The organism is Aquimarina brevivitae (assembly GCF_004216895.1).
Taxonomy (GTDB): domain Bacteria; phylum Bacteroidota; class Bacteroidia; order Flavobacteriales; family Flavobacteriaceae; genus Aquimarina; species Aquimarina brevivitae.
Window position 1 is genome coordinate 1,098,208 of sequence record NZ_SGXE01000001.1, and the last position, 115,343, is coordinate 1,213,550.

The 115,343-nt window shown below is 35.8% G+C and carries 105 protein-coding genes, 3 tRNA genes and 1 pseudogene (1 of these 109 running past the window's edge); 66 read left to right on the top strand and 43 right to left on the bottom strand.

What is annotated here, in order from left to right; genetic code table 11:
• Positions 1–446 precede the first annotated feature (446 nt).
• From EV197_RS04625 to EV197_RS04640, 4 genes are all read right to left on the bottom strand, one after another.
• Positions 447–520, bottom strand: a tRNA-Asp gene (locus EV197_RS04625).
• Positions 521–604: 84 nt separating this feature from the next.
• Positions 605–1,537: a DUF58 domain-containing protein gene (locus EV197_RS04630; protein ID WP_130286187.1), complete on the bottom strand. Its 933-nt coding sequence runs from the start codon at positions 1,535–1,537 to the stop codon at positions 605–607.
• 107 nt (positions 1,538–1,644) lie between these two features.
• Positions 1,645–1,962, bottom strand: a complete 318-nt coding sequence (gene trxA, locus EV197_RS04635; RefSeq protein ID WP_130285561.1) for a thioredoxin — start codon at positions 1,960–1,962, stop codon at positions 1,645–1,647.
• A 163-nt stretch (positions 1,963–2,125) separates the two neighbouring features.
• A complete protein-coding gene (locus EV197_RS04640; RefSeq protein ID WP_130285562.1) occupies positions 2,126–2,317 on the bottom strand; it encodes a hypothetical protein in 192 nt (63 codons plus the stop codon).
• A gap of 147 nt (positions 2,318–2,464) precedes the next feature.
• On the opposite strand from EV197_RS04640, the gene EV197_RS04645 reads away from it, so the two are divergent.
• Positions 2,465–2,824, top strand: a complete 360-nt coding sequence (locus EV197_RS04645; protein ID WP_130285563.1) for a thymidylate synthase — start codon at positions 2,465–2,467, stop codon at positions 2,822–2,824.
• Here the strand turns inward: EV197_RS04645 and dnaE are convergent.
• On the bottom strand, positions 2,821–7,206 hold the full coding sequence (gene dnaE, locus EV197_RS04650) for a DNA polymerase III subunit alpha (protein ID WP_130285564.1): 4,386 nt from the start codon (positions 7,204–7,206) through the stop codon (positions 2,821–2,823). The two genes, EV197_RS04645 and dnaE, sit on opposite strands and share 4 nt — an antisense overlap.
• A 173-nt stretch (positions 7,207–7,379) precedes the next feature.
• Positions 7,380–8,225, bottom strand: coding sequence for a DUF6252 domain-containing protein (locus EV197_RS04655; protein WP_130285565.1), 846 nt, complete (start codon positions 8,223–8,225; stop codon positions 7,380–7,382).
• Between the two features lie 312 nt (positions 8,226–8,537).
• Here EV197_RS04655 and EV197_RS04660 point away from each other — a divergent pair, with 312 nt between their 5' ends.
• The 8 genes from EV197_RS04660 (at position 8,538) to EV197_RS04700 (ending at position 15,081) form a co-directional block, all read left to right on the top strand.
• Positions 8,538–9,074, top strand: a complete 537-nt coding sequence (locus tag EV197_RS04660; RefSeq protein ID WP_130285566.1) for a 30S ribosomal protein S16 — start codon at positions 8,538–8,540, stop codon at positions 9,072–9,074.
• A 14-nt stretch (positions 9,075–9,088) separates the two neighbouring features.
• A complete protein-coding gene (gene rimM / locus EV197_RS04665; RefSeq protein ID WP_130285567.1) occupies positions 9,089–9,613 on the top strand; it encodes a ribosome maturation factor RimM in 525 nt (174 codons plus the stop codon).
• Between the two features lie 45 nt (positions 9,614–9,658).
• Entirely contained in the window at positions 9,659–10,369 is a 711-nt protein-coding gene (locus EV197_RS04670; protein WP_130285568.1) for a tRNA1(Val) (adenine(37)-N6)-methyltransferase, read from the top strand.
• A 238-nt stretch (positions 10,370–10,607) separates the two neighbouring features.
• A complete protein-coding gene (locus tag EV197_RS04680; protein WP_130285569.1) occupies positions 10,608–11,786 on the top strand; it encodes an acyl-CoA dehydrogenase family protein in 1,179 nt (392 codons plus the stop codon).
• Positions 11,787–11,789: 3 nt separating this feature from the next.
• Positions 11,790–12,470 carry a glycerophosphodiester phosphodiesterase gene (locus EV197_RS04685; RefSeq protein ID WP_130285570.1) on the top strand — a complete coding sequence of 227 codons (681 nt, stop codon included), beginning with the start codon at positions 11,790–11,792 and terminating at the stop codon, positions 12,468–12,470.
• A complete protein-coding gene (locus tag EV197_RS04690; protein ID WP_130285571.1) occupies positions 12,467–13,678 on the top strand; it encodes a BaiN/RdsA family NAD(P)/FAD-dependent oxidoreductase in 1,212 nt (403 codons plus the stop codon). Before EV197_RS04685 ends, EV197_RS04690 begins: the two co-directional genes overlap by 4 nt.
• Positions 13,679–14,236: a DUF1697 domain-containing protein gene (locus tag EV197_RS04695; RefSeq protein WP_130285572.1), complete on the top strand. Its 558-nt coding sequence runs from the start codon at positions 13,679–13,681 to the stop codon at positions 14,234–14,236.
• Positions 14,237–14,298: 62 nt separating this feature from the next.
• Positions 14,299–15,081 carry a hypothetical protein gene (locus tag EV197_RS04700; RefSeq protein ID WP_130285573.1) on the top strand — a complete coding sequence of 261 codons (783 nt, stop codon included), beginning with the start codon at positions 14,299–14,301 and terminating at the stop codon, positions 15,079–15,081.
• Positions 15,082–15,135: 54 nt separating this feature from the next.
• Here EV197_RS04700 and EV197_RS04705 read toward each other — a convergent pair whose 3' ends face one another.
• Both EV197_RS04705 and EV197_RS04710 read right to left on the bottom strand, forming a co-directional pair.
• Positions 15,136–15,705 carry a TetR/AcrR family transcriptional regulator gene (locus tag EV197_RS04705; protein WP_130285574.1) on the bottom strand — a complete coding sequence of 190 codons (570 nt, stop codon included), beginning with the start codon at positions 15,703–15,705 and terminating at the stop codon, positions 15,136–15,138.
• A 33-nt stretch (positions 15,706–15,738) separates the two neighbouring features.
• The gene (locus EV197_RS04710; protein ID WP_130285575.1) at positions 15,739–16,212 is read right to left on the bottom strand and encodes a TspO/MBR family protein; all 474 of its coding nucleotides are present in this window, start codon (positions 16,210–16,212) and stop codon (positions 15,739–15,741) included.
• 201 nt (positions 16,213–16,413) lie between these two features.
• Between EV197_RS04710 and EV197_RS04715 the strand changes: the two genes are divergently transcribed.
• From EV197_RS04715 to EV197_RS04725, 3 genes are read left to right on the top strand one after another with little or no spacing between them, the layout of a single operon-like run.
• Positions 16,414–17,496 carry a diphosphomevalonate decarboxylase gene (locus EV197_RS04715; protein WP_130286189.1) on the top strand — a complete coding sequence of 361 codons (1,083 nt, stop codon included), beginning with the start codon at positions 16,414–16,416 and terminating at the stop codon, positions 17,494–17,496.
• Positions 17,497–17,534: 38 nt separating this feature from the next.
• Positions 17,535–18,473, top strand: coding sequence for a mevalonate kinase family protein (locus EV197_RS04720; RefSeq protein WP_130285576.1), 939 nt, complete (start codon positions 17,535–17,537; stop codon positions 18,471–18,473).
• Positions 18,474–18,484: 11 nt separating this feature from the next.
• Positions 18,485–19,396, top strand: coding sequence for a geranylgeranylglycerol-phosphate geranylgeranyltransferase (locus tag EV197_RS04725; RefSeq protein WP_130285577.1), 912 nt, complete (start codon positions 18,485–18,487; stop codon positions 19,394–19,396).
• Positions 19,397–19,450: 54 nt separating this feature from the next.
• On the opposite strand, the gene EV197_RS04730 is transcribed toward EV197_RS04725, so the two are convergent.
• Positions 19,451–19,783 carry a hypothetical protein gene (locus EV197_RS04730; protein ID WP_130285578.1) on the bottom strand — a complete coding sequence of 111 codons (333 nt, stop codon included), beginning with the start codon at positions 19,781–19,783 and terminating at the stop codon, positions 19,451–19,453.
• 561 nt (positions 19,784–20,344) lie between these two features.
• On the opposite strand from EV197_RS04730, the gene EV197_RS04735 reads away from it, so the two are divergent.
• Positions 20,345–21,181: a pseudouridine synthase gene (locus EV197_RS04735; RefSeq protein WP_130285579.1), complete on the top strand. Its 837-nt coding sequence runs from the start codon at positions 20,345–20,347 to the stop codon at positions 21,179–21,181.
• On the opposite strand, the gene EV197_RS04740 is transcribed toward EV197_RS04735, so the two are convergent.
• The 5 genes from EV197_RS04740 to EV197_RS04760 all read right to left on the bottom strand — a co-directional run bounded on the left by EV197_RS04740 (position 21,167) and on the right by EV197_RS04760 (position 27,730).
• Positions 21,167–22,537, bottom strand: a complete 1,371-nt coding sequence (locus tag EV197_RS04740) for an MptA/MptB family glycosyltransferase (RefSeq protein ID WP_130285580.1) — start codon at positions 22,535–22,537, stop codon at positions 21,167–21,169. The genes EV197_RS04735 and EV197_RS04740 overlap by 15 nt on opposite strands.
• Entirely contained in the window at positions 22,537–24,009 is a 1,473-nt protein-coding gene (locus EV197_RS04745) for a cellulose synthase family protein (RefSeq protein WP_130285581.1), read from the bottom strand. The genes EV197_RS04740 and EV197_RS04745 overlap by 1 nt, the downstream gene beginning before the upstream one ends.
• Positions 24,009–24,713 (bottom strand): glycosyltransferase family 2 protein, encoded by a 705-nt coding sequence (locus EV197_RS04750; RefSeq protein ID WP_242610688.1) that lies wholly within the window; start codon positions 24,711–24,713, stop codon positions 24,009–24,011. Before EV197_RS04750 ends, EV197_RS04745 begins: the two co-directional genes overlap by 1 nt.
• Positions 24,714–24,811: 98 nt before the next feature.
• Complete coding sequence (locus EV197_RS04755; protein ID WP_130285582.1) at positions 24,812–26,395, bottom strand: 4Fe-4S binding protein; 1,584 nt, start codon at positions 26,393–26,395, stop codon at positions 24,812–24,814.
• A gap of 33 nt (positions 26,396–26,428) precedes the next feature.
• Positions 26,429–27,730 (bottom strand): NAD(P)/FAD-dependent oxidoreductase, encoded by a 1,302-nt coding sequence (locus tag EV197_RS04760; RefSeq protein WP_130285583.1) that lies wholly within the window; start codon positions 27,728–27,730, stop codon positions 26,429–26,431.
• 195 nt (positions 27,731–27,925) lie between these two features.
• Between EV197_RS04760 and EV197_RS04765 the strand changes: the two genes are divergently transcribed.
• Complete coding sequence (locus EV197_RS04765; RefSeq protein ID WP_130285584.1) at positions 27,926–28,927, top strand: glycoside hydrolase family 113; 1,002 nt, start codon at positions 27,926–27,928, stop codon at positions 28,925–28,927.
• 45 nt (positions 28,928–28,972) lie between these two features.
• Here EV197_RS04765 and EV197_RS04770 read toward each other — a convergent pair whose 3' ends face one another.
• The 3 genes from EV197_RS04770 to EV197_RS04780 all read right to left on the bottom strand — a co-directional run bounded on the left by EV197_RS04770 (position 28,973) and on the right by EV197_RS04780 (position 31,358).
• Positions 28,973–29,680, bottom strand: coding sequence for a TIGR04283 family arsenosugar biosynthesis glycosyltransferase (locus EV197_RS04770; protein WP_242610689.1), 708 nt, complete (start codon positions 29,678–29,680; stop codon positions 28,973–28,975).
• A gap of 35 nt (positions 29,681–29,715) precedes the next feature.
• Positions 29,716–30,453: a DUF547 domain-containing protein gene (locus EV197_RS04775; protein WP_130285586.1), complete on the bottom strand. Its 738-nt coding sequence runs from the start codon at positions 30,451–30,453 to the stop codon at positions 29,716–29,718.
• 152 nt (positions 30,454–30,605) lie between these two features.
• Positions 30,606–31,358, bottom strand: coding sequence for a DUF547 domain-containing protein (locus tag EV197_RS04780; RefSeq protein ID WP_130285587.1), 753 nt, complete (start codon positions 31,356–31,358; stop codon positions 30,606–30,608).
• Between the two features lie 534 nt (positions 31,359–31,892).
• Between EV197_RS04780 and EV197_RS17285 the strand changes: the two are divergent.
• Together EV197_RS17285 and EV197_RS04790 are read left to right on the top strand one after the other, a co-directional pair.
• Positions 31,893–32,294, top strand: a pseudogene (locus EV197_RS17285) (acyloxyacyl hydrolase); the annotation flags it as partial.
• A 537-nt stretch (positions 32,295–32,831) separates the two neighbouring features.
• Complete coding sequence (locus tag EV197_RS04790; RefSeq protein WP_130285589.1) at positions 32,832–33,584, top strand: head GIN domain-containing protein; 753 nt, start codon at positions 32,832–32,834, stop codon at positions 33,582–33,584.
• A 17-nt stretch (positions 33,585–33,601) separates the two neighbouring features.
• Here the strand turns inward: EV197_RS04790 and EV197_RS04795 are convergent, their stop codons facing one another.
• The 7 genes from EV197_RS04795 to EV197_RS04825 form a co-directional block, all read right to left on the bottom strand.
• On the bottom strand, positions 33,602–34,396 hold the full coding sequence (locus EV197_RS04795) for a DUF547 domain-containing protein (protein ID WP_130285590.1): 795 nt from the start codon (positions 34,394–34,396) through the stop codon (positions 33,602–33,604).
• Between the two features lie 22 nt (positions 34,397–34,418).
• Complete coding sequence (gene arsM / locus EV197_RS04800; protein ID WP_130285591.1) at positions 34,419–35,387, bottom strand: arsenosugar biosynthesis arsenite methyltransferase ArsM; 969 nt, start codon at positions 35,385–35,387, stop codon at positions 34,419–34,421.
• A 52-nt stretch (positions 35,388–35,439) separates the two neighbouring features.
• Complete coding sequence (locus tag EV197_RS04805) at positions 35,440–36,252, bottom strand: purine-nucleoside phosphorylase (protein ID WP_130285592.1); 813 nt, start codon at positions 36,250–36,252, stop codon at positions 35,440–35,442.
• Positions 36,249–36,860 carry a TIGR04282 family arsenosugar biosynthesis glycosyltransferase gene (locus EV197_RS04810; RefSeq protein ID WP_423190645.1) on the bottom strand — a complete coding sequence of 204 codons (612 nt, stop codon included), beginning with the start codon at positions 36,858–36,860 and terminating at the stop codon, positions 36,249–36,251. Before EV197_RS04810 ends, EV197_RS04805 begins: the two co-directional genes overlap by 4 nt.
• Before the next feature lie 2 nt (positions 36,861–36,862).
• Entirely contained in the window at positions 36,863–37,351 is a 489-nt protein-coding gene (locus EV197_RS04815; RefSeq protein WP_130285594.1) for a rhodanese-like domain-containing protein, read from the bottom strand.
• Positions 37,352–37,357: 6 nt separating this feature from the next.
• Positions 37,358–38,425, bottom strand: a complete 1,068-nt coding sequence (gene arsS, locus EV197_RS04820) for an arsenosugar biosynthesis radical SAM (seleno)protein ArsS (RefSeq protein ID WP_130285595.1) — start codon at positions 38,423–38,425, stop codon at positions 37,358–37,360.
• A 100-nt stretch (positions 38,426–38,525) separates the two neighbouring features.
• Positions 38,526–38,861, bottom strand: coding sequence for an arsenosugar biosynthesis-associated peroxidase-like protein (locus tag EV197_RS04825; protein WP_130285596.1), 336 nt, complete (start codon positions 38,859–38,861; stop codon positions 38,526–38,528).
• 225 nt (positions 38,862–39,086) lie between these two features.
• Here EV197_RS04825 and EV197_RS04830 point away from each other — a divergent pair, with 225 nt between their 5' ends.
• The 3 genes from EV197_RS04830 to glpK all read left to right on the top strand — a co-directional run bounded on the left by EV197_RS04830 (position 39,087) and on the right by glpK (position 44,472).
• Complete coding sequence (locus tag EV197_RS04830; protein WP_130285597.1) at positions 39,087–40,094, top strand: LacI family DNA-binding transcriptional regulator; 1,008 nt, start codon at positions 39,087–39,089, stop codon at positions 40,092–40,094.
• 129 nt (positions 40,095–40,223) lie between these two features.
• Complete coding sequence (locus EV197_RS04835; RefSeq protein ID WP_130285598.1) at positions 40,224–41,138, top strand: AraC family transcriptional regulator; 915 nt, start codon at positions 40,224–40,226, stop codon at positions 41,136–41,138.
• A 151-nt stretch (positions 41,139–41,289) separates the two neighbouring features.
• Positions 41,290–44,472, top strand: a complete 3,183-nt coding sequence (gene glpK / locus EV197_RS04840) for a glycerol kinase GlpK (protein WP_130285599.1) — start codon at positions 41,290–41,292, stop codon at positions 44,470–44,472.
• Here glpK and EV197_RS04845 read toward each other — a convergent pair.
• The 3 genes from EV197_RS04845 to EV197_RS04850 form a co-directional block, all read right to left on the bottom strand.
• A complete protein-coding gene (locus tag EV197_RS04845) occupies positions 44,469–45,320 on the bottom strand; it encodes a phosphatase PAP2 family protein (protein WP_130285600.1) in 852 nt (283 codons plus the stop codon). The two genes, glpK and EV197_RS04845, sit on opposite strands and share 4 nt — an antisense overlap.
• A gap of 33 nt (positions 45,321–45,353) precedes the next feature.
• Complete coding sequence (locus EV197_RS17290) at positions 45,354–45,506, bottom strand: GIY-YIG nuclease family protein (protein WP_423190646.1); 153 nt, start codon at positions 45,504–45,506, stop codon at positions 45,354–45,356.
• A gap of 50 nt (positions 45,507–45,556) precedes the next feature.
• Positions 45,557–45,629: transfer RNA gene (locus EV197_RS04850), tRNA-Phe, on the bottom strand.
• 115 nt (positions 45,630–45,744) lie between these two features.
• On the opposite strand from EV197_RS04850, the gene EV197_RS04855 reads away from it, so the two are divergent.
• The 7 genes from EV197_RS04855 (at position 45,745) to EV197_RS04885 (ending at position 53,536) form a co-directional block, all read left to right on the top strand.
• Positions 45,745–46,479, top strand: coding sequence for a type III pantothenate kinase (locus tag EV197_RS04855; RefSeq protein ID WP_130285601.1), 735 nt, complete (start codon positions 45,745–45,747; stop codon positions 46,477–46,479).
• Positions 46,476–47,726 carry a BamG family beta-barrel-assembly machinery protein gene (gene bamG, locus EV197_RS04860; RefSeq protein WP_130285602.1) on the top strand — a complete coding sequence of 417 codons (1,251 nt, stop codon included), beginning with the start codon at positions 46,476–46,478 and terminating at the stop codon, positions 47,724–47,726. The genes EV197_RS04855 and bamG overlap by 4 nt, the downstream gene beginning before the upstream one ends.
• 17 nt (positions 47,727–47,743) lie before the next feature.
• The gene (locus EV197_RS04865; RefSeq protein WP_130285603.1) at positions 47,744–49,114 is read left to right on the top strand and encodes a tetratricopeptide repeat protein; all 1,371 of its coding nucleotides are present in this window, start codon (positions 47,744–47,746) and stop codon (positions 49,112–49,114) included.
• 2 nt (positions 49,115–49,116) lie between these two features.
• Positions 49,117–49,674, top strand: coding sequence for an LPS export ABC transporter periplasmic protein LptC (gene lptC / locus EV197_RS04870; protein WP_130285604.1), 558 nt, complete (start codon positions 49,117–49,119; stop codon positions 49,672–49,674).
• A 40-nt stretch (positions 49,675–49,714) separates the two neighbouring features.
• A complete protein-coding gene (locus EV197_RS04875; protein WP_130285605.1) occupies positions 49,715–49,912 on the top strand; it encodes a hypothetical protein in 198 nt (65 codons plus the stop codon).
• Positions 49,912–51,201, top strand: a complete 1,290-nt coding sequence (locus EV197_RS04880; RefSeq protein ID WP_130285606.1) for a hemolysin family protein — start codon at positions 49,912–49,914, stop codon at positions 51,199–51,201. Before EV197_RS04875 ends, EV197_RS04880 begins: the two co-directional genes overlap by 1 nt.
• A 220-nt stretch (positions 51,202–51,421) precedes the next feature.
• Positions 51,422–53,536 (top strand): peptidylprolyl isomerase, encoded by a 2,115-nt coding sequence (locus EV197_RS04885; protein WP_130285607.1) that lies wholly within the window; start codon positions 51,422–51,424, stop codon positions 53,534–53,536.
• Between the two features lie 69 nt (positions 53,537–53,605).
• Here EV197_RS04885 and galE read toward each other — a convergent pair whose 3' ends face one another.
• Both galE and EV197_RS04895 read right to left on the bottom strand, forming a co-directional pair.
• Positions 53,606–54,628 (bottom strand): UDP-glucose 4-epimerase GalE, encoded by a 1,023-nt coding sequence (gene galE / locus EV197_RS04890; RefSeq protein WP_130285608.1) that lies wholly within the window; start codon positions 54,626–54,628, stop codon positions 53,606–53,608.
• 42 nt (positions 54,629–54,670) lie between these two features.
• Positions 54,671–55,126, bottom strand: a complete 456-nt coding sequence (locus tag EV197_RS04895; protein ID WP_130285609.1) for a GAF domain-containing protein — start codon at positions 55,124–55,126, stop codon at positions 54,671–54,673.
• Positions 55,127–55,269: 143 nt separating this feature from the next.
• Here EV197_RS04895 and EV197_RS04900 point away from each other — a divergent pair, with 143 nt between their 5' ends.
• The 10 genes from EV197_RS04900 to EV197_RS04945 all read left to right on the top strand — a co-directional run bounded on the left by EV197_RS04900 (position 55,270) and on the right by EV197_RS04945 (position 69,080).
• The gene (locus EV197_RS04900) at positions 55,270–55,695 is read left to right on the top strand and encodes an HYC_CC_PP family protein (RefSeq protein ID WP_130285610.1); all 426 of its coding nucleotides are present in this window, start codon (positions 55,270–55,272) and stop codon (positions 55,693–55,695) included.
• A 78-nt stretch (positions 55,696–55,773) separates the two neighbouring features.
• Complete coding sequence (locus tag EV197_RS04905; protein ID WP_130285611.1) at positions 55,774–59,499, top strand: efflux RND transporter permease subunit; 3,726 nt, start codon at positions 55,774–55,776, stop codon at positions 59,497–59,499.
• 10 nt (positions 59,500–59,509) lie between these two features.
• Positions 59,510–60,742 carry a TolC family protein gene (locus EV197_RS04910; RefSeq protein WP_130285612.1) on the top strand — a complete coding sequence of 411 codons (1,233 nt, stop codon included), beginning with the start codon at positions 59,510–59,512 and terminating at the stop codon, positions 60,740–60,742.
• Between the two features lie 23 nt (positions 60,743–60,765).
• On the top strand, positions 60,766–61,347 hold the full coding sequence (locus EV197_RS04915; RefSeq protein ID WP_165389003.1) for a DUF3347 domain-containing protein: 582 nt from the start codon (positions 60,766–60,768) through the stop codon (positions 61,345–61,347).
• 5 nt (positions 61,348–61,352) lie between these two features.
• Positions 61,353–62,582 (top strand): permease, encoded by a 1,230-nt coding sequence (locus tag EV197_RS04920; RefSeq protein WP_130285614.1) that lies wholly within the window; start codon positions 61,353–61,355, stop codon positions 62,580–62,582.
• Between the two features lie 26 nt (positions 62,583–62,608).
• Positions 62,609–65,116 carry a heavy metal translocating P-type ATPase gene (locus EV197_RS04925; RefSeq protein ID WP_130285615.1) on the top strand — a complete coding sequence of 836 codons (2,508 nt, stop codon included), beginning with the start codon at positions 62,609–62,611 and terminating at the stop codon, positions 65,114–65,116.
• Between the two features lie 11 nt (positions 65,117–65,127).
• Positions 65,128–65,715, top strand: coding sequence for a DUF2911 domain-containing protein (locus EV197_RS04930; protein WP_130285616.1), 588 nt, complete (start codon positions 65,128–65,130; stop codon positions 65,713–65,715).
• A gap of 6 nt (positions 65,716–65,721) precedes the next feature.
• Positions 65,722–66,426 (top strand): PepSY domain-containing protein, encoded by a 705-nt coding sequence (locus EV197_RS04935; RefSeq protein WP_130285617.1) that lies wholly within the window; start codon positions 65,722–65,724, stop codon positions 66,424–66,426.
• Complete coding sequence (locus EV197_RS04940; protein ID WP_130285618.1) at positions 66,423–68,129, top strand: efflux RND transporter periplasmic adaptor subunit; 1,707 nt, start codon at positions 66,423–66,425, stop codon at positions 68,127–68,129. The genes EV197_RS04935 and EV197_RS04940 overlap by 4 nt, the downstream gene beginning before the upstream one ends.
• Positions 68,130–68,324: 195 nt before the next feature.
• The gene (locus EV197_RS04945; RefSeq protein WP_130285619.1) at positions 68,325–69,080 is read left to right on the top strand and encodes a M15 family metallopeptidase; all 756 of its coding nucleotides are present in this window, start codon (positions 68,325–68,327) and stop codon (positions 69,078–69,080) included.
• 125 nt (positions 69,081–69,205) lie between these two features.
• Here the strand turns inward: EV197_RS04945 and aceB are convergent, their stop codons facing one another.
• Positions 69,206–70,804 (bottom strand): malate synthase A, encoded by a 1,599-nt coding sequence (gene aceB / locus EV197_RS04950; protein WP_130285620.1) that lies wholly within the window; start codon positions 70,802–70,804, stop codon positions 69,206–69,208.
• Between the two features lie 70 nt (positions 70,805–70,874).
• Positions 70,875–72,491 carry an isocitrate lyase gene (locus tag EV197_RS04955; RefSeq protein ID WP_130285621.1) on the bottom strand — a complete coding sequence of 539 codons (1,617 nt, stop codon included), beginning with the start codon at positions 72,489–72,491 and terminating at the stop codon, positions 70,875–70,877.
• A 206-nt stretch (positions 72,492–72,697) separates the two neighbouring features.
• Between EV197_RS04955 and EV197_RS04960 the strand changes: the two genes are divergently transcribed.
• Positions 72,698–74,173, top strand: coding sequence for a helix-turn-helix domain-containing protein (locus EV197_RS04960; RefSeq protein ID WP_130286191.1), 1,476 nt, complete (start codon positions 72,698–72,700; stop codon positions 74,171–74,173).
• 86 nt (positions 74,174–74,259) lie between these two features.
• Here EV197_RS04960 and groL read toward each other — a convergent pair whose 3' ends face one another.
• From groL to miaB, 7 genes are all read right to left on the bottom strand, one after another.
• Positions 74,260–75,900, bottom strand: coding sequence for a chaperonin GroEL (gene groL / locus EV197_RS04965; RefSeq protein WP_130285622.1), 1,641 nt, complete (start codon positions 75,898–75,900; stop codon positions 74,260–74,262).
• Between the two features lie 100 nt (positions 75,901–76,000).
• Complete coding sequence (locus tag EV197_RS04970) at positions 76,001–76,276, bottom strand: co-chaperone GroES (RefSeq protein ID WP_130285623.1); 276 nt, start codon at positions 76,274–76,276, stop codon at positions 76,001–76,003.
• A gap of 158 nt (positions 76,277–76,434) precedes the next feature.
• Positions 76,435–76,755 carry a preprotein translocase subunit SecG gene (gene secG / locus EV197_RS04975; protein WP_130285624.1) on the bottom strand — a complete coding sequence of 107 codons (321 nt, stop codon included), beginning with the start codon at positions 76,753–76,755 and terminating at the stop codon, positions 76,435–76,437.
• Positions 76,756–76,764: 9 nt separating this feature from the next.
• Complete coding sequence (locus EV197_RS04980; protein ID WP_130285625.1) at positions 76,765–77,709, bottom strand: hypothetical protein; 945 nt, start codon at positions 77,707–77,709, stop codon at positions 76,765–76,767.
• 31 nt (positions 77,710–77,740) lie between these two features.
• On the bottom strand, positions 77,741–78,247 hold the full coding sequence (locus EV197_RS04985; RefSeq protein ID WP_130285626.1) for an LptE family protein: 507 nt from the start codon (positions 78,245–78,247) through the stop codon (positions 77,741–77,743).
• 62 nt (positions 78,248–78,309) lie between these two features.
• On the bottom strand, positions 78,310–79,575 hold the full coding sequence (locus tag EV197_RS04990; RefSeq protein WP_130285627.1) for a sigma-54 interaction domain-containing protein: 1,266 nt from the start codon (positions 79,573–79,575) through the stop codon (positions 78,310–78,312).
• An 18-nt stretch (positions 79,576–79,593) separates the two neighbouring features.
• Positions 79,594–81,039, bottom strand: a complete 1,446-nt coding sequence (miaB, locus tag EV197_RS04995) for a tRNA (N6-isopentenyl adenosine(37)-C2)-methylthiotransferase MiaB (RefSeq protein WP_130285628.1) — start codon at positions 81,037–81,039, stop codon at positions 79,594–79,596.
• A 123-nt stretch (positions 81,040–81,162) separates the two neighbouring features.
• Between miaB and EV197_RS05000 the strand changes: the two genes are divergently transcribed.
• The 8 genes from EV197_RS05000 (at position 81,163) to EV197_RS05035 (ending at position 91,547) form a co-directional block, all read left to right on the top strand.
• The gene (locus EV197_RS05000) at positions 81,163–81,948 is read left to right on the top strand and encodes a hypothetical protein (RefSeq protein ID WP_130285629.1); all 786 of its coding nucleotides are present in this window, start codon (positions 81,163–81,165) and stop codon (positions 81,946–81,948) included.
• Between the two features lie 107 nt (positions 81,949–82,055).
• Positions 82,056–84,542 (top strand): type I DNA topoisomerase, encoded by a 2,487-nt coding sequence (gene topA / locus EV197_RS05005; protein WP_130285630.1) that lies wholly within the window; start codon positions 82,056–82,058, stop codon positions 84,540–84,542.
• Positions 84,543–84,545: 3 nt separating this feature from the next.
• Positions 84,546–85,709 carry a formimidoylglutamase gene (locus EV197_RS05010; protein WP_130285631.1) on the top strand — a complete coding sequence of 388 codons (1,164 nt, stop codon included), beginning with the start codon at positions 84,546–84,548 and terminating at the stop codon, positions 85,707–85,709.
• Positions 85,710–85,819: 110 nt separating this feature from the next.
• A complete protein-coding gene (porK, locus tag EV197_RS05015; RefSeq protein WP_130285632.1) occupies positions 85,820–87,190 on the top strand; it encodes a T9SS ring complex lipoprotein PorK/GldK in 1,371 nt (456 codons plus the stop codon).
• Positions 87,191–87,274: 84 nt separating this feature from the next.
• Positions 87,275–87,901 (top strand): type IX secretion system motor protein PorL/GldL, encoded by a 627-nt coding sequence (porL, locus tag EV197_RS05020; protein WP_130285633.1) that lies wholly within the window; start codon positions 87,275–87,277, stop codon positions 87,899–87,901.
• A gap of 47 nt (positions 87,902–87,948) precedes the next feature.
• Positions 87,949–89,496, top strand: coding sequence for a type IX secretion system motor protein PorM/GldM (gene porM / locus EV197_RS05025; RefSeq protein WP_130285634.1), 1,548 nt, complete (start codon positions 87,949–87,951; stop codon positions 89,494–89,496).
• Positions 89,497–89,507: 11 nt separating this feature from the next.
• Positions 89,508–90,398 carry a type IX secretion system ring subunit PorN/GldN gene (gene porN / locus EV197_RS05030; protein ID WP_130285635.1) on the top strand — a complete coding sequence of 297 codons (891 nt, stop codon included), beginning with the start codon at positions 89,508–89,510 and terminating at the stop codon, positions 90,396–90,398.
• Between the two features lie 102 nt (positions 90,399–90,500).
• A complete protein-coding gene (locus tag EV197_RS05035; RefSeq protein WP_130285636.1) occupies positions 90,501–91,547 on the top strand; it encodes an NAD(P)/FAD-dependent oxidoreductase in 1,047 nt (348 codons plus the stop codon).
• On the opposite strand, the gene EV197_RS05040 is transcribed toward EV197_RS05035, so the two are convergent.
• On the bottom strand, positions 91,537–91,926 hold the full coding sequence (locus EV197_RS05040) for a DUF983 domain-containing protein (RefSeq protein WP_130285637.1): 390 nt from the start codon (positions 91,924–91,926) through the stop codon (positions 91,537–91,539). The genes EV197_RS05035 and EV197_RS05040 overlap by 11 nt on opposite strands.
• A gap of 55 nt (positions 91,927–91,981) precedes the next feature.
• Here EV197_RS05040 and abc-f point away from each other — a divergent pair, with 55 nt between their 5' ends.
• From abc-f to EV197_RS05120, 18 genes are all read left to right on the top strand, one after another.
• Positions 91,982–93,901, top strand: a complete 1,920-nt coding sequence (gene abc-f, locus EV197_RS05045; protein ID WP_130285638.1) for a ribosomal protection-like ABC-F family protein — start codon at positions 91,982–91,984, stop codon at positions 93,899–93,901.
• Positions 93,902–94,092: 191 nt separating this feature from the next.
• Positions 94,093–94,551, top strand: a complete 459-nt coding sequence (locus EV197_RS05050; protein WP_242610690.1) for a MarR family winged helix-turn-helix transcriptional regulator — start codon at positions 94,093–94,095, stop codon at positions 94,549–94,551.
• A gap of 179 nt (positions 94,552–94,730) precedes the next feature.
• Positions 94,731–95,888 carry an efflux RND transporter periplasmic adaptor subunit gene (locus EV197_RS05055; protein WP_130285639.1) on the top strand — a complete coding sequence of 386 codons (1,158 nt, stop codon included), beginning with the start codon at positions 94,731–94,733 and terminating at the stop codon, positions 95,886–95,888.
• A gap of 9 nt (positions 95,889–95,897) precedes the next feature.
• On the top strand, positions 95,898–99,107 hold the full coding sequence (locus EV197_RS05060) for an efflux RND transporter permease subunit (RefSeq protein WP_130285640.1): 3,210 nt from the start codon (positions 95,898–95,900) through the stop codon (positions 99,105–99,107).
• Complete coding sequence (locus tag EV197_RS05065) at positions 99,094–100,422, top strand: TolC family protein (protein ID WP_130285641.1); 1,329 nt, start codon at positions 99,094–99,096, stop codon at positions 100,420–100,422. The genes EV197_RS05060 and EV197_RS05065 overlap by 14 nt, the downstream gene beginning before the upstream one ends.
• 50 nt (positions 100,423–100,472) lie before the next feature.
• A complete protein-coding gene (locus tag EV197_RS05070; RefSeq protein ID WP_130285642.1) occupies positions 100,473–100,655 on the top strand; it encodes a CPXCG motif-containing cysteine-rich protein in 183 nt (60 codons plus the stop codon).
• Between the two features lie 60 nt (positions 100,656–100,715).
• A tRNA-Met gene (locus EV197_RS05075) sits at positions 100,716–100,788 on the top strand.
• 566 nt (positions 100,789–101,354) lie between these two features.
• Positions 101,355–101,933 carry a hypothetical protein gene (locus EV197_RS05080; RefSeq protein ID WP_130285643.1) on the top strand — a complete coding sequence of 193 codons (579 nt, stop codon included), beginning with the start codon at positions 101,355–101,357 and terminating at the stop codon, positions 101,931–101,933.
• Entirely contained in the window at positions 101,934–102,557 is a 624-nt protein-coding gene (locus EV197_RS05085) for a hypothetical protein (protein WP_130285644.1), read from the top strand.
• Between the two features lie 38 nt (positions 102,558–102,595).
• The gene (locus EV197_RS05090; RefSeq protein WP_130285645.1) at positions 102,596–103,045 is read left to right on the top strand and encodes a hypothetical protein; all 450 of its coding nucleotides are present in this window, start codon (positions 102,596–102,598) and stop codon (positions 103,043–103,045) included.
• 163 nt (positions 103,046–103,208) lie between these two features.
• Positions 103,209–103,541 carry a 7(1) septoil knot domain-containing protein gene (locus tag EV197_RS05095; protein WP_130285646.1) on the top strand — a complete coding sequence of 111 codons (333 nt, stop codon included), beginning with the start codon at positions 103,209–103,211 and terminating at the stop codon, positions 103,539–103,541.
• 162 nt (positions 103,542–103,703) lie between these two features.
• Complete coding sequence (locus EV197_RS05100) at positions 103,704–106,430, top strand: PAS domain S-box protein (protein WP_130285647.1); 2,727 nt, start codon at positions 103,704–103,706, stop codon at positions 106,428–106,430.
• A complete protein-coding gene (locus EV197_RS05105) occupies positions 106,417–106,833 on the top strand; it encodes a response regulator (protein WP_130285648.1) in 417 nt (138 codons plus the stop codon). The genes EV197_RS05100 and EV197_RS05105 overlap by 14 nt, the downstream gene beginning before the upstream one ends.
• Positions 106,834–107,104: 271 nt before the next feature.
• Positions 107,105–107,461 (top strand): hypothetical protein, encoded by a 357-nt coding sequence (locus tag EV197_RS05110; RefSeq protein WP_130285649.1) that lies wholly within the window; start codon positions 107,105–107,107, stop codon positions 107,459–107,461.
• 83 nt (positions 107,462–107,544) lie between these two features.
• Positions 107,545–107,718 carry a hypothetical protein gene (locus tag EV197_RS17005; RefSeq protein WP_165389004.1) on the top strand — a complete coding sequence of 58 codons (174 nt, stop codon included), beginning with the start codon at positions 107,545–107,547 and terminating at the stop codon, positions 107,716–107,718.
• A 97-nt stretch (positions 107,719–107,815) separates the two neighbouring features.
• The gene (locus EV197_RS17010; RefSeq protein WP_165389005.1) at positions 107,816–107,953 is read left to right on the top strand and encodes a hypothetical protein; all 138 of its coding nucleotides are present in this window, start codon (positions 107,816–107,818) and stop codon (positions 107,951–107,953) included.
• 69 nt (positions 107,954–108,022) lie between these two features.
• Complete coding sequence (locus EV197_RS05115) at positions 108,023–109,045, top strand: DUF6588 family protein (RefSeq protein ID WP_130285650.1); 1,023 nt, start codon at positions 108,023–108,025, stop codon at positions 109,043–109,045.
• Between the two features lie 70 nt (positions 109,046–109,115).
• Complete coding sequence (locus tag EV197_RS05120; RefSeq protein ID WP_130285651.1) at positions 109,116–109,697, top strand: porin family protein; 582 nt, start codon at positions 109,116–109,118, stop codon at positions 109,695–109,697.
• A 50-nt stretch (positions 109,698–109,747) separates the two neighbouring features.
• Here the strand turns inward: EV197_RS05120 and EV197_RS05125 are convergent, their stop codons facing one another.
• Positions 109,748–110,284, bottom strand: coding sequence for a hypothetical protein (locus EV197_RS05125; protein WP_130285652.1), 537 nt, complete (start codon positions 110,282–110,284; stop codon positions 109,748–109,750).
• A gap of 356 nt (positions 110,285–110,640) precedes the next feature.
• Here EV197_RS05125 and EV197_RS05130 point away from each other — a divergent pair, with 356 nt between their 5' ends.
• Positions 110,641–110,991, top strand: a complete 351-nt coding sequence (locus EV197_RS05130) for a nuclear transport factor 2 family protein (RefSeq protein ID WP_130285653.1) — start codon at positions 110,641–110,643, stop codon at positions 110,989–110,991.
• Positions 110,992–111,021: 30 nt separating this feature from the next.
• Here EV197_RS05130 and EV197_RS05135 read toward each other — a convergent pair whose 3' ends face one another.
• Positions 111,022–111,936 (bottom strand): hypothetical protein, encoded by a 915-nt coding sequence (locus tag EV197_RS05135; protein ID WP_130285654.1) that lies wholly within the window; start codon positions 111,934–111,936, stop codon positions 111,022–111,024.
• Between the two features lie 233 nt (positions 111,937–112,169).
• Positions 112,170–112,649 carry a hypothetical protein gene (locus EV197_RS05140; RefSeq protein WP_130285655.1) on the bottom strand — a complete coding sequence of 160 codons (480 nt, stop codon included), beginning with the start codon at positions 112,647–112,649 and terminating at the stop codon, positions 112,170–112,172.
• Between the two features lie 240 nt (positions 112,650–112,889).
• On the opposite strand from EV197_RS05140, the gene EV197_RS05145 reads away from it, so the two are divergent.
• The gene (locus EV197_RS05145) at positions 112,890–113,363 is read left to right on the top strand and encodes an RNA methyltransferase (protein ID WP_130285656.1); all 474 of its coding nucleotides are present in this window, start codon (positions 112,890–112,892) and stop codon (positions 113,361–113,363) included.
• 85 nt (positions 113,364–113,448) lie between these two features.
• Here the strand turns inward: EV197_RS05145 and EV197_RS05150 are convergent, their stop codons facing one another.
• A complete protein-coding gene (locus EV197_RS05150; protein WP_130285657.1) occupies positions 113,449–114,300 on the bottom strand; it encodes a DUF4382 domain-containing protein in 852 nt (283 codons plus the stop codon).
• 138 nt (positions 114,301–114,438) lie between these two features.
• Between EV197_RS05150 and EV197_RS05155 the strand changes: the two genes are divergently transcribed.
• Positions 114,439–115,343 carry the 5' portion of an alanine/glycine:cation symporter family protein gene (locus EV197_RS05155; RefSeq protein ID WP_130285658.1) on the top strand. 445 nt of this gene lie beyond the right edge of the window, so 905 of the gene's 1,350 nt are visible here — the first part of the coding sequence; its start codon is at positions 114,439–114,441; its stop codon lies beyond the right edge, outside the window.

Sequence of the window (115,343 nt, forward strand, 5' to 3'; positions counted from 1 at the left end):
TTGGAATTAAAAAAAGCCTCTCCAGTATTACAGGAAAAGCTTCTCATTGGTTTATTACTAAACCTTCTCGACAAATAAGCTGTCGAGACAACACAATAGCTGCCAATCGCAAAAAAAGCTTCAAATGATTGAAGCTTTTTGCTCCTGAGTCTTCTGGACTTCCAGTCTGTATCCAGAGTACTTGGGAAACCCGCGTTCCTCATTTATATTAGCTGATCAGCTTTTCAAGAAAAGTATGATTTCGCCGTTTTTTTAGGTAATAGTTTTCTTTTGATAACCTCACTTTTGGAATTAAAAAAAGCCTCTCCAGTATTACAGGAAAAGCTTCTCATTGGTTTATTACTAAACCTTCTCGACAAATAAGCTGTCGAGACAACACAACATCTTTAATCGCAAAAAAAGCTTCAAATGATTGAAGCTTTTTGCTCCCGAGGCTTCGGGACTTGCGGTCTGGACGGGACTCGAACCCGCGACCCCCTGCGTGACAGGCAGGTATTCTAACCAACTGAACTACCAGACCAATGCCTTATTGCGGATGCAAATATACACCTCATTTTCGTACTCGCAAACCTTTTTTTGATTTTTTTTAAATCATTTATTTTGGTTATCCTGCAAACTTTTGCCGTTCAGCAATATAGGTGGTTAAAATAGTATTAAAATTTTTATGTATATCAGCGGCAACATACTTAATTCCGTACTGTCCACACTTTAGCTGTAGGTTGTTAAAAAAAGAGGTAATCTCTTTTTCGTAATTTTCTTTGAGGTTGGCTGCATAAGCATTGATGTATTCTCCGGTTTCGATATCTATAAACTTCTTTGGGGTATTATCAAAATCAAAATGCAGTTCTTTTTTACTGTCATAAGTGTGAAATAATATCACATCATGCTTGTTGTATTTAAGATGTCTTAGCGCTTCAAATAAGCTATCAGGGCTTGTGCTTGCTTGAAACATATCTGTAAATAGAAAGATGAGTGATCTACGGTGAATCTTTTCGGCTATTTGATGCAAAAATTTATACGTCTCCGTAGTTTTTGATTGCTTAGGTTTTAGTAAAGTTTTGTTCAATTGATCAAGTAACATTTGATGGTGCCGTTCGCTACCTTTTTCTGGAGCATAAAAATCATAGCCATCACTATAAATACTTAAACCTATAGCATCACGTTGTTTTTTTAAGATTTGCATTAAACAAGCGGAAGCCAATACTGAAAAACTTATTTTATTTAGAGAAGTAATGGAATGTTCTTTTACTTTAGGATAATGCATGGAAGAAGAATTGTCTATAATAATATGACATCTTAGATTTGTTTCTTCTTCATAGCGTTTAGTGTATAATCGATCTGTTTTGGCAAAGAGTTTCCAATCGATATGTTTAGTGCTTTCTCCATTGTTATAAACCTTGTGCTCAGCAAATTCTGCAGAAAAACCGTGAAATGGACTTTTATGCATACCAGAAATAAAGCCTTCTACTACTTGCTTTGCTAAAAATTCGAGATTTATAAAGCCACTGGTATTATTTATTTCTTTTTGGATATCCATAATAAGTCTCAAAACTATAAAATCTTAATGAAGATACGATTTTAATTATTGAAAATAAAAAAGGCTTAACCTAAGTTAAGCCTTGTCTTATGTTTTATATGTAATTTTTACATCAAAGCATCTAATGCCTCAGTATATACGTTTTTAGGAGATACTCCCACTTGACGTTGTACTACTTCTCCATTTTGAAACACAAGTACGGTTGGTATATTTCTTACTCCGTACTTAGCAGCAAACTCCTGGTTAGCATCTACATCTACTTTACCGATAACTGCTTTACCATCATACTCCTCGCTGATTTGCTCAATGATAGGTCCTACCATTCTACACGGACCACACCATGCTGCCCAAAAATCCACTAATACAGGTTTATCACTTTTAAGAACTACTTCGTCAAAAGTAGCATCGGTTATCTCTAATGCCATAACTCTTATATTTTTAAATATTTACTATTCTTTAATTATTTACAAAATTAGTCAATAAATTAACCAAAGCTTACAAAACTAAGATTTGTTTTGGCTATAAAGATATTTGATTTTTTGATAGTATGATCGGACTTTCAATAACTTTTAAGTAATTATCTAATAATTAGGAAGATATTGAACAGTGACGGCAATCCTTTACCTCTCCATAATAGGTCATGCGATACTTGTGCAACGTTCTAAGCGGTAATAAACCAGCATATTTTTTAATATAGGTTACCTGCGTGGTTAGGATTCCCATTTTTTTATGATAGCGTTTCTCTGTTTTTGTTCTTCTTCTTACTCTAATAAATCTCATAATATTGTCTTATGTAACCCTGTAATCTAATATTATAATTGAGTTTTCAAAATTTAAAGTGTTAAATCTTTAAAAAGCAAGCTTATTTGCGGGGCTTAACGTACTCTAAAGTAAAATTACGTTATATTTGTTCGGTAATATACTTCAATGAAAAAAGTAGATCTTCCATATTGTTTTCTTTTTTTTGAGAAACACTTTGCGATTTTGGAAATGAAAAATGATGGTGCTATCACTGTAGAAACGGCGATGGAAATAACTAATCTACTAAAGGAGCATTATAATGGTGAGCAATTTATCTTGATTGCCAACCGTACCTCCCATCACGCCATTGATTTGAATGTTTATCGGGGTAAAATTCTAAAAAACATGATCGGTTTTGCTATTGTTTCTTCTGACCCTTTAGAAAAGGAAAGAGCAACCGCAGAACAATCTTTATGGCAAGGATCTTTTACTTTTTTTACCAAATTAGAAGATGCAACGAGTTGGGCTGAAAGTTTTTTTAGTTAATTCAATTTGTAGTATACTGCTTCATTTTCTAAAGCTGCAAGGAGCTGTGGTGAAATATTTACCTTTTGCTTACGACTTGGCATATGTAGCTTAAGTTGTTCTGCCATTTCGTAGATCACAAAATTGAGCGTATGATTACCAGAATGTTCGGTGAATAATGACTTTAGATTTTCTATTCGGGCATCTGATAAATCATTAATGTCAAGTTGTATCGTTAGCTTTTTTGCGTAATTTTCTAGCACATCGTGCAATAATTGGAAGCTGTTGAATTGAATTCTTGGTTCTCCTTTTTTACCAGTTTCTTTATTGGTCCAACCTTCTTTAATAAAAGCTTTTGCATATACAAAAGTGCTTTTTACCAAAAATGGTCGGTGTTTGAGATAATCTTCACCAAATATTCTAAACTCGTGTGCTGTATTATAGTCTTCTATGGTAAAGGTAGCCCATCCTTTTCCTGTTTTGGAGGTTCTATGTTCAACATTAGTGATCACCCCTCCAAAGGCTAATTCTCTATTGAGGTTTTCCTCAAGATTTGCGAAATTTAGTAAAGTAGCATTACAGAAATACTTTAACTCATATTTAAAATCATCTAATGGATGTCCAGAAATGTAAATCCCTACGACTTCTTTTTCGCGTGCTAATTTCTCCATAGTCCCCCATTCTTCGCAAGGGGGAACAACAGGCTCAGGAATTTGTACTTCACTGGCTTCGCCAAAAAGACTTACTTGCGATGAGTTTTCATTTTCCTGAAATTTTGCTCCGTAACGTACGGCTTTTTCCAGAAAAGTTATGCCATCTCCTTCATCTTGGAAATATTGTGCACGGTGGGCATCTGCTAAAGAGTCAAACCCTCCGGCTAAAGCTAAACTTTCAAAGGCTTTTTTGTTGGCTGCTCTTAAGTCTATTCTTTTTGCTAAATCGAATATGGAGGTATAAGGTCCATCTTCCTTTCGATTTTCTACAATTGTTGCTACGGCACCAGATCCAACCCCTTTAATCGCACCCATTCCAAATCGAATTGCGCCTTCTTTGTTTACGGAGAACTTTCTAAAGGATTCATTAACATCAGGCCCTAAAACGTCTAACTTCATACGCTTACATTCTTCCATAAAGAAAGTGACCTGTTTAATATCATTCATATTATTCGATAATACCGCTGCCATATATTCTGCAGGATAATGCGCTTTTAAATAGGCCGTTTGATAAGCAATCCAGGCGTAGCACGTGGAGTGTGATTTGTTAAATGCGTAGGCTGCAAAGGCTTCCCAGTCTTTCCATATTTTCTCTAATTTGTCTTCCGCGTGCCCTTTAGCAGCAGCTTGCTCAATGAATTTAGGCTTCATTTTATCAAGAACTGCCTTTTGCTTTTTACCCATGGCTTTTCTCAGTACGTCTGCTTCACCTTTGGTAAAATCAGCTAATTTTTGAGACAAAAGCATTACTTGCTCCTGATAAACCGTAATTCCATAAGTTTCCTGTAAATATTCTTCACAGGCTTCGAGATCATAGTTGATTTCTTCTTTACCGTGTTTTCTATTAATAAAACTAGGGATATACTCTAATGGGCCTGGTCGATACAATGCGTTCATTGCAATAAGATCCGCAAAGACTGTGGGCTTTAGTTCTTTGAGATATTTCTGCATTCCTGGCGATTCGTATTGAAATATACCTACAGTTTCTCCCCTTTGAAACAATGCATAGGTTTCTTCATCATCCAATGGAAAACTTTCAGGATCGAGTTCAATACCGTGTTTGGCTTTTACGATTTTTACCGTATCCTTTATAAGCGTTAAGGTTTTAAGCCCTAAGAAATCCATTTTTAGAAGTCCGGCATTTTCCACTACCGAGTTGTCGAACTGCGTACAGTACATATCAGAGTCCTTGGCTAATGCTACGGGTACAAACTTGGTAATATCATCTGGAGTTATAATAACCCCACAGGCATGTATACCAGTATTACGAACGGATCCTTCTAAAACTCGAGCCTGATTTAAGGTCTCTGCTTGTAGGTCTGAGCCTTCGGCAATATTTAAAAGCTCATTAATTTTTTCGAGCTCATCACCTCTAAATTTTTGTTTAAGCGTGGCTTCGTCTACGCCAAAAATTTTGGCGAGCTTGGACATATTAGGAATCAATTTGGCAATCCGATCCGCTTCATTTAAGGGTAGATCTAGTACACGAGCAGTATCGCGTATAGAGGACTTAGCAGCCATAGTACCATAGGTAATGATCTGGGCAACCTGATTGGATCCATATTTTTCGATCACATAATCCATCACCCGGCTTCTTCCTTCGTCATCAAAATCAATATCAATATCGGGCATACTCACACGATCTGGATTCAAAAAACGCTCAAAAAGTAAGTCGTACTGAATAGGATCGAGATTGGTAATCCACAAACAGTAAGCTACCGCTGATCCGGCTGCGGAGCCACGTCCTGGCCCCACAGAAACCCCCATTTCTCTTGCAGCTCGTATAAAATCTTCTACTATTAGGAAATAGCCTGGGTATCCTGTTTTTTCGATTACCTGTAACTCAAAATCTAATCGTTCTCTAATTGCTGGTGTGATTTCGCCATAGCGCTTTTTTGCTCCCTCAAAGGTTAAATGCCTTAGGTACGCATTTTCTCCACGCTTGCCGCCATCAATTTTATCTTCTTCTGATCGAAATTGCTCTGGGATGTTAAATGCTGGTAATAATACATCTCGAGCCAGTTCAAAGGGTTCTATTTTTGCTAAAACCTCTTCAAGATTACTAATGGCCTCAGGAAGATCTTTAAAAAGAGCTTTCATTTCTTCCTGGGATTTGAAATAGTATTCCTGATTTGGTAAGCCATATCGATACCCTCTACCTCTTCCGATAGGAGTGGCTTGCTTTTCACCATCTTTTACACACAATAAAATATCGTGAGCATTAGCATCTTTCTTTTCGCAATAGTAGGTGTTGTTGGTGGCAACTAGTTTGATATCATGTTTTTTAGAAAACTCAACCAACACTTGATTGACCCGGTTTTCATCTTCTTGATTATGACGCATAATCTCGATATAGAGGTCGTCTCCAAATACCTCTTTCCACCATAACAAGGCTTCTTCAGCTTGTTTTTCTCCGATGTTGAGCACTTTACTAGGAACCTCTCCGTAGAGATTTCCAGTAAGGACAATGATGTCATCTTTATATTGCTTTACAATCTCCTTGTCGATTCTAGGTACGTAATAAAAACCGTCTACGAAAGCTACGGAAGACATTTTGGCCAGATTGTGGTAGCCGTTTTTATTTTTAGCTAGCATTACGACTTGATAACCGTTGTCTTTTCGGCTTTTGTCCTTGTGGTTTTCGCATACAAAAAACTCACAGCCCACGATTGGTATTATAGGTACTGCAGAGGGTTCTTCGCCATTAGCTATGGCCTCCTCGTTCTCAGCATTTGCCGTTTTGTTATGATTGGCGACTGCTTGCACAAAATGAAAGGCTCCCATCATATTAGCATGGTCTGTCATCGCAACGGCTTTCATCTTATTAGCAGCGGTTACGCTAACAAGATCAGCTATACTCGTAGTTGATTGAAGTACCGAGAATTGCGTGTGGTTATGCAGATGAACAAAATCCACATCATCCAGGGCAGCAATATTTTCTTTAATCTCTTGTTGAGTAAGGTCCGGCTCTTGAGCGGCCTGAATTTTTTCCCTGATTTTTTGCGAAGCCTTTTTTAAATTAATGTGCTTCAGGCCAATTAGCTGTATGGGTTCAGGATTATGCTCTTTAAATTTTTTAAAGTAGTCGGGCTGAACGTCAAGTTCTTCTTTGGTAAAAACATTTTTGCGGATAAGCTCCAAAAAACATCTGGTAGTAGCTTCAACGTCTGCTGTAGCATTATGAGCTTCGTTGAATCCAACACCAAAAAGATGCTCGTGTAATTCCGTTAATGTAGGGAGTTTAAATTTACCACCTCGCCCACCAGGTATTTGGCATAATGCAGCTGTAGTTTCTGTACAAGTATCCAAAACCGGCAACTCTTGTAACGGGTTGTCAACATTTTCTCGGTAAAATTCCGCTCCCATAATGTTTACATCAAACCCTACATTTTGACCTACAACAAATTTGGTTTTGGCTAATGCAGTATTGAATTTTTGAAGCACTTCTTGCAACGGTAAACCGTCCTGTGCTGCCAATTCCGTGGAAATTCCGTGTATTTTTTCTGCATCATAAGGGATGTTAAAACCTTCGGGTTGTACCAAATAGTCTTGGTGCTCGATACAATTCCCCATTTCATCATGGAGTTGCCAGGCTATTTGAATACATCTTGGCCAGTTGTCAGTGTCACTAATTGGTGCATCCCATCGCTTCGGTAATCCTGTGGTTTCCGTGTCAAAAATTAAATACATAGGTGGTGTTATCGAGTTTCTTTAGTCCCTTAACTAAAAGCACTCAAAATTAAGCAAAACGAAATAAAATGTTGTCTTAAGTTTTCCTTAGTTATTAACGATTTGAGCCCAAAAGAAAAGCGCCCATCTAATTAAAGAATGAACGCTTCTCGCCCTATAGTTGAGTTGTTATATTAGTATCCGAAGTCGAAATTACCTTCGGTAATAGTATACCCGCTTCGCGTGGTAAATTCAAACGTACCGGTAATACATTTATCTTCTTGGTTATGCTGTGTTATGGTTAAAGTTCCAGATAGCGCTGAGGATTTAGATCCTAGTGGGCCGTAAGTTGCACTGAATTCACCATTACCTACGAAAGAATAAGTTCCTGGTTGAACATCAATAGGAAATACAATTGCAATTTCTTCATTCTCATTTAATCCTTCTATGATGACTGAAGCATTTTCGGCACCAATAATTCTAGCGTTATGATCATCAGTTATTAAAGTTTCTCCATCTACTAAAGCTGTAAAGGATGCGTTTAGCAAACACGGATTATCTTCCTCTACGTTAATGGTAATTTCTGGAGAGTAATTTTCTAAAGGAACTCTGTAGAACCAACCATTCATTAGATCAACACGATTCCCGTTAATATCTTTTAAGTTTCTGAAATAAAATTCACCCGATACTTCATTGTTAGAAATGCTGGTAATCACCACCTCTCCGTCGGTGATATCATTCTCACTGATAAATTTACCAATACTGTTTTTGTAGCTTGCAATGTTTATGTTGTTGTCACCAATTTTATACTTGCCCGTATTCATTTCGGCGATTGTAAAATTAATCGCTTCATCACCTACGATTCCTTGGATTTCTAAAGTACCGTTATCATAAACGATTGCTTTTTTAGAAAAAGTTCTTATCAATTCGCCGCTTTTGGTTGCTTGGAGCGCAGGAGAGTTGACTTCAATATCAGTAGTGCAGGATGCACTAAAAATAAGACAGCATAAGGCGAAACTTAGGGTAATTATTTTATTCATAGGCATTTGGGGCTTTGGGGCAAAACTCTTTATTAGTTCGAAAGAATTTGAAGCAAATATAAAGCAAGGAATACTAACGACCAACTAAAATGCTAAAAATTCGATAAAAAACACCGATGAAAAAATGTTAATGTCGATAAAATGCACAATAATGTAGGAATTTAGTATTTATTGTAGTCTAGTTCTTAGTGATAATGTACGGTTGCTAGGGGAGTTTAAATTAGTTGTAAAAAAAGCTATAATTGATTGAAAAAAGAATTATCTTTGCGCACTTAATTATAACCAGGGTCGAGTACCCAAAAATTAATTTTTATGCCTGTTAAAATTAGATTACAGAGACACGGTAAAAAGGGGAAACCTTTTTATTGGATCGTTGCCGCGGATTCAAGAGCAAAGAGAGATGGTAAATATTTAGAAAAAATAGGAGTATACAATCCTAATCTAAATCCTGCTATTATTGATCTTAATGTTGATGACGCAGTAAAATGGCTTCAGAATGGAGCACAGCCTACTGACACAGCAAGAGCTATTCTTTCTTATAAAGGAGCATTGTTGAAAAATCACCTTTTAGGTGGTGTTAGAAAAGGCGCTTTAACCGAAGAGCAAGCTGAAGAAAAATTTCAGGCTTGGTTAACGGAAAAAGAAAATGCTATCAATGCTAAGAAAGATTCATTGACTAAAGCTAAAGATGCCGCAAAGGCAAAAGCTTTAGAAGCAGAAAAAGAAGTAAATGCTAAGCGCGAAGCTGAAGCAAAAGCTGCTGAAGAAGAAGCTGAAGCTGCTGCGAAAGCTGCAGAAGCATCTGCTGAAGAGGCAACTGAAGAGGAAGCAACTAAGGAAGAAGAATAGTTGTTACAAAAGCGATGAAGAAAGAAGATTGCTTCTATCTAGGTAAAGTCGTAAGTAAATTCAGTTTTAAGGGAGAGGTATTGGTTAAACTTGATACTGATGAACCCGAAAGTTATGTAGAAATGGAATCAGTATTTATCGATTATAACGATAATCTGGTTCCATTTTTTATTGAAAAAAGTAAACTTCATAAATCAGATCTATTACGTGTTAAGTTTGAAGATGTAGATACTGAGGAAGATGCAGATGATTTGCTAAAAGCAGACTTGTATCTACCTTTGACTTTATTGCCAGCACTTGAGGGTGATAAATTCTATTATCACGAGGTAATTGGCTTCACGATAAAAGACCTGAACTACGGAACGGTTGGTATTCTTAAAGGAATCAACGATTCTACAGCACAGGCACTTTTTGAGATTGATCGTGATGGAAAAGAAATACTTATTCCTATGAATGATGAATTCATTCATAAATTGGATCGAACTACAAAAACTATAATAGTCAATACGCCCGAAGGGTTAATCGATTTATATCTATAACACCAGTTAATTAGTAAGACTTTTTCAACACTCTCTTAATTTATTATGAGTAACCCCTTTCGTTTTAAACAATTTACAGTGCATCAAGATCGGTGTGCTATGAAAATTGGTACAGATGGAGTATTGTTGGGTTGTTGGGCTCCTGTGGCACAGGTAAATTCCGTATTAGATATAGGAGCTGGTACTGGAGTAATCTCATTAATACTAGCCCAACGTTCTACAGCAGCCGTGATTGACGCGGTAGAACTAGATGAAGACGCCTACGAGCAAACAGTTGACAATTTCGAAAATTCTCCCTGGGGGGATCGCCTTTTTTGTTATCACGCATCGTTTCAAGAGTTTTTTACAGAAATGGATGAGCAATATGATCTCATCATAAGTAACCCTCCTTTTTATACAGAAGATTATAAAACTACTGATCAAAAAAGGGACTTAGCACGTTTTGAAGACGCATTACCCTTTGAGCATTTAATATATGGAGCGGCAAAGCTCTTGGCTGATGCTGGCCAATTGGTACTTGTGGTTCCATATGTGCAAGAGGAAGCTATTGTGAATCTTGCTAAAATTTATGGCTTATATCCTGCCATTATCACCAGAGTAAAAGGAACAACAACCGCTGGTGTAAAGCGGTCATTATTGGTTTTTAGTTTTGCGAAACAAAAAACAGAAGAAAATGAATTAATTATTGAAACCGCACGTCATCAATATACAGAGGATTATATGCAGCTCACCAAGGATTTTTATTTGAATATGTAAACTAGCTGAAGGCGCTACAATAATTTAGCTTAGTTCACTCGTTTATGTTGTTACCCATAGGTTATAGCAAAAGATGGCTATGTTTCACTCGTTATATGCGTGGCTTTTTCTCAATACCTTTATTTTTTTCTTAAAAAAATTAAAATAGCGCAAATAATTGTCTTCTTTTTTTTCATTAAGTACATTTGCTCATTACCTTATAGCAGAAAATTAAAAACCCAATTTAACATAGAACGTTATGAAACCAGATCTTTTTGAAGCTCCAGATTATTACAATCTCGATGATTTATTAACGGAAGAACATAAATTAGTTAGAGATGCGGCCCGTAGTTGGGTAAAAAGAGAGGTTTCTCCGATCATAGAGGAGTATGCCCAACGTGCAGAATTTCCGAATCAAATCATAAAAGGTTTGGCTGAGATTGGCGCTTTTGGACCATATATTCCGGAAACTTATGGAGGTGCTGGTTTGGATCAGATCAGTTATGGATTGATCATGCAAGAAATAGAACGTGGAGATTCGGGTGTTCGATCTACGGCTTCTGTGCAATCTTCATTGGTGATGTATCCTATTTGGAAATATGGTTCTGAAGAACAGAAGAAGAAATTTTTACCTAAACTAGCGTCTGGCGAATTCATGGGATGTTTTGGGTTAACCGAGCCTGATCATGGTTCTAATCCGGGTGGAATGACCACAAACTTTAAAGCTAATGGTGATCATTATATACTCAATGGGGCTAAAATGTGGATTTCCAACGCTCCTTTTGCGGATGTAGCGGTGGTATGGGCAAAAAATGAAGAAGGAAGAGTGCACGGGTTATTAGTAGAGCGTGGAATGGAAGGATTTTCTACTCCAGAGACACATAATAAGTGGTCTTTACGAGCCTCTGCAACTGGAGAACTTATTTTTGATAATGTTAAAATACCTAAAGAAAATATATTGCCAGGCAAAAGCGGTCTTGGTGCTCCGTTAAGCTGCTTAGATTCTGCACGTTTTGGTATTGCTTGGGGCGCTATTGGTGCAGCAATGGATTGCTACGATACAGCACTCCGCTATGCAAAAGAACGAATACAGTTTGATAAACCGATTGCTGCTACACAATTACAACAAAAGAAATTAGCTGAGATGCTTACTGAAATCACTAAAGCACAATTAATGGCTTGGCGATTGGGTGTTTTGCGCGAGGAAGGGAAAGCAACATCGGCTCAGATATCTATGGCCAAACGCAATAACGTCGATATGGCAATTAAGATTGCTAGAGAAGCACGACAGGTTCTAGGTGGAATGGGTATTACCGGAGAGTATAGTATCATGAGACACATGATGAACCTTGAAAGTGTGATTACTTACGAGGGTACACACGATATTCACCTATTAATTACAGGATACGATATTACCGGACACGCAGCTTTTAAATAACAAGTGAAAATATTTGGACATAGAGGAGCCGCCGGCTTAGTGGCTGAAAATACCTTAGCATCCTTTGCAAAAGCTGTAGCATTAGGAGTTGCAGGTGTGGAACTTGATGTTCATCGTTGTAAGTCAGGTGAAATTGTTGTGATTCATGATTTTACCGTAGACCGCACTACCAATGGAGTAGGAGCAGTACATGAACTTACGTTAACAGAATTAAAAGCATTAGCCGTAGAGGATCAATTTGACATTCCAACATTAGCAGAAGTTCTCGATCTGATTGATGCAAGATGTCAGGTTAATATTGAACTTAAAGGAAGTCATACCGCGCTCCCAGTTCTTGAACTTATTAAGCAATACTGTAGCTCATCGCTATGGAACTTAGACCAATTTATTGTGTCTAGTTTTGATCATACGCAACTGTTACAACTATATCAGCTGGATAAAACACTAAAAATAGGTGTGTTAACAGAGGGGCCAATAGAAGAAGTGTTAACCTTGGCTCAAGAAATTGAAGCCTTTTCTATACATCCTAATGTTTTACATTGTACGCCGTCAGCAGTAGCCCGTGTTCAGGATTTTGGTTTTAAACTATATGTGTGGACGGTCAATAAGAAATCAGCTATTGAAAAATTAATTGACCTCAAAGTGGATGCTATAATTACAGATTTTCCGAATTTTGCACTATGAAGTATGATCTGATTATTGTGGGAGGTGGAGCAGCAGGTTTTTTTATGGCCTTAAATGTGGCCGAAAACAGACCTGATCTACAAATAGCTATTTTAGAAAGAGGAAAAGAAGTATTATCCAAAGTAAGAATATCAGGAGGCGGGCGCTGTAATGTTACTCACGCAGAGTTTAGCCCCAAAGACCTTACTAGCAATTATCCAAGAGGTAAAAAAGAGCTTTTAGGCCCATTTCATTCTTTTATGACAGGTGACACCATTGCTTGGTTCGAAAAAAGAGACATTGCCTTAAAAACAGAAGAAGATGGTAGAATGTTTCCTATTACCGACTCTTCTGAAACTATTATTGATTGTTTTTTAAATGAAGCTAAGCGTCATAATATTAACGTATTAAAATCGCATATGGTTAAAAACGTTAGTGCTAAGGATTCGATTTGGATAGTAGAAACCAATAAGGGAACTTTTAATACCGAAAGGTTAAGTATTACTACAGGTAGTAGTCCCAAAATGTGGAATATTTTAAAGCGTTTAGGCCATACTATAGTCAATCCAGTACCATCGCTTTTTACTTTTAATATAAACGATAAAAGGATTGCTGATTTGCCAGGTGTAACCGCAGAAGCTGAAATAAAAGTTTTAACGACTAAGTTGCAAAGTGAAGGGCCGGTTTTGATAACACATTGGGGGCTAAGTGGCCCAGCAATTTTAAAGCTTTCTGCTTGGGGAGCCTTAGAATTAGCTGCGTTGAATTATAATTTTGATATAGCGGTTAATTGGCTTGCAGGATATACTCAAGAAGAAGTTTATCTTGAGTTACTGGATTGCAAAGAAAACTTCGCCAAACAATCCCCATACACTTATGCTCAGTTTGATATGGCCAAGCGATTATGGCATAATCTTTTAGCAGCTTCAGGTATTCAAAATGATCTTAAATGGGCAGACGTAAAGAATATACAACTACAGCAATTGGCAGCACAGCTTACGCAAAGTAATTTTTCGGTAAAGGGAAAAAGTACATTTAAAGAAGAATTTGTAACTGCCGGGGGAGTGGATCTGCGCGAAATCGATTTTAAAACATTCGAAAGTAAGATGCATCCTAATTTGTTTTTGGCAGGAGAAGTGCTCAACATCGATGCTATAACTGGGGGGTTCAATTTCCAAAACGCCTGGACAGGTGGGTATATAGCAGCACAAGCAATAAGCAATACATAAATGGAGCAATATATAGTCCTACTCAGAGGAATAAATGTTGGTGGTCAAAAAAAGATAAAAATGGTTGACCTTAAAACCGTTTTAGAAGACCGGGGTTTTGATGCTGTAAAAACCTATATCCAAAGTGGTAATTTGGTGTTATCTTGTACAGAAACAGACCCAAATACTGTCAAGAAATGTATTGAAACTATCATTGTAGATAATTTTGGTTTTGTGGTACCCGTATTTATTTTAACCCCAAGAGAGCTGCAATTGGTGTATAATAACAATCCTTTCTTAGAACGTATTAACGACGGAACATTGGAGGCGAATAAAATGTATTTTACACTATTGGCTGAAAAGCCAAAACCACAGGCTGTTAACAATATAAACTCGGTTTCAAATCCTCCTGAGGAGTTTGTAGTAAAAGATAATGTAGTTTACCTCTATGCAGCGCAGGGATATGGCAAAACAAAGCTCAACAACACTTTTTTTGAGAAAAAGTTAGCTTGTGAGGCTACAACCAGAAACTATAATACAATTAATAAATTATTAAAACTAAGTGGTTTGAGAAAGTAGCTGCTCTTTTACTCTTTTAATTTTTCGTATATTATAAGAGTGAAACTAATATCTCAACTACTATGAAAAAAATTACTTTATTACTAATTCTTTCCTTATTTAGTTTTAACGTTTACAGTTATACTAAGGTTGATAATGAACCTATCAAGAAATTGTTGATGGATTATATCGACAGAATAAATGCGCTAGAAAAAGGAGCTAATAAAACCGATGTTCTTTATCTTTTTGATGAAAAATATACCGGTAATACGGTGTATATTAATTTATCAGGAGCATTAGTGAGAAGAAATTACAGCAAAAAAGATATTTCTTCTCAGCTTGATGATATTGTAAATGATGATAATTACAGCTTTCAACTGATGTTGGATAAAGTTGTTTTTCAAAGTCAAAAAGATAAGGCTGGTGCGATATCCGCGGTAATCAATTTTGAATCTTTTATTGATAAAAAATTAGCCGAAAAAGGAACTTTGTTGATGGATATGGTTGGTATCGAAATCAATGGAGAATGGAAGATCGTTCAAAATAATATGGTTAGAGTTTCTGAAGCAAAAGACATTGGAGATTGTGTTTGTTATATGTACGGAAATGGCCAAACCAAATTTGTTACTGAAGTTTATTTTCCTGACGGGTTAGAGTATAGTCAGAAACTAGAGTCTTTCCAGGTAACGACAAGAGATGGGCAACGATTATTAAAAACGCATAGCGATGAATTTGATTGGAAGGGAACCGGGAACTTGATGTATAAAGGAAAATCAATAGGAAAAGTCGAGAACTCTAAGCAAGCGATACAAGCAGCCGTAAAAGAGCTATACAAGGACTCTTGTGCTAAAATAACCTTTAATTAGGCAATGAAGTAAGCTAATAAAAAGGCTCCACGTTATAATGGAGCCTTTATTATATTATAGGATAGTATCATCTTTAAGAAATCCACGCCAGGAGATTTCTATAGCCTGATTGATATGTTTTTCTTTGAGCTTAACCGTTTCATTTTCGTGTATTTTTACCAATGAAACCACATTGCCAAAAAACAGTTCTTCCATTACAAGGGTATTGTAAGACTTAAAAACTTTGGCTTTTATTCCTTTCTTAAAATAATCCTGAATATCATTATAGTATTGCCGAGCTTCATCTTTCAATGTTTGCGGAATCTCAGGGGACCTTGCAATTTGTTCAGAAAAAATAAAGGCCAATGGATTATTGACAAAATAATAGAACAAATTGAGCCACATCACTGTAAATTGTTTTTTTAAATCATCCTCAGGGGCATTTCGCATCACTACAGTTCCAAAATCTTGGGTAAGCATCAGATAGAGCTCCGTTATAATTTCGTCTTTATTCTTAAAATGATGATAAACTGTGCCGTTAGCAACACCAGATTTTTTTATGATCTGTGAAAGAGAGGTTGCTGCAATTCCTTGTGTAGTAATTAACTCGAGCGTTGTTTGTAAAACAATGGCTTTTTTACTCATATATCCGCTTAACTTACCTTAAATCGTTCGTTTTTAATTTAATTGCCATATACTATAATTCAATATAGCAGCATAAGCTACCCATATTGTATAGGGTATAAGTAGGTAAGCGGCAATCTTGTTTACAACTTTAAACCATCTGATCGTAAATAACAGCAGGATAAATAGGGCAATAATATCCAGCAATGCGATCAATGGGCTTTGCAGCCCAAAGAAAAAAATCGACCAGGCGGCATTTAGTATTAGTTGAAAACCAAAATGGTATAACGCAGTTTTTACCCATTTATGATATAAGCCTTTGCTCCATACAATACCAGCAGCAATTCCTATCATAATATACAACAAGGTCCAAACCACACTAAATGCCCAATTAGGAGGGGTAAATGAAGGTTTATTAAGATTTTTGTACCAGGTTTCTAAGGATAGTTGTGTGGCTACACTACTTAAAAACCCTACCAGCACGCAAATGCCTATCGCTACGCTAATCCTGAGTATTTTTTTCTTCACGCAATCTGTTTTAAATAGTATAACCGATTGACAGAACCCTCCTAAAAAATTACTAAGCTATTTGCTAAGAATTTTCTGCCGCTAAAATACAGTTATTTGTAAAAAAGCTATGTACTAAAATAACAATTTATTTTTATTCATAAATTATCAATGTTTACGGCATTAACCAATTATATTTGTTTAAAATTATATCATATGCATATGTATCCTGAATTTAAATCTGATATTATTTCAGAAATACCAGAAACAGGAAAAGTAAAATGTACAGTTCCCAGCAATATAGCGCTGGTAAAATATTGGGGAAAACGAGCAATCCAGTTACCTCAGAATCCATCAATAAGTTTTACTTTAGATGTTTGTAAGACAGAAACTAGTATAGCATTTCGTAAAAAGGAGACACCAAATAAAGAATACGAATTTGATTTCTTCTTTGAAGGAGAAAAAAAGCCAGAATTTGAACCTAAGATCATTTCTTTTTTTGAGCGTATTGAAGGTTATATTCCCTTTTTAAAAACATATCGATTTACAATCGAAACTTCTAATTCCTTTCCGCATAGTAGTGGGATAGCTTCTTCTGCCAGTGGAATGGGAGCTTTGGCCTATGGGTTGATGTTAATTCAAAAAGAAATCAACCCGGATTTACCAGAAGAAGAAATGTTACAAAAAGCATCTTTTTTAGCGCGTTTAGGATCTGGTAGTGCTTGTCGAAGCATTGAAGGTCCTATAACCGTTTGGGGGAGTCATTATCAGGTGTACAATAGTTCTGATTTGTATGCAGTGAGGTTGAATTCAGATGAAATCCATCAAGTTTTTAAAAATTATCAGGATACTATTTTGCTTATTGACAAAGGTCAAAAGAAAGTCAGTAGCACGGTAGGGCATAATTTAATGCACGGGCATCCGTTCGCTGAACAGCGATTCGCTCAGGCTTCAGAGAACCTTACTTCGCTAAAAGAAGCGCTGGTAAAGGGCGATGTTGATACTTTTATTGCCATTGTAGAAAGTGAAGCTTTGACCTTGCACGCTATGATGATGTCTTCAACACCTTATTTTATTTTGATGAAGCCAAATACCCTATCTGCAATAGAAAAAATCTGGGAATATAGAGAAGCTACGGGTTCAAAAATATGTTTCACGCTTGATGCTGGAGCAAATATCCACGTGCTTTATCCTGAGCAAGAAAAGGAACAAGTTTTGGATTTTATTAAGAATGAGTTAGTTGTGTATTGTGATAATGGACAGTATATTTGCGATAAAATAGGTTTAGGAGCAATAAAATTGTAACTTTATAACGTATTTACTTACAAACAAAAAATAGCATAATGAAGGGACCGTTATTTTATTCTAAAATTCTTTTATTTGGTGAGTATGGAATCATTAAAGATTCTAAAGGCTTATCTATACCCTATAATTTTTATAAAGGCGCCCTTAAAGTCTCGGATAACCCAGATGATAAAGCTATCAAGTCTAATAAAAGTTTAGCCAATTTTGCTAATTACCTTGCTACTATTGAAGATAAGGGTGTGGTTAACTTTGATTTAGATCAGTTACAAAAAGATATTGACAAAGGTATGTACTTTGATAGTAGTATACCGCAAGGCTATGGTGTTGGGAGTAGTGGAGCCCTTGTTGCTGCGATCTACGATAACTATGCAAAAGATAAAATTACGGTTTTAGAAAACCTTACCAGAGATAAACTGTTAAAGTTAAAGGAAATTTTCGGTTTAATGGAATCTTTCTTCCATGGTAACAGCTCAGGATTAGATCCCTTAAACAGTTATCTTAGTTTACCTATTCTTATACACTCAAAGGATGATATAGAGCCAGCAGGAATTCCATCTCAAAGTACAGAACAAAATAAAAAGGGCGCTGTTTTCTTATTGGATAGCGGAGTTGTTGGTGAGACTGCACCTATGGTAAGTATATTTATGGAAAATATGAAGCAAGAAGGTTTCAGAAATATGCTTAAAAACCAGTTTGTAAAGCATACCGATGCCTGTGTAGATGATTTCCTTAAAGGAGATATCAAGTCATTATTTTCAAATATCAAGCAATTGTCTAATGTAGTATTTGATAATTTTAAGCCTATGATTCCTAAGCAATTCCATAAACTATGGAAGCAAGGAATTGAAACTAATGATTATTATCTTAAACTTTGTGGTTCTGGTGGTGGTGGTTATATCCTTGGATTTACACAGGATTACGCTAAAGCACAAGAGGCGTTAAAAGACTACAAACTTGAGGTAGTTTATAATTTCTAAATACTTACCGTATGCTTTCCAGGAAGCGCAAGCGTTTGCTGCTAAAGTTGTTGAGCTTGTTTTCAACCGTTAGGGGCTACAATATTTTGGTTATTATCTTAGCCCAGTATTTAACTTCTATCTTCATCTTATCCCCAGACTTACCACTTAGCCAAGTAATTTTTGACCCTAATTTACTAGTTATTGTTCTTGCAACTGCAGGTGTGATAGCAGCGGGTTATATTATCAATAACTTCTACGATAAAGAAAAGGATTTAATAAATCGCCCACAAAAAACATTACTGGATAAGTTTATAAGCCAACAAACCAAGTTAACAGTCTATTTTATACTTAATTTCTTATCGGTTATTTTAGCAAGTTACATTTCTTTTAAAGCGGTTTTATTTTTTACTGGTTATGTTTTTGGGATATGGTTTTATTCACATAAGTTGAAACGTTATCCTATTGTAGGTAATGTAGTGGCATCTCTCTTAGCTATAACCCCGTTTTTTGCCGTATTTATTTACTATAAAAATTTTGAGGAAGTCATATTTGTACACGCTACATTTTTGGGACTGATTTTAATGGTTAGAGAGATGACTAAAGATCTCGAAAACTTAAAAGGAGATTTGGTACAAAATTACAAAACGGTTCCGGTTGTTTATGGAGAGCAAATGTCTAAAAATATCATAACTACACTTACCTTATTTTGTTTGCTACCCATCTATCTCTTGCTAGCTTACTATGAAGTGGGGTATATGTATATGTATTTTTACTTATCTGTTTTTTTATTGTTAATCTTTTTAATAGGACTATGGCGTTCTACAGATAAAATCCAGTATGTTTGGTTACATTTTATACTTAAATTTATAATTGTGCTAGGGGTATTTAGCATAGTGCTAATCGATGTTCATATGATTTTAGATCGTATATCGTGGATATAAAAAGCAGCCTTTCGAAAAGACTGCTCTTTGCATAATACTAGGTTATTCAAGTATTTAACTGTCTTTTTTTATTCTAAGTTTTATTTTAAAAACCTTGCTAGTAGTTCTAAGATTAGCATTAGTTTTTTTATAATTTAATCGCGATTTGATGTAATCCTCAACAACACTTTCTTCGGAAGCTACAGTAAGCACAACAAATTCTCCTTTATTATTCACGGTAAATTCAATCCTAGCTGTCAGCTCTGCTTTTTCTACTTTAAAATCCGGACTTTCTAATAATACAGCTATTTCTTGTCTTAGTATTTGTTCAGGATTTTTTGGATTGTTGTTAGCAAATGAGTTGGATAAGCTCATCAAGAATAGCGCAATAATGGTTACTTTTTTCATGATTTAAGTTTTTTAAATTGTTCAGTTTTAAGATTTAATGTTGGTTCAAAGATAGTTTAGAAAGGGATTGGTCTGGCTTTAATTGTGTTATCGATACGTGTACAAAATTTTATGATAACGTAAACAATATCAATGGTTAACAATAACTAAATATTGATTTTTCACTAGCAACTTTCTGTGTTTTGATGAGTTTTCAATAATGCTTTAAAGGGATGTGATACATTATTTTTAGTTTAATGAAATTTTCATCATTAATAATGCAAAAATTGAGTTGGTTTAATATTACCATATGATTATACAATCAAAAAATATTAACCTTTTAACTTGAGATATTGATTTAAGATGTATTTTTTGAATATTCTTATTTATCGATTTTAACGGTTAAATTCATTAAAATTGATGAAGCTATTCGGGGATACTTCAATAAAACGTAAAGCGTTAAAAAACATTTATATAAAGCTGAGATATGATTGTAAAATAATGGGTACTCACCTTTAGCATTTAGCAGCGAATTATTTATTTACATAACATAAAAAACTATCTTTGCAAAAAAATAATTTTATGAGTAGAGGAGGAAGCAGAGATAAAGGAAAGAGCAGTGGGCGACAAGGAGGAAAAGCAAGGGATAAGTCTTTTGCGAGAGGAAACGCCCCTATACGAAAATCCACTACAGCCCATAAAAAATCCAATAACGACGAAATTCGACTAAATAAATATATTGCTAATAGTGGGATATGTTCTAGGCGAGAAGCTGATCTATATATTCAATCGGGTAATGTTTGGGTAAATGGTAAGCCGGTTACTGAAATGGGTTATAAGGTGAAACTCACCGATGAAGTGAAGTTTGACGGACGATCAATTACACCCGAAAAAAAGGAATATATTCTTCTCAATAAACCTAAAGGTTATATAACTTCAACAAGTTTAGAGAAGTCTAAAACCGTTATGGAATTGGTGGCAAACGCTACACGATCGAGAATCAAACCTGTTGACCGACTAGGTAGAAATTCATTAGGTTTATTATTGTTTACCAATGACGATCAGTTGGAGAAGAAATTGACAAACCACAGAGTTGAATACCGTAAAATTTATCACGTAGAATTGGATCGTAATTTTAAACCTGAAGATTTTGAAAAAATCTCGGGAGGTATAAAATTGGAAGAAGGTTTTATAAGAGTAGATGAGGTAAGTTTTGTTGAAGGCGGTACTAAAAAGGAGATTGGTATTCAGTTACAATCCTCAAAAAATGAAATTGTTCGAAAAATATTTGAGCATCTCAACTACAATGTTTTAAAAATGGACCGTGTAGTTTTTGCCGGCTTGACTAAAAAGGACCTGCCTAGAGGTAAATGGAGAAGACTAACCGAACAAGAAGTGATTAACCTAAAGATGATCTAATAGCGTTTTAGGCTTCGCTAGATTACAATAAAGCACTACGCAAACTATACTATATTCTAATCCAATTAGCCATAAATTCTCTTTAAAATCTGGGGAGAGATAGGCTGTGTAGCTTAATATTACGGCTATGGACCAGGCGATGGCAAATTTATAATTGGTAAAAATTGATAGGACTAACGGAACAGCTATGTACCAAGGGTGAACAGTGGTAGATAAAAAATAGTAAAAACTTAAACCTAGCAGGCATCCAGTGATCAGTTGTTTGGTAGTACTGTTTTTTTTGATCCATGAAAGTAAAAGAATAAAGCATAGAGTAATAAAAGGCAAAATCTTTCCTGCGGTCTCAATGATATTCCACCCCACTATTTTATAACCAATCCATCTTATGATATAATAAATGCTTGCATTAAACTCAAAGCGTTGAAACCATAATCTTAAGGTTCGAGTAAAGTTTTCAATAAATTCATAAGATAAGAAGGGTAAAAAACTCAAGAGGACTGTACCGAGCGTCATCAGAACAAATGCAGTAAACTTAAGAATACCAGATTTTGATATTTTTTTATTTGAGGTGCCTACAAACTTTTGAAAGAATACGGGTAGAAATAATAGCGGTATTAATTTAACTGAAACAGCGAGACCTAAAACAATGCCAGCCCATACCCATAAGCCTTTGTGTAAAAGATAAATTGCCCATGTAATAAAGAAAATCATAATCGCTTCAAAATGAAGGTTTCCTGTTAATTCGATGATGATAAATGGGTTGAGGAAATACCAGAATATTCGATATTCTTTTAGGTTTAGCGCGATGAGTAATTTTCTGCCAACAACTAAGATACCTATATCAGCAAGAATTATCAATGCTCTAAGCACAATTACAGATCCAGTTATACTTTTGCCAGCTAATAGCGCAGCGATTACATAACATAATTGACTTAAAGGTGGGTAATTAGTGTAGTGGCTTCCGTTTAATTCGCCCATACCCTCATAAAGTATATTGGCTTGAGGAATAGGAGTGTTACCTGATGTGATCCATTCTTCAGGTAATGAAAGGTAGGGGTTATATCCAGCTAATAGCATTCTTCCGTCCCAGATAAATCGATAAAAATCTTGTGATAAATTGGGTATGGCGACTATAAAAACAATCCGGAATAATAGACCTGCAACAACTAATGTTGTAAAATTACCCGAAGCACTTTTAAGTAATGTATACGATAGCAGAAAAGCGCTCAACCAAATGGAAATCAGCACAATAAAATCAGTCCGCTGTACTTTATATGCAAATACAATGTATAGGCAAGATAAAAATGTAATTAGGAGATAAGAAAGAAGGTACTTATATTTTCTCTCCAGTAACATTACATTTTAGAGGTCACAGACTTAAAGAAAACAAAGGCAAATCCAAAGAAAAGCATAATATGAAATAAAAACAGACCAAAATCTTGAAGTTTAAAGGCACTATACAAGGCGTAGCCGAAGTATCCCATTAGTAAAGCTTCTAAAACGGTGTTTCCTGATATGTTTTTATTGATATACTTATTACCTTTCCAGTTGTCTTTTAGTGACTTAACATTGAATTTTGGCGTACGTACAAATTCACTTTTCTTACCTAGATGTCCTTCTAATACTGCCATAGAATTATGAACCGAAAAGCCCATGGCTATGGAGAAAAAGGTAAAGAATATCTTTACGTATTCTAAAAAGTTCCAGAAACCGCCACCGTGAATTTTTTTAAACGTATGCCAATAACAGAAAAAGAAGATTACGGTACTTAGTGCAAAAAATGCAATAACGTTGAAGTACCAACTGAACATTGGATTACTATTTTTAATATACATTACCGGTACACTAAGTACAGCAACTAAAAGCACTAGTAAGAACATACTACTATTCAAAAGGTGAAAAAAGCTATGAAACTTAGTTTTGAATGGTACAGACTTGTCTTTCAGTAACTTCCAATATAGTTTTTGAAAGTTTTCTGCAGCTCCCTTATTCCATCTAAATTGTTGTGAACGCGCAGCACTAATCACTACCGGCAATTCTGCAGGAGTTTCTACTTCTTCCAAATATTTGAACTTCCATTTCTTTAACTGAGCCCTATAACTTAGATCTAAATCTTCAGTAAGAGTATCACCTTGCCAGTTACCGGCATCTTCAATACACTTTTTGCGCCACACACCAGCAGTTCCATTAAAATTGATGAAATGATCTTTATAGTTTCTACCAACTTGCTCCATGGTAAAATGAAAATCCAGGGCAAAGGCTTGTATCTTTGTAAGCATGGAGTAGTCTCGATTGATATGACCCCAACGGGTTTGAACTACACCAATGTTTTCATCTTTAAAATAAGGAATCGTTTGTTTTAACCACTTCTTACCAGGTAAGAAATCGGCGTCGAAAATAGCGATATAAGTACCTTTAGCAATTTTAAGTCCTTCTTTAAGTGCACCAGCTTTAAAACCTTTTCGATCTTTCCTGCGGATATGTTGAATATCCAGGCCAGTAGCTCTTAACTTTTCAATATGTACTGCAGTACTCTCTACAGATTCGTCTGTGGAGTCATCAAGGACTTGAATTTCTAATTTTTCTCTCGGGTACTCTAGTTCAGCTATGTTGTCTAAAAGCCTTTCCATTACGTATAACTCATTAAATACGGGGAGTTGTACGGTAACAAAAGGGATTTCCTCTTCTTTTGAGAAGTCGAACTTAGGTGAATTATCTGGTTGCTTTTTTGCTTTTAGATAATTCACTAATAGGTTTAGCTGTGCTAGACTATATAAAAATATAATCAGCAGGGCTAGAGTGTAGGTTATGATGATAGCAATATCCATTATGTAAAGCTATATTTAAATATCCAACTTAATATCTTTACGCCTGCAAATATAGCACCTTTTATGGTTCCTGAAACTTTTGAGACACCAATTCTCTTTTTATATTTCACAGGCACTTCTGTATAATTGTAACTTTTTCTTAACACTTTTAGTTGCATTTCTACGGTCCAACCGTAGGTTTTATCCTGCATGCCGAGGGATATCAATTTATCATATTTGATGGCTCTAAAGGGTCCTAAATCCGTAAATTTAGCATTAAAAAAAAATTTCATTAATCTGGTAGCTAGCCAATTTCCAAAAACCTGTGGAAGGGTCATCGAACCAGAGGCTCTTAAATTTTTAGTTCTAGACCCAATTACCAAATCAATGTCATCATTAATTATAGGTGCAACTAATTTAGTAAGCTCGTGCGGATAGTCACTGTAATCCCCATCCAAAAATACAATAATTTCGGGTTTGCTCTTTTTTTGATCAATGTAGGCTAAGCCAGCCAAACAGGCATAACCATAACCTCTTCTTGATTCTTGGAGTACGGTGGCGCCATGTTTTTTTGCCACTGTTTCGGTTTGATCTGTAGATCCATTATTGATTACAATAATTTCGGAGACTATATTTGGAATATCATCAATCACCAACCCGATCGACATTTCTTCATTAAATGCGGGTATAATAACATTGATAACAGGCGATTCCATTTTATACATTCAGCTTCAATTTCCTATTGGCAGTTTTATTTGGGGCCCAGGAATTAAGTCGGCAAATATACATTAGATTACTAAAAATGAGCGCTTTTAATCAATTATTATTTATTATTAACATAATCCATTAAGTTGACGTCGTTACCCAATAAAATTTCATTAGAATTTATTCTTCCTTCGAGCTGGTCATTTTCTAATTTTAGTACTCCTCTGGGACAAACAGCAGCACAAATTCCGCATCCCACGCAGCTAGAGCGAACGATGTTTTCTCCTTTCTGTGCATAAGCGCGTACATCGATACCCATTTCGCAATAAGTAGAGCAATTACCACAAGAAATACATTGCCCACCATTAGTTGTAATTCTAAATTTAGAGAAAAGTCTTTGCTGAGCTCCTAAAATAGCTGCCATAGGACATCCAAATCTGCACCAAACTCTATTACCTAAGATGGGATAAAAACCGGTACCAATTACTCCTGAAAAAATTGAACCAATAGCAAATCCATAGGCTTTTTGTAGTTTGTAATCTTTAACAAAGAAAATAGAATTGCCTTCGGAAAAATGATTCATAAGCAACACGCCTACAATAGTTAGTAAAACAGCACCACCAGCAAATTTTGCATCTTTATCCAATCTATTTCTGCGGTAGATCATAATTACTGCGAATAACAAAGAAAGAAAAGTAACAACTCCCCAAACAAATTGAGTTTTTGTCATAAAACTTTTTTCGGGGTTTTTGCCAATATAACTATACAGTACTGCTATTGTCATAACTACTGCAAATACCAATACGGTATGTATGGACCATCTTTCGAATTTCCAAGCCGCTAATTTTTTACTGCTAAGCTGTCTAAATGAGTCCCCAGCAGTTTCTGCTAGTCCTCCACAACCGCAAACCCATGAGCAATACCAACGTTTGCCATATTTGTAGGTCAAAAAGGGAGAGATCACAAAAATAGAAAGTATACCAAAAAGTAACATTGCAAAGCCTACAGTACCGCTATTTAAAAACCCATTGATATTCCAATCATAAAAGAAATAATAATTTAGCGGCCACATGTTTTTAAAATCGTAGTACGGGTAATTTAAGGCTTGCATAAACTCTGGTATAAGAAAAGCAAACCCTAACTGAAAAAACATTACAGACACCGTTCTTAGTTGCTGATAGCGATTGTGTCGATATTTCAATAAAAATTTATATCCAAAAACAAGTATAGCCACAGTATATAATGTTCCATACACAAACCATTGACTAGCGGGTTGTCCTTTTAGCAAGTAGCTCAATGGATCAAATAGCGCTATTAAACCGGTATTGGGTTTATCTGCAGCGGTTTGTCCTAGAAATTGAGGGTAAAAATACAGTATGATATAAAAACCAGTTAAAGCAACTCCAGCGATCCAACCCAATAAACCTCTAGAGGATATGGACTTAAACCATACCCCGTCATTTTTAATGCCTTCGGATGTAGTTAAATAGGCATTATTAGAAAACAGAACGGTACCGATAGTAATCAAAATTAATGATAAGGTGAGTGCAATAGCTCTGTTAGGAAAGTCTACATTAAAAACCGCTAATAGCAGTATGATTAATCCAGCAATGCCCACGGCAACAGCTATTTTCTGTATGGTTGATAATCCTTTGGGTTCAGGACTGGCCAAAGACAGGCTATGATCTATTTTAGTATTCATATCTTTTTATTTGTTGCTTCGTTTTAGTTAGGTTTAGGTAGTTTGTAGTTGAGAATTCTGAAAAGAAAGGCTAATTTCTTCTTCATACTTTTTATAGAATTCAGGATCAAAATTGGCCTCAGTAAGGTGCTTGATGACATAGTCCACATCTCTTTCTTCTGTTAACCACCGATCAAATACTTCGTGGCGCATTCTTATCCCAAAGGTGTTGATGCCTAAAAATCTTCGATCGTTTTTATGATAAGAGATGGTGATGCATTTGGTGTCATCACTGTGTTTCCAATGAAATTGGGCTTCGTATTCTTTAGGTTTGGCAAATACCCAACCATAGGTTTGATATTCAATATCTAAAAATTTAGCACTATTAAACCAGTGCCCTGGGTTATAGGCAATCCTATTATCACAAATGGTTTGTGCAACGGTTTCTCCCATCATTCGACCGGTATACCAAACAGCCTCTACGGGTCTACGCAGTCCAATGGCTTCGTGCTGCTCAGCACAATCCCCAATGGCATATACATCAGGGATATTGGTTTCTAAAAAACGATTTACTTTAACACCTTTGCCTAGTTCGATATTAGAATCTTTTAAAAAATCAATATTTGGAGTAACACCGGCAGTGAGTCCCACAACATTACAATCAATTACTTCTCCAGTTTCCTGAACAACCACTCCTTTTACTTTACCTTGATCATCAGCAATAATTTCCTTAAGATTTGAGGATAGTCGTAAGTCAATGTGATGTTGTTCAATATGTCTGTTGATCATTGCACTTTCTCCTTCAGGTAACACGCCGTTCCAAAAGCTACTTTCTCTTACCAAAAAGGTAACTGGGATATCTCTACTTCTCAACATTTCTGCAAGTTCAATACCTATCAATCCACCGCCTACAATTACAGCTCGCTTGCAACTATTGGGATTTGGAGCGTATTTTTCAAGTTGATCTAAATCTTGCTTATGATACATCCCCATTACACCTTTTAGGTCTTGACCAGGCCAACCAAACTTGTTGGGCTTTGAACCTGTAGCGATAATCAAAGTGTCATAGTGCAATGTATCGCCGTCAGAAAACTGTAAAGTTTTATTTTCGGTGCTTACTTTTTCTACAAAAGCTTTTCTTAATTCGATATTGTTCTTTTTCCAAAACCAATTTTCATAGGGTTGGGTATGGCTAAATTTCATATGCCCCATATAGATGTACATCAAAGCGGTGCGCGAAAAGAAATATTCTGTTTCTGAAGAGATTATTGTTATTCTTTTATCAGACATTTTTCTGATATGCCTGGCCGCCGTGACGCCAGATATACCATTGCCTATAATTACCACATGTTCCATAAAATTGGGTGTTGATTAGCTTGATACTTCATTGTATCCTTATGTCGGTATTAAATATAAAAACTTAATGTTAGAATCTAATTTAGAATTGATCTAAAAGAAGAAGTAATGTAAGTTTTGCATAACATAGGCCGTAAATACATCTCCTAGATATAGGCTTAGGCTAAAATGTTGTATTTTAACTGTAAAAAAAGGATGAATAAATTACTTGGGCTACTTCTTGTGTTACTATTTTTAAATTGCCAAGGACAAAAATCAAAAATTAATGGAGTGAGTTTTGTCGCTGCTCCACAAGAAATTACAATTACTGCTGTAGATCCCGTAGTGAAGCTTAATGCAAATTGGGCAGCAGTGATGCCTTATGGTTTTGTAAAAAAAACAGATTCTCCTGAAGTTATTTTTAATATCGAGCGACAATGGTGGGGAGAACGCAGAGAAGGTGCAAAGAAAACTATTGCGCTACTTAATGCTAAAAAGATTCAGGTTATGCTGAAGCCACAACTCTGGGTTTGGCAAGGAGAATTTACGGGTTTGATTGCAATGAAAAGCGAATCAGACTGGATTGCCTTTGAAAAATCGTATAGAAAATTTATTATGCTTTATGCTGAGTTGGCCAAGAAGATGGATGTACCGTTACTATGTATCGGTACTGAATTAGAAAAATTTGTGCAGCAAAGGCCAAAGTATTGGAATCAGTTAATTGACGATATTAAAAAGGTATATAAGGGAGAATTAACTTATGCAGAAAATTGGGACCAATATCGTAACACAGCTATTTGGGATAAATTGGATTACATAGGTGTAGATGCCTATTTTCCGGTAACAGATAAACAATCTCCAACCATTTCTGAATTTAAAGAAGGATGGCAAAAACATAAAGTAAACCTGCAAGATTTTTCCGATAAACACCAAAAACCAATTTTGTTTACCGAATATGGTTACCGAAGTGTTCATTATACGGGTAAAAGGCCTTGGGATGCAAGCAGATCTGAAAATGATATCAATTTGGAAGCACAGAAGAATGCTTTAGCTGCTATTCATCATGAGTTTTGGCAAGAGGATTGGTTTGCAGGAGGTTTTTTATGGAAATGGTTTCATAATCACAATGAAGCGGGTGGTAACAACAATAATCGATTTACAATACAAAATAAACCTGCGGAGGACTTGATCCGGCAGTTGTACTCCTCCAATAAATAAGGGTCATTAACAATTAAACGAAAACCATAAGGATTTTATGAGCAATTAGTTGGCTACTCTTTCTTTATAATAGCGATAGAGTTCTTCGGATGAAGCTCCCATCCATTTTTTGAGATGAATGGTTAAAAAATGGTATTGTAAACGCCATATTCCCACTTCTCTGTATCTTCTGGCAGAGGTGATAATGTGTTTGGGAATAATAACAAATTGATTGATGTCGAATAATCGGTCTACTAAATCATTATCTTCATAAACAATAAATTCTTCATTGTACCCTCCTATTTCATCAAAAAGTTTTTTGGTAATAAATTGACTTTGATCGCCTCCACGACATTTTTTACTTCTAAATTTAGTCATCCATCCTAGGAATTGCAACCACCAGTGGTTGTCATCAAATTTCATCCTGAAACATCCTGCCAGATTATTGTTTTGTACTTCGTTAAGGATTAAGCGATCATATTCTGCAGGCGGGAAGGAGTCTGCATGTAAAAAATATAAAATTTCTCCAGATGCGTGCCGTGCTCCTGTATTAAGTTGTTTGGCGCGGCCTTTTTCTGAACTGATAAATTTTATAGAAGTTGTATGTTCTTTTGAATAATTTTCAACTATTGATTTAGAATCATCTGTACTACCTCCATCCACTACCAGTATTTCTAAAGCGCTTGGTGTGGTTGCTTTATCTAGTAAATGTTGAAGCAGCTTACCTATGGTAGCTGCTTCATTTAATATGGGTATAACTATCGAAATCTTCAAAATAGTATCTTTTTAGGATTTCTAAAATTACGTATTTAATCTAAGGCATACGCAGAGTTGTCTATTTTTGTTTCATTAAGATTCCAGTTGTACTCTTTATAACCCTTAGAGTCTTGATCTGTAATTCTAATCTTTGCATAACGATTAATAAAATCTTCTACATCTCCTCCATTTACTTTAAAATCTCTTCTGTACCATTTAAAGATTTTAGATAAGACTATGACATTAGGCGTAATTATATTTCGCTTTGGATCATTAATAAATTTTTCAGTTTGTCGATCGAGAGCTCTTTGTAGGTTTTCTCCGGTATAGGCTCTATTCCATACTACCGGGCAAGAAATTGATGCGCAATTAATAGCAAAATGAATTCTAGGATCTCCAAATTTTCTCAAAATTTTGTGTTCCAAATCGTTTAGGCTATACCATTCTCCATCGATTTTAAAAAACTCTTTATCCCAGGGATCCTTTAAATCTTTAATGCTTTTTACAGGATAACTATCGATAATAAGTTTGACCGTGTATGCATTATAGGCATTGATCCAATACGCCAATTTCTCATTTCTTGACCAGGTTTCATCCGGCGCGTTTTCAGAAAGCTCCTGGAAATATCTATATAATAGCGAGCTATCTCTCATAAATCCATCATAGTTTACATTACCATCTTCAGACACGTTTAGTAATACGGCCTGATCCCAGGTAGAGTGATCAAATTTTTGTTGTGCAACTACTGAGAAGGTAACGCTTATCAGCAGTAAAGTAATTATATTTTTCATGTTTTCTAGATATGTTTTAATAGTTAGAATAAAGTATTCTAGTTCCTTGTTTCTCCTATATTTACGAGGCTTTTTGATCTGCGGTTTTCATGATAGTGTTAAAGTAATCACAAAGTGATGTTTACGTCAATCTTCAGGATTAGTAACAGAAATTAATCCAGAACATAGGTAGTGGGGTTAATTTTTGTTTCATTTAGACTCCAATCATAGTCTGCGTATCCTTTATTGGGTTGATTGGAAATTTTTACGTTAGCATAAGAGTTAATAAAGTCGACTACATCTTTATTGTCTGTTTTAAAGTCCCGTTTGTACCAAGAGAAAATCTTAGATACTTTAACTTCTGTTGGCGTTATCGTATTTCTTGTGGGGTCGTTGATAAACTTTTTGGTTTGCTGCTCTAATAAGCGTTGAAGATTAGCAGCAGTATAAGCTCTGTTTAAAACGACAGGGCAAGAGTAGGACGCGCAATTTATTGCAAAATGAATTCTGGGATCACCAAATTTTCGTAAAATTTTATGCTCTATATCATTAAGGCTAAACCACTCGCCATCAATTTTAAAGAATTTTTTGTCCCAGGGATCTTTTAGGTCTTTAATACTTTTAACAGGGTAGCTATCGATGATAAGTTTGATGGTATATGCGTTATAGGTATTAATCCAATATGCCATTTGCTCATCTTTGGACCAGCTTGCATCGGGCTTATTTTCTGTTAATTGTTGAAAGTAGGTGTATAGCAGGGAACTATCTTTCATAAAACCATTGTAGTTGACCAGACCATCTGTAGAAACATTAAGAATCAGTGCTTGATCCCAGGTAGAATGATCGAATTTGTTTTGACCGGTAACGACTAGGGTAAGGGCGAAAAAGATTAAAGAAGCTATGGTATTGAGTTTTTTTGTTTTCATAATTGTAAACTATTGTTGGAATAACTTATATACGTTAAAATCCATTATTTGGATGTATTCTTAGTTAGCGAGTAGTAAAACTTCCTTACATCTTTTTTTATGAAGTAATGATTGAACTTATAATTTTTCTCGACGAATATTATTTTTATTCACTTGAAGATAAGTGACTTATACTTCATTTTATTGTTATTTTAAAAATCAATTAACATTGTTTTTTAGTAATACATTAACACCTGCCTTTATGAAAAAGTTGGTAATAAAAAGAAAAAGCTAGTTTCAAAAAGGTAAAAAACAAAGAAAAACTAAAGTGATAATTGATTTTGTATATAAAGCTGAATCTTCTTTATATATTTGATACAAACCAACTCCATGTCTAAATACCTATTTTGTCTCTGCCTTATTATGGTTTGTACAATTACTGCTCAGGATAAAGTTAAAGCGCCTTTTGATATTGATGCAAATTATTTTTATGGAACCATATTGGAGCATAATCCAGATATCGCCCATTTAATTACAGCGCATCCTCAGGGAGTTATGCTGAGTTTTAATCAAAAAACAATTGGAAAGCACGAGTGGGAACGTTTGTATGGGTATCCTGATTATGGTTTTTCATTTATCCATCAGGATATGAAAAATACCTACCTGGGTGAAAATTACAGTATTTACGGACATCTCAATTTTTATTTTTTTAATGATAATTTGCAATTCAGAGTAGGGCAGGGTATTGCAATTACCACAAATCCCTATGATCGAAATACCAATTATGTTAACAACGCTTATGGTTCCAGGTTATTAAGTTCTACCTATTTAAAAATTAATTATAAAAAAAGTAATATCATTCAAAACCTAGGTGTCGAAGGCGGAGTGTCGATCATTCATTATTCTAATGCAAGTTCTAAAGCACCTAATAATAGTACAAATACGTTTGCATTTAATATCGGTGTCAATTATAGTTTGCAGCAAAATGAACTTACTGAACCCTTAGTTACTGATAAAGATTTAAAATACACTGAACCTTTAGCCTATATACTTGCATTTAGAGCAGGGTCTAATGAAACGGATGTTATTGGATCGGGTCGTTTTCCTTTTTATACCTTCTCGGCTTTTGTGAGCAAGCGAATCAATAAAAAGAGCTCATTACAATTAGGAGTAGATGCTTTTTTTGCTGAGTTTTTGAAGGAATATGTAAAGTACCAATCTATTGCATTTCCAGAAAATGGCATCCAGGGAGATGAGGACTGGAAACGCTTGGGTGTTGCCTTTGGACACGAATTACATATTGGTAAATTATCTTTACTAACCCATTTAGGGTATTACGTATATTATCCTTTTGAATATCAGGGGAGATGGTATAACCGAATTGGATTACAGTATATGGTTTACAAAAACTTTTTTGTAGCTACTACAGTAAAATCTCACGGAGCCACGGCAGAGGGAGTAGAGTTTGGTGTAGGATTAAAAATTTAAATAAGTATGAAAGTAATAGGACCTATAATTATTGCAGTTTTGATATTAATATCTTGTGGTTCAGAAAACTCTTGGGATTGCCTACAAACTACTGGGGAAATTATCACGGAAGAAGTTGAGGTAGTTAATTTTAATGCAATAAGTGTGTTGCAGCGGTCACAACTGATTATTAGTCAGGGTACTCAGCGTGTTAGGGTGGAAACAGGTGAAAACCTTATCAATGATGTTGAAGTTTATGTAGATAATGGTACTTTAATAATTGATAATAAAAATAGTTGTAATCTGGTTAGAGATTATGGTGTTACCAAGGTATATGTCACAATTCCCGATATCACCGAAATACGAAACGCTAGTGGTTTACCTGTTATAGGCGAAGGAGTTTTGAGTGTTACAGAATTAACTTTGACCTCAGACGATTTAGAGGAAGAAGATTTGTATCGAAAAGTTGGCGATTTTAGACTAAACTTAGATGTAGATCAATTAACAATAATTACCAATGGAAAATCTAACTTCTTTTTAGATGGTCGGGCAACAGCAGTGGATATAAACTTTCTTGATGGCGATAATAGATGTGAGTGTACTGCATTAGACGTAAATACACTCTCAGTTTTTCATCGAGGTACTAACGATATCATTATTGCTCCACAAACATCGGTAACAGGAGAATTACGTAGCACAGGGAATCTGATCCTTAGAAGCCGCCCTGCTGTGGTAGATTTACAAGAATTGTATACAGGGCGTCTTATCTATCAGGATTAATAATTGTCAAATTAGATTTACTGTTGTTCATTTAAATTCCAGTCGTATTCTATATAATTTAACGCGGCTCCAGTATTGATTTTGGTAGTTGCATACCGATTGATATATGCTCCTACCGAATTTATACCATTAATTACATAATCTTTTTCGTACCACTTAAAAATTTTAGAAAGTTTAGGGCTTTCTTCGGTGATATCATTTTTATTAGAATTGATAAATTCCTTCGCTGCTTTATCCAATTGTTCGTCAATATTAGCGGCGGTGTAGGCTTCATTTTGAAGTTTAGGACAGGAAATAGAGGCGCAATTAATAGCAAAATGAATTCTTGGTTCATTCATTTTGCGTAGCACCCCATTTTCAATACCACCTAAGGACATAGTACGATCGCCAACTGGGACAATAGCTTTTGTCCAGGCGCCACCTATATCTTTAATGCTCTTTACCGGATAATTTTTTACAATTAAATCGACCGTGTAGGCATTATAAAGGTTGATATAATACGCCAATAACTCCTGAACCGCCCATTCCTCCGTCGGTGGATTTTCTGACAAAGTGGTTAAATATGCTTGTAGTGCTTCTTGATCCGCTTTGAATCCTTTATAATCGACAAAACCTTGTTCATCTACATATTTTTGCAATAGAGCAGTCCATGGGCTGTGATCAATTTTTGGATCTGTGGATTGCAAGCTTGTCAAGGGCTCAGGAACTTCCTTAATGGGTTGTCCTTGACTTGATATGCCAGCAGCAGTTAAAAGTGCACAACTTTGACAAAAAATTAGTGTACAAAACAGTGGAATTAGCAAACGTCTCATAAGTATTATTTTTTTAATTCATCTAGCAACATCCTCCACCATCATAATGAAATGTAGATTCGCTAATAAAAATATCATCTCTACCTAAATCAGCCAGCGCTTTAGCAGTTTTGTCACAAACGGCAATCGGTTGGTTTTTTAATAGCACATGCCCTTTTTTGTCATCAAAATAGTCTTGATCTCCATAGTAAATAGCTGCTTTACCAGTAAATATACAAGGCCCATCAGCTGGCATTGGATCTTTAATAGCTGCGACTTCAATGGATTCAATGTAGATTAATTCATCTGTAGGATAATTTTTTGGGTCAAGAATGCGATAAGGTTTACGAGCACGTATTTCTATGGTTCCAAAGCCAACATCGGTTAATGCTTTAACATAGTCTTTGATAGGCAAACTACCACTAAGACATAAGGCTCTTAGCCGCTCATCATTTCTTAATTTATCATTCATTGGCTGCTCGCAGGTAGGATCACTCATTACCAATCTACCGTGAGGTTTAAGTACCCTATACATTTCTTGGATAGCCTTTTTTAAATCTTCTTCCTTAAAAATATTGAAAAGACAATTCTGTGCTGCAACATCGATACTATTGTCATCAACTGGTAAATTGAGTGCATCTCCAAACCTCAGATCAACAAATTCACTGTTAAACCAGTCATTCTGAGCTTCAGCTTCTTTAAAATTTTTACGAGAAGCTTCTAACATTTCCTGGACCACATCAACACCGATTACTCCATGTTTTTGGCGTGAGAAATAAGAAAATTGAAGAAGCTCCATTCCACCACCAACACCAACATATAAAATTTTTGGATTGTTCGTTAAATCTCTGGCATGTACGGTGCTTCCACAGCCGTAATTCATCTCCTGCATGATTTTCGGAATTTTGAGTCCTGGTAATTCCCATATAGGGTTAGTTGTACAGCAAAGTCCTACATCAGGTGTTAATGCCGCTTCTTTATAAACATCGTGGGTAGTATTTAAGTAACTCATTTGGTATTTATATTAAATCTTATTTTATTTTTAGTTCTTTTCAGTATATACGTTATATTTCACGCACTAGTTTTCTAAAGAGGGTGATTAAATTGGGCTCTGCTTTGTTTGCTGTAGCAATAATCTCCTCAATGTCAATGGGAGCAAGGTTTTCGGGATCACATTCATCAGTTAAAACGGATATGGCAACCACAGGTAAGTCTAAGTGATTAGCCACGATTACCTCAGGTACTGTACTCATACCTACGGCATCTGCACCAATGATCTTCAGGTATTTATATTCTGCTCGGGTTTCTAATTGCGGCCCCACTACAGATGCATAAACTCCAGTGTGCAGTGTAATATTATGATCTTTGGCAATATTCTTCAACTTGTTGCTCATTACTTTGTCATATGGGGTACTCATATCTGTAAAGCGACTCCCTAGTTGCTCAACGCCTTTAAATGCTAAAGGTGACCCGCCTTGCAAATTAATATGATCGTCTAATAACATTAAGTCGCCTTTTTTAAAATTTAAGTTAATAGCACCAGAGGCATTAGAAATTAAAAGATTTTTAATGCCTAATTTATGCATAATGCGTACTGGATATGTTACGTCTTGCAGCGTATATCCTTCGTAAATATGAAATCTACCCTGCATCACAACCACTTTTTTGCCCTCTAGGATTCCGTATAAAAGCTTGCCTTTGTGAAATTCTACAGTAGCAGTAGGAAAGTTGGGGATATGGTTATAGCTTACTTCGTGTAAGATTTCTATATGATCAATTAGCTGACCTAATCCTGTTCCTAGGATAATGCCTGTTTCAGGATTATCAAATCCTTTGTTGATCAGGTAATCTGCAGTGTCTTCAATAAACTTTGTCATTTTGGTTGTAAAAATATTTTAAAAGCTGAATTATTTTTAATGTCTTCGTAGGTATCAATGTCATTTCTTTCAGGTAGAAAGGTAACCTGATCTTTGTTAAGATCTTGTAATGTATCCTTCAGAACAGTGGCAGTACCCCATTGTTTTTGTTTGAAAATTTTTGAGTTTAAGGAGTTCATACCGAGTAGATAGTATCCACCATCTAGTGCCGGTCCAATTATATAAGGACTATTTTTTAGTTGATCAAACGCGTTTTCCAAGTCTTTTTGACTAAGGTCAAACATATCACTACCAATAATTATAATAGAACTGTATCCCTGATCAAATCCGGATTTAAAGGCGTTGTACATACGCTCGCCAAGGTCATCTCCTTCTTGTTTCTTTTTGGTATAACACTTCTCATTCCAGATGTCGTTTTCTCGTATCGCTTCAGAATAATATACGTGTTTATCTACCTCAAGGTCTTTGGTTATAGTAACCGTATGATCCAGCAGAAATTTGTATACCTCCAGGGCAGCAGTATCGCCAATGGTTTTGGCTAATCGCGTTTTGCATTTTCCTAATTCAGGATTGCGCGTAAAGATAATCAGTAAGTTTTTGGTTTTCAATATCAATATACTTTTATACCATTATGTAACCACTTGCTCCATTTCTTAGAGTATGTATGGATACTATCTGTTGGTTTATTTAATCCATTGACTACTGGACAATTTTTATTTTTCCATTCAAAAATACCTCCATAAAGATTGAATACATTTTTATAGCCTAATTGTTGTATTTTTTCGGCTACATTTTCAGAACGTATACCTAAACTACAATAAACAACAAGTGTAGCATCTTTAGGAATGTTTAAACGTTTTAAATTTTCTGTAGAAAAGTCACGGTACCCAACATATACTGCATTTTTTATATGACTTGTTTTGTATTCATTGGGTTCTCGGCTATCTAAAATTATCATAGCATCTTGTTTCTCCTGAAGCTGATCAACAGTTATATAAGGCACAGATTCCTTATTGTATCTTTTTAAAAGATCAGACAGTGCATCTTGTCCATAATTAAATTGAGCAAGCAATACTAGAAATAACAAGTAAGTTTTCATATGAAATTAAGCAACAGTACCCTGGCAGCTACTACCAGCGCCTGCAGTACATCCGTAGCAATGTTGTGATATTATAATATTTCTATCATTAAGTACATCTTCATTGTACTCACTAATATGTTTTACTTTACTCGCTACCTTTAAATCCAACATTTGGTTAAAATCACAATCATAAAGCCATCCATCCCAGCTCACTGAAATGGTATTGGTGCACATTACGCTTGCCACCGCAGCGGGATTATAGGCTTCTACTAAGGCATACATATAATCTTCATAATTATCAGAAGCGATTAAATAATCCAAAAATCGACTAATTGGTAAGTTGGTTATGGCAAATAAGTTATGAAAATGGATTCCAAAATCTTCTAAAAGTGCTTTTTTAAAGTCTTTTTCCATGGCAGCCTGATCTCCAGGTAAAAATGCACCAGATGGATTATAAACTAAATCCAATCGCAGATCACTACCAGGCACTCCATAACCTCGATCATTAAGTTCTTGTAGCGCCTTAATGGAGGCGTCAAAAACTCCACTTCCTCGTTGTTTATCTGTTTTACCTCTTGTCCAGTGGGGCATAGAGGATACTACATGTATATTATGTTTTTTAAAAAAATCCGGAAGGTCATAATACTTCTTATTAGCACGGATGATGGTTAAATTACTTCTTACAATAAAATCTTTAATACCCGCTTTACTAGCTTCTTCAACAAACCATCTAAAGTTAGGATTCATTTCTGGTGCACCACCAGTGAGATCCAAAGTATGAGCTCCTGTGTTTTTTATCACTTCAATACACTGTAGCATCGTTTCTTTAGTCATAATTTCTTTGCGATCAGGTCCAGCATCCACGTGACAATGCTCACATACCTGATTACACATATAACCTACATTGATCTGAAGAATCTCTAGCTTTTTAGGTTTTAACGGAAATTGATTTGATGCTGCAATTTTATCGGCAAACTTGGGTAATTCACCACTTGCAAAAATTCCGTTGCTCAGAATTTCTAATTGCCGATGCGACTCTGCTAGCTGATCATTTCTTTTATGTAAGGATTGCTTTTTTTTGATTTCGGACATCTTCTTTTCTTTAGTTAATTATTCAGGTAAAACAGAAATTATCAGATAGTATTAGTGGTATTGTGATATTCCTGATCGTAAGTCTTGCATTAAAAAAATATCACATTTCCAGTTTGTTCACTTTATTCATCATCATTACTCCATGTACCAGTGTCGCACCACTTTTGATAGCTGCACCCACATGGATGGCTTCCATCATTTCTTCTTTGGTAACTCCCCTTTGTAAAGTGTCTTTGGTATACGCATCTATGCAATAAGGACATTGTTCGGTGTGTGCCACAGCAAGGGCAATTAATGCCTTTTCTCTTGCAGATAATGCGCCTTCTTCAAAAACTTTACCATAATAGTCAAAAAATTTCTCTCCTAATTCTTCACTCCATTCCGTGATATTTCCAAATTTTCTTAAATCCGCTGGGTCATAATATGTTTTTGACATGTGTGTAGTTCTTTATTAGTTAATCTGACGTTTGATTTTAGGTAAACTTACAAAAGCTTAATAATAAACAATTGAATTGGTAATATATGAAAGTCTCAGAAGAAAATTGGAATTTAAATTTTAAAAATAAATGCTTAGTGAAAATGGTTATTTTTAAAAAGTACCAAGAAAAGCCTTAATTTAGACAAAAGATATGATCATATTTAAAACGTTTATTTTGGGATTATGAGAAAAAAAGTAACGCTTAAACAATTGGCCAGAGAATTAAACCTGTCAATCTCTACGGTTTCGAAATCTTTAAAAAATGATCCTGAAATTAGTGAAAAAACGATCAACAGAGTTCACGAACTGGCTCAATTTTACAATTATAAACCTAATGCACTAGCCGTAAGTTTAAAAAGCAATAGGACAAAAACAATTGGTATCCTTTTACCTGAAATCTTGAATCATTTTTTTGCTAAGGCATTAAATGGTATCGAAAAGGAAGCCTCTGCCAGAGGATACAAGATACTTACCTGTATAACCAATGAGTCCTATGATAAAGAGGTGGAGTATATGGAAATGCTTAATCATAGTAGTGTAGATGGATTTATTATTGCTCTGAGCGAGGAGACCCAAATAGTAAATAAATATGATCATTATGAAGCCCTTAAACGTGAAAAAGTACCCGTCGTAATGTTTGATCGAGTATGGGATCAAATGGATTGTGATAAAGTGATTGTTGACGATGCCGAAGCCTCGCGCAATGCGATACAATATTTGGCAGACTCTGGCTGTACTAATATAGCTGTTATTACCACTATTGGTGATCTTAATGTAGCAAAACTTAGAATTGAGGGGGCACACCAATCTGCTGAAAAAAATGGGTTGCTTTTGAAAGGGTTAACATTGAAAAACGCAACTCACGCTGAAGAAGAAATATATAATTTTTTAAAGAATACAGCTATTGATGCAGTTTTGGGATTAGATGAAACTTCCGCAGCAGTAACTATAAATAGCTGTCATCGTTTGGGTTATAAGATTCCAGAGGATGTTTCTGTAATAGGCTTTTCTGACGGAATCTTGTCAAAATACTCATACCCTAAGTTATCTTCCATTTCACAACACGCAGAAGATCTGGGTGCAAAGGCAGTAACAATGCTAGTTGACCATATAGAAAACACTAAAGATTCTTACACACCGCGAACAGAAGTTATTAAAACCTCTCTAATTCTAAGGGACTCCACCAATTAGCAAATGAAGCTTGGTAATTGATGAGATTATTTGATCCGGTTTGTGGATAAGAAACTAGTCTGCTAAACGTAATCTTAGTAACACATTAGCGAATTTTAAATTGAGAAAGCCGAAGAGATTTCATAAATAATGACGGATAAAAAAAGTATACAAGCAGAATATATAAATAGAATAAACAGGGTTTTTGAATATATAGATGCTAATTTGTCGTCCGATTTGTCATTGGAAACCATCGCAGCAGTTGCCTTTTTTTCTCCCTATCATTTTCATCGAATTTTTAAATACATTACCACCGAAACCTTAAAAGAATATGTGTCCAGGAGACGATTAGAGAAGTCAGCTTTAGACATCTTACATAGCAATGAATCCATTACGGTTATTGCATTGAAGTATGGATATAGTGATAATCCATCCTTTACTAAGGCATTCAAAAAATACTTTGGCGTCAGCCCTACGGGCTTTCGTAAACAAAATCCTAATAAGCATAATAAGATTAGACAACGCTATAGCAAGAATGGACAAGTATATCCTGATTACGAAAAATATATTTGTGCCCTAACTAATCTTAATACTTGGATCACCATGAATGCAAAAATTGAAATTAAAGAAATGCCAGCAGTGAATTTGGCTTATGTAACCAGCCTAGGGGTGCATAATATTCAAAATGCATATAGTACCTTAATGCAATGGGCAACGCCACAAGGACTTCTAAACCCAACAACTACAATGATAACACGTTATCACGATAGTTTTAAAGTAACACCCGCTGATAAAGTTAGAATGAGCGCATGTTTAGTATTGGATAAACCCGCTAAGAAGTCAGATGAGGTAGCGTTTACCACCTTGGAAGCAGGAAAATGCATAGTTAGTCGTTTCGAAATAGGATTGGAAGAATTCGAAAAATCTTGGACTGGTTTGTTTCTTTGGATGAATACAAATGGATATAAAAAAGCGGATCGTGATCCTTTTGAAATATATCACAATAACTTCAATGATCATCCAGAGAAAAAAGCAATTGTGGACTTATGTATACCAGTTCAATAGTTTACTATGTATAGGAAGTAAAGTATAAATTGTAATAATTCTGAAGGGGTTCAGCTGGAACTTTCATTTTATGTAAGTTAAAATATTCTAGCCAATGCTTATAAAGGACATTTTATTTTATTGTATTTTAAGAGGGTAATTTTAAGTGCTTATGCCTGATAAGAAATACATCGTAGCCTTTGATCAAGGCACTACAAGTACTCGTGCTATTATTTTTGACCAAAATGGAACAATTGTTGGGATGGCTCAGCAGGAGTTGGATCAAATTTATCCCCAGAACGGTTGGGTAGAACACGACCCTGAACAGATTTATACACATCAACAAGAAGTTTTTGCTAAAGTTTTAAAGGAGAATCAAATTGATGTCTCTACTATAAAAGCAATAGGAATAACTAATCAGCGCGAAACCACTATAGTTTGGGATAAAACAACAGGTAAACCGATTTATAATGCAATCAATTGGTTAGATAAGCGGACAAAAGACATTTGTAATGAACTAAAAAAAAGCGGATTACAAGAATATGTAATAAAAACAACAGGTCTAGTCATTGACTCCTATTTTTCTGCAACCAAGATTAAATGGATACTAGACCATGTTGAAGGTGCGAGAGCTAAAGCTGAAAAAGGCGACTTTTTGTTTGGTACAGTTGACACTTGGTTAATTTGGAAGTTTACAAATGGGAAAAATCATCTGACCGACCATACGAATGCTTCCAGAACGTTACTGTATAATATTATAGACTTACAGTGGGACTCTAAAATGTTAAAAACTTTAGACATTCCTTTGCAAATGTTACCCAAAGTACAAGCGTCAGCTTCTGATTTTGGAACAATTAGCGTTGGGGATTATAAAATTCCGATCTATGGTGTAGCCGGTGATCAACAAGCAGCACTATTTGGTCAAGGCGGAGACAAAAAAGGGGTAGCTAAAAACACCTATGGAACAGGATGCTTCATGTTATTAAATACAGGAAAAAAGCCCTCTTTTTCTAAAAATGGATTGGTAACAACACTTTGTGCTAGTTTTGAGGATCGTAAAGTTAAATATGCTTTAGAAGGAAGTATTTTTGTAGCAGGAGCATCTATGCAATGGCTTAGAGACAAACTGCAAATGATAGATGAGGTGTCAGAAACTGAATCCATTTGTTTTAATACTACGATTGCAGAAGATTTATATGTGGTTCCTGCATTTACTGGCTTAGGGGCACCCTATTGGGATATGGAGGCAAAAGGAGCTATTTATGGTTTAAGTCTTGATAGTGGCAAAAATGAAATTATTAAAGCCACAGTGCAGTCTATTGCTTATCAAACCCGGGATGTGCTCGAAGCTATGACAGCAGACAGTGGTCAGTTAATGAAAGTTTTAAAAGTAGATGGTGGTGCGAGTGCAAATGAGTATTTAATGCAATTTCAATCAGATATACTAAATGTTGAAGTAGATCGACCACAGATGTTGGAAGTTACAGCTTTTGGTGCAGCTTTATTAGCAGGTATAAAAGCAGGATTGTGGACTAAGCAAGATGGATCCATTTTTAGAGATAATAACACATTGTTTAAACCTCAGTGGAATGAGCATATTAGGTTCAAAAAATATAGAGGATGGCAATTTGCTGTAGAACGGACAAAAACAGCAAATATTAACAAACTATTCATTAAAGAAGAAGATCTCATTCATTTTTCGGTATTGGATAGAAAAACACAATTAAAAAGAGCCAAAAAGAAACGATATGACTTAGTGGTGATTGGAGGGGGAGTTACAGGGGCAGGTATTGCCTTGGATGCTGCATCAAGAGGAATGAAAGTATGTCTTATAGAGAAAAATGATTTTGCATCGGGTACCAGTAATAAGTCCACAAAATTGATACACGGTGGATTAAGATATTTGAAACAATTTGAAATTGGTCTTGTAAAGGAAACAGGTTTAGAGCGGGCAGTGGTACATAAGCTAGCTCCACATTTAGTAGTTCCTGAAAAAATGTTGTTGCCAATCGTAGAAGGAGGAAATTACGGTAAACTTATGGCGTCTTTTGGCTTAAAAGTTTATGACCTTTTAGCAAATGTTGATGAGGACGATAAGCGCAAAATGTTAACTAAGGAAGAAACTTTAGCAAAAGAACCACTTTTAAAGGAAAAAGATTTACTGGGTGGTGGGTTTTATGCTGAATACCGTACCGATGATGCGCGATTAACGATTGAATTACTTAAAAAGGCCAATGAATACGGGGCAAATTGTATTAATTATTGTGAGTTTACCTCTTTTGAGTACAATCCAAAGGGCAAAATTAAAGCTATTAAATGTAGAGACCATAATTCTGGTGATGAAGTTTTGATTACAGCCAGAAATTTTGTTTCTGCTGCAGGTCCCTGGGTAGATTTATTGCGAAAAAAAGATCAATCGATGAACAAAAAGCAATTGCGTCTCACTAAAGGAGTACATCTGGTGTTTGCAAGAGAACGTTTTCCTTTATCACAATCCATATACTTTGATGTGCCTGATGGGCGTATGGTTTTTGCAATTCCAAGGGGCCGGACCACTTATGTAGGAACAACAGATACAGAGTACTCCGGTAACTTAAATAGGGTAGTGGCTACCAAGGAAGATGCAAGGTACTTACTCAATGCTGTTAATCATATGTTTCCTGATTTGAAATTGGATATCCATGATATTGAATCCAATTGGGCAGGACTAAGACCTTTAATACACGAAGAGGGAAAGTCCCCTTCAGAACTGTCCAGAAAAGATGAGATCTTTCAATCCAAAAGTGGTTTGATTTCTATTGCAGGAGGTAAATTAACAGGCTATAGGAAAATGTCTCAGCGTGTTATTGATGCTTTGTTAAAAACTATGGATACGAAGCGAAAGGACAAATTTAAAAAATCAGTAACCAGGACATTGACATTAACTGATCAAGCCTTGGCAGACGAAAATGATGTAAAACGGTATACACAAATTGTAGCAGAAAGACTTCAAAAGTTTGGAGTCGAAGACAGCTATTTTGCTGTATATCTCATTGCGAATTACGGTAAACAAACAGACTTTATTTTAGATAAAATCAATTATTTTTTAAATGAAGATATCGAAGCAAGATTAATTAGAGCAGAGTTGTGGTACACCATAAATTATGAAATGGTAAATAGCCTGGCTGATTTTTTTGTGAGAAGAACAGGTCGATTATATTTTAATATCCACACCATCCGTAAATATCGAGGAATTGTTCAAAATGATTTTATAAAATATTTAGGTTGGGATGAACAACGATTAGCAAAAGAAAATGAAGATTTAGATCTCTTACTACAAGACGCCACAACGTATTATGAAAAAGAATTCGACTAAAATCGCCCAATCACTCCCAATTGACCAGCTCCTATTTTGAGATCCCAGGATATTTTGGTTTTTTTCTCTTCGTAAGTATATCTATTGTTTTTCTTTAGGTAATTATCAATTCCATCAACAATAACCACACTTAGTGCAACTCCCAGCACAATATCAGTTAGCCAATGAGCATCACTCCACATTCTGCTAACCGGGGTTAATAGGCCTAAAGCATACAAACCACCTTTAATATAAGGACTTTCAAATTGTTTGGATATAGCATACATAGTGGTAAAAGATAAAATAGCGTGTCCTGATGGGAAAGAATGATACCCGGCTTCGTGCGACCAAAATCGAAAACTTAGATTTCCTTCGCCCATATCTGGCCTAGCTCTTCCAACCAATGTCTTACTAAAGGTTTGTAATAATCCACCCGCGGTTGCCGATGCAATTAGTAAAACTCCTGTTTTTCGGATTTTTTCATTTTTCGTAAATAATCCTATGGTATAAATTCCGGTAGTAAGTCCATAATTAAATAACGGTTTGCCAAATCGAAATCCAACTTGTTGGACAAATGGAGGGACTCCAGCACTTTGGTTGGTAAAATATTCATTAGCAGGTTCATCAACCGTTAATAACAACGCGCTTCCGGCAACAATTCCACCAAAAAGAGCCCAATCTTTTCCTTTCCAACGGGCAGGTTGGGTATAAGCATTAACTACACCTCCATAAATCGAAGCTCCATCATACTTAATCATTTGCCAGGTAGTTAGGGTGTCCTTCTGTGTTAATGTTTCTTGAGCGAAAACTTTACTACAAATAAAAGTTGAAAATACAAGAAAAGTTAGAAAAGTTATTCTGGGTTGCATATAGAGGTCTTAAAGAGCACAAAAGTAAGAACTTTATTGACATTTGTAAAAACAAAAAAAACTTAACAGTTCGGTGCCGATCCTTCGGGGTAAAGATGGTGCCTCCAACCTTTGCACGGGATGACTAGATGCTCCGATGTAATAACGATCTGCCTTCTCGGAATGAATGATGTATAAATAGTGCATAGATAAAAGCTAAAAACAAAAAACCCGAACTGTTGTTCGGGTTTTAAAGGTGGTGCCTCCAGGAATCGAACCAGGGACACAAGGATTTTCAGTCCTTTGCTCTACCAACTGAGCTAAGGCACCTTTTTGCCTGTGCTTTTAAAGCGTTAGCGGGTGCAAATATAGAATGCTTTTTTTAATACGCAAAAGAAAAATTTAAAAAAATGGTTTTGTATTTTTGCATTTTTTATAAGGCACTATGAATCTTGTAATTGATGTTGGAAATACAGCGATAAAACTTGGAGTTTTTGAACACTACAAACTAGTTGATCATAAAAGGACAACTGCTGCAGCGTTTTTTGAGCTTTTTCAAAAAACTATACAGAAGTATAATACAATAGATGCCGTGATTTTTTCTTCTGTAGGAAATTTAGATACACAAAGTCTATCCTTGATTAAAGATTATGATTTGGAACTTGTAGAGCTTTCTCATCGATTAAAAATGCCTTTCAAAAATTTATACCTAACTCCCGAAACCTTAGGTGTAGACCGATTAGCTCTCACCGCTGCTGCTGTTAGTAAATTTCCAAAGAAAAATGTACTGATTATTGATGCAGGTACTTGTATTACCTATGATTTTAAAAATAGCAATGAAGAGTATTTAGGAGGAGCTATTGCACCTGGTATAGCACTGCGCTATTCAAGTTTGCATCATTATACAGCTAAGCTTCCTTTGTTATCGATAAAGGAACCGGATGCACTTATTGGAAAATCTACAGAACAAGCAATTCATACAGGAGTAATTCTTGGCGTTATTGCTGAAATTGATGGAATAATACGGGAATATTGCAACATATATGATGATTTAACAGTTATTTTAACCGGTGGGGATGCACATTTTTTGTCTAAAAGATTAAAAAATAGCATATTTGCCACCTCTAATTTTTTATTGGAAGGACTGAATTACATATTAGGAATTAATAAAAGTAAATGATAAAGAAGATTTTAGTAGTAACACTGGTATTAATTACCGGTTATTCTTATGCTCAGGAAGGTACGACTTCCCCCTACTCTTTTTATGGTATAGGATTACAAAAATTTAAGGGTACGGTTGAAAATCGTTCTATGGGTGGATTGAGCATGTTAAGTGATAGTATACACTTAAATCTTCAAAATCCGGCTGCTTATGGAGATCTAAGACTTACAGCTTATACAATAGGTACAACTTATGGAAAATATAGTATAGAAAACGAAACAGCATCCTCATCAAAGGATAATGCTACGATCGAATATTTAGGATTAGGAATCCCGATGGGTAAATTTGGTTTAGGTTTTGGAGTTATCCCATCTACAGCTGTAGGTTATGATTTAATTTCTCTAGAAGGAAGCGAAACAGAAAGAAGATTTACAGGTAGAGGAGGTTTAAATAAAGTATATGTATCTGCCGGAATAAATCTTAATGAGAATTTAAGTGTAGGTTTGGATTTTAATTATAACTTTGGAAACATTGAAACGAAGGCTATTTTAAGGAATCCTGATCTTGAACGTGGTACAAGAGAAATTAACAGTTCAGACTTATCAGGTGTTGGTTTTGCTATAGGGATAAATTATAAATCGCTAATTACTGAAAAACTTGAGCTAACCGCTTCAATAGTATCCAGGCCGTCTTCTAAATTGTCTTCGGATAACTCTAGAGAATTAGCTACAGTAAACGTAGATAATTTTGGAAGAGAGATTGTTTTTGAAAGTCAAAACATTTCTGTAGCAGACAGTGATCTTGATTTGCCTGCAGAACTTAAGATTGGTACTGGTATTGGAGAGCCTAAAAAATGGTTTGTTGGAGCTGAATTTAATTTCCAGGATACGGAGAATTTTTCGGATCGAATTTCTGGCAATAATGATAATAATGTTAGCTACGAAAATGCATTATCGTATAAGATGGGAGGGTATTTTATTCCTAAATTTAACTCCTTAACTAGTTATTTTAATAGAGTAGTTTATCGAGCAGGTATACGATATGAAAAAACAGGATTGAACATTAATAATCAATCAATAGATGAGTTTGGCATATCTTTTGGAGTAGGATTGCCAGTGGGAAGCTTATTCTCCAACGCCAACTTAGGATTTGAGTATGGCCAAAGGGGAAGGACCGATTTCGGTTTAGTAAGAGAAAACTTTTTTAATTTCTCTGTAAGTTTATCACTAAATGATAAATGGTTTAGACAATTAAAATTTAATTAACTACAATTTAATACGCTATGAACACTAAAGTTATATTTACAATAGCAGCAGGATTAGTATTAGGAGCTTCAACTATGAACGCTCAGGCTACCGACTGTGCTACTACGGCTTCTATAGCCTATGAGCATGCTAAAGTAAAAAATTATGATGCAGCTGAGGAGCCACTTTGGAAAGTAAGAAAAGAGTGTCCTACATATAGTTTAGCTACTTTTCAATATGGAGAAAAGCTTTTAGAACATAAATATAAAAATGCTCCTGATGCCCAAAAAACGGCATTAGCCAAAGACCTTATCCAACTATGGAAAGAACGTTATCAGTATTTTCCTGGTAAAACCAAGATAGCAGACATGCACGGAGAGATTGGTCAGTTAATGCACGATAATAATATCGGTACTAAAGAAGCGCAATTAGCAGAGTTTGAAAAAGCTTGGAAAGAGGATAGAAAGAATTTTGACAATCCTAAAAAATTATATACGTTTTTCTCTATAGTTGTAGATCTTCAGGATGAAGGTAAAAAAGATCTTCAAGATGTATTTACGCTTTATGACGACGTAATAGAAAAGATAGAAGAAGAAGAAAACGATAAAGCTGAAAAGATTAATGCTTATACAGAAAAAGAAGAAGCAGGAGAAACACTTTCTAGTAAGGATAGCAGAAGATTAAAAATGTATTCTGCAATTTTATCTAACTTCAGTAAAGTAAAAGCTGGGGTTAATCAAAAACTTGGAGAAAGAGCAGATTGCGAAAATTTGATTCCTTTGTACAATAGTCAGTTTGATGCTAAGAAAGGTGATATCAAATGGTTAAAAGGAGCGGCTAGTAGAATGTCGTCTAAAGAATGTACTGAAGATCCTTTATTCTTTAAGTTAGTGGAAGCGCTACACGCGGCAGAACCATCCGCAAAATCGGCTTATTATTTAGGATTATTAGCGCTAAAAGATAAAAAGACGTCAACGGCTTTAGATTATTTTAATCAGTCAGCTGAACTTGAGACTAAAGGAAGTGAAAAAGCAAAAGTGTATTATAAGATTGCTGAAACACTAAGAAAAAAAGGAAGTTTTGGTAGTGCAAGATCTTATTACAAGAAAGCACTTAGCTTTAAGCCATCGATGGGTATTGCATACCTTAAAATAGCAAATATGGTAGGAGATAGTGCTAATAGTTGTGGTGATAATAAGTTCAACAAGCAAGCAGTATATTGGTTAGCTGCGAATTATGCAGAGCGTGCTGCTAAGGTTGATCCAGGTTTATCTTCTAACGCACAAAAAGCTGCGGCAAGATACAGAGCATTGGCGCCTTCTAAAACAGATATCTTCAACAATCCAGAAATTAAATCTGTAAAGATTGGATGTTGGATCGGAGAAACGGTTAAAGTACCTAAGCTTTAATAATGAACAAAAAGCCATACAGGATTATCATAAACTTTGTCACAGCATTAGCTGTGACATTGTTTTTTTCGTGTCACGACAACAAACAGACTACGACTAATCCTGAGGTTTTTAAAAATACCCCCGAGGGTGAAGCTTTCAATGTAAATTTGAAATATACCGACTCTGGCCGCTTAATGGCGGTGCTCAAATCACCTAAAATCTTAAATTTTAATAACAAGTCATTTGGATATTGGGAGTTTCCTGATGGTGTTGTTCTGGATATAATAGATGAGGAAGGTAAGGTGAGTGTAATAAAAGCTGATTTTGCCATAAGTTATCCGCAAACAAATTTGATCGATATGAGAGGTAATGTTGATATTCTTACCGCGGACAGTACTCGCTTAAAGGCACAACAATTGTACTGGGATCAAGAAGCGAATTGGATTTTTACGGACTATCCTTATACTAGTATTTTGCCCGATGGAACGATCAATGAAGGTGATGGTTTTGATGCTAATCAAGATTTTACTATATTAAATTCTAGGATAAATGAAGGCGTTTTATTTATCAAAGATTAAAATAATGAATAATGAAATTCCAATTCTAATAGCGTTATAAATGAACAAGATTTTTCGTTTCTTCGAAATAGCATATCTATTTATCGCAGTTTTCTTTTCTTATCAGGCGTTTATTGAATGGGGTCAAGAAGGTGGACGCAGTTATATTTATATATTCTTTGCTATCTTAGCAGTGCTTATGTTTTTCTTCAAAAGAAATTTTAGAAAACGCTACGAAGCTAACAATAAAAACAATTAATGGAAATTCAGATTCTGGTTATTGTTTGTTCTCTTATTCTCTCAGCTTTCTTCTCAGGAATGGAAATTGCTTTTGTTTCTTCCAACAAAATTCACATTGAAATAGAAAAAAAACAAGCAGGTTTTCTAGCTAATATTTTAAGAAGATTAACGAAAAAACCATCAAAATTCATTGCCGCGATGCTGGTGGGTAATAATATAGCTCTTGTTGTTTATGGGTTTTATATGGGTGAGCTATTGATTACTGTTTTCGAATCTTTACTACCGTCATCTTATTCAGTTGTACACTATATTTTTTCTGATCTAAGGTTGCTGAGTCAAACTTTTATTTCTACCTTAATCATACTACTTACTGCAGAGTTTTTACCAAAAGTATTTTTTCAGATATACGCAAACGTGTTACTTAAGATTTTTTCGTTTCCCGCGTATGTTTTTTACGTGTTGTTTGCTCCAATATCTTCATTTGTTATTTGGGTGTCGGATTATGTACTAAAGAAATTTTTTAAAACGGATGGTGATCAAGTACAGTTGGCGTTTACCAAAACTGAACTCGGAGATTATATCACGGAGCAAATGGAAACCGTTGAAGCCCATGATGAGATTGATAGTGAAATTCAGATTTTTCAAAACGCTTTAGAATTTTCAGATGTAAAATGTAGAGAGGTAATGATTCCACGTACAGAAATCATTGCTGTAGAACAATCACAAGCGGTAGATGAAGTAAGTAGCCTTTTTACAGATACGGGCTTGTCAAAAATTTTGGTCTATAATGATTCCATAGATGATATTATTGGATATGTACATTCGTTTGAATTATTTAAGAAGCCTAAATCGTTAAAAAGTATACTGTTACCCGTCGTTTTTGTGCCGGAAACTATGTTTATAAAGGATTTGTTGAACCTTTTGACTAAAAAACATAAGAGTATGGCTGTAGTAATTGATGAATATGGAGGTACAAGTGGTATAATTACTGTAGAGGATATTGTAGAAGAATTATTTGGTGAAATTGAAGATGAACACGATACTGCTGAGCTTATTGAACTAACTTTAGCCGAGAACAAATATAAATTTTCCGCCAGGCTAGAGGTGGATTATATCAATGAAGTATATAAGATAGATATCCCGGAGAGTGAGTATTATGAAACTCTTGGTGGATTCATTGTAAACCATACAGAAGAAATTCCACAGCAAGGAGATATCATACAGATCGAATCTTTTAAAATTACCATTCTTGAAACTTCTAACACTAAAATCGAAATAGTTGAAGTCGAAGTAGTACCACAAGATTGATAATAGTAATAGTTTTGTAGTTTCATTTTTATAAAAAATTACTACCTGCTTTAAGGAACTTCATCCTAGAAAAAACTTAAGCCTATAACTTATTAACTAATGGCTTTTAGATCCACTTTTTTAAATCAAAAAAAGTGTAAATACTTTTCATTTTTAAATTGGTATTATTGCAATAAAATGGTATTTTCGCCCACTATATTTGAATAAATAATACAAAACAATGGCAGTTTTAAATAAAATCAGACAACGCTCGGTATTTCTTATTGTTATTATCGCATTAGCGTTGTTTTCTTTTGTTTTAGCAGATTTAATTAGAAATGGTGGAGCTATTTCTCAAAAATCGCAAAACACGATTGCAACCATAAATGGTAAAGATATCGATAGAACCCAATTTGCTGAAAAAGTAGAAGCAGCAAACCGTAATTTCGGTCCTAATGCTTCAAGCCTTCAGGCTGTAAATTACGTGTGGAATCAAGAGATTCGCTCTACAGTGTATGAGGAGCAGTTTGAAGAACTAGGTATTATTGCAGGGAAAGATCAGGTTAATGATTTATTAGCAGAAGCTTTAGCTAGTAATCCTACTTTTCAAAATGAGGCAGGTAATTTCGATAAAGCGAAGATGAGTGAGTATGTAGCTAATGTTAAGGAGACTTCTCCGCAAGGTTACAAGCAATGGGTAGACTATGAGCAATCGATCGCTAAGAGTGCCAAAGAGCAGACCTATCTTACCTTGGTTAAGGCGGCTGTAGGAGCAACTTTAAAAGAAGGTCAAATTGCCTACAAGATGGAAAATGACAATGTAGATATACAGTATGTCCAGTTGCCATATGCTTTGGTTACTGCAGATGAAGTTACGGTTACTGATTCTGAAGTTGAGGCATATATTAAGAAACATCCTGAGCAGTATAAAGCAGAAGCTTCTAGAGATATTAGATACGTATTTTTCGAAGAGAAGCCTAGTGCTGTAGATGAAGAGGAAACCATGAAACAGGTAGCAGCATTGTTAGAAGATAAAGCTGAATTTAGAAATAATGTCGTTGATACGGTTAGAGGATTAAAAAACACTTCTGACGCTAAAGAATTTGTAGCGCAGTATTCAGCGTTACCATTTCAGGATCGATTTATATTTAAAAAGGATTTACCTGCAGCAGTAGCTGATACAATTTATAATCTTGAAGTGGGTAATGTTTATGGCCCCTATAAGGATGCTGATTATATCAAGATTTCAAAGGTAATTGCACAAGAGCAGATGCCAGATTCGGTTAAGACTAGTCATATTTTAGTGTCTTGGCAAGGATTAAGTACTGCTGGTGATACCCAAAGAACTAAAGAAGAAGCCAAGAAGTTAGCTGATAGTATTCTTACTGTGGTTAAAACTAACGGGGATAAATTTGATGAGCTTGCTGCTGAATATTCAGCGGATACCTCTAACAAAGATAAGGCTGGAGATCTTGGTTTTGCAATACCAGGTATGATGGTACCTCCGTTTAATGATTTTATTTTTCAAAATCAAACAGGTGATATTGATGTGGTAGAGACCTCATTCGGGTATCACGTAGTTCGGATTGAAGAACAAAAGAATGAACAAAAAGCAATTAAAGTTGCTACAGTGGCGGTTAAGGTAGAACCAAGTGAAAAAACACTAAATGAAACGTTTACAGAGACCACCAAATTTCAAATAGCAGCATCAGAAGGAGATTTTGCCGAGATAGCAAAAGAAAAAGATTTACAAGTGCGCCCGGTGAATAATATGAAGAGCATGGACGAAAATATACCAGGAGTAGGTAGTCAACGTTCTATCGTACAGTGGTCTTTTAACGAAGAAACAGCAGTAGGCGATATTAAGCGTTTTGAGGTAAAAGGAGGTTATGCAGTAGTGCAGTTAACCAGTAAAGCATCTGAAGGTCTTATGAAAGTAGAAGATGCCGCTGCCACAGTTAGACCTATTTTAATAAGAGAGAAAAAAGCTGAAATCCTAAAAGGCAAACTGTCTGGTTCATCCTTAGAAGACGTTGCTAAAAGTCAAGGACAAACGGTTAAAACGGCATCGGCTTTAAATATGAAAACACCAACCATATCAGGAGCAGGTACAGAGCCCAAAGTAGTGGGTACAGCTTTTGCGCTAGAGGTGGGTAAATTATCTCAGCCAATTGTAGGCAAAAATGGAGTATATCTTATTAAGGTATTGAAAAAGACAGACGCACCAGAGCTAGAAAGTTATTTGAGCTTTGCAACCCAAACTTCTATGGAACAAGCAAATTCAGCAAATTCAAGAGTATTTAACGCGTTGAAAGAAGCTGCAGAAATTGAAGATAATAGAGCAAGATTCTACTAGAATCTAAGCAACCGATATAAAAAAAACCGAACAGTAACTGTTCGGTTTTTTTTATATTAATGATGTGGTTTATGTTTTACTACGCAGTTTTTGTTCCCATTTCCAGGCAGAAGCTAAGGCATCTTTCAAAGTGCTCTTCGATTGCCAACCCAATTCTTTATTTGCTTTTGTGGTATCAGCAAAAGCTGCAGTTACATCGCCCTCTCTACGTTCTACAATTTTATAAGGTAATGATTTACCTGAAACGGCTTCAAAAGCTTTTATAGCTTCCAAAACGGAACTTCCTGTGCCAGTACCTACATTAAAAAACTCATAGTTTGTTTTATTACTATGCGCTAATAAACGTTTCAGTGCTACAACGTGTGCTTTGGCTAAATCTACGACATGTATATAATCTCTGATGGCAGTGCCATCTTTAGTAGGATAATCTCCTCCAAAAACAGATAATTGATCTCGTAAGCCCGCTGCTGTTTGTGTAATAAAGGGGACAAGGTTTTGAGGTACTCCTAAAGGCAGTTCGCCAATAGCAGCACTTGGATGTGCACCTATTGGATTAAAATAGCGGAGCGATATTGCATTGAGCTGTGCATTAACCCTACAGGTATCCTGTATAATCTCTTCTCCAATTTGTTTGGTATTTCCATAAGGCGACTCAGCGGGTTTTACAGGTGCATTTTCTGTAATCGGTAATTCATCAGCTTGACCATAAACGGTACAAGAGGAGCTAAAGATGAAATTAGCTGTTTTAAGTTTTACTAATTCTTGTAGTAAATAGACCAAGGTAGCAATATTATTTTCATAATAAAGTAATGGGTCTGCTACACTTTCTCCAACTGCTTTTGAAGCAGCAAAATGAATCACTCCGATGATATCTTGATGCCGTTTAAAGAAATCAATCACATCAGCTTTATCACGCAAATCAAAATTTTCAAATATAGGCATTTGACCAGTGATGGCTGCTATGCCGTTAAGAACACCTGTAGAAGAATTAGAGCAGTTGTCGATTATAACTACCTCGTATCCTTCATTTTGAAGTTCTACAACGGTATGTGAACCAATGTAACCAAGACCACCGGTAACCAAAATTTTCATATATATAAGAATAGGTTTGTTGTACTATACAAAGAACAACAATTATAGAATTTTTGCAACTTCTTGATTCACAAATTCTAAGAACCGTTCATCTTTTTCAGTAAATGGATCTGGAGTATCAGAATCAATATCAATTTGACCTATATTCTCTCCATTTTTAAAAAGAGGAATCACAATTTCTGACTTTACATTTATACTACAAGCGATATAATTATCTTGTGCTTGTACGTCCGGAACTACAAAATTTTCATTGGATACCGCTACCTGTCCACAAATTCCTTTACCAAATGGAATGATTTCATGGTCAGTGGGTGCGCCGACATATGTTCTTAGCTTGAGTTCTTCTTTATCACCATTTTTAAAATAAAACCCCACCCAGTCATAATATTCCACGGATTCCTGTAATAATTTGCAAACATCGTTTAGTCGATCTGTTACCTCTCTATTAGTATCAGCAAGAAGCCCACTTACTTTGGGTTTAAGACTTTCCAATTCCATAGTATTTCTCAATTTTAATCGCAAAAGTATTTAAAATAATTACAAATGTAGAATCAAATTTCATTTATAGTTTTGTTAAAAAGAAGGGTTGAATTCATTAATAGTTATCTAATTAGGAAGTTTTCTTTACTTTTGTATTACAAATGAAAACAATTATTAAAAATAGTATCTCCATTTTTATGACAGTAGTACTGCTGTTATCTACGTTTTCATTTACTATTCAAAAGCATTATTGTGGAGCCACGCTTGTGGATACTGCCTGGTTCGTAAAGGCTGAGGACTGCGGAATGAAAGGCATGGATTCCTTGTCCATGATGTCAAGCAACGATAATGTAAAAAGAAAAAGCTGTTGCAAGGATGAATTGATCATTATTCAAGGTCAAAATGAGTTAAAAAATAATCTACACGTCTATAAGGTCAACCAGACCTCAGCATACGTTGCTCCTATTTTTTTAACTTTTGAGTTTATTCCTAACACCGAAACGCAAAGGGTGCTTTTTATTAATAATCCTATACCTCCTCCACCGAGTAATAAGCTCCATAAGCTTTACGAAACATATTTGATTTGATTAAACTACAGTGTTGAGATGGGTTATATTCCATTTACAACCAGTGCTATGATGTATGTTTAATTAAAAATAATGGTTATGCTCAATAAAAGCATAAAATTTCTAATAGAAAATAAATTAGTTGCAACCCTGCTATTACTATTATTAATAGGATGGGGTTTAATTAATGCCCCTTTTAATTGGGACCTCAAAATATTGCCAAATTATCCGGTTGCAGTGGATGCCATACCTGATATTGGTGAAAATCAGCAAATTGTTTTTACCAAATGGGAAGGAAACTCACCACAGGATATTGAAGACCAAATTACGTATCCTCTTACCACTGCATTACTCGGGATACCGGGGGTAAAAACTATTCGAAGCAATTCGATGTTTGGGTTTTCTAGCATTTATATCATTTTTGAAGAGGATATTGAATTTTATTGGAGTAGAAGTAGGATACTCGAAAAATTAAATTCACTTCCATCAGGATTGCTGCCGAAAGGGGTCAATCCAACTTTAGGTCCTGACGCCACTGCTCTTGGTCAGATATTTTGGTATACGCTCGAAGGACGTGATGAAAATGGGAAGGTTACCGGAGGGTGGGACCTACAAGAGCTGCGTAGCATCCAAGATTATTATGTTAAATATGGATTATCTTCTGCTTCCGGTGTTTCTGAAGTAGCTTCTATTGGTGGATATGTACAAGAATATCAGATCGATATTGACCCTGAGCTTATGCGTCAATATGGTGTTAGTTTAGATGCAGTGGTACAAGCTGTTAAAAACAATAATCGCGATACGGGTGCTCAGACTTTGGAAGTAAATAAAGTGGAATATGTAGTACGTGGGCTAGGGTATATCCAAAATATTGAAGAGTTACGCCAGGCAGTAGTGGCTTCTGAGGCCTATACGGCTATCCGGATACAGGATATTGCTACCGTACATCTAGGGCCAGCAAACCGAAGAGGTATTTTGGATAAAGAAGGAGCAGAGGTTGTCGGTGGTGTGGTAGTAGCCAGATATGGAGCAAATCCATTAGAAGTTATCAATAACGTCAAAAAACAGATTACTGAAATCAGTGCTGGTTTGCCTGTTAAGGAATTAAAGGATGGTAGGACGTCTAAGCTAACCATAGTGCCATTTTATGATAGAACGGAATTAATTCAAGAAACACTGGGCACACTAAATGAAGCCTTAACCTTAGAAATCATAATAACGGTACTTGTAATTGTTTTAATGGTATTTAATTTAAGAGCTTCCGTTTTGATATCAGGTCTTTTGCCTGTAGCGGTATTGATGGTTTTCATTTTTATGAAGTTATTTGAGGTAGATGCGAATATTGTAGCACTTTCAGGTATAGCCATCGCAATAGGTACTATGGTCGATGTAGGGGTAATTCTTACAGAAAATATCATACGACATATCGAAGAAGACGAGAAAGGTTTATCAACGAATACCTTAGTATATAACGCTACGGCAGAAGTATCGGGTGCGATTCTCACGGCCGTAATGACTACAATCATTAGCTTTCTTCCTGTCTTTACTATGATAGGCGCCGAAGGTAAGTTATTTAGACCCTTAGCTTTTACTAAAACGATGGCCCTGATCGCTTCTATTTTTATTGCCTTGTTTATTATTCCGCCTTTTGCCGCGATGATATTTAAAAGAAATAAGTACAACAACAAGTGGAAATATGTTGGAGCTGTATTGTTGATACTTACCGGGGTTACCTTATTAGTTTTTGGTTATTGGGTAGGTCTTGTACTTGTAGCTTTTGGTATCGTAAGGGTTTTAAAAATAAGGCAAATCTTTGGTCAGCAACGCTATACGATGGCCAACGTGATTGTTACTGTAGTCTTTATTGTTTTCCTACTCGCTTATTATTGGCGTCCACTTGGTTTTCAGAATACTCTAGTGCTCAATGTATTTTTTGTTGCTTTAATCTGTGGATTGATTTTGGGGGTTTTTTATGTGTTTAGAATGTATTACACCCGTTTATTAACCTGGGCATTACATCATCGATTAGTATTCTTAAGCATACCTGCATTGCTTATTGTTTTAGGATATTATATCATGAGACAAACGGGAGAGGAGTTTATGCCTTCGTTAAATGAAGGTTCGTTTTTGCTCATGCCAACTTCGATGCCTCACGCGGGGGTAGAGGAAAATAAAAGGATTTTGCAATTACTGGATATGGGCGTAGCAACGATACCAGAAGTAAAAACGGTGGTAGGCAAATCGGGTAGAACAGAATCTGCACTAGATCCAGCCCCATTATCGATGTATGAAAACATTATACAATATAAATCAGAATACTTAACCAACGAAGAAGGTGCTAAACAAAAATATAAAGTCAATGATAAAGAATATTTTGTTTTAAAAGAAGGAGGGGTAGTTGTAAACCCAAATAATAATTACGATACTGCAGATCAAGATAAAATTAGATTTGACATCACACACCAAGATCTGATCGTGGATGAGGATGGAGAATATTATCGAAACTGGAGACCAGAAATTAAGACCACAGACGATATTTGGAATGAGATCAGCAAAGTAACCAAATTGCCAGGAATCACATCAGCCCCTAAATTACAACCTATAGAAACCAGATTGGTTATGCTTCAAACAGGAATGCGTGCTCCTATGGGAATTAAAGTTAAAGGTCAAGACCTGAAAACTATTGAACAATTTGGCTTGAAATTAGAAAATTATTTAAAGCAGGTTGAAGGGGTAAAAACGGAAGCTGTTTTTGCGGATAGAATTGTCGGTAAACCTTACTTAATATTAGTGATTAACAGAGAGCGTCTGGTAAGGTATGGAGCTTCCGTTGAAGATGTTCAGCGTGTTATTGAAATAGCAATTGGTGGAATGAAGTTAGCGGAGACTGTAGAGGGCAGAGAGCGTTATGGAATACGGATTCGCTATCCGAGAGAACTTAGAGAGACACCAGAGGATTTACGAAACATATATGTGCCAGTAGCAAAGGGTAATCCTGTTCCTTTAAGTGAGTTAGTCACCATTACTTATGAGCAAGGACCACAATCTATTAAAAGCGAAAATACATTTCTCGTGGGTTATGTACTTTTTGATAAAATGGATGGATTTGCGGAAGTTGATGTAGTTGAAAATGCACAAGAATTTTTAACCGAAAAAATTCAACGTAAAGAGCTTGTTGTCCCAAAGGGAATTAGTTATCAGTTTACGGGTACTTACGAAAATCAGATACGAGCTGAGAAAACATTGTCTTTAGTCGTACCTCTTGCTTTGCTAATCATATTTATTATTTTATATTTTCAGTTTAGGTCAGTGGCCACCTCATTAATGGTATTTAGTGGTATAGCCGTTGCATTTGCTGGAGGTTTTCTGATGATTTGGTTATATGGGCAGGATTGGTTTTTAAATATTTCATTGTTTGGAGAAAACCTGCGAACGCTCTTTAACATCAAAACGATAAATTTAAGTGTTGCGGTATGGGTAGGTTTTATAGCGTTATTTGGTATTGCCACAGATGATGGTGTGGTTATGGCAACATACCTAACACAAACATTTGAACGAAACAAACCAGATTCTAAAAAGCAAATCGTTGATGCCGTAATTGAGGCAGGTAATATGCGGATAAGGCCTTGTTTGATGACCACAGCAACGACGATACTGGCGCTATTACCGATCTTAACAAGTACAGGTAGAGGAAGTGATATTATGATTCCTATGGCGATACCTGCATTTGGCGGAATGATGGTGGCTTTAATTACCTTATTTGTAGTTCCTGTATTATACTCCTACAAGGCAGAATGGCAACTAAAAAGAAATACTGAGAATTGATAACTTACGTATGAAAAGTACTTTAAACATAAAATTTGGGATCATTGCTATATTTTTCCTTTTAGCTTCAGAAATGCTACAAAGCCAAACTTTGGCAGAACTTAAGGAAGAAGCAATTCAAAATAATCCTGAAATAGAGGCGGCTAGGGTTGCTGTATTGATGTCTGAAGAGAAAGTTAATGAAGCAGTAACGCTGCCAGATACTAATATAAGTATTGGATATTTTGTTAGCGAACCTGAAACTAGAACAGGACCTCAAACTGCAAGATTTTCTGCAGCTCAAAAGTTACCTTGGTTTGGTACCATAAAGGCTAAAAAGGATATGTTTAACACTGCTATAGCCATTGAGCAAAATAAGCTAGAAGTAGTGCAGCGCAAAGTAGTCCTCAAAATAGCGCAAAAATATTATCAGTTATATAGTATCCAGGCTAAACTAATAGTCCTGCAAAAACAGCTTGAGCTGATAGGTGTTTATAAGGAGATAGCGCTGAGCAAACTTTCAGTCAATGAAGCTTCAGCACTGGATATCCTAAAGTTAACGATGGCTCAAAACAACCTGAAAAAAAAGGAAGAAGTTCTTAAAGGTGAAAAAATCACCAAAGAAGCAGAGATGAATCAACTCCTTGACAGGGATGGTTTTGACCCCTTAATAATTCCAAATAATTTGGTGATTCCGGATGAAGAACCTACGTTGATTGTAGAGGATATAACGTATCATCCAGAGCTGTTAACTTATGAGGTAATGCAAGAGGTAGTCTCCCAAAAAAAGCAACTAAATCATAAGGAGTCATTACCTTCTTTGGGGCTGGGACTAGATTATGTTATTGTTTCAGAACGGACAGATATGAACCTTCCTGAAAATGGTAAAGATGTTGTAATGCCGATGGTAAGTTTTTCCATACCGCTGTTTTCCAAAAAATATAAATCATTGGATAAGCAATACGATTTAGAAACTGAAAATTTAAATCAGCAAAAAAGCTTAGCACAAAATAACCTGGAGGAAATTCTTGAAAAAACGATTAACACCAGAATCACTGCCAGAATTGATTATGACACACAAGTGGAAAATAGTACACAAGCTCAAGAAGCCGAAAAAATAATAAGAGCGACTTATGAAGCTGGTGAGGTAGAATTCACCGAGCTCTTGGAAATTCAGGATCTAATGCTTGATATTGAAATGAATAAAATTGAAGCGATTACCACTTATTTTATACAAACCGCGATTTTAAATTATTTAAGATAAAACTAATAACAAAAATGAACATTATGAAAAAAACAGTAGTACAACTAACAATGATCTTCGCAGCAGCTATATTGATAATATCTTGCGGCCAAGATAAAAAGACCGAAACTAAAGAAAGTCAAGAAACTACGGAGGAAAAACCAGCTGAAGTGGTTATTCAACCAATGGCAGATCTTGATGTCACCGACGCTAGTACTGACGTAAAGTTTGCAAATGAGTCTGTTAATGCTATTTATATCAATTACCTGAGGGTAAAAGCAGCACTTGTTAATTCTGATAATGCATTAACCATGAAGACCGGAAGCCAATTGTTTGACGCCATACCTGAGGATGAAGCTACAAAAGAACTAAAAGCAACGGCTGAATTATTGTCCGTTACTAAAGAGATAAAGAAGCAGCGTGATTTTTTTGTTACGCTTACTGACGAGGTAGAAAAGCTCATTAAAAACGAGGAAATAACTTCTGGCGAAGTTTATAAGCAGTTCTGCCCTATGGCATTTGAAGGACAAGGAGGTTTTTGGTTATCAAACTCTAAGGAAATTAGAAACCCATATTATGGAGATAAAATGTTAAAGTGTGGTTCTGTAAAAGAAACGATTAAGTAGATTGTATGCAAGACTTTTTAGATACGTGGGCTGAAGCCGCTTATACCACCGCTGGATTTTTCTGGATGGCACTCTGGGCTTTTATTCTTGGTTATCTAATTAGTAGTATGATCCAGATTTTTGTAACCGAAAAAAGGATGCAAGAAACAATGGGTGAAGACCAAAAGACCAAAGGTATTTTGTTAGGAACATTTTTTGGCTTCATAAGCAGCTCTTGTAGCTTTGCGGCTTTAGCATCGGCAAAATCATTATTTAAAAAAGGAGCTTCTTTTGTGTCTTCGCTCGCTTTTTTGCTAGCATCAACTAATTTGGTTATTGAACTTGGAATTATTATTTCAATTTTTTTAGGCTGGCAATTTGTAGTAGGCGAGTACGTAGGAGGGCTTTTGCTTATTTTAGTCAGTTGGGTTCTTGTACGACTTATTAATCCCAAAAAACTCATAGAAAAGGCTAGAAAAAATTTAGATAGTGAAAATGATGATGAAAACCTGGAGGTTTCCGAGAATTGGAAAACACAAATTGCACAGCAAGAGAACTGGGCCAAAGTAGGTAAAAAGTATAAAATGGAATGGCAAATGGTGTGGAAGGATGTTACCGTAGGTTTTACCATAGCCGGTATCATAGCAGCATTTGTTCCTGATACTTTTTTTCAAACGTTGTTTATCAATAGTGGATCGGGCAAGACTGATTTTACATTCATAGAAGTTTTGGAGCATAGTGTTGTTGGACCTTTAGCAGCTTTTTTAACGTTTATCGGTTCTATGGGTAATATTCCACTTGCGGCACTCTTATTTGGCAAAGGTGTAAGTTTTGCAGGGGTTATGGCCTTTATTTTTAGTGATTTGGTAGTGTTTCCTGTACTCAGAATAAACGCCAAATACTATGGGTGGAAGATGGCCTTGTTTATCCTATTGCTATTATTTGGTTCTTTATTAATAGCCTCTTTAAGCCTACACTATGCTTTTGACCTATTAAATATATTACCAGATCCTACACAAGTTAAAATTCAGGAAAGTGAATATTTTAAAATTGACTATACCTTTTATTTAAACCTAATTTTTCTTCTATTATCTGGTTACTTAGTGTATTTGGGCTTTTACAAACGGAAGGATGTAAAATTAAAAATGGGTGCGATGGCATCTAAAAGTAAATTATTAGAATCTATACTAAAATACCTTGCATTTGCTAGTTATGCGTGGCTGGTAGGGGGATTGATAATTAACTATATTATTTAAAAGATGAATTTAAAGCTGTTTGTAGAATGAAACACACTTATGCTATTCAAGGAATGACGTGTAATGGCTGTCGAGCTCATGTGGAAAAAACCCTTAAACAGGTAGAGGGGGTTACTGATGCTATTGTAGATTTAGAAAAAGCTGAAGCCAACATCGAAATGTCAAAGCATATTCATCTTGAAGCTTTTCAAAAAGCATTGGAGCAGGATGGAGGTCTCTATACGATTCATTTACCAGGAGAAGTGCATCAAGTAGCAAAACAGTCAAAAAAATCTTCCAAAGAAGAAAAAGGAAAAGGGACCGGGGTTTTTTATTGTCCTATGCATTGCGAGGGGAATAAGACGTATGATAAATCCGGAGATTGCCCAGTCTGTGGTATGGATCTCGTCGAAGAGCAGAACCTATCTGCTATTACGGAAGAGCAATATACCTGTCCTATGCATCCCGAGGTACTTAAAGAGGAGCCAGGCGATTGCCCAATCTGTGGTATGGAGTTAGTACCGGTCAAACCAGAACTCACGGCAGAGGAAAAGACCTATACATCCTTATTGAAGAAATTTTGGATAGCACTGGCTTTTACACTGCCCATTTTTCTCATTGCGATGAGCGAGATGATTTCAGATAATCCCTTGTATACACTCTTGGAGCAACTGTATTGGAACTGGATCCAATTTGCACTTTCTATACCAGTAGTTTTCTATGCCACCTGGATGTTTTTTGAGCGTGCCTATCGTAGTATCAAAACCTGGAACTTGAATATGTTTACGCTAATTGGTATTGGTGCCGGAGTTGCCTGGTTGTTTAGTGTTTTTGGATTGTTGTTTCCAGATTTTTTTCCAGCTCAGTTTAAAACACATTCAGGCAACGTACATGTCTATTTTGAAGCAGCCACGGTTATTTTAACTTTGGTATTACTGGGGCAAGTACTCGAATCTCGCGCGCATAGTAAAACCAATTCTGCTATAAAAGAATTATTAAAACTAGCTCCGAATAAAGCGGTTAAAGTTGTAGATGGAGAAGAGGTTGAGGTAGCCATTGATGCGATAGAAATCGGAGATATTTTAAAGGTTAAACCAGGAGATAAAATACCTGTGGATGGCAGTATATCGGAAGGTAGTAGTGCGATCGATGAATCCATGATAACCGGAGAACCTATCCCTGTAACAAAAAATGAAGGGGATAAGGTAAGCAGCGGAACTATTAACGGCAATCAGTCTTTTTTAATGAAAGCAGAGAAAGTAGGTAAGGATACCTTACTATCTCAGATTATTGCAATGGTTAACGAGGCGAGTAGGAGTCGCGCTCCAATTCAGAAATTGGCAGATACGGTTTCAGCGTATTTTGTTCCTATTGTAGTCATGATTGCTGTAGTAACATATGTGATTTGGGCCATTTGGGGCCCAGAACCTTCATATGTATTTGCACTGGTCAATGCGATTGCAGTACTTATAATAGCTTGTCCTTGTGCTTTGGGTCTTGCGACACCGATGTCTGTAATCGTTGGAGTAGGCAAAGGAGCTCAAAATGGGGTTTTAATCAAAAATGCTGAAGCATTGGAAAAGATGAATAAGGTAAACACCTTGATTGTAGATAAAACCGGAACTATAACAGAAGGAAAGCCTACCGTAGAAAAGGTAGACTCTTTTGATGATCGCATAAGTGAAGAAACCATACTTCAGCTAATTGTAGCTCTAAATGTCAATAGCGAACATCCATTGGCCGAAGCAACAGTAGCGTATGGCAAAGAGAAAAAGATAACTATAAATAAAGCCGAAAACTTCAATGCCGTCACCGGTAAAGGGGTGGAAGGTACCGTAAATGGTAAAAAAATAGCTTTAGGTAATCCTAAAATGATGGCGTATGCAGGAGCAACAATTTCACCAGAGATGCAAGCTGAAGTAACGGAGTATCAGAAACAGGGAAAAACAGTTTCTTACCTAGCCATTGATGCAGTTGTATCTGGCTATGTTAGTATAGGGGATAAAATTAAACCAACCAGCTTAGCGGCTATTAAAGAATTACAACAAAAAGGAATTGCTGTCATCATGCTTACAGGAGATAATCAAACAACAGCTCAGGCTGTAGCTGCTAAGCTAAATTTATCCGACTTTAAAGCGAGTATGCTACCAGAGGATAAGCTTAATACAGTAAAACAACTGCAGGAGGAAGGCAATTATGTGGCCATGGCAGGCGATGGCATAAACGATGCTCCCGCCCTTGCAAAAAGCGATGTAGGTATTGCTATGGGAACCGGAACTGATGTAGCTATAGAAAGTGCAGCCATTACTTTAGTAAAAGGAGATTTACAGGGCATAGTAAAAGCTCGCAATCTTAGTGAGGCTGTAATGAAGAATATTAAACAGAACTTGTTTTTTGCATTGATTTACAACACCGTTGGTGTTCCTGTCGCAGCGGGAGTTCTATATCCCATCTTCGGAGTGTTGTTATCTCCTATGATTGCTGCCTTAGCTATGAGTTTTAGTTCAGTATCCGTAATCGGTAATGCATTGCGCCTTAAAAGAGTAAAAATTTAAATACAAAACAGATGAAAAATATAATAGGAATATTCATTGTTATGCTAATCGCTGTGGGATGTAAAGACAATAATAAGCAGACTACAGAGCCAGAAGAACACAATCATAATCATACGGTTGAAAGCCCTTCACCTCAAAAGAAAAAAGTATTAAGCCCCCACACATCAGCTATGGCAACAATAGATGATGCTCATATCCATATTGATTATTCATCTCCAGGAGTTCGAAATCGAATGATATTTGGAGGCTTGTTGGCCTACGATGAAGTGTGGCAGGCAGGTGCTCATAATGCTACCTGGATTGAAACTAATAAAGATCTAGTGATAGATGGTAATGAATTAAAAGCCGGTAAATATGGCTTTTTTGTAATTCCTTCTCAAGAGCAATGGACCTTAATTTTTAACACCAGATGGAATCAGCATGGAAAGGATGAATATAACACTGATGAAGATGTATTGCGTCTTACAGTTAAACCAGAACCTACTAAAGAAATTACAGAACATCTAACCTATAAGATTGAGAAAACCGATCCTAAGAAAGGCAAAATTACATTGCTTTGGGAAAAGGTAAAAGTTGAATTTCCGTTTGAGGTTAAATAAGATAGGATGGTTAACAGACACACTGCCAGAAAAATTAGAAAAGCCCATCGGTATTTGGGTCTCTTTTTAGGAGTACAATTTTTAATGTGGACTATAAGTGGTATTTATTTTAGCTGGTCAGATATTGACGAAATTCACGGGGATCATTTTAAAAAAGTACAAAAGCCAATAACTCATAAGTTGTCTGAACCAAATAGTGTTTTAGCTAATTATACAATTAGCAGTTTAAATTTACATACGATCGCTGATCAACCTTACTATTGGATTAATGATAGCATTTTAGTACACGCTTATACAGGAGTTGAAAAAAGTTTAATAACAGAACAAGAAGCAAAGGCAGTTGCCAAAAGACATATTATTGATGGGTTAAACATCAAAACAATTAAACGTATTGACGCGGTTGGTAATTACCACGAATATCGAGGAAGACCACTGCCAGCTTATGCAATAACCTATGATCATCCAGATCGATTGGTGGCTTATGTTTCCGCTAAAGATGGTTTGTTTCAACGAGTAAGGCATCAATCGTGGCGATGGTTTGATTTTTTATGGATGACACACACTATGGATTATCAAGGTAGGGATGATTTCAACACCTTACTGCTTAGAGTGTTTTCAGCGTTAGGATTAATAACAGTATTGAGTGGTTTTTTACTGTGGTTTATTTCATCTCGTAGAATGATTAAAATAGTTAAGAAGAACAGAAAATGAAGAAAAGTATAATTTTTGCAGTTGTAGCTGGCGCAATCGGTGTATTGGTGGGCTATCTTATTTTTGGAAATAGTAATAAGGAACAATCCACGGACCATCAACATACTTCAGCGACCAGTAATCAGATGTGGACTTGTTCAATGCATCCTCAGATAATGCAGCCGGAACCTGGAGATTGCCCAATCTGTGGTATGGAATTAATTCCTGCAGAAACTGGAGCAGATGGGTTATCAAAAGATCAGTTTACCATGACCAAAAATGCGATAGCGCTGGCCAATATTCAAACGGTAACAATCGGGAGTGGTAATGTAAATGAGCAACGTATCACACTATCTGGTAAGATTGTAGAAAACGAACAATTGACGGTTACACAAACGGTGCATTATGCAGGTAGAATAGAAAAATTATATGTTAACTTTCCAGGTGAAAAGGTTCAGAAAGGACAGGTAATTGCCGAATTATATGCACCAAAATTAGTAGCTGCCCAACAGGAACTATTGACTGCCGTTGCCTTAAAAAGTGCTCAGCCTGAATTATATAATGCAGTTCGAAATAAGTTAGCCTACTGGAAACTATCCGAAAATCAAATTAAAGAAATTGAGACTTCAGGAGTTATTAAAAACACCATGAAGATCTACGCAGAAAACACGGGAACGGTGGATAAAGTAATGGCAAATGTAGGTGATTATGTAAATAGTGGAGCTCCATTATTTAGTAGTACTAATCTATCGTCAGTATGGGCTTCTTTTGACGCCTATGAAAGTATGTTACCATTTCTTTCGATCAATCAAGATATAGGAATCACTACTAATGCATATCCCAATAAAAAAATTACTGCAACTATTGATTTTATAGATCCTGTTTTAAACACTAAAACAAGGACATATACCGTACGAGCAACGCTTAATAACAAGAATAATGAACTTAAACCAGGCATGTTCGTTAAAGGAATAGTACAAACTCAGAACAACAAAGCAAATCAGTTAATCACGGTTCCAAAAACTGCAGTTTTATGGACAGGAGAACGTTCTGTGGTGTATCTTAAGGTCGGTAAAGACCGACCGGTATTTGAATTGAGAGAGGTGACATTGGGTAAGCCTTATGATGAAAGTTATGAAGTGGTATCAGGTCTAGAAAATGGAGATGAGGTTGTTTATCAAGGTGCTTTTACAGTTGATGCTTCTGCTCAGTTGCAAGGTAAAAATTCGATGATGAATAGTAATAAGCCAGCGCATATGGATAAACCTGAACAATCTATAACGGTTCAGGGGATTACTTCTAATAATTTGGAATCTGTTTTGACTTCTTATTTGAAACTTAAAAATGCATTAATTAAATCAGATGTTCCTAAAGCCACTTTGTTTGGAAAAGAAACCGCTTCTCTGCTTAAAGAGCTAAAGAATCAGACTACATTGTCAAAATCTGAAAATCAAGCAATACAAGATATTTTAAATTCGCTTGCTAACTTAACAAGTACTGAGGATATTAAGAATCAGCGAAATAGCTTTAGACTTGTATCGGATATTCTAATACAAATTGCTTCAAACGGCGATGACATTCAGAAGGAACTGTATGTTCAATACTGCCCAATGGCTAATAATAACAAAGGTGCGTATTGGCTTAGTGATAGTAAGGAAATACTTAATCCTTATTTTGGCGAAATGATGCTAAACTGCGGAGATGTTACGAGGTCTTTACAATAAAATACAAGAGTGATTACAGCTGCCAAAACACGACCTATAACCTAATTTTTCGATAAAACGTTAAAAATCTGTATATTTGCGTTAGGGAAAATTAATTTATAGTCAGCATTAGCAAGGTAAGATGCATGGAATTGGAAATTGGAGTGCATTATTGTTGGTGAAATGATTTTATTGGGAAAATGCAATACTTATTTTATGATTAAAAAACTACTTGCCATAACTCTTATAATCGGTTTGTTTTCTTGTGATGATTCGCCTATCAAGCCGAGTGAAAATACACTCAAATTGATAGAAAAATCGAAACAATTACAAGATCGAGCTGAGGTATTAGAAAAAAACATAAAAGAACGCGACGGTTATCTTAGCAAAAAGGATGCTAGTAGTGATCGGTTTTCTAATATTCAGGATGATGAGTTCGTTAATATTGAAGAACTCTCAAATAACTTTATGCTGGATATGCGTTATGCCACCAATAACAATTTCTTAAAAGAATCTGTATATGATTGTGCTAAATGTTTTGTGAGAGGTAAAGTAGCCAAGGCAATTTTGCAGGCACAAAAGGAGTTGATGCGAAAAGGATATCGCATACAATTTTTTGACTGTTATCGTCCGCATAGCGTTCAAAAGAAAATGTGGAAAATTGTTTCGGATCCTGGGTATGTAGCAAACCCAAAAGGAGGATCGGTGCATAATCGAGGTGCTGCTATTGATATTACCTTAACTGATCTTAAAGGAAATCCGCTAGATATGGGAACTGATTTTGACCATTTTGGTAAAGAAGCCGCTCATGCCTATGCTAAGCTTTCGGATGAGGTAAAAGAAAACAGAAAGCTATTGCGGACTACTATGGAAAAATATGGTTTTACGACCATACGAACGGAATGGTGGCATTATAACTTTCAAGGAGGTAAAAAATACGAGATAGCGGATTTTACTTGGGATTGTCAATGATATTTTTTCTTTAATAGCTATTTATATTATAATAGTAAATTAAAAAACGCCCGTTATACGGGCGTTTTAAGAAGCACAACTTTAAAATCGGAAAAAATTAAATTATGCTAGTTATGAGAAATTTTCTACAAATAGTTGTATGCTCTTGTGGTTAAAAACTCTTCAAATTCTTTATTAGTGATCAACTGATGAAAGATTTCAATAGCATTTTGATAGTTTGTACTGTTATAAGTAGTGTCACCAACCTGCTTTTTGATCACATCCAGCTCAGATTCGAATAATGATTCGAAAAGTGTTTTATCAAATGTTCTTCCATCATCAAGTTTCACTTCATTGAGTAACCAATGCCAAACTTGTGTTCTGCTTATTTCGGCTGTGGCTGCGTCTTCCATTAAGTTATATAAGGCTACTGCACCATTGCCTGCTAACCAACCAGCGATGTAATGAATACCTACATTGATGTTTTTTCGAATCCCTTCTTCAGTAATGGTTCCTTTAGGGATTTCCAATAAATCTTTTTCGGTAATGTTTAGGTCATCTCTTTTAACCTCCATTTGATTAGCATTTGGCATATGTTCGTTAAAAATATCCATTGCCAATTGTACCAATCCAGGGTGCGCTACCCAGGTTCCGTCATGACCATTTTTTACTTCACGTTCTTTATCAGCTTTCACTTTGTCGATAGCCATCTGGTTTCTTTCAGGATCGTCTTTGATCGGTATTTGAGCGGCCATACCTCCTATGGCTAATATGTTTCTCTTGTGACATCGTTGAATAACCAATTTACTATAAGCATCCATAAAAGGACTAGTCATAGTTACCTGATCTCTATTCGGCACGATAAAACCTTTGTGATTTCTCAACTTTTTGATGTAACTAAAAATATAATCCCATCTACCGCAGTTTAACCCAACAATATGTTCTCTTAATGCATAAATGATTTCATCTAGTTGAAAACTTGCTGTGATTGTCTCTACCAGTACAGTAACTTTAGTACTACCATATTCCAATCCTAAGTATTCTTCAGAGAAGTCAATAACATCATTCCACCATATCGCTTCTGTAAAATGCTCTAGCTTTGGTAGGTAGTAGTAGGCTCCGCTTCCATTTTCCTTAAGTTTTTCATTGTTATGAAAAAGATATAAGGCAAAATCAAATAAAGAAGCACTCATCGGTTGACCATTAATCATCAAATGCTTTTCTTCTAAATGCAATCCTCTAGGACGCACTAATAGCGTGGCTACTTCTTCATTGAGTTGGTAGCTCTTATCCTTTTGTGGATTGTAGAAAGATATGGTTCTATCTACAGCATCTTTAAGATTTTGCTGTCCTTCAAGACAGTTTGACCAGCTAGGTGCATTACTATCTTCAAAATCAGCCATAAAGGTTTTAGCTCCAGAGTTGAGGGCGTTAATTACCATTTTACGGTCTACTGGTCCAGTAATTTCGACTCTTCTATCTTGTAAGTCTTTTGGTATTGGAGCAGCAGTCCACTCACTGTTGCGAATTTCTTTAGTGTTTTCAGGAAACGACGGCGTAGTTTCTAAATCAAAAAGCTTTTGCTGGGCCTCACGATTTTTTAGAAGTACTAATCGTCGTTGGTTAAAACGATTTTGTAAGGTTTCTAAAAAGGTTAACGCGCCATCCGTTAATATTTCTGGATGGTAATTCTTAACTTCTTTAGAGAAGCTAATTTTTTCGCTAAGGTTTGTCTGAGTTTCCATGGTTTTTATTTTTAACACCCTCACGGGCTGTTGTAACATAATTTAAGTGAGCTTTAGAAAAGTGCTAGGATTATTTATCTAGCACTAATTCTAATTCCTTATCGCTTTCGCTTGCAGTAATTTCAAATTGATTACTAGTGTTCTTAGCACCACCTGCTTTTAAGGCTCTTTCACCAGCAAAGAAAGTTTTGTGATCATCTCCTAGATCAGAACCTGCCATTCTTTGGTGTTTTACACAAGCAACTCCTTTTCTGATTTCTTGACGTTGAACCGATCCAACGTAAGCTAACATTCCCAGGTCTCCAAAATAACCTTCTACCAAGTCATTCATATGTAATGCCGTAGTATGGTATGTGGGTAAAGTAATTAGGTGGTGGAATATACCTGCCTCACGCGATGCAGTTTCTTGGAATGTTCTGATCAAATCATCAGCGCGATTTGCTAATTCTGTTCCATCATATTTTACGTCCATTAATTCTTCACGCTTGTATGCAGATGTATCTTCTCCATTCTCTACCATTAAGTCAAATGCTTGCTGACGGAAGTTGATCGTCCAGTTAAACGAAGGAGAGTTATTGTATACTAATTTTGCATTAGGTACTTTTTCTCTGATTCTGTTTACCATATGTGCGATTTGCTTCACATTAGGTGTCGGTGTTTCAATCCACAATAAATCAGCACCATTTTCAAGACTTGTAACGCAGTCTAAAACTACACGGTCTATGTTAGATCCTTCTTTAAACTTATATAGTCCGTTAGGTAATCTTACTGGTCGAACTAACTTACCATCTCTCTTTAATAGAATATCGTTGTCTTCTACCTGATCCATTGTTACTTCTTCAGCTTCGATAAAATCAATGTATTGAGAAGCTAAATCACCTTTTTCTTGAGATACCGGTACTTTTTGGGTTAAACCAGCACCTTCAGAGTCGGTTCTGGCAACGATAATACCTTCTTCTACTCCTAATTCTAAAAATGCATATCTAAGTGCATTTAGTTTAGCGATAAAGTCTTCGTGTGGTACAGTCACTTTACCATCCTGGTGACCACATTGCTTAGCATCAGATACTTGATTTTCAATCTGAAGCGCACAAGCACCAGCTTCAATCATTTTCTTTGCTAATAGGTATGTTGCTTCTTCGTTACCAAATCCAGCATCAATATCAGCAATAATTGGCACTACATGAGTTTCAAAATTATCGATTTGATCCTGTACATCTTCACCAGCATCTAAACGACGGAATAAATCATTTAATTCAACAGCATCTGCCTGACGTAAAAAGGTATATATTTCTTCAATTAATTTAGGCACTGAAGTCTTTTCGTGCATAGACTGATCAGGTAATGGCCCCAATTCAGAACGTAACGCTGCAACCATCCAACCCGATAAATACAAATAGGTTTTATCTGTAGTACCTTGATGTTTTTTAACGGCAATCATTTTTTGTTGCGCCACAAATCCGTGCCAGCATCCTAGTGATTGCGTGTAATTAGCGCTATCGGCATCATATGCAGCCATATCCTTTCGCATAATTGCTGCAGTATACTTAGCGATGTCTAATCCGGTTTTAAATCTGTTTTGTGTTGCAATACGCGCTGCATTTTCTGGGGTAATTGTTGCCCAGGTGTTTCCGTGCTTTGCTTTTAAGTTGCGTACAGTGTCAAGTACTGAAGTGTAAGTTGCCATAATATTGTTCTTTAAAAATTAATTTGGGATTAATGCTGTTATACGTTCTTAATCACCTTGTTTTTCTCAAGCTGTAATCGGCTATTTGATTAATTATAGGACAATATTAAAAAAAAGTTTTTTATAAAACAAGCGAACGTTCGCTAAATGTGAATTTTTTCTTTTTTCCTTTTTTACGCAAAAAACATTATTTTTGAGTTATGGCAATAGAAGAAGAATACATCAGGCTTATTTTTGGCTTGAAAATCAAGCAGATACGAACCGATAAGGATTTGTCTTTATTTGGATTATCTAAGTTAAGTGGATTGTCTAAGTCCTATCTTAATGAAATAGAAAAGGGAAAGAAATATCCTAAAACGGATAAAATTATTAAGCTTTCAGAAACTTTAGAGGTGCCTTATGACCAATTAGTTTCGTTGAAACTGGATAAAAATCTTGCCCCGATTGGAGAAATTTTACAATCTGGGATACTGGATGAAATTCCTTTAGAGCTTTTTGGGATACAACAAAGTGATTTAATTGATATTATAGCGAATGCTCCATCTAAGGTAAATGCTTTTATCAGTACTATTATTGAAATTGCACAGCACTATAATATGAGTAGGGAGGGATTTTATTTGGCCTCTTTGCGTTCTTATCAAGAAGCGCATAATAATTATTTTAAAGATCTGGAAGAAACGGTTATTCGGTTTGCAAATTCTTATCAAATAGATTTAGAAGGTAATATTACTGCTGAGGAGCTCAAAGAAATTCTGACTGAAGAATTTGGATATACTATTAATCTAGGAGGTATCCCAAAACAAGAAGAATTAGAAAACCTACGCTGTGTATTTATTCCCAAAACAAGAACGCTCTTACTATCGGATCGTGTTGATGAAGCGCAAAAGACCTTCATTTTTGCCAAAGAGTTAGGTTATCAATATTTAGAAATTAAAGAAAGGCCCTATACCTTTAGTTGGATAAAATATAATGACTTTGAAGAGGTACTAAATAATTTTTATGCTTCTTATTTTGCCGGAGCCTTAATTATTCCGAGAAATCACCTGAAAAATAATTTGAAAAAGTTGTTTGAACCTCAACAGTTTTCTGAGACGATCTTTCATGAGATTATGGGGCTATACAATGCTTCACCAGAGTCATTTTATCAGCGATTGACCAATATATTACCAAAGGACTTTGGTATGCAGAATGTATTCTTTTTGCGATTTACACATAAAAAAGGAACCGAAAAATACAATTTGGTCAAGGAACTTCATATTACGCATCAGCAGCAGCCACGCGCCAATGAAATCAATGAACATTATTGTCGCCGTTGGATGGCTATTAAAACGCTACAGCGCACCGTTGACGAAAAGTTAGACTATGCGTTCAATATACAGATATCGGATTATGTAGATACAGATCAACAGTACTTAGTATTTACCTCTGCAACACCAGATCCGTTTAGAGAAGACTATTATAGAAGTATTGGTATTGGTTTTTTAATTTCTCCTGCATTGGAGAAAAAAATAAAGTTCGTTAATGATCCTAAGATCCCTAAGGTCAAAGTGGGAGTAACCTGCGAAACTTGTTCATTGCAGGATTGTGAGGTTCGAAAGGCACCGCCAAAGCGAATTATAGCGAAGGAGAAAAACAAAAAGACTGCAAAGCTTGTCAACGAATTAATTAAGGCGTATTCTTAAAGGTATTAATTTATCTAAATGTAAAAACCCTGCTCTGAACAAAGAGCAGGGTTTTTAATATGTGTTTTAATTTCCGAAATGAAATATTACATCATTCCTGGCATACCTCCGCCCATTGGTGGCATTCCGCCTCCTCCAGCAGGAGCATCTTCTTTAATGTCTGTTAAAGCACACTCGGTGGTTAAAATCATTCCAGAAACCGAAGCAGCGTTTTCTAAAGCTACTCTAGTTACTTTCTTAGGATCAATGATACCAGCTTTTAACATATCTACATAGGTTTCTGTCTTGGCATCATATCCAAAGTCACCTTTGCCTTCGAGTACCTTAGCAATCACTACAGAACCTTCGCCACCAGCGTTTTCAACAATCGTACGTAATGGAGATTCAATAGCTCGGTTTACAATTTGTACGCCTGTAGCTTCATCGTTATTTTCTGTTTTGATTTTATCTAAAGCGGCTTTTGCTCTAACTAAAGCAACTCCACCTCCTGCAACGATTCCTTCTTCTACAGCGGCTCTTGTAGCGTGTAATGCATCGTCTACACGATCCTTTTTCTCCTTCATTTCTACCTCAGAAGCAGCACCTACATATAATACAGCAACACCACCTGCTAATTTAGCTAAACGCTCCTGTAATTTTTCTTTGTCGTAGTCTGATGTGGTTGTTTCAATTTGCGACTTAATTTGATTAACACGGTTTTTAATCATTTCTTCATCACCTGCACCATTAACTACTGTAGTATTATCTTTATCGATAGCTACTTTTTCTGCAGTTCCTAATTGTTCTATGGTCGCGTTCTCTAAAGTAAATCCTCTTTCTTCAGAGATTACAGTTCCACCAGTTAAGATGGCGATATCCTCTAACATCGCTTTTCTTCTATCACCAAATCCTGGCGCTTTTACTGCTGCAATTTTTAATGCACCACGTAATTTGTTAACTACTAGAGTAGCTAAAGCTTCGCCGTCTACATCTTCTGCGATGATTAAAAGTGGCTTACCAGACTGAGCTACTGGCTCTAGTACAGGTAATAAGTCCTTCATAGCCGAAATTTTCTTATCGAATAAAAGAATATAAGGATTCTCTAATTCAGTAGTCATTTTTTCGCTATTGGTTACAAAGTATGGAGAAAGGTATCCTCTGTCAAATTGCATTCCTTCTACTACATCTACATAAGTATCTGTACCTTTTGCTTCTTCTACAGTGATTACCCCTTCTTTACCTACTTTATCAAAAGCTTTGGCAATAAGGTCTCCAATAGTTTCGTCATTGTTAGCAGAAATAGCTGCTACCTGCTTAATTTTATCAGAGGAGCTACCTACTTCTTTCATTTGTTTTTCAAGATCTTTGGTAATTGCACTTACCGCTTTGTCGATCCCTCTTTTAAGATCCATAGGGTTAGCACCGGCAGCTACGTTTTTAAGACCTTCTTTTACGATAGCTTGCGCTAAAACCGTTGCAGTGGTGGTTCCATCACCAGCAAGATCATTGGTCTTAGAAGCTACTTCTTTTACCATCTGTGCTCCCATATTTTCTAAAGCATCCTCTAGCTCTACTTCTTTTGCTACAGAAACTCCGTCTTTAGTTACTGTCGGGGCTCCAAATGATTTACTAATAATTACGTTACGACCTTTTGGTCCTAAAGTAACTTTTACTGCGTTAGCAAGGGCATCTACTCCTCTTTTGATACCATCTCTTGCGTCTATATCAAATTTTATGTCTTTAGCCATAATTGAATTTTAATTTTTTTGAATTGATTGCTCAATGTGATCCTGTTAGCTATTGCGAACTAGGACATTTTTAGGTTAGTAATTAAGTTAAGAGTGAAATTTACACGATAGCAAGGATGTCATCCTCTCGCATAATTAGGTAATCTTTTCCATCTAATTTTAATTCTGTACCGGCGTATTTACCATATAATACAGTATCACCCACTTTTACAGTCATTTCGTGGTCTTTTTTACCGTTACCAACAGCTGCAATTTTACCCTTTTGAGGTTTTTCTTGAGCTGAGTCAGGGATGAATAATCCTGAAGCTGTTTTTGTTTCTGCCGGAAGAGGCTCTACTACCACACGATCCGATAGCGGTTTAATATTTAATCCCATTATGATTTGATTTTATTTTTATTATTAAAATTTAAATGAAATATTCTGTTGCCTGTTATTCAGAAATTATGCCACGTCAATTATACTGACAAATTGAAATAAAAAATGCCGACTTGTCATAAAGTCGGCATTTTTAAAAGTTAGTTCTTTATCAAGGACTATTCGTTTGTTTCGTTTTCTGGGTTTACAGGAGCTGTTTGAACAGGTACTTGATCTGTATCTACCTGTGATTCTGCTGTAGTGTCACTCATCAAATTGATATTGGATAGCAGGATAAGTACTAAAAGTAATGTAGCTAGTGCCCACGTACTTTTGTCTAAAAAGTCTGTAGTCTTTTTTACACCACCTAACTGCTGACCAGCGCCTCCACCAAAAGAAGAAGATAACCCTCCACCTTTAGGATTTTGTACCATAATTACTACAATAAGTAGAAATGACACAATGACGATAAGACCTAAAAAAATTGTAAACGTTGTCATTAGTATATGTTATTTATTTTCTTGTAACTTTTCTATTGCCCGAATTTGGTCTGCAAAGAAACCACTTTTTTCGGGATTTTTCAAAATTAATATTTTATATGCTTGTATTGCTTTTTTATAGTTGTTTTGTGCAAGATAAACTTTGGCTAAAGTCTCTGTCATCAGCTCATCTGGAGCTATTTGATTATCTTTAGCTAAGTTTTTAATAGCTGAGTTTTTAGCTGCAGGTTTAATTTTGGGATTATTCGCAATAAAATCATCTATCAATTCGAATTTCTTTTCGATCGGAATGTTAGTTGTCGTGGTATCCGTTGATGTCGTATCTGATTGAGTTTCCTTGATATCTGTTTTTTCTTCTTTAGCTGGCTCGGATTCCCTTTCAATTGGTGCTGCATTCGTTAAGCGCAACCACTCAACAAAAGAGTGATTTTCCTTCTTATCAAACTCCAGCGGGCTGTTGATTTTCAAAATCGCTTTTGGATCTTCTGTAACACCTTCTTCTGTAACACCTTCTTCCTCCTGGCTACTTACTTGCTGCTCTTTATCTTCTTCCGTAGCATTGGTAAAAAGCGAAGGGTCCAAAACTTCTTCAGCTTCTTCGATGTTCATTTTTACAGCCTCGTCAATTGAAATGCGTTCTAAAACCTTGATTTCTTCGGCATCAATTACAGCGATATCTTCTTTCTTCGGTTTTTCTTTGGTTATTTCACTTTCAGTAAAAGAAGATGATGTGATAAAGTCAAATAAAACTTCGCGATCTATAGTATAGGCTGCAGTTTTTCGTAACTCTTGATTATATCGGTAACTTTGTTGATCTTTTAATAGCTTTAGTGACAGCACTCGTGCAGCTTGAAAATAAGGAAAAGTAGCAATTAACTTCTCCAGATCTTTGATTTGATCTTTTTTTAGCTTTTCTGGGCTATTGAGCAAATATGTAAGTTCTTTGGCTGTCAAAGCAATTTATTCTTTTTTGAAATTAACTGTATTACCACCTTGCTAAGGTTGCATTAAATATATCTTGAGTCAATCTCGTATATATCTCATCCAGTGCCTCTTGTTGGATTTCATTTTCAGTTCGTGCTGCATCAAAGTCATAGAAAAATGAAAATCGCTGTTCTAAATCTTGTTTTGGATCTTTACTGTCATAGAATCGTACATTAACCGCAATTGTCAATCTACTTTGGGCAGCTGTACTTTGAGAAGTAGCTGTCATAGGAGCTACGTTATACTGTACAATCTCTCCTTCATATACAATATCGCCGTTTGTGGTAACCAAGGTAAGGTTGGTTTGATCTTGTATAAGGTCTTGTAGCTCATTGGTAAAACGTTGGTCAATTCCTGGTCGAACGATAGGTGCTTGATTTTGAAAAAAGTTTACCTGAAAGGTCTTGACCTCAGGCGAAACAGAAATACCTGTAAATGAGTACGCGCCACAACTATAAATGCTGACGGCTACTGCTAATAATACTATAGAAGCTAAAAAGTTTTTCACTAGTTTTAATTTGGCTTTGATTTGAAACGGCAAATAAAGATAAGTACCTTATCCTTTACTAGTTACAAATCATATTGTTTTATTTTTCTATAAAGCGTTCGTTCACTTATTCCTAATTCTTCGGCTGCGGCTTTTCGTTTTCCGTTGTGCCGCTCTAATGATTTTTTGATGAGTTCGATTTCTTTATCTTGTAAGGATAGTGTTTCTTCTTCCTCGATTTCTTCAGCAAAATGATATTTATCTTCTTCTGGTTTGGGTTGAGGTGCGGGGTTTTCAATTTGTAATAACTCCGCTGGTTGTTGGCTAACGGGTTCTTCGTAAGCTATTTCTTCCTCATCATCATCCCCATAAATTTTTCGGATTAAATTTTCATTATCTTTCTGTACCTGTTGAGAGTTACCACTTCGCATGAGCTCCATGGTTAGTTTCTTTAGGTCATTAAGATCATTTTTCATATCAAAGAGTACCTTGTACAATATCTCTCTTTCGTTACTAAAATCACTTTCTTGCTTTTTATTGGCAATAATTGCGGGTAGGTTACTACCAATATTTGGTAGATAACCACTCAGTACACTGGCGGTGATTGTTCTGTTTTGTTCAAGGACTGATATTTGCTCAGCAATGTTGCGTAATTGCCTGATGTTACCGCTCCAGTGGTATTTTTCTAGCAATAATACCGCATCGTCTTCCAAGCGAATGGTAGGCATTTTATATTTGGTTGCAAAATCAGAAGCAAACTTTCTAAATAACAAATGAATGTCTTCTTTTCGTTCTCGCAGAGGTGGCAACATAATTTCTACAGTGCTAAGCCGGTAGTATAGATCTTCTCTAAACTTTTCTTTTTTGATAGCCTCAAACATATTAACGTTTGTTGCAGCAACAATGCGGACATTAGTTTTTTGGACTTTAGAAGATCCAACTTTAATAAATTCTCCGTTTTCTAAAACACGAAGAAGTCTAACCTGTGTAGTAAGCGGTAATTCTCCTACTTCATCTAAAAAGATAGTTCCCCCATCGGCTACTTCAAAGTAACCGCTTCGGGTTTGAGTAGCTCCTGTAAAGGCTCCTTTTTCGTGGCCAAAAAGTTCGCTATCTATAGTACCCTCAGGTATTGCTCCACAGTTTACGGCGATATATTTGCCGTGCTTGCGATGCGAAAGCGAATGAATAATCTTAGGAACACTTTCTTTACCAACACCGCTTTCTCCAGTGACCAATACAGAAATATCCGTAGGTGATACCTGAATGGCTTTTTCGATAGCTCGATTTAACTTAGGGTCATTCCCTATAATACCAAAGCGTTGTTTTATGGCCTGAACTGATTCCATAGATTCGTTGATGTAATTTTAGTTGTTGTCGGAGTAACCTACAGCCTTACCTAGTAATGTAGCACTGGTACAATCTTCTATTTCTACCATTACAAAATCACCAATTTTATACTGTTCTTTTGGAAATACAGCCACCGTATTTTGTGTTGTTCTTCCGCTCCAATGTTGATCTGACTTTTTAGATTCTTTTTCAATAAGAATTTCTACTGTTTTCCCCAGGTAAGCCTGGTGCCTTTCTTCGCTATGGTTCCTTTGTAATTCAATGATTTCTGCAAGTCTACGTTTTTTAACGTCTTCAGGAACGTCATCTTCCATTTTACGAGCAGCTAAGGTACCGGGTCGTTCAGAGTAAGCAAACATAAATCCATAATCGTATTTTACATACTCCATTAAGGATAGTGTGTCTTTGTGATCTTCCTCGGTTTCCGTAGGGAACCCAGTTATAATATCTTGTGATATCGCACAATCTGGGATGATTGTTTTGATGTTATCTATTAGTTCGAAATATTCCTCACGGGTGTGTAGGCGATTCATTTCTTTTAAAATACGATTGCTTCCACTTTGAATAGGCAAGTGAATATACTTGCATATATTTTTATGTTTGGCCATTACTTTGATCACATCTAAGGTCATATCCTGTGGGTTAGAGGTGGTAAAGCGTATCCTTAATTTTGGGAATTTGGCAGCAACCATATCTAATAATTTAGAAAAATTGACTGCTGTTGCTTTTTGAAAATCACTAGCTTTTTCAAAATCTTTTTTGAGACCGCCACCATACCATAAATAACTATCTACATTTTGACCTAATAAGGTGATTTCTTTAAAGTTTTTATTAACTAAATCTTCAATTTCACTAATAATACTCTGTGGATCTCTGCTTCGTTCTCTACCTCTTGTAAAAGGGACAACGCAAAATGTACACATATTATCGCAACCCCTGGTTATCGACACAAATGCAGATACGCCGTTACTTTGTAAACGAACGGGTGCAATATCCCCATAGGTTTCTTCTTTGGATAGGATTACGTTGACAGCATTTCTGCCGGCATCTACCTCTTCGATTAAGTTAGGTAAATCTTTATACGCATCTGGTCCCACTACTAAATCAACAATTTTTTCTTCTTCCAGAAATTTACTTTTCAATCGCTCTGCCATACATCCCAGCACGCCAACTTTCATTCTGGGATTGATTTTTTTAACGGCATTATATTTTTCTAAACGCTTTCTTACCGTTTGTTCCGCCTTTTCTCTAATCGAACAAGTGTTGACCAAAACCAAATCAGCATCTTCCAGGTTTTGGGTGGTGTTAAATCCTTCTTTAGCCAAGATAGATGCTACGATCTCACTATCGCTAAAGTTCATCTGGCAACCATAGCTCTCTATAAAGAGCTTTCGGGTATTTTCTTTATTTTGATCTAGGATTAACGGTGTTCCCTGTATCTTTTCGTCAATTGTCTTCTCCATAAATTCATTTAATAATGGGGTCAAATAGTTCGCAAAGATACTTTTTAATTGCTATCTGCCAAAGTGGCAGAATTTAATTTTAATAAAAAAATCATCATCTTAGCGATTTTAAAATCGATAATAATGCGACAAGATATATTTGAGAAGATAGAAAGTAGTGGTAATCTAGATTTTGGGGATATTTTTAGTAAAAGTTTTGAGCTCTTCAAAAAGGTTTGGGTGCAGGGTTTTTTACATATTCTCATAAATTTAGTAGTAACACTACCTATTATAATTATTACCTACATTCCTATTATAGCAACTGCTGTTGCATTTGAAAATAAGCAATACAATGCATATTATGACGGTCATGGGCCAGAATTAGAAGTGGCTTCAGTAGGTATGCTTGTCGGAATGATTTTATTGGTAATTTTCTTGGCCTTTATTGGGGGTACGCTTCAGTTAGCAATACAAGCTCATTTTTTTAAAGTGTGCAAGCAGGTAGATTTGGAGCAGCAACAAGATTCCAAGTATTTTTTCTTTTTTAAGAAAAGATATTTGGGTAAATTATTAATGTTGGTTTTGGCCAGTTTTGGTATAGCCCTCTTAGCTATGCTATTATGTTACCTACCATTATTTTATGTCATCGTTCCACTTAATCTGTTTTTAGTCATATTTACCTTCAACCCTGAGCTCTCTGTAGGGGATATTATTAAGGCAAGCTTTAAATTAGGTAATAAATATTGGTTGATTATTTTCGGATTAATGTTTATTTCAGGATTTTTTGCGCAATTAGGTTTTATACTTTGTGGTATTGGTGTATTTTTCACCGCCTCATTTATGTACCTTCCCATATATTATGTCTATAAAGATGCCATAGGTTTCGACACTGAGCAATCAAATAGTACTAGTAACATTTTAATAGATTAAAACAGAAAAAGGCCTAATTAGAATTAGGCTTTTTTTGTATAAAAATTTTATATTAAATTAAGGATAAAAAAAATTGATATACTTTTGTTCTCAGAAAAACAACAACTATGGCTAAGAATTTAGTAATTGTCGAGTCGCCAGCAAAGGCCAAAACGATAGAAAAATTCCTTGGAAAAGATTATAAGGTAGCTTCAAGTTTTGGGCATATTGCAGATTTACCTGCCAAGGAATTGGGGGTAGATGTAGACGGTGACTTTAAGCCAAAATATATAGTATCTAAGGACAAAAAAGACGTTGTAAAAAAGCTGAAAGATCTTTCTAAGAAGGCAGAGATGGTTTGGCTTGCTAGTGATGAGGACCGAGAAGGAGAAGCAATAGCCTGGCATTTAGCAGAAGAATTGAAATTAGATGAAAAGAAGACAAGAAGGATTGTTTTTCACGAGATTACTAAAAATGCCATCATTAAAGCGATAGAGAATCCGAGAAAGATCGATTATAATCTTGTAAATGCACAGCAAGCTCGTAGGGTTTTAGATCGATTAGTAGGGTATGAGCTTTCTCCGGTTTTATGGCGAAAAGTTAAAGGAGGGCTATCAGCAGGTAGAGTGCAGTCAGTATCTGTTCGATTGATTGTAGAGCGCGAACGTGAAATACTAGATTTTGAACCAGAAGCATCGTTTAGAGTAGATGCTGAGTTTGCCAATGAAGAAGGAAAGTCTTTCAAGGTCAAATTACCTAAAAACCTTGCTAGTCAAAAGGAAGCTAAGACTTTTCTTGAAAAAAATAAAGGGGCTAATTTCAAAGTAGCTGACCTAACAACCAAACCCGCTAAAAAATCGCCAGCACCTCCCTTTACCACATCGACCTTACAACAAGAGGCATCGCGAAAATTATATTTTTCCGTTAGTAAAACGATGACATTAGCGCAACGTTTATATGAAGCGGGGCATATTACCTATATGAGAACGGATAGTGTAAACCTATCCGAAGAAGCACAAAAAGGGGCTAAAGGAGAAATCCTGGCAGCTTATGGTAAAGAGTTTAGTAAGCCTAGAAAATATAAAGGAAAAGCTAAAGGAGCACAGGAAGCTCACGAGGCCATTCGACCAACAGATTTTGCCAAGCATACTATAAATGTAGATGGGGATCAGCAACGATTATATGAATTGATCTGGAAACGCGCTATTGCATCTCAGATGAGCGATGCGCAACTAGAGCGTACCAATGTAAAAATTGAGGCAGATAAACACGATCAATATTTTTCTGCAAGTGGCGAGGTAATAAAGTTTGAAGGTTTTCTTAAGGTGTATCTAGAAGGTAGTGATGACGAAGATGAGGAGCAGGATGGTATCTTACCTGCAATGAAGACCAACGAGGCCTTGTTCAATAATTATATCACAGCTACCGAAAGATTTACCCGACCGCCAAGTCGTTATACGGAAGCGTCATTGGTAAAAAAGCTCGAAGAATTAGGTATTGGACGTCCATCTACTTATGCACCTACGATCTCTACGATACAAAATCGAAATTATATCGAAAAAGGAGCTAAAGAAGGTGAAGAACGAAATTATGTACAATTAACTCTCAGTTCTAGCACTATACAAGAAATGAAACTTACTGAAAAGGTGGGTAGTGATAAAGGTAAACTCATTCCAACGGATGTTGGGATGGTAGTCAATGATTTTTTAGTGAATCACTTCTCAACTATATTGGATTATAATTTTACGGCAAAAGTAGAGCAGGATTTTGACGAAATCGCTGAGGGACAAGAGGACTGGACAGCGGTAATGAAGGACTTTTACGAAGAATTTCATCCTAAGGTTCAAGATGTTGCAGAAAATGCAGAAAGAGAAGTAGGAGAGCGAATTCTAGGGGATGACCCAAATACAGGTAAAGTGGTTAGCGTACGCCTCGGTAAATTTGGTCCTATGGTGCAGATTGGCAGTGCCGAGGATGAAGAGAAACCACAGTTTGCTAGTCTTGGGCCCGGTCAAACCTTAAGTAGTATCACTTTTGAAGAAGCCTTAGATCTTTTTAAGTTGCCCAAAGAATTAGGACAATATAAAGGAGAAACGGTCACCGTTAATAATGGTCGTTTTGGACCTTATGTTCGCTACGGAGAAAAGTTTGTGTCGTTGGCTAAAGGCGAAGATCCCTTAGATATTAGTTTGGAGCGCGCATACGAGCTTATTAAGGAAAAGGAGAAAGCAGACGCTCCTATTTATACCTACGAAAATCTTCCGGTAACCAAAGGAAAAGGTAGATTTGGTCCTTTTATCAAATGGAATAATATGTTTATTAATGTCAACAAAAAGTATGACTTTGATAACCTTTCTGAAGCGGACATTATTCAACTAATTGAGGATAAGAAACAAAAAGAAATAGATAAGATTATTCATAATTGGGAAGAAGAAGGCATTCGTGTAGAAAAAGCAAGATGGGGTAGAAGCAATATTATAAAAGGTAAGACCAAAATCGAATTACCTAAAACTGTAGACGCCACCAAGCTTACTTTGGAGAAAGTAAAAGACTTAATAGAAAAGAAAGCTCCTAAGAAAACCACAAAAAAGAAAAAGTCAACGAAAAAGAAATAGTTCATGTCCTATGAATTTCTATCACCGGTAAGTGATAGCGTAATAGCTCATTCCGCTATCGTTTCAGAATATGCTTTGGGTAATGTTATAAAAATCCACTCCAAGGAGTCTGGTTTGCCAGAATTGAATGATGTTCAAGTAGCTCTTTTAGGAATAAAGGAAAACAGAAATGATCTTAACTATATGGGTGCTTCCGTTTCCTTTGATACCGTACGAAAGTCTTTGTATAATTTGTTTCCGGGTAATTGGAACACAAAAATCGTAGACCTCGGTGACATTAATCCCGGAGAGCAGGTGACCGACACCTATTATTTGATTCAGGAAGTAGTAGCTGATTTACTTAAAAAGAATATTATTCCGATACTATTAGGTGGTAGTCAAGACCTAGTTTACGCCCAGTACAGAGCTTTTGATGCGCTGGAACGCATGGTCAATTTGGTTAATATCGATAGCAGATTTGATTTAGGGAATTCAGCTGAGCCAATCAATAACACTTCTTTCGTAGGAAAAATTATTGTAAATCAGCCTTATAATTTATTTAATTATAGTAACTTAGGGTATCAAACGTATTATAACTCTCAGGAAGAGATCGATTTGATGGAAAAGTTATATTTTGATGCCTATAGATTAGGAGAGGTAACTAACGATATAACGGTTGTAGAGCCCATTATGCGAGATGCGGATATTGTTTGTTTAGATCTTCAGGCTATAAATTCGACGTGTTTGCAAAACCCTATGGCATCGCCAAATGGTTTTGATGGTAGAGAAATTTGTGCAATAGCTAGATATGCGGGTATTAGTGATAAGGTTAAGAGCTTTGGTATTTATGAATTCAAAAATTTTAAAAACGAAGAAACGACGTGTTCGCTAATCGCTCAGATGCTTTGGTATTTTATTGAAGGGATTAATTATAGATCAAATGAACTTAACATTATAGAAAAAGCAGATACTTTACATTATAATGTTCCCATAGAAGATGAGATTTTATCCTTCTATAAAAGCCCAAAAACAGAAAGATGGTGGATAGAAATACCTTTTATCTCAAATTCAGATAATAAATTGAAAAGACACACGTTATTACCTTGCACATACAATGATTATGAGCGCGCTTGTAACCAGGAAATACCTGAAAGATGGTACAAGGCCAAGCGCAAAAATGAAGTTTAACATTTATATTAAGAGGATTTAAGGTTTTTTTTAGAAAAAATTTTTTTTTCTGAAAATAAATAAATAGGTTTGACTCCTTAAATCTAGAAGATCTTAACCTAAAACAAGTTATGAAGAAATTTGTATCACTCTTTGCTATTGCAGTAGTGCTTTACAGTTGCGGTGGAGGAAGCCGCGGAGAGCTAGTAGGAGCAAAAGGTAAAAAGTGGCATCCCGAAAAGCCTTATGGAATGGCATTAATTCCCGGAGGTTCTTTCATTATGGGTAAGTCAGATGATGACAAAGCTCATTTGTCCAATGCCCCTACCAAAACAGTGACAGTCCGATCTTTCTATATGGACGAAACTGAAATTACCAACAGCGAGTATAGACAATTTGTTAATTGGGTTCGTGATTCTATCATTAGAACACGTTTAGCTATTATGGCAGACGATCTAGGTAAAATACCAGATGATGGAGGTATTGGAGAATACGCATTTCAGGATGCAGATACCAGTGATATGTCTGTATATGAAAAGTACATGTATGAAAATTACAGCGGTATAGGCGCAACAGGATACGAAGGAAGAAAGCTAAATAAAGACGTAGATATCATTTGGGATGTTGAAGATTATCCAGATGAATACTATGCTGAGGTTATGGATACGATGTATATTCCATTAGAAGAATCATACAACGGTCGAAGAACACTAGATGTAAGTAAATTAAAGTTTAGATCTACCTGGATGGATATTCAGGCTGCTGCTCGTGCTAAGCAGGGTAGACGTAAGGACTTCGTGAAAGAAGAAATTATAGAGGTGTACCCAGATACAACGGTTTGGATCAAAGATTTTAGCTATTCCTACAATGAGCCAATGCACAACGATTACTTCTGGCATAGTGCATATGATGATTATCCAGTAGTTGGTGTGTCTTGGGAACAGGCAAAAGCTTTTTGTCGTTGGAGAACTATAGAAAAAAATACATATCAAAAGAGAAGAGATAAAGAATTTGTAAACTATTTCAGACTGCCTACAGAAGCAGAATGGGAATATGCCGCAAGAGGAGGACTGGAGTCCTCAACCTACCCTTGGGGTGGCCCTTATGCACTAAATGATAGAGGTTGTTTCTTAGCTAATTTCAAGCCTCTGAGAGGAAATTATGCAGCAGATAACTTCTTATATACTGTAGAAGCAGATTCATTTGATGCCAATGATTATGGTTTATACAATATGGCAGGTAATGTATCAGAGTGGGTACAATCCTCTTATGATCCATCAGCCTACGAATATGTTTCTTCAATGAACCCGAACGTTAATGACGACGATAACAAACGTAAAGTTGTTCGAGGAGGCTCTTGGAAAGACGTAGCTTACTTCTTACAGGTAAGTACCAGAGACTATGAGTATGCTGACTCTGCAAGAAGTTATATTGGATTCAGAACAGTACAGGATTATATGGGTACTGATGTAACTGGAGAAGATAACGCAATTAATAAATAGAAGTCCCAAAATTAATCTATCAATATCTTAAATTACTAACAATTTTTTTTAAATTAATTAAAAAAAACTAAACACGATTTTATTATGGCAAATTCAAAATCAAGCAAGAAATTAATGAACATGGTCTACGGTCTAGGTGCAGCCGTGGTAATCTTAGGTGCACTTTTTAAAATTATGCACTGGCCTTTAGGTAATGAAATGCTTATCATTGGACTAATTACTGAGGCATTAGTATTTACGGTGTCTGCTTTTGAACCAGTGGATGACGAATTAGATTGGTCTTTAGTATATCCTGAATTAGCAGGAGGTATGTCTAAAGGTAAAAAAGAAGATACAACTCCTGATGGATTGTTATCTAAGAAATTAGATGAGATGTTAAAAGAAGCAAGATTAGATGCTTCGTTAATGAATAGTTTAGGAGACAGTATCCGTAACTTCGAAGGAGCAGCAAAAAACATCTCTCCTACTGTAGATGCAATCCAAGGACAGAAAAAATATAGTGAGGAAATGGCTAAAGCTGCAGCGCAGTTAGAGTCTTTAAACAGCTTATACAAAGTTCAGTTAGAGTCTTCAGAAAAGCAAGCTTCTGCTAACGAAGCAATTGCAGAAAACGCTGCAAAACTTAAGGAACAAATGGAAAGCCTTGCAAGTAATCTGTCTTCTTTAAATGGAGTTTATGGTGGTATGTTAAGTGCTATGAACAGAAACTAAGAGTATTTAACAAACAAAAGTTTAACTACCAAAAAACTATTTAAGAAATGGCAGGAGGAAAATTATCACCAAGACAGAAGATGATTAATCTGATGTACTTGGTATTCATTGCGATGATGGCGCTTAACATGTCAAAAGAGGTATTATCCGCTTTTGGTTTGATGAATGAAAAGCTAACATCGGCTAATGAAATTGCAACAGAAAGAAATACGGCGTTTATGTCGGGATTAGCGGAGAAAGTGTCTGAGCAGCCAGAAAAATATACTCCTTTAAAGGAGAAGGCGGATCAGGTGAGTTCTTTGTCTAATGAATTTAATGAATACATCGCACAATTAAAAGCGGAGCTAGTTACAGATTTAGAAGATCCAACGGATTACGAAAAAATGGATCGACCTGATAACTTGGATACTAAGTTCTTCGTTAGTGGAGCAAAAACTCCAGCTGCAGAAGAGTTTTTAGCTAAAATTGCTAAATATCGCGATGGTGTTACTGCAGCGATACGTTCAGTAAAAGAAGTAGAACCAGCAGTAGCAGATGATGTAGAAAAAACATTTTCTACAGAAGATGTGGAAAACCGTGATAAAGTAAAAGTAGACTGGTTAAAGTATAATTTTGAAGGATTTCCTTTAGTTGCTTCTTTAACTAAGCTTACGCAAATGCAGGCTGACGTAAAAACTACTGAAAGTAAGGTGTTATCCGCTTTATTAGCAGGTCAGCAGGCGTCTGAATTATCATTTAGTAATTACGAGGCGATTGTGGTACCAGACAAAACTGCTTTCTTTAGTGGAGAGACGTTTAAAGGTCGAGTGGTATTAGGTCGTTTTGATTCTACCTTAAAACCTACTAAGGTTGAAGTGAATGGTAAAGAACAAACTAAAGTGGAGAACGGTCAGATTATGCTTGAGTTTCCAGCAGGAAATGTTGGTGAGCAACAAGTAGCCGGAGAACTTCAGTTTAAGGAGGGTGACTCTACAGTTACAATACCTATTAAAAGTTCTTATGCCGTTATTCCTAAACCAAATTCTGCGGTTATTGCTGCGGATAAAATGAATGTAGTGTATCGTGGTGTAAACAACCCTATGACAATTTCTATCCCTGGTGTGCCAGCAGTGAACGCTACAGCACCTGGTCTTAGAAAAGCAGGTGGAGCTGGACAGTACGTGATGAATGTTACTACAGTAAAGGCAAGAGAGGTTGATATTAAAGTAAGCGGTAAGTTACCAAATGGAAGTACGGTAAGTGATAGCAAAAAGTTTAGAATTAAAGATATTCCAAGACCTGTAGGAACAGTTCGAGGAGAAGATGGTTCTATCAAGATGGCTAGAAACGCTTTAGAGATTTCTTCTATTGGTGCGATTTTACCAGATTTTGATTTCGATATTAAATTAAAAGTAACTGGGTTTAAGTTTAAAGTTGAAGGTCAACCAACGGTTAGTGTAAATGGTGGTCGACTAAACTCTAGAGCTAAGTCTGCTTTACGTAAAGCAAAAAGAGGTTCTAGCGTACAAATAATAGACATTAAAGCGCAGTTAACAACGAATTCTTCTTATAAGTTAAAGAAGATTTCCCCAGTAATCGTTGAATTAACGAATTAAAAGAACGAATTATGAATTGGAAAAGTTTTTTAGTAACCTTCTGTGGTTTTTTCATAACTATATTTTCTTATGGTCAGGCCAATGTGCTTAATGCAGATACTCCTGAAGAAATAGGAAAGAAGACTGAAGAGCAGATCAAATATGATAATGATCACCCTTTGGAATATGGTTATGTAGATGAAAGAGATGTATTGTGGGCTAAAACCACCTGGGAGATTATAGATCTTGACGAAAGAATTAATTTTCCTTTGTATTACCCTATTGATACTAACAACATCGGTTCTCATCGTAGATCTTTGTATGATGTATTGATGACTAATATCAAGAACGGTAAGATTAAGAACTTATACTCTGATTCATATTTCACGGAGACTAGAACGTTAGCTGATCTTAGAACTACACTTTCTAAAGTTGACACTACTGATTTAGGGTATGAACAATACAACGCAGGTGAGGAGATAGACCGTCAATATATCAATGTACGTAATATCTCAGCTGCTGATGTAAAGGAATACCGAATCAGAGGATACTGGTATTTCGATAAGAGACAAGGAGAATTACGTTATAGACTTCTTGGTCTTGCACCTGTAGCTCCTGATGTTAACTTTATTGATAGTGATCAACCAGATTTAGTTCCTTTGTTTTGGATATGGTATCCAGATGCTAGAGAAATTCTTCATAAAGCGAAAGCATTTAATCGAAGAAATACCTCAATGCCATTTAACTATGACCATATCTTAAACGCCAGACGCTTTAACTCTGTTATCTATAAAGAAGATAACGAACAAGGTGACCGTGCAATTAGGGATTACATCGTTGATAATGCACTAATGCAGCTCTTAGAAAGCGAACGAATCAAAGAAAGTATCCGTAATTTCGAAATGGATATGTGGGCCTATTAAAAAAACCACATTTATATAATATAAAAGCGACTAATTTTTTTAGTCGCTTTTTTTATAGCGTAGTATGAAAAACTATCTTTGGTATAGATTTAAAGGATTGGGATGAAAGTTGATTATATTGTAGTTGGTTTTGGATTAGCAGGATTAGCAGTTGCTGAAAGTTTAGTATCTGCGAATCGTTCTTTGATGGTGTTTGATTTACCGGATCAATCAGCGTCTAGAGTTGCTGGGGGAGTTATTAATCCTGTGATTTTAAAAAGATTTACAGCACCTTGGAATATAGATAATTTTGTTCATAAGGCTATTCCATTTTATAAAAATATAGCTATTAAACTGGGTAATTCAAATCTTATAACTGATACCCCAGTAGTAAGACGTTTTAATTCAGTTGAAGAGCAAAATCAATGGTTTGAATCCTGTGATAAGCCTATTTTGGCCAAATACTTATCAGGTAGTATGATGGAGAACAATACTAAGTTCCTCAACGTGCCTTTTAAACTTGGAGTAGTAAATAATACGGCTAGATTAGATGTGGAGGAATTGCTAAATGAATATAGCGTTTATTTGGAAAGGCAAAATAGTTTTCAACGTGAAATTTTTGATTATGATCTCTTAGAATTGGTTGATCAAGGGGTGAAGTATAAGGGTATAGAGGCCAAACATATCATTTTCACTGAAGGTTATGGCGTGTCTAAGAACCCATTTCTTAGGGAATTACCTATCATAGGTAACAAAGGCGAATACATAACCATAAAATGTCCAGATTTGCAGTTAGCGTATATCTTTAAGTTTTCGATGTTTATAATTCCTCTTGGAGAAGATCTATACAAGGTAGGCGCAACATTTGATAATAGAGATAAAACACTAATTACAACGAAAGCTGCAAAAAGAAAAATTATAGAAAAGCTGGATAAGGTTTTAGGAGCGACTTATACAGTAGTAGATCAGGTAGCGGGTATTCGACCAACAGTTAAGGACCGTAGACCTATTATAGGTACGCATAATAGCTATAAGCAAATTCATTTTTTAAATGGATTAGGTAGCAGAGGAATTCTTATGGCACCCTTATTGGCTGAAAACTTATTGGATTATATTGAAAATGAAACTGCATTAAGCCCAGAAGTCGATGCAAATAGATTCAAGGGGTAGATGCCTTTTCTTTATTGTAATGCAGAAAAAAATTGATCCAAATATTTCTAGAAAGTCTCATTATTATGGGCATAAGCAGTATGAGGGTACCCGTTATAGCGTAGAAAGTAGATAAGGGGCCTAGTCCAAAAATGAGATTGGCGATGACGAATGCGGCTACTGCGAAGGCGATTCCTACCCCGTAACTAACATACATCGCTCCATAAAAAAAGGAAGGCTCAATTTTATATTTAGTTCCACAATGACTACAGCGGCTATGCATATCAAAAATTTTTCCCAGTAGATACGGATTTTTGGCTGTGTACATGCTTTCTTTATGACATACAGGACAATAGCCCGTGATAATACTGTATAACTTTGTTCCTTTTAAGAGTTTCATGGGTTTTTATTGTTACACAAAATTAGCCATCTTTGCACAAAAATTACTGAATTAGATGTTAAACGTACATAATTTGTCCATATCCTTTGGGGGAGAGTATCTTTTTGATGAAATCAGCTTTAGACTGAATCCTGGAGATAGGGTAGGATTAATAGGGAAGAATGGAGCAGGAAAATCTACAATGCTCAAGATTTTGTCGGGTGAGCAAGAGGCAGATGAAGGAGAAATTGCGAAGGACAAAGAAGTACGCTTAGGTTTTTTAAAACAGGATATTGATTTTGTTCAGGGAAGAACTGTAGTAGAAGAAGCTCAAGAAGCTTTTGAAGCAATTAAGAATATTGAACGCGAAATAGATTCTATCAATCAACAATTAGCAGAGCGAGAGGACTACGAAAGTCAATCTTATAGTGATTTGATCACAGACTTAAGTGAAAAAACACATCAATACGAAATACTAGGAGGGTATAATTACCAGGGCGAAACCGAACGTATTTTACAGGGACTTGGATTTGAAAGAGCAGATTTTGATAAACTTACAGATACGTTTTCTGGGGGATGGAGAATGCGAATTGAGCTTGCTAAGCTCTTACTACAAAATAATGACATTCTTTTACTCGATGAGCCAACCAACCACTTAGATATTGAGTCTATTATCTGGTTAGAAGGTTTTCTAAAAAATTATGCTGGCGCGGTGGTTATTGTTTCACACGACAAAATGTTTTTAGACAATGTGACTAATAGAACTATTGAGATTTCCTTGGGCAGGATATATGACTATAATAAACCCTACTCTCAATACCTGGTTCAGCGTGATGAGATGAGAGAGCAGCAGTTAGCTACGCAAAAAAACCAGGCAAAGCAGATTGAACAAACCGAAAAGCTGATTGAAAAATTTAGGGCTAAGGCCTCAAAAGCATCGATGGCGCAGTCTCTAATCAAAAAATTAGATAAAATTGATAGGATTGAGGTTGATGAGGATGATAATGCCGTAATGAATGTAAGATTTCCCCTAAGCGTTCAGCCTGGTAAGGTGGTCTTGGAAGCCGAAGGGATTGGTAAATCCTACGGAGATAAACACGTATTGCAGAACATAGACCTATTGGTGGAGCGCGGTTCAAAGATTGCCTTTGTTGGACAAAATGGTCAAGGTAAATCTACATTGGCCAAAATAATTGTAGATGAAATTTCCTATCAGGGAGAAATGAAGTTAGGGCATAACGTACAATTAGGGTATTTTGCTCAGAACCAATCCGAATATTTGGATGGTGATATCACAATTCACGAAACCATGATCAATGCGGCAAATGAAAAGAATCGATCTAGAGTTAGGGATATGTTGGGGTCATTTTTGTTTAGGGGTGATGAAGTAGATAAAAAAGTCAAAGTACTCTCAGGAGGTGAACGCAATAGATTGGCATTATGTAAATTACTGTTGCAGCCTTTTAATGTACTGATCATGGATGAGCCTACGAATCACCTTGACATCAAATCCAAAAATGTATTAAAAGAAGCCTTAAAAAATTATGAAGGAACGTTGATTTTAGTTTCTCACGACCGGGATTTTCTACAAGGGTTGACCTCTACCGTATATGAGTTTAAGAATAAAAAAGTAAAAGAATATTTAGGCGATATTGATTTTTATTTGGAACAACGAAAGGTTGAAAACCTAAGAGAGATTGAAAAAAAGGAAAAAGTAGCTGAACCCGTTGCTGCAGCTTCAAAAAATACCGGAAAGCAGTCTTATGAAGATCAAAAGCGACTTAAATCCCTAAATAATAAGCTGAGTAATATTGAAGCGAAGATTAATAAGCTCGAAAAAGAAATTAAAGAGATCGACCTAGAATTAGCAGTGAATTACGATGAAACTATCGCTCAACCAGGTTTTTTTGATTCTTATGAAGCCAAAAAGGATAAACTAGAAAAATTGATGGCAGATTGGGAGGATATTCAGCTTGGAATTGATGAAATTTCTTAAAACATAAGATGCTTCAGATTGTCAGCTCGCTCAATCCTTGAAATAGTCAAAGAAGCTTCTTGGTTGTGTTTTAAATCAAAGTAAAAGGCAGGTTAAGGTAATGTTATTAATAGCGTATCTGCTAATGTAATTACTTATAAACTTGATAATTATAAGTATTTTTGTGCTCTCAAATTAAATGTAGTAAACCTATGAACACGCTAATGGAACCTATTGACTTAAACGACCATGCTCTTTCTTGGATTGGTAAAATTTATTATGATTTTGGATTTTTGGTTCAAAAAGCATTCTCAGAAAATGGATTAGACCTTTCTAAAGAGGAATGGAGTGTGTTAAAACGATTGGATGTCACCGATGGTCAACCACAAAATGATTTAGCCTTTATTACCCATAGGGACAAAACATCAATGACTCGTTTGGTTACCAGTATGGAAAATAAAGACCTGGTAATCCGTAAAGCAGATCCAAAAGACCAAAGAACGAATCGAATATACCTTACTGAAAATGGCAAGGAAATTATACAAAAAGTACAACCTATTATGTATGACTTAATACCAGCTGTACAGGATTCTTTGACAGAAGAAGAGGTTAAAGATCTGATTACAACCCTTCAAAAGATAAAATCTAGAATTACGGAAATTGCGCAGTAATTTATATCGGATCACATAAAAAATGAAGCACCTATAGTGGTGCTTTTATTGTTTTTTGCAACCATTTTTAACAAGTACGAAGACCGCTAACTTTTATGACTTCTTTAACTGGCACGCATTGAAGATGTTGATAGTTTTGTATCACGTTTCTTACAGAAACTAGATTCTAAAACGTAAATATGAGAAAAGTTATACTTTCTGTCGTGGGATTATTGTTGATCGTCGTTTCTTTATTTGTAGCTAAAGCAATTATAGACAGTAATAAAAAAACCAAAATAAAACCCGCTAAAGTAGTCAAAACTGTATTTGTAGATACAGTTCAAAATAAAACCATTCCGATAACCATTACAGCTAATGGAAATTTGGTGGCCAAGAAAAGATTAGAGTTGTTTTCTGAGGTACAAGGTATCTTTAGAGGAGGTGCTAAACTTTTTAAAACGGGTCAAAAATACCAAACCGGTCAAACGCTAATCCGTATTGATGCAGCAGAGTATTACGCTTCTGTTCAATCTGCAAAAAGCAATTTATACAATTTAATTACCTCAATAATGCCCGATCTAAGGTTGGATTATCCTGAGGTTTTTGATAAATGGCAAAATTATCTTACCAGTTTTGACCTTACTAAGGCTACACCTCCCTTGCCTGAAACGACCTCTGAGAAAGAAAAATACTTTATCACCGGTAGAAATATTTACTCCACCTACTATAATGTAAAAAACCTGGAGCAACGGCTATCTAAGTATATAATTGCAGCTCCTTTTAAAGGAGTGCTTACTGAAGCATTGGTTACTGAGGGTACTTTGATTCGCCCTGGACAGAAGCTTGGTGAATACATTGAAACCGGTACCTACGAAATGGAAGTTGCAGTACCTAAAGAATATGGAGACTTACTTAAAGAAGGAAAAAGTGTGCAGTTGACCGACCTCAATAAAACAAAAACATATACAGGCACTGTTTCAAGAATTAATAGTAGTATTGACCAGGCTACACAGACCATTACAACATTTATCGAAATCCAAAATCCTGATCTTAAAGAAGGGATGTATTTAGAAGCGAATTTAGATGCTAAACAAGAGCCTAATGCGATCGAGATAGATCGTGGATTACTGCAAAAAGATGATCAAATTTTTGTAGTGCGTGATAGCATCTTAGCAATGATCGACGTGAGACCTGTGTTCTTTTCGGATAAAAAAGTGGTGCTTAAGGGAGTTCCTGATGGGGGTGTGATCCTCAATAAACCAGTTCCAGGTGCTTATGCAGGTATGCTGGTCAAAGTGTATGAAGAAAAATCACGCTCAAAGTCCACAGAACAAGCAACCAATATTAGTACCAATTAATCGATCACTATGCGCAAAATAATCTCGTACTTTATTAAGTATCACGTTGCGGTAAACGTGATTTTAATTGCTTTTTTGATTTTTGGGTATTTCGGTGCTCGTTCATTAAAGTCTTCTTTCTTTCCGCTTACGGAGTCAAAAAATATAAGTATCACTATCGTTTATCCTGGAGCTTCACCACTCGAGGTAGAAGAAGGAATCGTGCTTAAAATAGAAGACAATCTTAAAGGATTAGAAGGTATAGAGCGTGTAACCTCTACTTCAAGAGAAAACGGAGGAAATATCAATATCGAAATCGAGAAAGGAGAAGATATTGATTTTATGCTGCTCGAAGTCAAAAATGCAGTTGACCGTGTGCCTACTTTTCCAACAGGGATGGAACCACTTGTAGTTTCAAAATTAGAAGCTGTACGTCCTACGATCAACTTTTCAGTGAGTGGGGATAATGTTTCTCTAGCTACATTAAAAGGTATTGCGAGGCAAATTGAAAATGATTTAAGAGCTATCGATGGGATCTCTCAGATTTCTATAACTGGTTATCCCGAGGAAGAAATAGAAATTGCAGTAGATGAAAACAGCTTATTAGCGTATGGATTAACCTTTAGTGATATTGCACAAGCGGTAAGCCGTGCTAATATCCTTACTACTGGAGGAACTATAAAAACAGATGAAGAAGAATACTTAATCCGAGCAAATAATCGATCGTATTACGGATTGGAGCTTTCTAATCTTGTCATTCGTTCAGAACCCTCAGGGAGAACCATAAGGTTAAAAGATGTGGCTCAAATTAGAGATCGATTCTCTGAAACGCCTAATGCATCTTATTTTAACAGTAATCTTTCGGTAAATGTAGAAATTACTAGTACTAATACGGAAGATCTAATTTCTTCAGCAGAAAAGACAAAAGAATATATTGATGAATTTAACCAGAAGTATAATAACGTACAGTTAAATGTAATCAGTGATCGCTCTATTACGCTGGTACAACGTACCGCGTTACTTACCGAAAATGCGGTCATAGGTATGATTCTGGTACTCGTATTTTTATCATTATTTCTCAATACTAGATTGGCATTTTGGGTAGCCTTTGGGCTTCCTGTAGCATTTTTAGGAATGTTCATATTCGCAGGCTCGTTTGATGTAACTATCAATGTGCTCTCCTTATTTGGGATGATTATCGTAATTGGTATTTTGGTTGATGATGGTATTGTAATCGCAGAAAACATATACCAGCATTACGAAAAGGGTAAAAAACCTGTACAAGCTGCTATAGATGGAACCTTAGAAGTAATTCCGCCCATTGTTTCGGCGATTACCACCACCATATTAGCATTTAGCATCTTCTTGTTTCTAGATGGGCGAATTGGTGACTTTTTTGGAGAAGTTTCTGTGATTGTAATCTTAACCTTAACGGTTTCTTTGGTAGAAGCTTTAATTATTCTTCCTTCGCATTTAGCGCATTCTAAAGCATTACGTGCTCAAAAAGAAGAGCCAAAAGGTACTATGGCGAAAATATTTTCTAAGCTGCGTTACATCAATACCTTTGGTGATTCAATAATGCGCTGGTTACGTGATAACCTGTACAGCCCTATTTTTACCTTTTCGCTAAAAAATAAATTATTTTCCTTTTCAATATTCATCGTGTTGGTCATTATTACTTTTGGTGCTATAGGTGGGGGTGTGGTTAGGACTGCATTTTTTCCAAGAATAGCCAGTGATGCTGTGTCAATTGATCTGGGAATGCCTAGAGGAACTAACGAAAAAATTACGGATTCTATTATAACTATGATAGAAGATAAGGCTTGGTTAGTGAATGAAGAATTAAGTGAAAAATATTTAGTAGGAGAGGAGTATGAGGGAAAAATGCTTTTTGAGAATATCATTAGAGATATCAGTTCGTCGTCCAACGCATCACTTCGCATTAATTTGTTACCTGGAGAGGAACGACCGGATGCGTTAGACGCTAATATTGTTGCCAATACAATACGCGAAAAAGTAGGACCTGTTTTCGGTACAGAAAGGCTGATCTATGGTTCAGGAGGTAATTTTGGAGGAACTCCGGTTTCGGTTTCTTTATTGGGTAATAATATCCAAGAACTTAAAGCGGCTAAGGCCGAGCTAAAACAGAACTTTGAAAATGATCCAAGACTAAAAGATATTGCCGATAACGACCCTGCTGGTATCAAAGAGATTCGACTAGAACTTAAGGAAAATGCTTACGCGCTAGGACTAAATCTAAGAGATATTATGAGTCAGGTACGCGCTGGATTTTTTGGGGTACAAGCACAGCGTTTTCAACGTGGGCAGGATGAAATTAAAGTTTGGGTACGTTATGACCGAGAGAATCGATCTTCGATACTGGATTTGGATAATATGAGGATACTTACACCTTCCGGATCACGTGTACCTTTAAATGAAATTGCAGAATACAGCATAGAACGTGGTGATGTAGCGGTGAATCACTTAGAAGGAAGACGAGAAATACAAATTTCGGCAGACCTCAAGGATCCTGAAAAAGATACTGCTACTGAAATTTTAGAAGAGATCCGTACGATCACTATGCCCGAGATTCTTTCAAAATATCCAACGGTTTCTCCGTCTTATGAGGGGCAAAATCGAGAAGCGGGTAAATTCTTAGGGTCTTTAGGACCAGTAGGTCTTACTACGCTTTTGCTAATCTATATTACCATAGCCTTTACATTCAGAAGTTATAGTCAACCCTTGATGTTATTGTTATTAATACCGCTTAGTTTACCAGCAGTGGCGCTTGGACACTGGGTACATGGCTTTCCGATCAATATACTTTCTTTATTGGGTATCATTGCACTTATTGGTATTATGGTAAATGATGGTTTAGTACTGATCGGTAGATTTAATAATAACCTAAAGGAAGGGATGAACTTTGATAATGCCATTTATGAAGCGGGTAGGTCTCGTTTTAGAGCCATTTTCTTAACGTCATTAACGACTATAGCTGGGCTAGCACCTTTAATTTTTGAAAAAAGTAGGCAAGCACAATTTTTAAAGCCGATGGCAATTTCTATCGCTTATGGAATAGGTTATGCCACCGTACTTACCCTCTTGGTATTGCCATTATTTTTGTCGTTCAGTAATAACTTCAAGACTAAAACGAAATGGTTAGTTACCGGTAAAAAAATATCAAAAGAAGAAGTAGAACGGGCTATTAAGGAACAAAAAGAGGAGAATGAAGCGCATTAATAAACATATTTTTTTAATTGTACTGAGTATTATTGGGCTGCTTGCTACGAATAGCTTTGGGCAGCAACTATCGAAGCAAGAAGCTATACGCTTGGCTTTAGAAAATAACTTCGGAATCATTGTGGCGGCCAATAACGTGGAGATTGCCGACAATAATAAAAACATATTAAATTCTGGGTATTTACCTACCTTAACCGGTGCCGCAGGAGCTGTATATAATCGAGATAACGTAGAAGCACAATTTTCGAATGGAGATGTTAATACTTTAGAAGGTGCAGAAAGTGATCGTTATAATGCCTCTGTGAGCCTCAATTATACGCTTTTTGATGGGTTAGGACGATTTTATAATTATAAACGCTTAAAGGAGCAGTATAATCTTTCAGAGCTACAAGCAAGAGAGACTATAGAAAATACCATATTACAACTCTTTACAGTGTATTTTGAAATCGCAAGACTGAGTGAGAATGTAGCGGTACTAGAGGAGACACTACGTATATCAAGAGAACGGATTACTAGAGCCAATTACCAGTTTGAGTATGGGCAAGGTACTAAGCTAAATGTGCTTAATGCGGAGGTAGATGTGGCTAACGACAGTATAAACCTGATCAATACCAAACAGCTGCTACAAAATACAAAGCGCGATCTAAGTTTTTTACTCAACGAAGAATTACAAACGGATTTCAGAGTTGATACCACGATCACTTTTATTAATCGTTTAGAAGTAGAAGGGTTTTTAGAGACGTCCATAGAAAATAACGTGAGGATTTTGCGAAACCAAAGTAACATTGCGATCAACGAATATGATGTAAAAGTCAATAAGTCGGGATATTTACCAACCATCGGGTTGACTGGAACCTACGGCTGGAATAAAAGCAATAACAACGCCGCTTCATTCTTATCCACCGTAGTTTCAGATGGGTTGTCAGCTTCTATAAACTTAAGCTGGAATATTTTTGACGGCGGTAGTACGATCACTCGGGTTAAAAACGCTCGAATTGCTTTGGAGAATCAGGAAATTCAGCAAAATCAAATAGAATTGGAAGTTCGGCGTGACATCGCCAATGCCTTAGGCAATTATGAGAATAGGCTAAAGGTTTACCAAATTCAGCAACAAAATGTCGTGACGAATCAAAATAACTTTGAACGATCTCAAGAACGTTTTAAATTGGGGCAAATTACCTCCATCGAATTTCGTCAGGCACAGATCAATTTGATACAAGCATATACCAATAAAACGTTGGCTAAGTATGATGCTAAATTAGCAGAGTTGCAATTATTACAACTAACTGGACAATTATTAAATATAGAATTTTAGACGACAAGGTTCATTTGAGGTAAGGGTTTAATTGAAAACATTAAAGTAGCATGTTTGAGCATTTTTTTCAATGTCCATACTGTTGGGAGGAAATTTCGATGCTGTTAGATGCGTCGGTTTCATCTCAGCGATATATTGAAGATTGCGAGGTGTGTTGCAATCCCATTGAAATTTTTACAAATTTTGAAGATAGAGAACTTGTTGCTTTTGAGGCTAGTAGTATTGAGCAATAAATTTAATTGTAAATATAGTTTGCAGGAATAAAAAACCATTGTATATTTGCAGTCCAATAGCGCGGGATAGAGCAGTAGGCAGCTCGTCGGGCTCATAACCCGAAGGTCGCTGGTTCGAGTCCAGCTCCCGCTACAACAGACCAGATACGAAAGTATCTGGTTTTTTTTATGGATGAAAATTTGAAGATTACTTCAGGAATTGAAATCCGTAAAAAAAGCAAGATTTGAATATCAAATCTGGTTTGTTGTGCAAGCTCACCTTTGTGGTCCAACGACTGAGGTACGAGGGAGTTAATCCAGCTCCCGCTACTAGGTAAACTAGTTGTACAAACAACTGGTTTTTTCATGATTACAATGCATTAGTTTACTTCCTGAGGTTGATGTTGATAAAAATACATTTGGAGCATCGAAATAGGTAAGTGCTACAGGCCGTATCTGTTCTGGTCTAAAACTACAGGAACTAGCTAATTATGTTTCTATTACCATTCACTACCATGGTAACGATTAATCTTCAGATCAAGACGTATATATATTTATAAGTTACAGAAATGGATTCTTCGTATCACAATTTGAGGCTGCTAGCTACATTTACACTTTGAAACATAGCAATCTAAGCACAAATATAAGAGCATACTTTACAGCTTTAGGTAATTAAAACTCCTTTTAAAAGTGTTGTTGGTATATTAAATTTTAAAAACTATGAAAACCCCTTTAATGCTGATTAGCATTCTTCTCTTCTATTCTTCTTGCAGTATTTTTAGTTTACCATCTATCAGTAATAAGGAGGATATCAATGAATTGGAGACGATCATAACCGAGAATTTAGATAGTGATTTAGATGTTTATAGTCTTTATTTCGAGTCAAAAACCTTAACAGGCGGATTGGATCATATTTCCTATGATTATAAGCTAAAAGGCAGTTATTTTCTTGAGTCATTAGACGTTTCTAGCCAAGTGTTAAGTGATCCTTCAAAAAAATCAAAGTCTGCTTATCAAAATAAAAAAACATTCAAAATAAAAGAGGCTTCTATTACATGTATACCTGCAATATATGAAGAAGCTTTGCAAGTGTTAAAAGATCATGAACTTTATGATCAGCATAAAGATTATTACCTAGATTCTTGGGTGTTTAGAACGAATAGGAAAGGCGAGATTTATGCTGATTTTATACTAAACTACTTTATGGATACTTCTCGAGGAGGACGGACTAGTACAACCACTTATGGTCAATATGAGTTTACCATGAACCCAGATAAATCAATAAAACTTAATTATTAAATGAAAGCTAAATTACACGCTCTACTGTATACAATAAGCTTGCTAACATTCCTAACGAGTTGTTCGGGTAATAGCGCAACAGCATCAGTTACCAGTCCTGAGGGTATATCGGTTTTAAAAGAAAAACTAAGTGAAACCTTTGATAAAGACAAGCAAATAGACGGTTTGGTGTTTTTTTCAAACAATAGTACTGTAGATGCTATTGAACAAATTAACATTTCTTTCCCTGAGAACAATAGAAGTACTATGTGGTTTTACAGCTACGCTACAGAAAAATTACATAAACCCGAAGCTCAGCAAATACTTCAGCAAATGCCAAAAACCAAAGCACTAGAAGAATTTAATATTGATAAATGCTATACCTATTTTAAAGAAGCTGTAAAACTAATCGAAAAGGAAACCGATGAATTTTCGAACTACCGCATAGACAGTTATGCGATGAGCGTAAACCCTACCTCAGGTAATATAGAACATAGTTTAACACTTAATACAGATAAAAAATCATTAAAGCGTACTTTTTACGGTAAGAAAGTAAACGATCGCCTCTATAGATTTAAGTTTAAAACTAACGAAGAGGATGTGTTAATTGCTACTGAGGGATTGGATGCCTTTAAAGATGAATAAAGAATAAAAGAAATAAACCAGAAATATCACGAGTCAATATGAAAATAAAAATTTATAAAGCCTTAGAAAACCCAACAATAGAAGATGTAGAAAGGGTGATAAAAGAAAAGATTGGAGATAAATATACGTATAAATCTACGCGAAAGGCTGATAGTGTTGCGGGTAAAATATTAAATGGTAATGCACAAAATACAATTATTGTAATCAAAAATGCATACCATAGAATTGTTGTAGCGGTAGAAACAGTCAAGGATCCAACTGATGATAACGGACAATATACCACCTTACGATTTAGCACAGCTGAATTAGCAGGTTGGTTACGATTTTTACACAGAGAAGGTGGCTTGTTAGGCTCTTTTATTATTCGATTAATATATGGAAGTAATGACCCTATCTATGATGAGGTGAGAAATATTGTGAAAGATAATTTTAAAATAGAAGAGCAAACCTTAGATGTGGGTATAGGAACGCTATTTAATAGAACATAAGTTATCAGGAGTAAAATCCAAATATTAATAAAGCACAATTATTAAAATAATTTCTGAAAAGGCTTAACAGACGTTAGGCCTTTTTTAAGGCAATAAGCTTGATCCGTATATTTGACATATAGGTTAGAAAGAGGTATTCTCTTTTTTTATTATATTAGTCCACATGAAAAAGATGTTAACGATACTATTAGTAGTAAGTTCCGTTTGTACCTATGCCCAAAAGGTATTTCCTGTTAAATATCCAAGCCAAGCGGATGTTAAAGTATTTGTTGTGGATTATCCCAACCAGGCAGATCTTAACGTGTATAAAGTGGAGTATCAAAGCCAAAGCAATGGTAACAAAGGCTTATGGTATGAGGCAAAATATGCCAGTGCTTCGGATAAGAAACTGTATTTTGTAAAGTACGCTAACCAAAGTGATCTCAAAATTTATTATGTAGAGTACCGCAATCAAGCTGGTTGGCGTAATAAAGCAAAAAAACATCTATTAGAGTAACCAACTAGTACAGAACTAATGGTTAATCAGTAGTAATCTATATTTTTACGGTTAAACCGTAATTATAATACGTTTTTTTAGTATCTTACGTATACTTATTTTTAATACATTTACGCAAACTAACGCATTCTCACAACTCAACCCTACTAAAATGAATAAAGAATGCGATCTAATGCTGTTTCTACCTTACACGATTTTGGAAATTATGAAAATTACCTTCAAAGAGAGCTGTATGATTTAGTCAAAGATGATCTTTCCATTTTTAATTTTATTCAGGACTCTGCTTTAGATGGTTTATGGATATGGGATTTAGAAAACTCGGATAATGAGTGGATGAGTCCTAAGTTTTGGAACTCTTTGGGATACAGTAAAGAGGAAGTCCCCCATCGAGCACTATTCTGGCAATCCATTATCAATCAAGATGATTTAAAAGAATCCAAAGAACTACTTAAAAAACATATTGAAGACCCTTCTTATCCGTATGACCACGTAATGCGGTATAAGCATAAGCTAGGGCATATAATTTATTTAAGATGTCGTGGTATGCTCATCCGAGATGAGGAGGGTGAAGCTATTCGTCTTTTGGGAGCTCATATTGATGTTACCAAATTAGTAAAGACCAAAGATCAGCTCAAAAAACAAGTTGAGCGATACAAGCATATAATTGAAGGTACTAACTTAGGTACCTGGGAGTGGAATATCCAAACTGGAGAAGTAGTGTTTAATGAGCAATGGGCAGAGACCATGGGGTATTCATTGATTGAATTAAGCCCTATATCAGTAGATACCTGGATGCGAAGTTTACATCCACACGATCTGAGTATATTCAATAAAGCATTAGGTGATCATTTTGAAGGTAAGAAGGAGTTTATTGACTGCGAAGTTAGGATGCAACATCGCAATGGCTCCTGGGTTTGGGTGCATAATAAAGGAAAAGTAGTGTCTCGATCCGGCACAGGTGAACCAGAATGGATTATTGGTTCTCACAATATTATTACCAAAAGTAAAGAACAGATCGATATTCAAAAAGTCTTTATTGAAAATGCGCCTAGTGCCATAGCCATGTTCGATCGAGAGATGAAGTATATAGCACATTCTAAGAAATGGTTGTCTGATTATAATATTAAAAAAGAAAATGTGATTGGTAAATCGCACTATAAGATTTTTCCTGAGATTGGAGAGGAATGGAAAAAGCTACACCAAAGATGTCTACACGGCGAAGTAATAAAATCAGATGATGATTGTTTTGTACGAGCAGATGGCAGCAAGCAGTGGCTGAGCTGGGAGATACGACCTTGGCATGTTTCTTCTGGTGCTATAGGAGGTATTATCATGTTGACCAATGATAAAACGAAACAAAAAGAAGCCGAATTACGGACTAAAATATCCGAAAAGAAATTTAGGCAGAGTTTTACCAATGCAGCTATTGGTATGGCAATCGTAGGACTGGATGGAGCTTGGGTGGAAGTAAATTCATCAATATGTGAAATATTGGGGTATAGTGAAGTAGAATTGAGACAACGAACCTTTCAAGAAATTACGCACCCAGATGACCTCGATAAGGATTTGAAGTTGGTGCATCAACTATTGGAAAAAGAGATACCCTTCTATCATTTGGAGAAAAGGTATATCAATAAATCAGGTGAGATTATCCATGTACATTTATCGGTATCGTTGATACGGGATGAAGAGGAAAAACCATTATATTTTATCTCCCAGCTTAAGGATATCACTGCCAGGGTAAAAGCTCAGAAAAAACTCCACGAAACGGTTTATCAATTAGAAGCTATTTTAGACTCCAGCTCGCAAGTAAGTATGATAACAACCGATACAACCGGAATGATAACTAGTTTTAATAGGGGGGCAGAAAATTTATTGGGGTATCATAAAGAGGAGTTGATAGGTAAACATTCGCCTAAAATAATACACGATGCAAAAGAAGTTACAGCGCGAGCTCAAGAGCTCTCTGTAGAACTGAATACACCAGTAGATGGTTTTGAGGTCTTTGTAGCTAAGGCAAAAAAAGAAGGACATGAGACAAGAGAGTGGACCTATGTAAAAAAGGATGGAACTCATTTTCCGGTGCAGTTAACAGTAACTGCTATGAAAGACAATGATGAAATAGTTGGATTTTTGGGTATTGCCGCGGATATTTCTGAATTAAAAAGTATTCAGAAAGAAATGAATCAATTGATTGAGGTTACCAGTAACCAAAATGAACGCTTAAAGAATTTTGCACACATCGTTTCGCATAACCTAAGATCACACGCTAGCAATTTTAGAATGCTAATGGAGCTGTTTAATCTTGAGGATTCAAAAGAACAGTTAATGGAACAATATCAGTTATTAGAAAATGCTTCATATAATTTAAAAGAAACGGTGGACCATCTAAGTGAAGTGGTTGTAATGAACACTGATGAGGATATTAAATTAGAAGAGTTATCCTTACATCAGTTTGTAGATAAAACAGTAAAAGGGATGCAGGGCTTGGCAGATCGAGCCAAGGTAACTGTGGATAACTCCGTATCCAAAGACTTAAAAGTAAAGGCGGTACCTGCTTATTTAGATAGTATAATTCTCAATCTATTAAGTAATGCTCTACGATATCGATCAGAGGACCGAGAAAGTTTTGTTTCATTCCATACACAGCGTCAAAATGATTATATCATATTAAACGTAGAGGATAATGGTCTGGGGATTGATCTTAAAAAGCATCAGGCAAAAATATTTGGAATGTATAAAACTTTTCATAAACACGCAGATTCAAGAGGACTTGGTTTATTTATGACCAAAAATCAAGTTGAGGCTATGGATGGAAAGATTGAAGTAGTAAGTAAAGTGAATGTAGGAACTGTTTTTAAAGTTTATTTAAAGGATGCAAAAAATTGATTTAGCGTGTATTATTGATGACGATCCTATTTTTGTATATGGTATACAAAAGATGATCGCGATGGGAGAGTTTTGTAATAACTTTATGGTCTACAGCAATGGCCAGGAAGCCTTGGATGCACTTACCATTATTATAAAAAATAAAGAAAAGTTGCCCGAGGTAATTTTATTGGATCTTAATATGCCAATCCTAGATGGATGGCAGTTTTTGGATGAGTTTACTAAAGTAAAATTAGACGAGAAGATTATGATCTATATTGTTTCATCCTCAATTGATCCAACAGATGTGCTAAGAGCGAAATCCTATGAAAACGTATCCAATTATGTAGTCAAACCTATAGACTTAGAACAATTGAGGCAATTATTTCAGAGCGTAAAGGATAGTTTACAAAACAATATGTAAATCGTAAAGAGGAAAGTTTACTTGTTAGGGTCATTGGTGTATAAAGCAAATTTTTTGAAAGTACCCAGGGCTATTTTTATTACTTAGATGTAAGCTTTCGCTATGGTAAATAACTGTCAAATAGTGTGTTGTATAACCTCCTATTTATGACTTTAACGTAATTATAAGACTAAAAACTTGCATAAGTCATTATTGATCTTATATTGAAAGACTGTAATAAGTATAACCGTCAGTACACCTATTTGTACTATTCATAACCTAAAAGATCAAAATGGATAAAAAATCTTACCTCGAAAAAGCGATTGCGTGGGCAGAGAAAAAGTCTACAGTTTCCTTGCGAGCTGTAACCTCTGATTACGAAGACCCAAAGAGTTTCACTAACACTGATACGAAAGAAACGATACGACCTGATTTATCTTTTACGACACACGGCGGTGCTAAGCATTATACTGATGTTGCGCTCAAGGATGAAAACCCTCAACGATTAGTAACCCGTTGGAAATTACTAAGTATGATGGCTTCATTGAAGCGTGGTAAATTACATTTATTGGCTCCAAAAGGCCATAAAAGATTTACAGAACGGTTGGTCAATCGTTATAATATCAATGCTAATATATATTCGCTATAAAATCTAATCACAAAAATGCTTTTTGCCTAAATTTATTTGGGCCAGAGGCATAATGATATAAAAAATTAATTATTAAATAATTTATGGACATTAAACAAACAATTGTACAGCCTAACGGTAGCGTGCGTAAGACAGAAGACGCAAAAAAAGTAAAAAAAGAAATTGATTATTGGAAAAAGCAAAGAAATAAAAGAAAGTGTAGGGAGTTTGAGGAAATGTCCTACTGGGAGGTGATGTGTACCAACACAGCGCTGTAAAAGTTTTCTGCAATACCTATTGTTAGTTTCGTTAATCTCTGTTAAAGACTTGTCATACTAAGGAGAGATTAATAATTTAACGTTATAATTTTAAGCAATGGGTATCAAAAAAAAGAAAAATAATCAAGATCGGGCTGTGATAAGCTTCTATGGTAAACTAAAACCGCCAAGAGGAAAGTTTAAAACAAGAGCTCGAAATATGAAAAAGGCATTACAGAAAAACACTAAAGGTTAAAAATAATTTTAATCTCTAGTGTTTTTTTTTAGCATACATTAATGTGAAGAAATCCTAATCTATATAAATATGAAAAAGCAATTTTTAATTTGTTGTACAGCATTCCTCACTACTGCTATGACTTTTGCTCAGCAAAATATAGACGAATTATTAGCTGCGGGTATCAACGATGCACAGCGATATACTAGAGAGTACCTTAGACCTGCTGGAGAAGGAATGATGTATAGTATGAACCACGGTTGGTTTAATAGTGGTAAATCAAAGAAACTATTTGGTTTTGAAATTTCCTTGGTAGCTAACGCAGCTTTTGTAAATGATGACAATCAATCGTTTATATTAAATCCTGCGGATTACGAAAATTTAGATTTTAGGGATAATCCTGGAGTGCTAAGACCAGTAGCCACAGCCTTTGGTGATATTCAAGGCGTGGTGGTAAGGGTAGAAGGAGAAAGTACAGTGCCAGGAATTCCATCTCAGGATGCAGAATTTGAATTGCCTACTGGTTTAGGAAGTGAGGGTATTAATTTAGTGCCTACAGCCTTTTTGCAGGTTGGATTTGGATTTCTAAAGGGTACCGAGATCAAAGTACGATACTTTCCTAAAGTAGAAACTAATGATACCGAGGTTGGATTTTATGGAGCAGCATTGCAGCATGAGTTTACCAAATGGCTACCAGCCGACAAAGTATTTCCGGTGGCAATTTCAGGGATGATTGCATATACCCATTTGGATGCCAGCTATGATTTTACAGAGAGTAGTTTTATAGATGGCGAAAATCAACGATTTGAAAATAATACCAATACCTGGCTTTTTCAGGTCATAGGATCTACGAAGCTACCGGTTTTTAACGTGTATGGTGGATTAGGCTATCTTACGGGCAAAGCAAAAACAGACATTTTAGGGACTTACAGAGTACAATCTGGGGTTGTGTCTCAGGAAGAAATTACAGACCCTTTTTCCATTGAAAATGAGGTGTCCGGTGTTCGAGGAACTTTAGGTGCCAAATTAACCTTGGCTTTTTTCAGACTTAACGTAGATTATACGATTGCTGAGTATAGTGGATTTTCCGTTGGATTAAACTTTGGTTTATAAACTTATTTTAATGTTTAAAAACCAAATATCTTATTTTTTCGTAAATATATACGAACTCAAAAATGTAAAAATGAAAAAGGTAATTTTACTGTTAGTTTTTTTTCTTGTAGCACTTGGAATGCAAGCTCAAAATAGTAAACAGTCTAACTTCGGTATTAAAGGTGGATATAACCTGGCAGCTGTCAGTTATGACGGAGATACTGAAACGGGTCAACGACACGGATTTCACCTCGGTATTTATGGAGAGTCTTTCGTAAGTACTTCTTTTGCGGTTCAACTAGAAGTACTATACTCACAACAAGGGTTTGAAATCGAAGATGATAGTGGAACTTTTACTCAAAAGTTAAATTATATCAATCTTCCGCTAATGTTTAAAGGCTACGCTTCCAAAAATTTCTTTTTAGAAGCAGGACCACAGATTGGTTTAGCTATTTCTCATAAGGAGGAGTTTGATAGTGGTATAAACTTTTTTGACACTTCTTCAGAGTTTGATCCCAATAGTTTTGATTGGGGGGTAAATTTTGGTGGCGGATTTAAAACAGATACCGGATTTAGTTTAGGTGTACGATATCATCTAGGACTTGGAGATATTTATGATGAAGGTGCGCCCAAAAATAGAGTTTGGATGTTTTCTGTAGGATTTGATCTATAAAAATAATTTAGTGTAAATAAAACGGTGTAAAGCTTAAGCTTTACACCGTTTTATTTTATGACCTCAATCGTATTGGTACTCAAATTGACCTTTACCCGAAGTTGCGAATTTGTATTTAAACTGGCTGTAGCAATAAAATTATCAATTGTAAACTCGTATAAGCTCTCCGCTATTTTAGAAACATCATTAAGGTGAATAGTTTCTTTTTTGGGCAATTGGATAGTGTCAGGAAGATTCCATTCTTTTAATAAAGCGTTTATCTTCATAAGGTTTTGATGTTCCCTATGAACATCAGATAAATAAAGTTGCTTTGGGTTTTGATAGCCTTGCTTGCTCAAACGTAACCAAATTGATCTGTTTTTGAGTTCAATACTATCCTGTAAATTCGGATAACAACTCATTTCTTTATCAACTATTTTAGTAACAAAGGGCCATTTCCTTGAAGCTATTCGATGCGCTTGTAGGGTCGTTTTATCGTGTGTATCAAATACACATAACTCTAAGGGAGTAGCTCTATCAATTTTGCGTTGACCGAAGATACTGCTTGTGGTCAGTAGTAGATAAAAAAGAAATTTTTGTAGGGTCATGATTGTGTGAAGCTAGATCCTAATTAAAATTACAAAAAAATCATCTTGCCCTTTGGTTTTAGAGGTTGGTATTGTAAAATTTATCATTTTTTACTTGTAACCCCTTCCTATTTTGCTTAAATAAATCAAACCATACTGATTTATTACGTTTTGTAATCGCTAGGCATTAGTGTTTTTCTATAAAATTTATGTAAAAAATAAAAGTGTTAAGCGTATCGTATAAATAAAATTCTTATATTAAAGTATTAAAAATGAGCTACTAAGCATTCTTTATTAGATTTTATAAATCAGCAAGTTGAATCAAAGTAATCATTTATTCGTTACGAGTACTTAAACCCTCATATTCTATAATAATCATGAATGCTATAGAAATCATTGAACAGCTCAATAAAGACTGGTTTCAAAATTACGGTGATACCGATACCAAAAAATTTGCTTCTTACCTGCACGAAGACTTTATCTATACCGGTAAACAAGGTGTTTTTAAGAAAAAGGAATATATTAAAGATGTTGTTTCGGGTAGAATTAAACGTAAACTATCTGCAAAGGAGTGTATAGAAATTACAGATTTCGGATATACAGCTCTTTGTGTAGGAGAAACTGAACTGATCAATCCTACTTATACCACAAAAAGTAATCACAACTTTACCCTTGTTTGGCACCGCGTAGAGGATGAATGGAAAGCAGTAGCTTACTATGAGTCTTAAAAGTATATAGTAGTTAAGATGTTATCCTAATTAGCTTTTATTTTCAAAATTCTCTTTACACTTTGTCAGATATTCTTCTATAGGTAAGTCAATAGTTTCTTTAGCCAAATTATAAAAAACAGGATTGAATTCTTCTTCTAATCCGTGCGAGCAGGGGTAGCAGCTAAAGTTTTTATGAAATAATGGATGGTCGTTAAACCTTCCCTGTAATTTAATGCATACGCGATACAAAATGAAGTTGATTTCTACAAACCGATTATACAGGGGATACTCTTCTTTTTCCTCTTTTTTTATCCATTCTTCTAGATACTCGGTTTCATAGATACTAAAGTACGAGCCCAATAAAATGCCATCATTAAGGTCGTCTGTATTTTTTGGTGGATTGATATAGTAGCAATCCAGACCGTGCTCTCCCCAATAGGGGATTAAACATTTAATTTTCTCTTCAAATGGGATAAGTTCACCCGACTTCATTACATTAATTTTGTCAAAAAAATTAAGGTGTAATTGATTAAGCGCTTGCGTAATATGATCTAAGCAGTATTTTTCTAAATCTTCACCACATGCTATGCTGATTTCATTTTCTAAGTGTCCTAACCAAATCAAATGACTATCATCAGCCTTGATATGATTTACTTTTTCAAAACCTACCGTTGGTGCATAGGTTGTAAATGCTTCGAACAAAGCACCAAAATTTACTGAAGTGTAGTCATAATCAATATCTAAGCTCATAGGCTCATCCAAATACTCTAAAAGTTCCAAGTCTTCCTTTAATTCAGATGGGGTGATAAGCTGTGCATCTAAGTCTGGAAAAACCCAAATTTCACCATCAAAAAATTGAAATAGTATTGAGGTAGGGATTACTGCTTCACCGTATTGCTTAGAAAGATCAATTATTTCGTTTTTGTAAGCTTTAAATAAAACGTCAGGTGTTATCGTAGACATGAAAAATACAATTGGTTAGATTTTATTTTAGGAATCAAAGACAAATGATAGCTTTAATGGTAGTATAATTAATTATGAATAAAAATATACATAAATATTTAATTACAAAATTAAATTATGATCGTAACACCCTTTCTAAGACATAATTTTATTTTTCTTGGATCGATAGCACTACCAATCATTCAAAAAAATGTTTATCACTATGGTTTATGATGCCTTCAACAAACGCTATTTTATTGTCTCCTAAATAAAAAATCAGCTGGGATGTCATTGAAGGGTCGAACAGCAAATACCTCTAATGTGTTGTTGTTGTTTAGTGTTATCCTAAAAATAGTGATATCCGAGGAGTCGTTTGGGTTAGTAAGTACAAGTTGATTTTCTTCTAGGCGCCATAAAAAATCCGAACGCTCTAATTCTTGGCAAGAAAAAGTTATTTCGTCACTAGCCTCATCGGTTTCTTCTGTTATTATGGATGCTTCAAATGCACCAACCCCATTATTTTCAAAAATAAATGAGGCCGAATAGCAGGGTATTTCTAGTAAAACATTAGTGTTGGCAGTACCATCTCTATCGAGATCTGCTGCAGTTTGTAGTTCAACGGCCGTACTTTGCCAGGTGCCTAAGATTTCTACAAGCGTATCGTCATTATCCTCTGTGCTGCAACTGATAAGGAGCAGCGATAACATTAAATAAAGTAATGTAGTGAACTTCATAGATTTTGTATGTAATCGTTATAACACTTAAGCTCTGCAAAATAATAAAAGATTAAAGATTCTATCCTTCTTTTATAAAAATATAGATTCTTAACATTTAAAGAGTAAATTACCATTTTGCCTATTTGAAATGATGGAAGGATGTTTTTTAAATTATTAGCCGTAGTGGATCTTATTAATAATTGCATACTGGCTATCTTAATCCTTAGTATAAATGTATAGATTCTTTATTTTTGAAATATGATAGATAATTTTGAAAACGAGTATTTTGGAATTGGTATTCAAAATGGTAAAACACCCGAAAATCTTGGGGTACTATGGCGTTCCGCTCAAAATTTAGGAGCTAGTTTTATCTTTACCATTGGCAATAGATATGCTAAACAGGCTTGCGACACCCACAATGCAGTAAAGTCAATGCCTTACTTTCATTATAAAGATTTTGATGATTTTTTCAAACATTTGCCAAAAGGAGCTATGTTGGTTGGTGTGGAAAAAACAGAAGACGCCCTACCTATTGAAGATTTTAAGCACCCAAAACGATGTGTTTACTTACTAGGTGCAGAAGACCACGGATTATCGAATAAGGCTATAGAAAAAAGCCATTTTTTGGTACAATTTAAATCTGAATTGAGTCTTAATGTTGCGGTAGCTGGGAGTATAGTGATGTACGATAGAAATAGAAATAAACCAAGGTTTATCCGAGCTAAAGAATAAGGTTGTTAGAATAGAAAAAGCGGTTAGATAACCGCTTTTTCATTCAACAAACTCACAAATTCAATTAGAATTCGCTAATAATTTTTTATTCGGCTGCTATGACAAGTTCAAAATCTTGTACTGTTTCGCCACCAGTAGTAATCACTACATCGTCTGCAGTTTCTGATGGGTATCCATCTGCTACTACAGTTGCCGAATATGTACCTGGATCTAAGCCTAGTACCATATAGTTACCATTTTCATCAGTAAATGTGGTGGTTTCAATCATGCCCTCTGCATTATAAACCGAAACCTCAGCGCCAAATAAAGGCTCCATCATATCGGCTCCGTATCCTCCGGTAACAACTCCTCTTAGCGTGCCTGTAGTATCTACATTACACGCTTTGATTACTGGCTTGAAATTAAATCCAGAAATCCCATTAGGAGCGTTAGGGTTACTTTGCGGCACAAAGGATCTACTGATGTCAAAATCTAATAATACTTGTCCAGGAGCATCTCCGCCAACGGTAATATTAGGTTTTACAAAGACCTTTAAACCACTTTGAGCTCCACTTGGTATTGTCATTTCGTAAGAAGTGCCATCTGTTAAAAGTACACTTGCTTCTTTAATATATATACGAAATAAATCATATTTTCCAACAGGAACTGTAGTGTTGGCAAGTGTTTCGGTTAAACCATTGTTAAGCTCTACCAAGTTAATCTGAGCCTCTTCTTCAGTTAAGGTAATAAATGGTGAACCTTCAATATCTCCTTCTTTAAGCCTGCCTTCAATTTTAGTGATGGTAACGTTGGCTTCTTCTACGGTATCAAAAGGAAATGGAGCATCTGTAATCTGTACATTTAGCTTACCTGTAGTTGCTACATTTTCATCAGAACAACTAAATAAGGTTAAGGATAGTACAGCTAAAAAAGTAAATACAATTTTAGTAGTTTTCATAATTTTGGGTTAATTTAAAATTATGTAGAGGTGCTTCATAGATTGGGATTTTTGTTTGCTTGTATTATAAAAACAACTTAACTTTCGATTTTCCTTTAAAATTTTATTTTTTTTAACAAGTAAAAACATAAAACACAGATGCTCAAGGCTTTTAGTGATTGGATTTGGGATTGGCCTTTGCTAGTTTTAATAATTGGTGGAGGAATTTTCTTTCTAATCTATTCACGATTTACTCCTTTTCTTCATTTTGGTCATACAATAAATATACTCAGAGGAAAATATGATGATGATACTGCTACAGGTACAATCAACCATTTTCAAGCGTTGTCCTCTGCTATTGCTGCTACTGTAGCTATGGGAAATATTAGTGGTGTGGCAGTTGCTATAGCTACAGGAGGACCTGGTGCTATTTTTTGGATGTGGATTAGTGCAATTCTGGGTATGGCAACTAAGTTTTATACGTGCTCTTTGGCTGTGTTGTATAGAAAAGAAGATGAAACGGATGGTATCGCAAGTGGACCGATGTACGTAATTACTAAGGGGATGGGTGAAAAATGGAAGCCGCTAGCAGTATTTTTTGCTGTGGCAGGTCTGGTTGGTACTTTACCCATTTTTACCACAAATCAGTTAACACAAACGTTAGTAGATGTATCAGGGATCAGTAGTGACTACAAAATATATATAGGTATATTAATTTCCTTTTTTGCGTTTGTTGTAATCATTGGTGGTATAAAGAGAATTGGTGCGGTCGCTGAGAAATTAGTACCAGCCATGGTGGTCTTATATCTTATCACTGTAGTTACCATACTGGTCATAAAGATTGAAGAAGTTCCTTATATGATAAGCTTAATCTTTTCAGATGCTTTTTCTGGAGAAGCGGCTCTTGGTGGGTCTTTAGGGCATTTAATTAAAACAGGTATTAAGCGGGGTTCATTTTCTAATGAGGCAGGGATAGGGACAGCACCCATGATACACGGTATGACTAAAACTAAAGAACCTATTAGAGAAGGTTTGGTAGCTATGATAGGGCCTTTAATCGATAC

Coding starts and splice junctions, on each gene's coding strand:
- EV197_RS05085 (WP_130285644.1), top strand. CDS start 101,934: ATGAAAGCTAAATTACACGCTCTACTGTATACAATAAGCTTGCTAACA.
- EV197_RS04955 (WP_130285621.1), bottom strand. CDS start 72,491: ATGGCAACTTACACTTCAGTACTTGACACTGTACGCAACTTAAAAGCA.
- EV197_RS05130 (WP_130285653.1), top strand. CDS start 110,641: ATGAATGCTATAGAAATCATTGAACAGCTCAATAAAGACTGGTTTCAA.
- EV197_RS05040 (WP_130285637.1), bottom strand. CDS start 91,926: ATGAAACTCTTAAAAGGAACAAAGTTATACAGTATTATCACGGGCTAT.
- EV197_RS04830 (WP_130285597.1), top strand. CDS start 39,087: ATGAGAAAAAAAGTAACGCTTAAACAATTGGCCAGAGAATTAAACCTG.
- bamG (WP_130285602.1), top strand. CDS start 46,476: ATGATAAAGAAGATTTTAGTAGTAACACTGGTATTAATTACCGGTTAT.
- EV197_RS04700 (WP_130285573.1), top strand. CDS start 14,299: ATGAAAAAAATTACTTTATTACTAATTCTTTCCTTATTTAGTTTTAAC.
- porL (WP_130285633.1), top strand. CDS start 87,275: ATGGCAAATTCAAAATCAAGCAAGAAATTAATGAACATGGTCTACGGT.
- EV197_RS04970 (WP_130285623.1), bottom strand. CDS start 76,276: ATGGGATTAAATATTAAACCGCTATCGGATCGTGTGGTAGTAGAGCCT.
- EV197_RS04765 (WP_130285584.1), top strand. CDS start 27,926: ATGAATAAATTACTTGGGCTACTTCTTGTGTTACTATTTTTAAATTGC.
- EV197_RS05095 (WP_130285646.1), top strand. CDS start 103,209: ATGAAAAAGATGTTAACGATACTATTAGTAGTAAGTTCCGTTTGTACC.
- porK (WP_130285632.1), top strand. CDS start 85,820: ATGAAGAAATTTGTATCACTCTTTGCTATTGCAGTAGTGCTTTACAGT.
- EV197_RS05060 (WP_130285640.1), top strand. CDS start 95,898: ATGCGCAAAATAATCTCGTACTTTATTAAGTATCACGTTGCGGTAAAC.
- EV197_RS04755 (WP_130285582.1), bottom strand. CDS start 26,395: ATGAATACTAAAATAGATCATAGCCTGTCTTTGGCCAGTCCTGAACCC.
- topA (WP_130285630.1), top strand. CDS start 82,056: ATGGCTAAGAATTTAGTAATTGTCGAGTCGCCAGCAAAGGCCAAAACG.
- EV197_RS04630 (WP_130286187.1), bottom strand. CDS start 1,537: ATGGATATCCAAAAAGAAATAAATAATACCAGTGGCTTTATAAATCTC.
- EV197_RS04790 (WP_130285589.1), top strand. CDS start 32,832: ATGAAAGTAATAGGACCTATAATTATTGCAGTTTTGATATTAATATCT.
- EV197_RS05110 (WP_130285649.1), top strand. CDS start 107,105: ATGGATAAAAAATCTTACCTCGAAAAAGCGATTGCGTGGGCAGAGAAA.
- EV197_RS04740 (WP_130285580.1), bottom strand. CDS start 22,537: ATGTTACTGGAGAGAAAATATAAGTACCTTCTTTCTTATCTCCTAATT.
- galE (WP_130285608.1), bottom strand. CDS start 54,628: ATGAAAATTTTGGTTACCGGTGGTCTTGGTTACATTGGTTCACATACC.
- EV197_RS05000 (WP_130285629.1), top strand. CDS start 81,163: ATGCGACAAGATATATTTGAGAAGATAGAAAGTAGTGGTAATCTAGAT.
- EV197_RS04730 (WP_130285578.1), bottom strand. CDS start 19,783: ATGAAAAAAGTAACCATTATTGCGCTATTCTTGATGAGCTTATCCAAC.
- EV197_RS04655 (WP_130285565.1), bottom strand. CDS start 8,225: ATGAATAAAATAATTACCCTAAGTTTCGCCTTATGCTGTCTTATTTTT.
- EV197_RS05140 (WP_130285655.1), bottom strand. CDS start 112,649: ATGAAGTTCACTACATTACTTTATTTAATGTTATCGCTGCTCCTTATC.
- EV197_RS04645 (WP_130285563.1), top strand. CDS start 2,465: ATGAAAAAAGTAGATCTTCCATATTGTTTTCTTTTTTTTGAGAAACAC.
- EV197_RS17005 (WP_165389004.1), top strand. CDS start 107,545: ATGGACATTAAACAAACAATTGTACAGCCTAACGGTAGCGTGCGTAAG.
- EV197_RS04930 (WP_130285616.1), top strand. CDS start 65,128: ATGAAAAATATAATAGGAATATTCATTGTTATGCTAATCGCTGTGGGA.
- arsM (WP_130285591.1), bottom strand. CDS start 35,387: ATGAGTTACTTAAATACTACCCACGATGTTTATAAAGAAGCGGCATTA.
- EV197_RS05065 (WP_130285641.1), top strand. CDS start 99,094: ATGAAGCGCATTAATAAACATATTTTTTTAATTGTACTGAGTATTATT.
- aceB (WP_130285620.1), bottom strand. CDS start 70,804: ATGGAAACTCAGACAAACCTTAGCGAAAAAATTAGCTTCTCTAAAGAA.
- EV197_RS04715 (WP_130286189.1), top strand. CDS start 16,414: ATGTATCCTGAATTTAAATCTGATATTATTTCAGAAATACCAGAAACA.
- EV197_RS05150 (WP_130285657.1), bottom strand. CDS start 114,300: ATGAAAACTACTAAAATTGTATTTACTTTTTTAGCTGTACTATCCTTA.
- EV197_RS05055 (WP_130285639.1), top strand. CDS start 94,731: ATGAGAAAAGTTATACTTTCTGTCGTGGGATTATTGTTGATCGTCGTT.
- EV197_RS05090 (WP_130285645.1), top strand. CDS start 102,596: ATGAAAATAAAAATTTATAAAGCCTTAGAAAACCCAACAATAGAAGAT.
- EV197_RS05070 (WP_130285642.1), top strand. CDS start 100,473: ATGTTTGAGCATTTTTTTCAATGTCCATACTGTTGGGAGGAAATTTCG.
- EV197_RS04905 (WP_130285611.1), top strand. CDS start 55,774: ATGCTCAATAAAAGCATAAAATTTCTAATAGAAAATAAATTAGTTGCA.
- EV197_RS05050 (WP_242610690.1), top strand. CDS start 94,093: ATGAACACGCTAATGGAACCTATTGACTTAAACGACCATGCTCTTTCT.
- EV197_RS04705 (WP_130285574.1), bottom strand. CDS start 15,705: ATGAGTAAAAAAGCCATTGTTTTACAAACAACGCTCGAGTTAATTACT.
- glpK (WP_130285599.1), top strand. CDS start 41,290: ATGCCTGATAAGAAATACATCGTAGCCTTTGATCAAGGCACTACAAGT.
- EV197_RS05100 (WP_130285647.1), top strand. CDS start 103,704: ATGCGATCTAATGCTGTTTCTACCTTACACGATTTTGGAAATTATGAA.
- EV197_RS04940 (WP_130285618.1), top strand. CDS start 66,423: ATGAAGAAAAGTATAATTTTTGCAGTTGTAGCTGGCGCAATCGGTGTA.
- EV197_RS04935 (WP_130285617.1), top strand. CDS start 65,722: ATGGTTAACAGACACACTGCCAGAAAAATTAGAAAAGCCCATCGGTAT.
- EV197_RS04690 (WP_130285571.1), top strand. CDS start 12,467: ATGAAGTATGATCTGATTATTGTGGGAGGTGGAGCAGCAGGTTTTTTT.
- EV197_RS04920 (WP_130285614.1), top strand. CDS start 61,353: ATGCAAGACTTTTTAGATACGTGGGCTGAAGCCGCTTATACCACCGCT.
- EV197_RS05035 (WP_130285636.1), top strand. CDS start 90,501: ATGAAAGTTGATTATATTGTAGTTGGTTTTGGATTAGCAGGATTAGCA.
- EV197_RS05120 (WP_130285651.1), top strand. CDS start 109,116: ATGAAAAAGGTAATTTTACTGTTAGTTTTTTTTCTTGTAGCACTTGGA.
- lptC (WP_130285604.1), top strand. CDS start 49,117: ATGAACAAAAAGCCATACAGGATTATCATAAACTTTGTCACAGCATTA.
- EV197_RS04750 (WP_242610688.1), bottom strand. CDS start 24,713: ATGTATAAAATGGAATCGCCTGTTATCAATGTTATTATACCCGCATTT.
- EV197_RS17290 (WP_423190646.1), bottom strand. CDS start 45,506: ATGCACTATTTATACATCATTCATTCCGAGAAGGCAGATCGTTATTAC.
- EV197_RS04695 (WP_130285572.1), top strand. CDS start 13,679: ATGGAGCAATATATAGTCCTACTCAGAGGAATAAATGTTGGTGGTCAA.
- EV197_RS04780 (WP_130285587.1), bottom strand. CDS start 31,358: ATGAAAACAAAAAAACTCAATACCATAGCTTCTTTAATCTTTTTCGCC.
- EV197_RS04735 (WP_130285579.1), top strand. CDS start 20,345: ATGAGTAGAGGAGGAAGCAGAGATAAAGGAAAGAGCAGTGGGCGACAA.
- EV197_RS05105 (WP_130285648.1), top strand. CDS start 106,417: ATGCAAAAAATTGATTTAGCGTGTATTATTGATGACGATCCTATTTTT.
- EV197_RS04745 (WP_130285581.1), bottom strand. CDS start 24,009: ATGGATATTGCTATCATCATAACCTACACTCTAGCCCTGCTGATTATA.
- EV197_RS04925 (WP_130285615.1), top strand. CDS start 62,609: ATGAAACACACTTATGCTATTCAAGGAATGACGTGTAATGGCTGTCGA.
- EV197_RS04680 (WP_130285569.1), top strand. CDS start 10,608: ATGAAACCAGATCTTTTTGAAGCTCCAGATTATTACAATCTCGATGAT.
- EV197_RS05145 (WP_130285656.1), top strand. CDS start 112,890: ATGATAGATAATTTTGAAAACGAGTATTTTGGAATTGGTATTCAAAAT.
- EV197_RS04720 (WP_130285576.1), top strand. CDS start 17,535: ATGAAGGGACCGTTATTTTATTCTAAAATTCTTTTATTTGGTGAGTAT.
- EV197_RS05080 (WP_130285643.1), top strand. CDS start 101,355: ATGAAAACCCCTTTAATGCTGATTAGCATTCTTCTCTTCTATTCTTCT.
- EV197_RS05010 (WP_130285631.1), top strand. CDS start 84,546: ATGTCCTATGAATTTCTATCACCGGTAAGTGATAGCGTAATAGCTCAT.
- EV197_RS17010 (WP_165389005.1), top strand. CDS start 107,816: ATGGGTATCAAAAAAAAGAAAAATAATCAAGATCGGGCTGTGATAAGC.
- EV197_RS04660 (WP_130285566.1), top strand. CDS start 8,538: ATGCCTGTTAAAATTAGATTACAGAGACACGGTAAAAAGGGGAAACCT.
- EV197_RS04725 (WP_130285577.1), top strand. CDS start 18,485: ATGCTTTCCAGGAAGCGCAAGCGTTTGCTGCTAAAGTTGTTGAGCTTG.
- EV197_RS04775 (WP_130285586.1), bottom strand. CDS start 30,453: ATGAAAAATATAATTACTTTACTGCTGATAAGCGTTACCTTCTCAGTA.
- EV197_RS04640 (WP_130285562.1), bottom strand. CDS start 2,317: ATGAGATTTATTAGAGTAAGAAGAAGAACAAAAACAGAGAAACGCTAT.
- EV197_RS04895 (WP_130285609.1), bottom strand. CDS start 55,126: ATGGAATTGGAAAGTCTTAAACCCAAAGTAAGTGGGCTTCTTGCTGAT.
- porN (WP_130285635.1), top strand. CDS start 89,508: ATGAATTGGAAAAGTTTTTTAGTAACCTTCTGTGGTTTTTTCATAACT.
- arsS (WP_130285595.1), bottom strand. CDS start 38,425: ATGTCCGAAATCAAAAAAAAGCAATCCTTACATAAAAGAAATGATCAG.
- EV197_RS04670 (WP_130285568.1), top strand. CDS start 9,659: ATGAGTAACCCCTTTCGTTTTAAACAATTTACAGTGCATCAAGATCGG.
- EV197_RS05125 (WP_130285652.1), bottom strand. CDS start 110,284: ATGACCCTACAAAAATTTCTTTTTTATCTACTACTGACCACAAGCAGT.
- porM (WP_130285634.1), top strand. CDS start 87,949: ATGGCAGGAGGAAAATTATCACCAAGACAGAAGATGATTAATCTGATG.
- EV197_RS04910 (WP_130285612.1), top strand. CDS start 59,510: ATGAAAAGTACTTTAAACATAAAATTTGGGATCATTGCTATATTTTTC.
- dnaE (WP_130285564.1), bottom strand. CDS start 7,206: ATGTATTTAATTTTTGACACGGAAACCACAGGATTACCGAAGCGATGG.
- trxA (WP_130285561.1), bottom strand. CDS start 1,962: ATGGCATTAGAGATAACCGATGCTACTTTTGACGAAGTAGTTCTTAAA.
- EV197_RS04805 (WP_130285592.1), bottom strand. CDS start 36,252: ATGACAAAGTTTATTGAAGACACTGCAGATTACCTGATCAACAAAGGA.
- EV197_RS05115 (WP_130285650.1), top strand. CDS start 108,023: ATGAAAAAGCAATTTTTAATTTGTTGTACAGCATTCCTCACTACTGCT.
- EV197_RS04990 (WP_130285627.1), bottom strand. CDS start 79,575: ATGGAATCAGTTCAGGCCATAAAACAACGCTTTGGTATTATAGGGAAT.
- EV197_RS04885 (WP_130285607.1), top strand. CDS start 51,422: ATGGCAGTTTTAAATAAAATCAGACAACGCTCGGTATTTCTTATTGTT.
- secG (WP_130285624.1), bottom strand. CDS start 76,755: ATGACAACGTTTACAATTTTTTTAGGTCTTATCGTCATTGTGTCATTT.
- EV197_RS04875 (WP_130285605.1), top strand. CDS start 49,715: ATGAACAAGATTTTTCGTTTCTTCGAAATAGCATATCTATTTATCGCA.
- EV197_RS04825 (WP_130285596.1), bottom strand. CDS start 38,861: ATGTCAAAAACATATTATGACCCAGCGGATTTAAGAAAATTTGGAAAT.
- abc-f (WP_130285638.1), top strand. CDS start 91,982: ATGTTAAACGTACATAATTTGTCCATATCCTTTGGGGGAGAGTATCTT.
- EV197_RS04845 (WP_130285600.1), bottom strand. CDS start 45,320: ATGCAACCCAGAATAACTTTTCTAACTTTTCTTGTATTTTCAACTTTT.
- EV197_RS04915 (WP_165389003.1), top strand. CDS start 60,766: ATGAAAAAAACAGTAGTACAACTAACAATGATCTTCGCAGCAGCTATA.
- EV197_RS04835 (WP_130285598.1), top strand. CDS start 40,224: ATGACGGATAAAAAAAGTATACAAGCAGAATATATAAATAGAATAAAC.
- rimM (WP_130285567.1), top strand. CDS start 9,089: ATGAAGAAAGAAGATTGCTTCTATCTAGGTAAAGTCGTAAGTAAATTC.
- EV197_RS04855 (WP_130285601.1), top strand. CDS start 45,745: ATGAATCTTGTAATTGATGTTGGAAATACAGCGATAAAACTTGGAGTT.
- EV197_RS04760 (WP_130285583.1), bottom strand. CDS start 27,730: ATGGAACATGTGGTAATTATAGGCAATGGTATATCTGGCGTCACGGCG.
- groL (WP_130285622.1), bottom strand. CDS start 75,900: ATGGCTAAAGACATAAAATTTGATATAGACGCAAGAGATGGTATCAAA.
- EV197_RS05135 (WP_130285654.1), bottom strand. CDS start 111,936: ATGTCTACGATAACACCTGACGTTTTATTTAAAGCTTACAAAAACGAA.
- EV197_RS04900 (WP_130285610.1), top strand. CDS start 55,270: ATGAAAACAATTATTAAAAATAGTATCTCCATTTTTATGACAGTAGTA.
- EV197_RS04815 (WP_130285594.1), bottom strand. CDS start 37,351: ATGAAAACTTACTTGTTATTTCTAGTATTGCTTGCTCAATTTAATTAT.
- EV197_RS04865 (WP_130285603.1), top strand. CDS start 47,744: ATGAACACTAAAGTTATATTTACAATAGCAGCAGGATTAGTATTAGGA.
- EV197_RS04795 (WP_130285590.1), bottom strand. CDS start 34,396: ATGAGACGTTTGCTAATTCCACTGTTTTGTACACTAATTTTTTGTCAA.
- EV197_RS04945 (WP_130285619.1), top strand. CDS start 68,325: ATGATTAAAAAACTACTTGCCATAACTCTTATAATCGGTTTGTTTTCT.
- miaB (WP_130285628.1), bottom strand. CDS start 81,039: ATGGAGAAGACAATTGACGAAAAGATACAGGGAACACCGTTAATCCTA.
- EV197_RS04880 (WP_130285606.1), top strand. CDS start 49,912: ATGGAAATTCAGATTCTGGTTATTGTTTGTTCTCTTATTCTCTCAGCT.